Consider the following 97903-nt stretch of genomic DNA (forward strand, 5'->3'; position numbering starts at 1 on the left):
AAAACAGAATTTTGCTTGGCGACCATAGCGTTTTGGACCCACCTGACTCCATTCCGAACTCAGAAGTGAAACGAAACAGCGTCGATGGTAGTGTGGGGTTTCCCCATGTGAGAGTAGAACATCGCCAGGCTTTTAATTTAGCACCAAGCGCTAACCAGACAGCGGAGCGGTAGTTCAGTTGGTTAGAATACCGGCCTGTCACGCCGGGGGTCGCGGGTTCGAGTCCCGTCCGCTCCGCCACTTATTATGAAACCCAGTCTTCGGACTGGGTTTTTTGCTATTGGCTATTTACTCTTTGGCCTGCGATGTATTGGCCTTATCCTGTTTTATCTCCTCATTTTATCTCTTGAGTTACCCATCGTCAGTGGCCATCATGCGTGCCTCGTCATGAACAACGATTAGTAGCTAGCTCTCTTAATCAAATTATCGATAATTCAAAGGTGGTCAATCGGTTTGCTAAACATAAAACTTGGTTTGTTGGACAAAGCCTTAGTGAAATCGATCAGGTTAGGGTTCGCTTTCTTAAAGGGCGAGATGCACAACTACGTGATCCTCTGACTGGGATATTGAATCGACGTGCCTTTGAGCAGAGTAAGCAGATATTAGAACGACGTGGTGAGCCATTTTGGCTGATCCTATTTGATATTGACCAATTTAAGCAAATTAATGACAGTCAAGGACATAGTTTTGGTGATCAGGTTCTATGCCAAGTTGCACGGTGTCTGGTCGATGTTCTGGGTACCACGGCTGTTTTTCGGATTGGAGGAGATGAGTTCGTTGCCTTGATTTCCCTTGAACGTGAGGTGCTTGGTGATACTTTGACTCGTCTGCTCACACAAGTAAGGCAACTGCAGTGGTGTGAGTATAGTCTACCGATCACACTCAGTGCTGGGGCAGCTCGTTATTCACTGTTGGATGATGCCTTATTTGAACGAGCGGATGCGGCGCTGTATCGTTGCAAGGAGTCAGGACGCGATTGCTGGTTTTTGGCGGACTGATATAAGTGAGCGCTGGTGATCATCAATAATATTTCTCCATCATCACCGACAAGAGTTTGGTGATGGTTCGGGCTCAGCGTATTATCTTGATGCTCAATTCTGTCGAGGAGATGATATGAACCCCGTGATTAATACCATTCTGAGTCACCGTTCTATTCGGGATTTTACCCAACAACCGATTTCAGCGCTGCAACTTGAAACGATCATTGCTGCAGGGATTGCCGCTTCATCCTCCAGTTTATTGCAAGCCATTTCGGTGATCCGGGTTACGGATATCGCGCTGCGTCAGCAATTAGCTGAGTTGGCTGGCAAGCAAGCTTATGTTGCTAGTGCGGCTGAATTTTTGGTGTTTTGCATTGATTATCAACGCCACTATGCACTCAATCCTAAGGTAAAACCCGAGTTTATCGAGCTCACTTTAATTGGTGCGGTTGATGCGGGGATTATGGCGCAAAATTGTATGTTAGCTGCAGAGTCGATGGGGCTTGGTGGTGTCTATATTGGTGGTTTACGTAATTCACCCAATCAAGTGGATGCTTTGCTTAAGTTGCCACCTTACAGTGCGGTATTGTTTGGAATGTGTTTAGGCCATCCGGCCCAAGATCCAGAATTGAAACCGCGCTTGGCGGCGCAAGTGATCGTGCATGAAAACCACTATCAACCTTTGAATCAAGATCATGTCGCGGAATATGATCGCGTTATGGTCGAGTATTACCAAAAGCGTTCTGGTAATCCTAAACAACAAGGATGGTCTGAGCAAATCACCGCGAAGCTCTCACAAGAGTCGCGTCCATTTATGCTCAGTTATTTGCAGGGGAAAGGGTTAGCGCTGAAATAAGGTAACCATCCCAGCTCTTGGCTGGGATGGTGGGTTTATGCGAGTCCTTGAATGATCACGAACTTTTCAAGTAATTGCTCATCAGTTTCGCGATGAGCAGGATCGGTGATAATGCAGTTATTGATTGGACAAACTGACTGGCAGGTCGGTTTGTCATAGTGTCCTTTACATTCTGTGCATAAATCAGGGTCGATTTCATAGATTTTATCGCCCATCGCAATTGCACTGTTTGGACACTCTGGCTCACACATATCACAGTTGGTGCATTTGGCGGTGATCAGTAGCGCCATAATTATTTGCCTGTTGGGTTACGGGTATCTTGCCCTGAAACCAAGTTACGCATCAGCAGTGTGTAGCTGAGATCCAGCTCTTCTGGCACCGGAATGTAAACAAAGTGACCATTACCTTTGGCATCATCGGTTGCTTCACCTTTACGGTTTTCCATCGCTTGTAACGTGAAGATAATATTACCTTTGGGCGTCATCAGCTCAAGGCTATCACCAAGTACAAATTTGTTTTTCACTTCCACTTCAGCCAGCGCACCACGGCGTTTACCAGTGAATTCACCGACAAACTGCTGAGTGTCAGAAACGGAATAGCCGTAATCGTAGTTTTGATAAGCATCATGAGTGTGGCGACGCAGGAAACCTTCGGTATAACCGCGATGGGCCAAGCTTTCTAGCGTGGTCATTAGGCTCTCATCAAAAGGTTTACCCGCTACAGCATCATCAATTGCTTTGCGGTATACCTGCGCAGTACGTGCACAGTAGTAGAAAGATTTGGTCCGACCTTCGATTTTCAATGAGTGCACACCCATTTGAGTCAGGCGCTCGACGTGCTGAATCGCGCGTAGATCTTTCGAATTCATAATGTAAGTGCCGTGCTCATCTTCAAAAGCGGCCATTTTTTCATCAGGACGATGGCTCTCAGAAAGCAGCACCACATCATCAATCGGTTTGCCTGCACCAATGGTGGTATCGGGTCGTTGATCTTGGACTTCGATGGCTTGCGCCGCCTGTGGATCAAACTGTTCAACGATTTGGCCTGCTTCGTTTTCTTTGGCGGCTTCGACTTTATATTCCCAGCGGCACGCGTTGGTGCAAGTCCCTTGGTTTGGATCGCGTTTATTAATGTAGCCAGAGAGCAAACAACGACCAGAATAAGCCATGCACAATGCGCCATGTACAAACACTTCAATTTCAGTATTTGGGCATTGCTCACGGATCTCTTCGATCTCTTCCAAAGAGAGTTCCCGCGAGACAATCACGCGCTCTACCCCTTGCGAGGCCCAAAATTTTACGGTTGCCCAGTTCACCGCATTAGCTTGTACCGAAAGGTGGATCGGCATCTGTGGAAACTCTTCGCGCACCATCATGATGAGACCAGGATCGGACATGATCAGCGCATCAGGTCCCATATCAATCACCGGTTTAAGGTCACGGATAAATGTTTTTAGCTTAGAGTTGTGCGGTTGAATATTGCACACCACATAGAATTTTTTACCCAGTGCATGGGCTTCATTAATCCCGATTTGCAGGTTTTCGTGATTGAACTCGTTGTTACGCACGCGCAGGCTGTAACGTGGTTGCCCGGCGTACACCGCATCCGCTCCGTAGGCAAAAGCGTAACGCATGTTTTTTAGGCTGCCGGCAGGGGAAAGCAGTTCTGGTACAAAGGGAGTTGTTGTGCTCATGGTTTGCGTCTCATCTGATCTCAAGTCAGGCCAATACCACCTGATGGTATTGGAAAGGGCGCAAATTTTACGTCAAAAACCCTACGCTGCCTAGTGAAACTCTCACCACCTCAGAGTGACTGAGGTGGTGAAATAATCGGCAAGTGGCGCTTAGGCTTCAGGATGGGGCAGGCCGCCTAATGCGTTGAACAGATCCGGTAAAAATACCGCCATTTCTCCACACAGCAGTGAGAAATCGGCATCTAGACGCGCGGCGCGATCTTCGCGGGCAATATCATCATTTTGCTCTTTCAGCTCATCACTGTAAGCCAACCGCTTGATGCTGCAATCTTCCGCCAACATAAAGCGGATCCGATCTTGCCAGTTGATCGCCAGTTTGGTGACCACTTTATTGGCTTGTATATGACTGAGGATTTCATCACTACTCAGTTCTTGTTTTTTACAGCGAATGGTGGCGCCATCATCCAACAGTGATTTCAGTTCCGCTTCTTCCATGAGGCTAAAACCTTGGGGGAGATGACCATCCTTGACCCATTGGGTCAGCGTTGTTTCCACGGCAATCTCAGGAATGGCCGGTACAACTGGCAAGCTACCCATGGTTTTGCGCAGCAGTGCCAAAACTTCTTCCGCTTTTTTATAGCTGCCCGCATCAACTAAAATGAAGCCTTCACTTGGCATGATCAGCACAAAAGTCAGTTGGCTTTTGCTAAATGCGCGCGGCAGTAAATCGATCACAATCTCTTCTTTGAGCGCCTCTTGCTCTTTTTTCTTGAGTGGGCGGCCTTCTTGGATTTCCAGTGCTTCGACTTTGGCATTGAGTGACTCTTTGATCACTGATGCGGGTAACATTTTTTCTTCACGCTTCGCGCAGATCAAAATGCGGTTGTCACTAACATGGGTCATCATATCGCCGTGTTTACCTAGCGCAGCAACCCAGCCAAACTTCTGTTTATCCTGACTGCCGCATGGCGTAAAACGAAATTCAGCCAACTGTTTTTCCAGTTGATCGGCATTGAAGTTAACCTCGCGATTGACGCGATACAGCATACAGTTTTTAAACCACATTCGTGTTTTCCCTCGATTAGCAAGCGCCACATGATAGGGGAATCCGCTAATAAAGTCCTAACCCTAATTCAAAAAATCACCCTTTGCTGCTCACTGGTTGTGGCTGGTTTTCCTAGCTTGGCAATATGAATGGCGGCTGAATCTTATATGAAAATTTGTTTGCAAAGGTCACAAAAGTGTCATAAATATTTCCCATAATGCACAGCGTTGCTGAAAAACAAGGGTTAATCAATTATGTCTAGAAGGATTCTGGTTGTTGAAGACGAAGCACCAATCCGTGAAATGTTGTGTTTCGTGCTTGAACAAAAAGGTTATCAGGCGGTTGAGGCCGAAGATTATGATTCGGCGCTGAGTAAACTGGCTGAGCCTTTTCCTGATCTGGTCCTGCTCGATTGGATGTTGCCTGGCGGCAGCGGTATCAACCTCATCAAGCACATGAAGCGCGAAGAGATGACGCGCAACATTCCGGTTGTCATGCTCACCGCGCGTGGTGAAGAAGAAGATAAAGTACGCGGCTTAGAAGTCGGTGCGGATGATTACATCACTAAACCTTTTTCACCTAAAGAGCTGGTCGCGCGTTTAAAAGCGGTGATCCGCCGTGTCACTCCAACCGCACTAGAAGATGTGATCGATGTACAAGGTTTAAAACTTGATCCCGTGTCACACCGTGTGACCGCAAATGATCAGGCGTTGGACATGGGTCCGACTGAATTTAAAATGCTGCATTTCTTTATGACTCATCAAGAGCGAGTGTACAGCCGCGAACAACTGCTCAATAACGTTTGGGGGACCAACGTTTATGTCGAAGATCGCACGGTGGATGTACATATTCGTCGCCTGCGTAAAGCGTTGGAAGAGGCTGGGCATGATAAGTTGATCCAAACGGTGCGTGGTGCAGGATACCGTTTTTCAACTAAAGCCTAGTTTTAAACCAAATCCTAGTTTTCAACTAGGCCTTAGTTGTGCAAGCAAAGCCAGTTGTTTAACGGTAAGTGTCGTTTTTTCGCGATTAAAGCCGAAGAGGTGGTATACAGATTCGTATGGTTGAACGTCTAACCTGGAAAAAGCTGGCTTGGGAGCTGGCTTTTTTTTACTTGCCATGGATTGTGGTGGGATGGATTTTTGGACAAATGCCGTGGTTGCTGCTGGTTGCGACAGCGTTGCAGCTGGCTTGGCATTTGAACCATCAAATTCGCCTCTCAGCTTGGCTGTGGGATGAAAAGCGCCTGACGCCTCCCTCCGGCAGTGGTAACTGGGAGTCGCTGTTTAATGGTATTTATCGTTTACAGCTGCGCCATCGTAAAAAACGCAAAGAGCTGACCAATTTGATCCGTCGCTTTCGTAATGGTGGTGAATCGCTACCCGATGCGGTGGTGGTGTTTCGTAGTGAAGGCAATATTGTATGGTGTAACCGTCTAGCGCAGCATTTACTGGGGTTTCGCTGGCCGGATGATGCTGGGCAGCCGATTTCTAATTTGCTGCGCACCCCCGACTTTATCAAATATCTCAAAAAAGACGATTTCACCGACCCACTGGAAATGCGCTCACCACTCAATAGTGAGCGGATGTTAGAACTGCGGATTGTGCCTTATACCGAAGGTGAGCACCTAATGGTGGTACGTGATGTCACTCAGCTTAAGCAGCTAGAAGGGATGCGACGTAATTTCTTTGCTAACGTTTCCCATGAGCTGCGCACTCCAATGACGGTGCTGCAAGGCTATTTGGAGATGACCGAAGATCCGGATGTGTTAGCGGGCCCAATGTGGGGGAAAGCACATGGGGTGATGACCGAGCAACTGAATCGAATGAATAGCCTAGTTAACCAGTTGCTGACGCTATCAAAAATTGAAGCTTCGCCGATTGTCGAACTCGATCAAGTGGTGGATGTCCCAGCCATGCTGGATGTCTTAGAGAAAGAAGCTGCGAGCTTGAGTGGCGATGCGCAACATAAGCTGCATTTTGAGGTGGATAAAAGCCTCAAAGTGCTGGCGGATGAAGATCAACTGCGCAGTGCCATCTCTAATTTGGTGTATAACGCGGTGAAATATACTCCGCCCGGTGCGCAGATCGATGTACGCTGGTATCGCTCTAGTCAAGGCGCTTGCTTAGAAGTGGAAGATAAAGGCGAGGGGATTGAACCTCAACATTTGCACCGACTCACTGAGCGTTTTTATCGAGTTGATAAAGCGCGTTCCCGCGATACGGGGGGCAGTGGTTTAGGTTTGGCAATTGTCAAACACGCTTTGGCACACCACGACTCTCATTTAGAGATCCATAGCCAAGTTGGGGTGGGTAGCCAGTTCTCTTTTGTACTCCCTAAGCGTTTAGTGGCCAAACCATGATCTCGATGCTAAGTCGGATTGGGTTATTAAGCTCACTGACCTTGCTGGCGTCTGCTGTAAACGGGGCCGATCACGACTTAGCCAGCTATAACAAAGTCAGTGGTATCTCGGGTAGCTTGTTATCGGTGGGCTCTGACACGCTGGCGGGGATGACCACGCTGTGGGTCGAAGAATTTCAAGCCTATTATCCGGCGGTCAATGCACAAGTGCAGGCCTCTGGTTCGGCCACTGCCGCTCCGGCATTATCCGAAAGTACCGCTCAGTTTGGCCCGATGAGTCGCCCTATGCGCAGTAGTGAAATCGCCTCTTTTGAGGCGATGCATGGTTATAAGCCGACTGCTTTACGGGTGGCGATTGATGCGGTCGGGATTTTTGTGCAGCGTGATAACCCGATCCAAGGTCTCAATTTTCAGCAGTTAGATGCGATCTTTTCCTCAACCTTGCGCTGTGGGGCTAATTACCCGATCACCACGTGGGCGCAGTTAGGTTTGCCTTATGACTGGGCCAAGCGCAATATTCAGCTGTTTGGGCGTAATTCGGTTTCAGGAACCTATGGCTACTTTAAGCAGCACGCCTTATGTCAGGGCGATTTTCAAACTCGGGTCAATGAGCAGCCGGGTTCGGCCTCGGTGGTGCAATCGGTCGCCTCATCCATTAATACCCTTGGTTATTCTGGGATTGGCTATCGTGTCTCTGGCGCTAAGCTGTTACCGATAGCCCGTGAAGGTGAGCAGTATATTGAGCCGACTCAGGCCAATATTTTGTCAGGGGCTTATCCGCTCTCACGTTATTTGTATGTGTATGTGAACAAAAATCCTAATCGAGAATTGTCACCGATTGAGCGTGAATTTATTCGTTTTATTTTTTCCCAGCAGGGACAAGCGTTAGTCGCGAAAGATGGCTATTTACCCATTACCGCCCAAGTCGCCGCAGAAGAGTTAGCCAAAGTAGGGATTGTCAGCTCAAACCGCTAATCGTGATCTTAAACGCTGATGAACTTGCCTTTTACCGAACTGCAGCCCAAAGCAACCTCTCTAATCTCACATATCACAACGCCCAAGCTAAGTTGGGCGTTGTGGTTTTATAAATGGTGCAAATTAAAACAGCAGTTGCCAACCCGCTTCACGCCAGTACTCTTGTTCAGAGAGCAAATCCGCGTGCAGTAGCTTGTTGTTTTCTAACCAGTCAGGCTGGGTCGAGTGTAGTTGCCATTCATCTTCTTTAGCCGATAAGGTCAGTGGTGGCAGTGGATCATCGTTACGCTGACCATTGACTAAAATCGCTAAGCGTAAAACGCGGATCAGGCCAATCAGATGTTTTTTCTTAAATAGGCTAAAATCGTCCAATTCACTCAGTTTGAGTGATTTACGTTGAAAACGAGCCAAATTGGACAGCACCAATTGCTGCTCGCTGTTAAAGCCGGCCATGTTGTTATGGCGTAAAATGTAGGCTGAATGGCGATGAAAACCTTGTAAGTTAATACTCAGTCCCACTTCATGCAGTAGTGCACTCCATTCGAGCAAATCACGTAGCTCACTGTCTTGCGCTAAGCCAAGCTCTGCTGAAACTTGTGCCAGAAACTCACGCGCGTGGCCTTTGACTTTTGCCGCATGCTCTAAATCGACTAGATGCTTGGCGGCGAGGTTTTCGGTGGTGCGCAAACGAATATCGGAATACTTGAAGCGATCTTCCATCTCATACAGTAGCCCTTCGCGTAAGGCGCCATCAGAGAAGTGCATCTCTTTGATTTTTAAACCTTGGAACACAGCGGATAAGATAGCGACACCGGCAGCAAATACTGGCTTGCGATCATCGGTTAAACCGGGCAGTTGTAACTGTTCGATGTCATCGGATTCACACAGTTTGTCGATCAGCTTACTGAGTCGCTCAAAGGTGATCAGGCCATCATCATACCCCTGTCCGAGCAAGACTTCGCGAATCGCTTTAATGGTACCGGAAGATCCAAACGCAACTTGCCAGCCTTTTTTACGATATTGAGCGGCAATCGCTTCTAACTTCTGTTCACTGGCGACAATCGCTTGGGAAAAGTTTTTGCGTGATAGTTTACCGTTGGCAAAGTAAGCCTCAGTAAAATTGACGCATCCCATCTGTTTACTGTTGACCAGCTCGGCTTCAAAGCCTGTGCCGATGATCATTTCCGTGCTGCCGCCACCAATATCCACCACCAGCATCGAGTCGGCTTGTGGCTGAGTGTGGGCGACCCCAAGATAAATCAAACGAGCTTCTTCTGCGCCGGGGATGATCTCAATCGGAAAGGGCAACACTTCAAGTGCGCGCTGAATAAACACGTTAGCATTACTGGCTTGGCGCAGCGTGTGGGTGGCCGCGATGCGAACGTTATGTGGGTCAAACCCTTGTAAGCGTTCGGCGAACATGGTTAAGCACTCTAAGCCGCGTTGCATCGCCTCTGGATCGAGATTTTTCTCTGCATCTAATCCGGCAGCCAGCCGTACACGTTGTTTGTGACGACTGATCAACTGGAGATCTTGATCGACCACTTTGGCGACCACCATGTGAAAACTGTTGGAGCCGAGATCAATCGCGGCGATTTCTCTGGCATTACTGACTGTTGTCATTGGTTTCCTGTTGCCCCTGTGCTTTGCGAGTTTGTTTTTCGACATTTTTAAGATAGTCGTAAATGGCAATTTGGGAACGTACTTTTCTGCGATTGCCGCGTTCTACGTACTGATTGCTCATTTCCTTGTCGATACGACGCGCTTTGACCGTATCGATGAACTGAATATTAAGAATATCGATGATACGCTGTTTGATACGCTCGTCACGGATTGGCGTCATAACTTCAATCCGATGATCGATATTGCGTTCCATCCAGTCTGCGGAGGAAATCAACACCTGTGGATTGCCATCATTATGCACCACCAGCACACGCGGGTGCTCAAGGAAGCGGTCAATGATACTGATGATCTCAATATTGTCACTCACTCCTGCGACACCGGGGACTAACGAGCACATGCCGCGAATGATCATGCGGATTTTTACCCCGGCAGCACTCGCACCATACAATTTATTGATCAATCCCTTATCGACTAAATTGTTGACTTTGAGGGTGATCGCTGCAGGTTTGCCTGCCTTGGCATTGGCAATTTCACCATCTAACAGGCGGTAGAGTTGGATGCGAGAATTACGTGGTGAAACAATCAGATGGTTAAACTTGACCGGCCGGAAGGGATTTTCAATATAGGCAAATACAGCGCGGACTTCGGAAGCCAATTCTTGGTTGGCGGTCAGCAGCGCAAAGTCAGTGTAAATCCGTGCGGTACGTTCGTGGAAGTTGCCTGTGCCAATATGCGCATAACGAACGAAATCATCGCCCTCTTTGCGGGTAATTAATAGCAATTTGGCGTGAATTTTCATGCCCGGCACACCAAAAATAACATGTACACCGGCATCGGTTAGAATGCGTGACCACTCAATATTGGCCTCTTCATCAAAGCGCGCTTGCAATTCGACCACCACAATCACCCGTTTGCCATTGTGCACTGCATCGACTAGTGAGTTCATCAAGCGTGAATCTTTTGCGACCCGGTAAATATTGATTTTGATGCTGACGACTTTGGGATCAAAAGAGGCTTGGCGTACCAGCTCGGTAATGTGTTCAAAGCTGTGATAAGGGTAGTGCAATAAAATATCTTGCGCGCGGATTGCATCAAAGGCGTTGGCATGCCCTTCAAAATCGGCACAGGTCATTGGTGGTAACGGTTTATTTTCTAAGTAGTCACGCCCGACGTTCGGAAAGGAAATAAAATCTTTAAAATTGTGGTAGCGCCCTCCAGGGGTCAAACTATCGTAGTGCGAAATTTTGAGTTTCTGGCATAAAATTTTCAGCATCGCTTCTGGCATTTCACGCTCATACACAAAGCGTACCGGCAGCGCGGTTAAACGTTGACTCAACCCTTCCGACATCTGTTCGAGTAAGCTGTATTCCACTTCGTGGCGTAAATCATATTCGGCATCGCGAGTCATTTTCATCGCGTAGCCGTTGAGCGAGTCATAGTGGTAAAAACCACGGAAAATTTCATCGAGGCAAAGGCGGATAATATTATCGAGCAGAATAATGGTTTTACGGCGTTTGCCTTTTTGCTCTGGTAGCATCACAAAACGCGGCAGTTGATCGGTTGGGATCTCAATCAGCGCGTACTTAAACTCCGCACCACTGCGCATTTCAACGGCAATGTAAGCGTATTCGTCTTTCAAAAACTGCATTACATCGATGTCATCTCGCAGCATGATCGGGGTCACATGCGGTAGCACTTCTTTATGGAAATACTTCTTGACCCATTTGAGCTGGATGTCATCGAGTTGAGTTTCATTGACTAAGAAAATGCGCCGTCTGGCCATTTCTAAAATCAGTTCATTGTAGAGATTATCGAAGTCTTGGTTGAGTTTGAGCGCTTTACTTTGCATGCGCGAGAGCAGGTGCTTAGAAGTGTCGTTACCGCCTCGTTCGCGGTTGATCAAAATTTGCCGTTTCACATCGGCAAAGCGCACTTTGTAAAACTCATCGAGGTTGTTGGAAAATATTCCGAGAAAACGGATACGCTCAATCAGTGGCACGGTTTTATCCGCGGCTTCTTGTAATACGCGCTCATTAAATGAGAGCCAACTCAGTTCCTTGTCGATGTACAGCTTATCCGCACTCATACTTTACCTTTGCCATTGTGACGTTACGTAATCATCAGAAGCCATGCAAATTAGGTCATTTTTGTGACAGTTTTATTGCGCTGCCTTCTGTATCATAGAGTTGTTTTGATTTCAGTAATTTATTGTCGCTTGTAATATAATTGTCACCGAATAGAAATATTATGACACTCCTCCAACCTGTAGGTAATCCCAAGCATGGTCAGACAGCCATTTTCATTGAAAGAACGTGATCGCGCACGGTTAGTCAAAGACCGTGTAGTACGTTTTGCAGTGACCTGTGGTGGGGTGAGTGTGTTGGGCGCTCTGGTGCTGATTTTTATCTATTTGGCGTTGGTGGTATTACCGCTGTTTGGCGATGCTAAATGGCATGCTGATGTCGCAACCCAATCGATTTCAACTCCGGCACCGTTAGCGATGAGCATTGATGATTATGGTGAGAATGCTTGGCTATTATCCGCACAAGGTGTCGCCGAATTTTGGCCATTAACGCGGTCAACGCAGCAACCCATCTTCAGACAAGCCTTAGGTTTTAAACCTGTGCTCTGGGCGCAAACACCGGCTGCGCAAGGTTGGTTTGCCGCCGTCAGTGAACAGAACCAAGTGGCGGTATTTCATCCGCAGCTGGCCCATTCGATGACTGCGCAGGGGCGTCAATTTACCCCCAGTGTTGAGCGTCTCGCTTTGCCTGCCGAGTGGCGCATCAGTGAGCAGCGATTGCAGCAATTGGCGTTTGCGCTCACTGAGCAGCAACTGATTTTTGTTACTTATGATCAAGCGCAGCGCATCCAGGTAGTGCATCTCGATCGACAAACTGGACAAGAGCAGAGTCGCTTCAGCCTTAGTGTGCCGTTTGAAGCGTTGAGCCAACTATTGCTTACCCCTGATGGAAAAACGCTGTATTTGCGTACTGGCTCTGAGTTGGTGGTGATCCAGCTTGAAGCGCACACGTATCAGATCCGTCAAGTATTGGATATGAGTGCCGGTGATAACCACCACCAAGTGGCGCAGCTTTACCTGTTGTCAGGGGCATTTTCGTTATTAGCGGTACATCATGATGGCTTGGTATCACAGTGGTTTGATGTGCTGCGTGAGGGTGAGCGCCAATTGAGCTCAATTCGGCATTTTAAACTCGCTTCTGAAGTGCGATTTTTGCTGCCTGATACGCACAGTAAAGGTTTTTATAGTTTCTATCGCAATGGCACTTTGCAAAGCCATAACACCACCAGCGAAAAATTGGTGCTGTTTGAGCGAGCTTATCAACAAGCGCCACAGTTAGTGGCGATGTCAAACAATCAATCTTATTTAGCCAGTTATGATCAAGGCGAGATCCGATTAGCGCGAGTTGAAAATCGCAATCCCGAAATCTCCTTTTCGGCTTTGTGGCAAAAAGTGTGGTACGAAGGGTATCCAGAGCCGGAGTTTGTGTGGCAATCGACCTCGGCCAGTGATGACTTTGAAGCAAAATTCAGCTTAGTGCCGATAGCTTTCGGGACCATCAAAGCCGCGGCGTTTGCCATGCTGTTTGCAGTGCCGATTGCGGTATTAGGCGCGATTTATACCGCCTATTTTATGACGCCAGCGATGCGACGGGTGGTGAAGCCGAGCATTGAATTGATGGAAGCATTGCCGACGGTGATCATCGGCTTTTTGGCTGGACTCTGGTTTGCGCCGTTTGTCGAAAGCCATTTACCTGCCGTACTGGCATTGATGATGCTGTTGCCGGTTTCGACGATGGTGGTCGGCTTTATTTGGTCTCGCTTACCGAAAACTTGGCTGCGTCGGATCCCAAATGGTTGGCATGCGTTAATTTTGGTACCACTGCTGATTGGGCAGGCCTTGCTTATTTTGGCGTATAGTGGCGAGCTAGAAAGCGCGCTGTTTGCTGGTGATTTACGAGTCTATCTGGCTCAGCATGGGATTGGTTATGATCAGCGTAACGCGTTAGTGGTCGGCTTTGCCATGGGTTTTGCGGTGATCCCAACCATTTTCACCATTGCCGAAGATGCGATTTTCTCCGTGCCTAAACATCTGTCTGATGGCTCATTAGCTTTAGGGGCGACGCCATGGCAAACCTTACTGTACGTGGTACTACTGACCGCAAGCCCCGGGATTTTTTCCGCGATTATGATGGGGCTTGGTCGCGCAGTAGGGGAAACCATGATTGTGTTGATGGCGACCGGCAACACGCCGCTGCTGGATTGGAATATTTTTGAGGGGATGCGCACCCTATCGGCGACCATCGCTGTCGAATTACCAGAGTCGGAAGTGCAAAGTGCGCATTTCCGGATCCTGTTTTTAGCCGCGCTGCTGCTGCTGACCTTTACCTTTGCGGTTAACTCGGTAGCAGAGTGGGTGCGTCAGCGGCTGCGTGAAAAATACCGATCTTTATGATGGAGCAATATGTTGAAGTGGTTTAAATCCGGTGCTCCTTGGATCTGGCTGACCGGAGGAGCAGTAAGTGTCAGCTTGATTGCGGTGCTTGGTTTGCTGCTGGTCATCGGCTGGCGTGGCCTTACCTATTTTTGGCCAGCACCGTTATTCGAGTGGCAAACCAGCGATGGTCACACGGTGATTGGGCAGATCTACGCACAGGAAAGTGTTGCGGTGAGCCATTTAAAACAGATGAATATTCCGCTTCCGGCTGCGGTAGAGGCGGCCGGTTTGGCGACGCGGCTTAATATCAAAGTGGCCAATCGAGATCTGTATGGTTCAGATTTTATTGCGTTACTCGATTTTCAAATTGAGCTCAAAGGTGCACCGCAAGGTTGGGCGGTGATTGAGCGTAGCCGCGGTGGGCAACTGTTTGGCAAACCGCTCCATTTTGAACCGGTGAGCGCATCGCTCAGTGATTCGTCATTGCCCACTGAGCCGCTCAGCACTGCGTTGCGAAAAGCATTGCAACAAGCTCAAGCGATCCGGCTGCAAGTTGAGCAGATGGTTGATCAGCAAGTGCGTGTGATCAGCGGAGAGCTAGAAAAACTGCGTTTGGAAAGACGGCGTAAGCAGTTGGATAACCGACTGACCGAGGCTTATCAACAACACTATTTGTCACGTAAAAATGATTTAGAAGCACAACTGGCTACAGTGCAGCAGCAGCTCGATGCTCTGCGCGCCCCCCTTGATCAGCAAATTTTGCAGGTTGCGGATATGCGCGGTCAGGTGGTTGCTGTGCCATTAAGTGAGATTTTGGATTTCTGGTATCCCAATCAGATGACGCTAGATCAAAAACTGACCCAATGGGGCAAGCAAGCGTGGCGCTTTTTATCGGAATCGCCGCGAGAGTCAAACTCAGAAGGTGGCGTGTTTCCGGCGATTTTTGGTACGGTATTGTTGGTGTTGATCATGTCGATCATTGTGATGCCACTTGGCGTGATTGCCGCGATTTATTTGCACGAATACGCCAAAGAGGGCGCATTCACTCGCCTGATCCGCGTGGCGGTGATTAACCTCGCTGGGGTTCCCTCGATAGTGTATGGGGTATTTGGGTTAGGTTTTTTTGTCTATACGCTTGGATCTTCGGTGGATAGCTTATTTTATGCCGAGCGTTTACCTACCCCCACTTTTGGTACACCTGGGTTATTGTGGTCAGCGTTGACGCTGGCGGTATTAACTCTGCCAGTGGTGATTGTTGCCACCGAAGAGGGCTTATCACGCATCCCTAATTCACTGCGTCACGGCTCATTGGCATTAGGGGCGACCCAGTTTGAAACTTTGTGGCGAATTGTGTTACCGATTGCTAGCCCTGCTATCATTACAGGACTGATTTTGGCGATTGCGCGTGCTGCTGGTGAGGTGGCACCGCTGATGTTGGTGGGGGCGGTTAAGCTGGCTTCAAGCTTACCGGTGGATGGCGAATTTCCGTTTGTGCATTTGGAACGTAAGTTTATGCATTTAGGCTTTCACATCTATGATATTGGTTTTCAAACCAACAATATTGAGGCGGCGCGCCCACTGGTTTACGCCACTTCTTTTTTATTGGTCACGGTGATTGTTACGCTAAATTTAACCGCTATCAGCATTCGTAATAATTTACGCGAAAAATACCGAACGTTGGGGCAAGACTAGTTATGTATTCTGCAAATCCCACCCTGGGCTACTATGTAGCGCCTTTAGATGTCAATAATTTAACCGAACAACAGACGGCCATTTCGATTGAGCATTTAAGCCTGTATTACCAGCATAGTTGCGCCTTGAGTGATATTTCAATGCGCATTCCGAAAGGTCAGGTGACCGCTTTTATCGGCCCTTCTGGTTGTGGTAAATCGACACTATTACGCTGCATTAATCGGATGAATGATCTGGTGGAAGGTACTCGTGTTGAAGGCGAAGTCAAACTGCATGGCAAAAATATTTATCATCCTGATGTCGATGTGCCCACCTTGCGTCGCCGTGTTGGCATGGTTTTTCAGCGTCCGAATCCTTTCCCCAAATCGATTTATGAAAATGTGGTGTATGGGTTGCGCCTACAAGGGATCAAAAATAGCCGCACATTAGATGATGCCGCCGAGCGCTCGTTGCGTGCTGCCGCGCTGTGGGATGAGGTGAAACACCGTTTGCATGAAAATGCCTTTGGTTTATCAGGTGGTCAGCAGCAGCGCTTGGTGATTGCGCGCTCGATTGCGATTGAGCCAGAAGTGTTGCTGCTCGATGAGCCAACTTCGGCACTCGATCCGATTTCCACTTTAACCATTGAAGAGTTGATCCACGAGCTGAAAAACAAATATACCGTGGTGATCGTGACCCATAACATGCAACAGGCGGCGCGCGTGAGCGATCACACCGCTTTTATCCATATGGGAAAGTTGATCGAGTACGCAGATACCGACACTATTTTCACCTCACCATTGAAAAAGCGCACGGAAGACTACATTACCGGACGATACGGTTAAGCCTTTGTTCAGTCAGTTTTAGTAAGGATGTACTATGCAGTTAGGTCGACATATTTCAGGGCAGTTCAATGTGGAATTGGAGTCTATTCGTAGCCAAGTGTTGACTATGGGCGGCTTAGTCGAGCAGCAACTGACGTTAGCGATGCAGGCCTTGCATGAAGATGATGAAAAATTGGCGCGCCGGGTGATTAATGATGATCACAAAGTGAATGCGATGGAAGTGTCGATTGATGAAGCGTGTACCCGCATCATCGCCAAGCGGCAACCGACCGCTAAAGATTTACGTTTGATCATGGCGATCATCAAAACCATTACTGATTTAGAACGGATTGGTGATTCGGCAACTAAAATGGCTTATATCGCACTAGAGCGTCCGCCAGCCAAACAGCAGCAATTTCAGGTGTCCCTCGAACCTTTATGTCGTCAAGCGATAGCCATGCTGCATCAAGTCTTGGACGCGTTTGCCCGCATGGATGTGCAAGCAGCAGCAGAAATTTACCAGCAGGATGACCGGCTCGATAAAGAGTATGAAGCGGTGGTGCGCCAACTGATGACCTATATGATGGAAGATCCGAAAAATATTCCGCATATCTTACAGGTCATCTGGTCGGCGAGTGCGATTGAGCGAGTCGGTGATCGCTGTCAAAATATCTGCGAGTACATCATTTACTTTGTCAAAGGCAAAGATGTGCGCCATTTAGGCGATCAAGGCATCAATGAGGTGCTCAAAAAACCGAATTTGTAACTACATGATAGGATCGCGATGCCGCGATCCTATTGTTCAATAGCGCTGTGGTACAAAGGTTTGATCTTCGATCGGTGGTCGCACGTAACCCTGTTTATTAATTTCAGGCAGTATGATCGGCGGATGTTCGATCTCTTGATACTCAATGCTGCTTAGTAAATGGCTAATACAATTGAGTCGGGCGCGTTTTTTGTCATCAGAAGGAACGACCCACCAAGGGCAATGTTTACTATCGGTATAAGCAAACATCTCATCTTTGGCTCGTGAATAAGCCGCCCAGCGGGTACGTGACTCCAGATCCATCGGGCTGAATTTCCAGCGTTTCACTGGGGTGTTGATCCGTTCAATAAAGCGCTTTTCTTGCTCCTCATCGGAGACCGAAAACCAGTATTTGAGCAGGATAATTCCAGAGCGCTGCAACATGCGTTCAAATTCAGGGCAGGAGCGCAGAAACTCTTGATACTCTTCCTCGCTGCAAAAGCCCATCACTCTTTCGACCCCTGCGCGGTTATACCAACTACGGTCAAATAGCACGATTTCGCCCCCTGCTGGAAGGTGAGCCACATAGCGCTGAAAGTACCATTGAGTCTTCTCTTTTTCGGTCGGCGCGGGTAGCGCAGCAATCCGGCACACCCGTGGATTGAGCTTTTCGGTAATGGTTTTGATCACCCCACCTTTGCCTGCCGCATCGCGACCTTCAAAAATCACCACCAGCTTAAGTTTTTGTTGTTTGACCCACTCTTGTAATTTAACCAGCTCAATTTGCAGTAGTTCTAATTCACGCTCGTAGCTGCTTTTATCCAATTTGGTCATCGCATCTTCTCCTCTAATCGCGTAAGTCCTTTAATCGCTTAAGCATAGCAGCGAGTGGCACTAAATTCCGTGAGGCTTGATCGCGCGCAGAGCTTGTACGGTTTTTTGCAAGATCTCGCGGCTGGTGATCGGGATGATAAAGTCATCACACTCGGCGGCGCCCATTTTGCTTTCTGCGCGTACAAACTGCATTTGGCTTGGACGTGTGCTTTTCGCTGATAGGTGCAACTCATGCACACCGGTGGCCAACGCAATCTGCGCCACATTATCTGGATTGACGCCAGCCCCTGCCATAATGGAAATCCGTCCGGCGCTTTGCTGGACCAATTGTGCTAAGCGCTCGATACCCCGTTCGGCGCTGCTGGCCAAACCTGAGCTTAAAATTCGCTCACAACCGAGTGCGATAATCTGTTCTAAAGCGCATTCAGGGTTGGCGCAGTGATCAAAGGCGCGGTGAAAAGTGACCCCCAAACTCAGTGATTGAGCCAGTTCGACCAATGGTGTGCAACGTTTGACATCAATATTGCCATCTTGAGTCAGTAGGCCGAGCACCACGCCCTGTAATTGGGCGCGATGTGCTGCGTGAATATCTTCCGCCATAATGGCCAACTCTTCATCGTGATAGAAAAAATCACCGGCTCTGGGGCGGATCATGGCATAAACCGGTACGGCAGCGAGTTGTCCCACACGCTGCATTAACCCTGCACTTGGGGTTAAACCGCCTAATGCCAGCGATGAGCAAAGTTCAATCCGGGTTGCCCCGCCGGCTTGTGCATGATGCAGTGATTCAAGGTTATCGATGCAGACTTCAAGTTGATAATTCATGGGCTGAGCTCCTACGGGAGTAACGGAAAAGTACAAGCTGTTGTAAGTCGTTATGATAACAGTAGAAATGGCGGGTGATGAGTCAGAATAGGGGTAAAGTTTAGCGCTGCAATTACCTATTTAACCCCATGTTGCTGGTGGCTAGGTGAGTGGAGAGTTGGGATAGATACGCATCAGCAGGATGCAAAATAAGCGAGATAAAAAAAGCCCGCAGCAATGCTTTGGGCTTTGAGGACTTTACTTCTTAACTGATTGGCGTTGCGTTTTCGCTTTATTATTTCCAACCACCCGTGTTGAGCGCGGGGTTAAGAGATTTATTTTAGGTCAGCAGAGTATTGAGACAGGAATGCGGCTACACCTTTTGGTGACGCTTCCATACCGGCTTTACCTGCTTCCCATTGCGCAGGGCACACTTCACCGTGAGTTTGGTGGAAGTTCAGTGCATCAACCATACGCAGCATTTCATCGATGTTACGACCCAGTGGCAGATCGTTAACCACTTGGTGACGAACCATACCTTGGTCATCAATCAGGAATGAACCACGGAAAGCCACGCCCGCTTCTGGGTGCTCTACATCGTAAGCTTTACAGATTTCGTGTTTAACGTCGGCAACCAGTGGGTATTTCACTTGACCGATACCGCCGTTTTCAACTGCAGTGTTACGCCATGCGTTATGAGAGAATTGAGAGTCAATTGACACACCAATTACTTCTACGCCTTTAGCGATAAAGTCTTGGTAACGGTTGTCAAAGGCGATCAGTTCTGATGGGCAAACAAAGGTGAAGTCTAGTGGGTAGAAGAAAACAACCGCTTTCTTGCCTTTAGTAAATTCTGCGAAGTTGAAGTTATCAACGATTTCACCGTTACCCAATACCGCTGCTGCAGTAAAATCAGGGGCTTTACGACCAACTAGTACCATTTTTTTGCTCCTAAGCAATTTTGTAAGTACTGAACTATCTCGATAGAGTTCATAATTCAGTCCGTGAAGAACGCCAAGAAATATAGTACAAAGAACAACAAGTAAAAAATGAATTAATTAGATTAGGTTAATCGAAAAAAACGATAATGCTGGTCTGATGCAGATAAAGGTGGATTTTGAGCATGTTTTACACTCTAGAGCGGGTTAAGGTCGTGATCAAGTATGAATAAATGGCCAAGCCTCAAGCAGTTATCGTATCTGGTCACGTTATACGAAACGCGCCACTTTAGCGAAGCGGCGCAGCGCTGTTTCGTTAGTCAATCCACCTTAAGCAAGGGCATTCAAACTCTGGAAGAGCTCATCGGTTGCTCCTTATATGAAAAGCAAGATAAAAAAAGCCCGTTGGTGTTTACCCGTATTGGTGAGTTGGTGGTGCAACAGGGGCGAGAATTGCTCGCCAAAGGGCAAGATTTAGTCGAGCTTGGTCAACTGTGCCAAGGCGATAGTATGCAAGGGCAATTGCGCCTAGGCTGTATTCCGACCATTGCGCCCTTTTTACTGTGCGATTTAGTACAACAGATTAACCAGCGTTATCCGCAATTGCATCTATTGCTGCGTGAAGATACCACGGTCAATCTACTGGCCGCACTGCGCAGCGGTGAACTGGATGTGCTGATTTTGGCGTTGCCGGTCGATATTGGCAATATGGAGAGTTATGTGGTCGGGCAAGATCCGTTTCGTATGGTGATCAGTCGTGATCAGGTCGGACAGATCCGCCAACCGATCCGTTATGCGGACCTGCCGGATGAGTCGGTGTTTTTATTGGAAAAAGAGCACTGTTTGACCGAGCACGCAGTCTCCGCTTGTCAATTGACCGATAAAGAGAAAATCAATCCGTTTACCGCGACCAGTTTGCATACCTTAGTGCAAATGGTTGCCAATGGCTTAGGGACAACCTTTATCCCACAAATGGCCATCGATCATGGTTTGCTGGATAAGCAAAATTTGGTAGTGGTCGACCCGCCGGGCCAAAAAGCCTATCGTGACATCGGCTTGGTTTGGCGTCCGAGTTCTTCGCGGATTGAGACCTTCCATCAACTTGCTAAAGTGGTTGCTGAGCTATTGTAGTGCCTAGATCTACAGATCTTCATCTAACGGTTCGGGGTCACTCTCTTCTTGTAATTCGAGCAGATTAATCGCGATGGTGACAAAATCACTGTCGGTGATAATGCCGACCAATTCGCCCTTGGCCAGCACCGGTAAGCAGCCAATTTTATGCTTTTGCATATACATCGCGCTCTCTTTGAGCCCCGCTTGCGGGGCTACGCTCATCACATCGGTATGCATTACTTCGAATAGTGGCGTATCGAGTGTGTATGAGCCATTGGGACTGATCCGTGGCAAGCTTGGTTGTGCGGCCAATAAATCGCGCTGACTAATAATGCCCAATAATTTTTTATTGCTATCGACCACCGGTACATGTCGGATATCGAGTGCTTCCATCAGATGTTTGGCATCGCTGAGCGTATGTGTGTGCAGTAAAGTGTGCGGATGACGCGTCATCATGTCTTCAACTTTGATCATCGCTAACTCCTTTCTCAAACAGAAAAACCTGAGCGGTGTTTAACCTTGCACTCTAACTATAGCGCCGCCGATCAACGACTGCTGCGAACTGTAGCAAAATATCGGTTTTATTGTGCTGCAGTGTGTTGCTGCGAATGCTTTACAAAAGGTTACCTTGCGATGGCGGCATCACCACAGCATTCCTGTATCTTGATCGCAGTTCGGTATATACTGGCGCGCCGCGAAATCGGGCGATGATCCTGACCACTTAATCAAGAAAGAGCCATGCAAGTTTCAGATTTTCACTTTGAACTCCCAGACGAGCTGATTGCTCGCTACCCTAAAGCAGAGCGTACTGCCAGCCGCCTACTACAACTGGACGGCAATAGTGGTCAACTGACCGATGGCACCTTTAAAGATATTCTTGATCTGGTGCAAGCGGGCGATCTGTTGGTGTCTAACAACACGCGAGTGATCCCTGCTCGTATGTTTGGCCGTAAAGCCAGCGGCGGTAAATTGGAAGTGTTGGTGGAGCGAGTGCTCGATCAACACACGATTTTGGCCCACGTTCGTTCATCAAAACCGCCAAAACCGGGTACGGAACTCTATTTAGGTGAGCACGATGAATTTCATGCGGTGATGCAGGCGCGTCACGATGCTTTGTTTGAAATCCGTTTTAGCGCACAAACGGTGGTATTGGATATTCTCAATCAAATCGGCCATATGCCGCTGCCGCCTTACATTGATCGCCCAGACGAAGCGACCGATAAAGAGCGTTATCAAACCGTGTATAACCAAAAACCCGGCGCGGTGGCTGCACCAACCGCAGGGCTGCATTTTGATAACGCGCTGCTTGAGCAAATTCAAGCGAAAGGGGTTGAGCTAGCCTATGTGACTTTGCATGTCGGAGCGGGGACTTTCCAACCGGTACGCGTAGAAAATATTCACGATCACCATATGCACGCGGAATACGTAGAAGTGCCACAACCGGTCGTTGATGCGATTGCGGCGACCAAAGCGCGTGGTGGACGAATTATTGCGGTCGGCACTACCTCGGTGCGTTCACTGGAAAGTGCCGCGCAAGCTGCACTGCAGCAAGGAAGCGAGTTAAAACCTTTCTTTGGTGATACACAAATCTTCATCTTCCCTGGTTATCAATACCAGTTGGTGGATTGCTTGATCACCAATTTCCACTTACCCGAATCGACGTTGATTATGTTGGTGAGTGCCTTTGCCGGTTATCAGCACACCATGGATGCTTATCACCATGCGGTGCAGCAAGGTTATCGTTTCTTTAGTTATGGTGATGCGATGTTTATTCGCAAACAGACAACTAAAGCGTAATGTCCCCAACGATGTGGTGACTAGCAGGGTCGCGACTATCGGAAAGGGATGATCAAAATGAGTGCTGGCAGTAGCCAGAAAAGGTATACACCTTTTGCGCAGGGAGCCGCGCCCGCTCCTCAAACCGCCTTATGCCATAGTGTAAGGCTTGGATTGTAGACGGTCAGACTGTTTCTCTGACATTGGAGGCTGAGTGAAATTAACATTTGAACTGAAAAAGAAAAACGGTAACGCGCGGCGTGGTCAACTGACCTTTGAACGCGGCACAGTACAAACCCCAGCGTTTATGCCGGTGGGTACCTACGGCACCGTGAAAGGGATGACCCCAGAAGAGGTGAAAGAGACTGGGGCCGAAATTCTGCTCGGTAACACTTTCCACCTGTGGTTACGCCCAGGTCAAGAAGTGATGAAAATGCACGGCGATCTGCACGATTTTATGAACTGGCAAGGTCCGATTTTGACCGATTCAGGCGGTTTTCAAGTGTTCAGTTTAGGCGATATTCGTAAAATCACTGAAGAGGGGGTGCATTTTCGTAACCCAGTCAACGGTGACAAAATCTTTATGGATGCCGAAAAATCAATGGAAATCCAAAAAGATCTCGGCTCTGACATCGTGATGATTTTCGATGAGTGTACCCCATACCCAGCGACCCATGATGAAGCGAAAAAATCGATGGAAATGTCGCTGCGTTGGGCTCAGCGCTCACGGGATCACTTCGATAAGCTGGAAAACCCGAACAGCCTGTTTGGTATTGTGCAGGGTGGCGTGTATGAAGACTTGCGTGATATTTCGGTCAAAGGCCTTACTGAGATTGGCTTTGACGGTTACGCAGTCGGTGGACTTGCGGTTGGTGAACCTAAGCCAGATATGCACCGGGTTTTGGAGCATACTTGCCCACAACTGCCAGAAGACAAGCCTCGTTACTTGATGGGCGTCGGTAAGCCGGAAGATCTGGTGGAAGGTGTGCGCCGTGGTATCGACATGTTTGACTGTGTTATGCCAACTCGTAATGCGCGTAATGGTCATCTATTTGTGACTGGCGGTGTGATCAAGATCCGTAATGCAGCACATAAAACTGATACAACGCCTCTCGATCCGCAGTGTGACTGTTACACTTGCCGAAATTATACCAAGTCATATCTACACCATTTGGATCGTTGTAACGAAATCCTCGGTGCTCGTCTGAATACTATCCATAACCTGCGTTACTACCAACGTTTGATGGAGAGCATTCGCACGGCGATTGACGAAGACCGTTTTGATCAATTTGTGACAGAGTTCTACGCGCGTCGTAACCGCGAAGTGCCACCACTGCAAAAAGATCTGGCTTAATTTGGTGCTCTGGGTTGGATTTCCGCATTCTGCGGGTTGAATTCAACTCCGGGCATCCCAATACAATCAACATTAAACAACAATAATTTAGAGGACGTTTCTCAATGAGTTTAATTTCTGTAGCCCATGCCGCAGGCGAAGGTGCCGCACCTGGTGGCGGTTTTGAAATGCTGATCATGCTTGGCATGTTCGCGGTGATCTTCTACTTCATGATCTACCGCCCACAAGCTAAACGCGTTAAAGAGCACAAAAATCTGATGTCAGCCATGACCAAAGGTGATGAAGTGCTGACCAGCGGCGGTTTAGTTGGTCGTATCACTAAGATTGCGGAAGACAATGCTTACATCACTATCGAGTTGAATACCAACAATGAAGTGGTGATTAAGAAGGACTTCGTGACTGCTGTACTGCCAAAAGGTACGCTGAAATCTCTTTAAAACAGCCATAGGATCCTCGCTGTGCTAAACCGTTATCCATTGTGGAAGTATCTGCTGGTGGTGTTGACCATCGCGATTGCAGCTTTGTATGCACTTCCGAATATCTACGGTGAAGATCCAGCTATTCAAATTACAGGGGCGCGTGGCGCCTCTGTTGATATGTCAACGCTGGATGCTGTCACCACTGCGCTCGATAAAGCGCATCTCTCCCAAAAGTCGATTGCTCTTGAAAATGGCTCGGTCTTGGTCCGTTTCAATGATACCGACACTCAACTTAGCGCCCGAGATATTATCAGCGAAGCGCTAGGCCAAGATAAAATCGTGGCATTAAACCTTGCGCCGGCTACCCCTGATTGGCTTGAATCGATTGGTGCTGCACCAATGAAACTCGGCCTTGATTTACGTGGTGGTGTGCACTTCCTGATGGAAGTGGATATGGACGCGGCGATGGAAAAGCTGGTCAACCAGCAAGAAGAGTCTTTCCGCAGCGATTTGCGTGATGAAAAAATTCGTTACCGTGCGATCCGGCCGTTATCTGATGCGGTGGAAGTGACCTTGCGTGATGCGCAGCAGCTTGCGCAAACTAAGTCGTTTTTGGAGTCAAAACATCGTGATATGACGTTTACGACGACAGAAACTAATGGCCGTTTTGTGCTATTGGCTAAGTTTACAGAAGCTCGCTTACAGGAAATTCGCAATTACGCGGTCGAGCAAAATATCACGATCTTACGTAATCGAGTTAATGAACTGGGTGTTGCTGAGCCACTGGTGCAGCGTCAAGGCGCAGCACGTATCGTGGTTGAACTGCCCGGTGTGCAAGATACCGCACGTGCCAAAGAGATCTTAGGTGCGACGGCCACTCTGGAATTTCGTGAAGTTGATGACAGCGCTGATCTGGCGGCTGCAGCGGCAGGACGCGTTCCTGCGGGCAGCGAAATTAAGCTAGATCGCAATGGTCGCCCTGTGGTGTTGAAAAAACGCGTGATTCTCGGTGGTTCAAGCATTACCGATGCCAGCTCAAGTGCCGACGAATATGGTCGTCCGCAGGTGAACATTTCGCTCGATAGCGAAGGTGGTAACAAAATGGCCGCGTTCTCGAAAAAGAACATCGGCAAATTGATGGCGACCGTTTTTGCGGAATACAAAGACAGCGGTAAGCGTTCACCGGAAGGCAAGGTGCTGCTGATCAAGCATGAAGAGGTGATTAACCAAGCGACGATTCAATCGGCCTTGGGGCGTAATTTCCGCATCACTGGCATTGATTCTCCCGCCGAAGCTTACAACTTAGCACTGCTACTGCGTGCTGGTGCGCTGATTGCGCCGATTTCAATTGTCGAAGAGCGTACCATTGGTCCATCAATGGGCCAGCAAAATATCGATATGGGGATCCAAGCCTGTATTTGGGGCATGGTCGCAGTGATGCTGTTCACTCTGCTTTACTATCGCAAATTTGGCGTTATCGCCAACGTGGCGCTGATGGTGAACATTGTGCTGATTATTGGCGTGATGTCGATGATCCCTGGGGCGACGATGACCTTGCCGGGGATTGCCGGTATTGTGTTGACGATCGGTATGGCGGTTGATGCTAACGTATTGATCTTTGAGCGTATTCGTGAAGAGCTGCGCGATGGGAAAAATCCACAGCAGGCCATTCATCACGGTTATGCTAATGCCTTTAGCACCATTGCTGATGCCAATATCACCACCTTGATCACCGCGATTATTTTGTTTGCGGTGGGAACCGGGGCGATCAAAGGCTTCGCGGTTACGCTATCGATTGGTATTTTAACTTCTATGTTTACTGCGATTATCGGAACACGTTGTATCGTGAATCTGGTGTATGGCGGTAAGCGTATTCACAAGCTGTCGATCTGAGGCTGGGGTCAGTTATGTTTCAAATCCTAAAAGCAGATAAAATGATCGACTTCATGCGTTGGTCAAAATTTGCCTTCGTATTGTCGTTGGTGATGATCGGCGCATCGATGTTTACACTGTCGACCAAATGGTTGAACTGGGGCCTCGATTTCACTGGCGGAACCTTGATTGAAGTTGGCTTTGAACAGCCAGCCAATTTAGAGCAGATCCGCAGTGCGTTGGCCGCGCAAGGTTTTGGCGATGCCACTGTACAAAATTTTGGTTCAGCGCGCGATGTGATGGTGCGCTTGCGCCCACGTGAGGCGATGACCGGCGAAATGCTCGGTAATCAAATCCTGGCTGCGATCCAAGAAGGCACGGGCGTCAATGTTGAAATGCGCCGTATCGAATTCGTCGGTCCTAATGTCGGAGATGAATTAACCGAAGCGGGTGGTTTGGCGATTTTGGTCTCTTTGCTGTGTATTTTGCTCTACGTTTCGGTGCGCTTTGAATGGCGACTGGCGGCGGGAGCTGTGTTGGCACTGGCGCACGATGTGATCATAACCCTCGGTATTTTTTCGCTGTTACAGATCGAAGTGGACCTGACCATTGTTGCGGCATTGCTCACGGTGGTTGGTTATTCGCTTAACGATACTATCGTGGTGTTTGACCGGATCCGGGAAAACTTCCGTAAGATGCGTAAAGAGTCACCCGCTGAGATCATGAATAGTTCGGTGACCCAAACCTTGAGCCGTACCCTGATCACTTCAGGTACTACGCTGTTTGTGGTGATTGCTCTGTTCACTCAAGGCGGTGCAATGATCCACGGTTTTGCCTTGGCCTTGCTGCTCGGGATCACGGTCGGGACTTACTCTTCGATTTACGTGGCCTCGGCATTAGCGCTGAAACTTGGTATCACTCGTGAGCACTTACTCCCACCACAAGTGGAGAAAGAGGGTGCTGAGTTGGATGAATTGCCTTAGTTTTGATTGGCTTTTTCTTCTCAAAAACCGTTGCCTTGGCAGCGGTTTTTTTATCCAACAGCTTGCGCGCCAGTGATTGACCCTCGTGACACTAGCGCTTGGATTTGCATGCTAGTTTTTAGTTTGAAAGGTAAACTGGGACAAAAAAAAGCCCTGCCATTATTATGGCAGGGCGATATCTACTGTCGTAGAGCCGATCTTATTTCAAGATCGCGCTGTTACCGTTTTCACGGATGTGTTGCAAAATGGCTTTTACACCACGTGGGCTAGAGGCCACGATGTTGCCTGATTGCATATAATCAGTGCCACCAGCAAAGTCAGTCACGATGGCGCCTGCTTCACGAGCGATCAGTTCACCTGCTGCCATATCCCAAGGTTTTAGGCCGAGTTCGAAATAACCATCAACGCGGTTGGCGGCTAGGTAGCATAAATCCAATGCGGCTGAACCGGTGCGACGGAAATCAGCACATTCAATAAACATGGCAGAGACGATTTTGATGAACGATTCTGAGTGCTGTTTTTGTTTGAATGGGAAACCAGTTGCCAGTACTGCGCCTTGCAGATCTTTCAGTGGCTGAACACGAATACGCGCATTGTTGAGCTGAGCACCTGAACCACGTTGTGCGGTGAACAGTTCATTGGTCATTGGGTCGTAAACGCAAGCCACTTCGGTTTTGCCTCTAAAGCGTACAGCAATAGAAACGGCGAAGTGTGGGAAACCTTTTACAAAGTTAGTAGTGCCATCCAGTGGGTCGATGATCCATTGTACTTCTTTATCTTTGCCTTCGATAAGGCCGCCTTCTTCTGCAATGATGCAGTGCTCAGGATAAGAGCTTTTGATGGTTGCAATGATAATCGCTTCCGCTTCTTTGTCGACGTTAGTGACAAAGTCGTTAGTCCCTTTCTGGGTCGATTGAATTTTCTCTACGTTTTCCAGAGATTTGGCAATATGGTTACCTGCTTTTCGCGCGGCGCGAATAGCGATATTAAGCATTGGATGCATACGAGTTTCCCAACGGATGTTAAAGAACGAAAAAGCGGCCGGCAGTATACCAAAACCAATCGAAAAAGGAAGTGGTTATTTTTTGTGCGTTTGGTTGTCTATTGCCGCAAACGGTCTGACCATTTTAATCTGCTTTATGATAATATCCGGCGGCTTTATTGGGAGTACTTTGGGCAAATGATGTTAGATCGCGTAAAAGTCGTATTGGTCGGCACTTCTCACTCTGGAAATATCGGTTCAGCTGCTCGGGCGATGAAAGTAATGGGCTTAAGCCGCATGGTATTAGTCGATCCGCAATGTCAGGTTGATGCTCAAGCGATTGCCTTGGCCGCGGGCGCTAGCGAAATCGCACTCAATGCTGAGATTTACCCAACCCTTGAAGCGGCGGTGGCCGATTGTGGGCTAGTGGTTGGCACCAGTGCGCGCTCGCGTACATTGGAATGGCCAATCTTAGAGCCGCGGCAGTGTGCAGAAAAATTGATCGCCGAAGCCGAGCTCCATTCGGTAGCGGTGGTTTTTGGCCGAGAGCGTACTGGCTTAACCAATGATGAGCTGCAACGCTGTCATTATCATGTTTGTGTTCCTGCCAATCCAGAATACAGTTCACTCAATATCGCGATGGCGGTGCAATTGCTGAGCTATGAGCTGCGCATGGCGTGGTTAGCGCTCAAGCCAAACCAAGATCCGCATCAGGTAGAATCTGCCTATCCGCATCATCAAGATCTGGAGCGTTTCTATCAGCATTTGCAAACGGTCATCACTCAAACCGAATTTATTTCGGCCCAGCAGCCGGGGCAAGTGATGAATAAACTGCGCCGCATGTTTACTCGTGCTCGGCCTGAATCTCAAGAAATCAATATGTTGCGTGGTATTTTAACCGCGGTGCAAAAATCACTGGCAGCGAAGCAGTAAGTCTATACGAAGCAGTAAGTCTATAAAAAGCAATACGTCTATAAAAAGTAATAAGCCTATAGACGGAATAAGCCTATCGTTGTTAGGGATGAATACCTGACTGAATTAGTCAAATAAATACTTGACCTAAAGAGTCGGGTATGGAACACTTCTTGCCACATAAACAGTGTCGAGATGGTGATTATGAGACTGACATCGAAAGGAAGATATGCGGTAACCGCCATGTTAGATGTGGCTTTGCATTCGCAACAAAATCCGGTACCGTTGGCCGATATTTCTGAACGGCAAGGCATTTCTCTCTCGTACTTAGAGCAATTGTTTTCTAAGCTACGTAAAGCAGGTTTAGTCGCGAGTGTGCGCGGCCCTGGTGGCGGTTATCGACTCGGTATGGACTCATACGCGATTGCGATTGGAACGGTGATTGCCGCAGTCGATGAATCGGTTGACGCCACCAAATGCAGTGGCAAAGGTGATTGTCAGGGCGGTACTCGTTGTTTGACTCACACACTGTGGCGTGATTTGAGTTCACGCATTAGCGATTTTCTTAACAACATCACGCTCGGCGAGCTGATGGTGGATAACGAAATTCTCGAAGTTTCCGATCGGCAAGATCTGCATCTTGCGGTCAACCAAAGGGTTGCACACAATAACTCAAATCCAGCCACCTGCGCTGCGGCACCTTTTGGTATTAATGTTCGCTCATAGCGGCAAGCTTTACACTGGAGTAGAAAATGAAACTGCCTATTTATCTAGATTATTCAGCAACATGCCCGGTTGATCCGCGCGTGGCTGAAAAAATGGTTCAGTACATGACGATGGATGGTACCTTCGGTAACCCAGCTTCGCGCTCGCACCGTTATGGCTGGCAGGCAGAAGAAGCTGTCGATACCGCGCGTGAACAAATTGCGGCCCTGCTTAATGCTGACCCACGTGAAATTGTCTTCACATCGGGAGCCACTGAATCGGATAACCTTGCGATCAAAGGCGTCGCTCACTTTTATAACAAGCAAGGCAAGCACATTATCACCAGCAAGACCGAGCACAAAGCGGTGCTGGATACCATGCGCCAACTGGAGCGCGAAGGTTTTGAAGTGACTTATCTTGACCCACAAACCAACGGTTTAATTGATTTGGCTAAACTGGAAGCCGCGATGCGCGATGACACCATTTTAGTCTCGATCATGCATGTCAATAATGAAATTGGTGTGATCCAAGATATCGCTGCGATTGGCGAATTGTGCCGTGCGCGCAAAGTGGTGTTTCATGTTGATGCGGCACAATCGGCGGGTAAAGTGGCGATTGATGTACAAGAGATGAAAGTTGATCTGATTTCCCTGTCTGCCCACAAAATTTACGGTCCGAAAGGCATTGGTGCACTGTATGTGCGTCGTAAGCCACGCATCCGTTTAGAGGCGCAAATGCACGGCGGTGGTCATGAGCGTGGTTTCCGTTCAGGCACTTTGCCAACCCACCAAATTGTTGGAATGGGCGAAGCGTTCCGCATTGCGAAAGATGAGCTACAGCACGATTATCAGCATGCACTGGCGCTACGCGAGCGTTTGCTGGCCGGCATCAAAGATATGGAAGCGGTCACCATCAATGGCGATCTGGAGCAGCGTGTCCCGCACAATCTCAACATTAGTTTTGCCTTTGTTGAAGGTGAATCGTTGCTAATGTCGTTGAAAGATTTAGCCGTGTCGTCAGGCAGTGCTTGTACATCGGCCAGCCTTGAGCCTTCTTATGTATTGCGTGCTTTAGGTCTAAACGATGAATTGGCACACAGCTCAATTCGTTTCTCTTTTGGCCGTTTTACCACGGAAGCGGATATCGACTACGCGATTGAATTAATTCGGGTTGCGGTGGATAAATTGCGTGACATGTCACCACTGTGGGATATGTACAAAGAAGGTGTGGATCTCAACACGGTTGAGTGGGCACACCACTAATCATTCCAAGGTTATACAGGATTCGAGGTAACGAACATGGCATACAGCGAAAAGGTCATTGACCATTACGAGAACCCACGTAACGTTGGGTCATTTGATAAAGAAGATCCTTCTGTCGGCAGTGGCATGGTTGGCGCACCGGCGTGTGGTGACGTGATGCGTTTGCAGATCAAAGTCTCCCCGGAAGGCATCATTGAAGATGCGAAATTCAAAACTTACGGCTGTGGCAGTGCGATTGCTTCTAGCTCGCTAGTGACTGAATGGGTGAAAGGCAAGAGTATTGATCAAGCGGCTGCGATCAAAAACAGCGAAATTGCTGAAGAACTTGAACTGCCACCAGTGAAAATTCACTGCTCGATCCTTGCTGAAGATGCGATCAAAGCCGCGGTAGCGGATTACAAGAAAAAGCATCAGCACTAATTTATTGTTATTAGGGAGTTATTTTAATAACTCCCACTTGTTCATTGATTAAAATCATTAAGGTTGAAGTATGGCCGTCACTCTTAGCGAAAGCGCAGCAAACCGAGTTAAAACTTTTCTGGATAATCGTGGAAAAGGCATCGGTTTACGTCTTGGTGTCAAGACCACTGGCTGCTCAGGAATGGCGTATGTGCTCGAATTCGTTGACGATCTAAACCAAGAAGATCATGTCTTTGAAAGCCATGGGGTTAAGGTGATCATTGACACTAAAAGCATGGTCTACTTAGATGGCACCCAACTGGATTATAAGAAAGAAGGGTTAAACGAAGGTTTTGAATTTAACAACCCAAATGTCAAAAGTGAATGCGGTTGTGGTGAAAGCTTCAACGTTTAACGGTAACTGGCTAGCGAGACCGCTCTCGACCACAGGACCGCGAACAATATGAATTATTTTGAATTATTTGGGCTGCCGATCCAGTTTGAACTGGATGGTAGCCTTCTTTCTTCCCAGTTTAGAATGCTGCAAAAACGCTTCCATCCGGATAATTTTGCCAACGCTTCTGAACGAGATCGGCTGCTCTCAGTACAACAAGCCGCGCAGATCAACGATGCTTATCAAACGCTCAAAGATCCGCTACAGCGTGCCGAATATCTTTTGTCGCTGCAAGGTATAGCGATGAATGCCGAGCAGCAAACACTGCAAGATCCGCTGTTCCTAATGGAGCAGATGGAGCTGCGTGAAGAGTTGGAATCGCTGGCGTCACTCGCGGATCCTGGCGCGGCATTGCTCGACTTCGAGCACAAAGTGAGCGCCATGCAGCGTACTTATCTGACCCAGTTACAAGATTTATTGAGCCACGCTGAGTGGCCGGCGGCGGCCGATCAAGTCAGAAAGCTCAAATTTATAGCCAAACTCAAACATGAAGTCGAACGCGTCGAAGACCAACTGCTTGGCTAATTCAAGATTCAAAGGAACAACTGATGGCATTACTTCAGATTGCAGAGCCGGGTCAAAGTTCGGCACCCCACCAGCATAAATTGGCGGTAGGGATTGATTTAGGCACCACCAACTCGTTAGTGGCGACGGTACGCAGTGGCACGGCGAGTACCTTGGTCGATGACCAAGGGCAGAGTATTCTCCCATCCGTGGTCAACTATGGCGCCGAGCAAACTTTGGTCGGTGATGCTGCTCGTCAGCAAGCCGAAACCGATCCACACAACACGGTGATTTCGGTTAAACGTCTGCTTGGACGTTCACTGCAAGACATCAATCAGCGCTACCCACATCTGCCTTATCGTTTTAAAGCCAGCGAAAAGGGCTTGCCGATTGTGCAAACTGCGCAAGGTGACAAAAACCCGATTCAGATCTCGGCGGATATTTTGCGTGCGTTAGCTGAGCGTGCGACGGCGACTTTAGGTGGGGATTTAGCTGGCGTTGTGATCACCGTACCAGCCTATTTTGATGATGCACAGCGCGTTGCCACCAAAGATGCTGCAGGGTTAGCGGGCTTGCATGTGCTGCGTTTACTCAATGAGCCGACCGCAGCGGCGATTGCTTATGGCTTAGATTCGGGCCAAGAAGGGGTGATCGCGGTATACGATCTCGGTGGCGGTACTTTCGATATTTCGATTTTGCGTTTGTCACGCGGCGTATTTGAAGTGTTGGCGACCGGTGGTGATTCTGCACTGGGCGGAGATGATTTTGATCAGCTAATTGCTCAGTACCTGCAAACGCAGATTGGACTGAACAACTTAACCGCGCAGCAGCAGCGAGCGCTGATTAATGCCGCCAGCCAAGCTAAAATTGATTTGACCGAACAGATGACGGCGCAAGTCAAGGTACTCGGTTGGCAAGGGACGTTTACCCGTGAGCAGTTAGCCAACTTAATTAGCCCATTGCTGAAAAAGACCTTACTCGCCTGTCGCCGCGCATTAAAAGATGCTGGAGTGACGGCGGATGAAGTGCTGGAAGTGGTGATGGTCGGAGGTTCAACCCGCACCCCATTGGTGCGCGAACAAGTGGGTGAGTTTTTTGGTCGTACCCCGCTGACCAGCATTAACCCTGATCAAGTGGTGGCGATTGGCGCGGCGATTCAGGCTGATATTCTGGTCGGTAATAAGCCAGATGCGGAAATGCTGCTGCTCGATGTGATCCCACTTTCGTTAGGGATTGAAACCATGGGCGGTTTAGTCGAGAAAATCATTCCGCGTAATACCACCATTCCTGTGGCGCGCGCGCAAGAGTTTACCACCTTTAAAGATGGGCAAACCGCGATGAGCGTACATGTGGTGCAAGGTGAGCGTGAAATGGTCGACGATTGCCGCTCTCTGGCGCGTTTTTCACTCAAAGGTATTCCACCGATGGCGGCGGGAGCTGCGCACATTCGCGTCACCTATCAAGTTGATGCGGATGGTTTACTGTCGGTCACCGCACTGGAAAAAAGCACTGCAGTGCAGGCTCAAATTCAAGTTAAACCGTCTTATGGTTTAAGCGATGATGAAGTGACTCAGATGCTGAAAGATTCGATGGCCTACGCCAAGCAAGATATGTTGAGCCGAGCACTGGCCGAGCAGCGCGTAGAAGCGGATCGGGTTATTGAAGGCATACTGGCTGCGCTACAAGAAGATGGTAATGAGCTACTGACTGAGCAAGAGCGCCAAACATTACTACAGGCCATTGAACGCTTGATTGAGCTACGCAATGGCGACAATGCCGATGCCATTGAGCAAGGAATAAAAGACACCGATAAAGCGAGTCAGGATTTTGCGTCAAAACGAATGGATAAATCGATTCGTCGCGCACTGGCTGGCCACTCTGTTGATGAGATTTGAAGAGACAACCAACATGCCTAAAATTATTGTTTTGCCTCATGAAACCCTTTGCCCTGAAGGCGCAGTTTTAGAAGCGCAAATCGGGGAAACGATTCTTGATGTAGCCCTAAAACATGGTATTGCCATTGAGCATGCGTGTGAAAAATCGTGTGCTTGTACCACTTGCCACTGTATTGTTCGTGAAGGTTTTGATTCACTGCAAGAGAGTGATGAACTAGAAGACGATATGCTGGATAAAGCATGGGGGCTAGAACCAGAATCTCGCCTCAGTTGTCAGGCTCGCGTAGCGGATGAAGATCTGGTGGTTGAGATCCCGAAATACACCCTCAACCACGCGAGCGAAGAGCATTAATTGTTAACCTCGCGGTTCGCGAGGTACCATCAATAGGAAGGTTAACCATGAAATGGACAGATTCGCGCGAGCTCGCCATCGCATTGTGTGACAAGTTTCCTGAGCTTGATCCTAAAACGGTTCGTTTTACCGATCTGCATCGTTGGATTATGGAGCTGGACGATTTTGCCGATCAGCCGAATCACTCCAATGAAAAAATTCTTGAAGCGGTGATCTTATGTTGGATGGATGAATTTGAGTAAGTTATCGCTAAAAACTGCATTTGGTTAACAATTTTGATCAAAAAAAACGGGCCATTGAGTCCGTTTTTTTATTCAATTGATACTTTAACGCGTCAAAATGTTAACATCTTGGTCAATTATAAGATGACATAAATAAAGCCAATATTTAAGGCAAGGAGAAACCATGTCTACACCGATGTCTGTATTTTTGAGTACGCAAGCTGCCCAGCCTCAGTGGGGAGAAAAAGCGCTGATTTCTTTTGCCGAGCAAGGGGCAACCATCCACGTCACCCAAGCGCAAGATCTGGGTGCGATCCAGCGCGCGGCACGTAAATTAGATAATCAAGCGATCCGTAGCCTAGTATTAGCTGGTGAAGGCTGGCAACTGGAAACGATTTGGGCTTTCTACCAAGGTTATCGTGAAGCGAAAAAACGCAATACCCTTGAGTGGGCTGCACTAGCTCCAACCGAACAAGCTGAGCTTGAAGCGCGGATTAAAACCACTGATTGGACGCGCGACATTATCAATAAAAGCGCAGAAGAAGTGGCGCCACGCCAGTTAGCGACCATGGCTGGTGAGTTTATTAAATCACTGGCTCCTGAGCGTGTGACTTATCGCATTGTGAAAGATAAAGATTTACTCACCGAAGGGTGGGAGGGGATCTACGCGGTTGGGCGCGGCTCAGAACGTTCTTCCGTCATGTTGCAACTCGACTACAACCCAACCGGCGATGAGAATGCGCCAGTCTTTGCTTGTTTAGTCGGCAAAGGCATTACTTTTGATTCGGGTGGTTACAGCCTCAAACCTTCCAATATGATGTCAGCCATGAAATCTGATATGGGCGGCGCGGCAATGATCACTGGCGCGTTAGGCTTAGCCATGCTGCGTGGTTTAAATAAGCGGGTAAAACTGATTTTATGTTGTGCAGAAAACATGGTGTCAGGTCGCGCTTTAAAACTGGGCGATATCATCACCTACAAAAACGGCAAAACGGTTGAGATCCTCAACACCGATGCGGAAGGGCGCTTAGTGCTGGCTGATGGTCTGCTGTACGCCAGTGAGCAACAACCACAACTGATCATCGATTGCGCGACATTAACTGGCGCGGCCAAAAATGCTTTGGGTAACGATTACCACGCGTTACTTTCATTTGATGAATCGCTGAGTCAACAAGCTTTAATGGCGGCGAAACAAGAGAATGAAGCCTTGTGGGCACTGCCACTAGCGGAGTTTCATCGTGAGATGCTGCCATCAAACTTTGCGGATCTGTCTAACATCAGCAGTGGCGATTACACGCCAGGTGCGAGTACTGCCGCGGCATTTTTGTCTTACTTTGTGCCAAACTATCAACAAGGTTGGCTGCACTTTGACTGCTCGGCCACTTACCGCAAATCAGCCAGCGATAAATGGGCGGCGGGTGCTACAGGCATGGGTGTCAAAATGCTCGCGCGGGTTCTGATGCAATAAGTATCATGTTAAGGGCAGCGCATTACGCTGCCCTAGTTTCATTGCTTGGCAAATTATCGCAGCCAAACAATTGCAGTCAGACAATCGTAGTCAAACCAGAATAATCACAAGAAATAAAAGGACATTTTATGGCTCTAGAAAGAACATTTTCGATCATCAAACCAGATGCAGTACAGCGTAACCTGATTGGTGAAATCTATCATCGTATTGAAAAAGCTGGATTACAGATTGTGGCGGCCAAAATGGTGCACCTGAATGAACAGCAAGCGAGCGGTTTTTACGCAGAGCATGAAGGTAAAGAATTTTTCCCTGAGCTGAAAAAATTTATGACATCAGGGCCAATTATGGTGCAAGTTTTACAAGGCGAAAATGCTATCACTCGTTATCGTGAACTGATGGGTAAAACCAATCCAGAGCAGGCCGCCTGTGGAACTTTACGTGCCGATTATGCTTTGAGTATGCGTTATAACTCAGTGCATGGTAGTGACAGTCCAGCATCGGCAGCGCGTGAAATTGAATTTTTCTTTCCTGAGGCAGAAATCTGCCCACGCTAACTTATTATCCCCTTCCTACTTGAAGCGGCAGCGGTGTTGGCTAGGTTCGTTTACCCCATCACATAGTTTGTCTATGTTCATGGGGACTCACTCACTTGCCGCGTACCTGCAACTCCAAGTTGTTTGGCTATATACGTTAACTTATCGCTGGCTGAGTTGCCGGCGGTTAGGCTAGCAGTTTGGAGTCTAACCGGGATTCTCGCTGATCTATCCCCACTCTGATGCTTGATTCGCCGTACCCTTGTGACCCTTGTTGTCATTGCATAAAGGCTGTACAATTCGCGCCCTTAATTACTGTTCCGTCTGTCTGAGAGGCACCATGACCACAGAAAAAGTCAATCTACTCGATTTTGACCGCCAAGGTTTGCGCACATTTTTTGCCGAACAATTGGGTGAAAAAGCGTTTCGCGCCGAGCAGGTCATGAAGTGGATTTATCACTTTGGTTGTGATGACTTCGATCAAATGAACAATATCAACAAACAACTGCGCGAGAAGCTCAAAGCGCAGTGTGAGATCCGTGCACCTTATGTTTCAGCGGCACAGCACTCTGCCGATGGCACGATTAAGTGGGCGATGCGTGTCGGTGATCAAGATGTCGAAACCGTGTATATCCCAGAAGAAGATCGCGCAACGTTGTGTGTCTCTTCCCAAGTCGGTTGTGCATTAGAGTGCAAATTCTGTTCAACCGCGCAGCAAGGTTTTAACCGTAATCTGCGTGTGTCAGAAATTATTGGTCAGGTATGGCGTGCGGCGCGTGAAATTGGCTTAGAAAAAGAGACAGGTCGTCGTCCGATCACTAATGTGGTAATGATGGGCATGGGTGAGCCGCTGCTGAATATGAAAAACTTGATCCCAGCGCTTGAAATCATGCTCGACGATCTCGGCTTTGGTCTGTCTAAGCGTCGGGTAACGGTTTCCACTTCAGGAGTGGTTTCTGGTCTTGAACAGATGATTGGTCAAATCGATGTGGCACTGGCCATTTCGTTGCATGCGCCGAATGATCAATTACGTAGCCAAATCATGCCGATCAACGATCGTTGGAATATTCAAGAGTTCTTGGCTACCGTGCGTCGTTATATTGCTTCATCGAATGCCAACCGCGGTAAGGTAACGGTGGAGTATGTATTGCTGGATCATGTCAACGATGGCACCGAGCATGCTCATGAGCTGGCCGAATTAATGAAAGGTACCCCGTGTAAGATTAACCTGATCCCGTTCAACCCTTATCCGGGCTCGCCTTACCAGAAACCGAGTAATTCGCGTATCGATCGCTTCCAAAAGACCTTAATGCAATATGAGCACACGGTAACGATCCGCAAAACACGTGGCGATGACATTGATGCTGCGTGTGGCCAGTTGGTTGGTGATGTGATTGACCGCACTAAGCGTACAAAAACCAAACCGCTTGCTGAACAAAGCATCGCGATAAAAAATCTTTAATCCGTCGATTTAATCAAGCCAGAGCAGGTCTCTGGCTTGATTTTTATTGTATATCACCCAAAAGTGCTGCTTTTAATGGTCAAATCCAACAAAAACCTTGAACTAACTGTGATTTATTGACCATTTCTTTATTGTTTAGTCAACAATATCTATTAGAATGGGCCTCATTCCTCAAAGTTAATTTGAGCCACTTTAGCCAAGCGCTAACCCATTGCACCGATTAAGCAAACGCGTCTGAACACTACCGATAATCAACCATAAAAGTGACTGATGCACCGTTTAATCCAGATAAAGAGATGAAGATTACGGATGACTACTCAACACCACGATGATCACCAACCGGAAACGGCACAACCAAGCATTGAAAAAGTACCGCCAGGCACGTTACTTAAGCAAAAACGCCAAGAGTTAGGTCTCACTCAGCGCCAAATTGCCGATCGGCTCAGATTGCGCGTTTCTTTAATCGAACGGATTGAAGAAAATAGCTTCGAAGATGGTCTGGTGGCCACTTTTACGCGTGGTTATCTGCGCTCTTACGCCAAAGCGGTTGGCATGAGTGAGGCGGAAGTTCTGTGTGCTTTTGATGAGAGTTATGGGCAAGCGCCAGTGGCTACCCAGCCGGATATGAAAAGCTTTTCTAAGAAAACCAATCGCCAATTGCACGATAGTCGCATCATGCTGATTACTTGGGTGATTTTTGCGGTGATTATTGGCATGTCTTCGCTGTGGTGGTGGCAAAATAGCCAGAAAAATAACGTCATTCCGGAATCAACACCACCAAATATGAGTACGTTATCTGAGTCCTCCAATTTGGATGAGGTGAGTATTGCCAATCAAGAGTTCGCCAGCGTTCCTCCTCTGAATGACCTGCAAGATAATTTGCCACCGAGTGAGGAGGCGATTGCAGAGCCGCAAGCCAGTGAAGTAAGTGATGCTGCAGCAGAGGTCGATGCCTCTGCTGTGCTACCCAATACGATCAGCTCTGATCCTGTGGTGAGTGTTACGGTGCCACAAGCGGCTCCTGCTGTTGTCGCGGCACCCAGTCAAGTAGCGTCAACTAGCCCTGCTCAACCATCGGCTTTACTGGTACTTAATTTTTCCGCCGATTGCTGGATTCAAGTCAAAGATGCTACTGGAAAAACCCTCTCCACTGGGGTGAAAAAAGCCGGCCAAAGCCTAAATTTAACCGGTCAGCGTCCTTATAATGTGGTATTGGGTGCTCCAGAAGGCGTCTCAATCACATTAGCCAGTGAACCGGTCGACCTTTCTGGGTATACTTCCGGCAAAGTAGCAAGATTGACCTTACCGTAGAAAATGTCTATGCAACATGAGTCTCCTATTAAGCGTCGCCGCTCAACACGTATTTATGTGGGCGGCGTTCCTATTGGTGATGGTGCGCCCATCGCCGTACAATCAATGACCAATACTCGCACCACCGATGTGGCTGCCACGGTTGCACAAATTCAATCGTTGCAAAAAGTCGGGGCTGATATTGTGCGTGTTTCGGTTCCGACTATGGAAGCCGCAGAAGCCTTCAAACTGATCAAGCAGCAAGTCTCGATTCCGTTAGTGGCCGATATCCATTTTGATTATCGGATCGCACTTAAAGTCGCGGAATATGGTGTGGATTGTTTGCGCATTAATCCAGGCAATATCGGCAACGAAGCGCGGATCCGCTCAGTGGTTGACTGCGCGCGTGATAAAAATATTCCAATTCGAATTGGGGTGAATGGCGGTTCACTCGAAAAAGATCTGCAACTTAAATATGGCGAACCGACTCCAGAAGCGTTAGTCGAATCGGCGATGCGCCATGTGGATATTCTGGATCGCCTCAACTTTGATCAGTTTAAAGTCAGCGTTAAAGCTTCTGATGTTTTTCTGGCGGTTGGCTCTTATCGTTTACTAGCTCAAAAGATCGATCAACCTTTGCATTTGGGGATCACCGAAGCGGGTGGCGCTCGTGCGGGTTCGGTCAAATCGGCGGTTGGTCTCGGCATGCTGCTGGCAGAAGGGATTGGTGATACGCTGCGTGTTTCGCTAGCTGCTGATCCGGTGGAAGAGATCAAAGTCGGTTTCGATATTTTAAAATCGCTGCGCATTCGTTCGCGTGGCATTAACTTTATTGCCTGCCCAAGCTGTTCGCGTCAGGAATTTGATGTGATCAGTACCGTCAATGCACTAGAACAACGTTTGGAAGATGTATTAACCCCGATCGATGTATCCATCATTGGCTGTGTGGTCAATGGCCCTGGTGAAGCTGAAGTTTCTCATCTAGGGTTAGCGGGCAGCAATAAGAAAAGTGCGTTCTATGAAGATGGCGTGCGTTTGAAAGAGCGATTGGATAACGATGATCTCGTTGCACAATTGGAAGCACGTATTCGTGCTAAAGCGGCGCAATTAGATCAAAAAAATCGCATCGACATTAAGCAAGTAGAACAAGATTAATCTCAACGATATAACGGTAAGCATTGTGGCAAAAACTATTCAAGCAATCCGAGGCATGAACGATTGTCTCCCAACCCAATCGCCACTTTGGCAAAAAGTCGAAGGTGCGGTGAAAAATGTGATCAGCGCTTATGGCTACAGCGAAGTGCGCATGCCGATTGTTGAGATGACTCATCTATTTAGTCGTGCGATCGGTGAAGTGACCGATGTGGTCGAAAAAGAGATGTACACCTTTGCAGACCGCAATGGTGACAGCTTAAGTCTGCGTCCTGAAGGTACTGCAGGTTGTGTGCGTTCTGGCATCGAAAATGGTCTGTTGTACAACCAAGAACAGCGCCTGTGGTACATGGGACCCATGTTCCGTCATGAACGCCCACAAAAAGGTCGTTACCGTCAGTTTCACCAATGTGGTGTCGAAGTGTTTGGCCTTGAAGGACCAGATGTGGATGCTGAATTGATCATGATGACCGCGCGCCTATGGCGCGAGCTTGGTATTGCTGAGCATGTACGTCTAGAGCTTAACTCGATTGGCTCGCTCGCGGCGCGTGCTAACTACCGTACCGCTTTGATTGAATATCTTGAACAATATCAAAACGTGTTAGATGAAGATTGTCAGCGCCGTCTGTACACCAATCCACTGCGCGTGCTCGATTCAAAAAATCCACAAGTACAAGCAATTTTAGGTGATGCACCACAGTTGTCTGATTACCTAGATGCTGATTCCAAACAACATTTCACCGGTCTGTGTGAACTTCTCGATGCGGCAGGTATCGAATACACGGTTAATCAGCGTTTAGTGCGTGGTTTGGACTACTACAATCGCACCGTGTTTGAGTGGGTGACTGAAAGTCTGGGTTCGCAAGGTACTGTATGTGGCGGTGGTCGCTACGATGGTCTAGTCGAGCAGCTTGGCGGTAAACCAACGCCAGCGGTCGGTTTTGCTATGGGCTTAGAGCGCTTAGTGCTGATGATGGAAACCCTCGGTAATACCGATGTACGCCGTAGTGTTGATGTCTATATGGTAACGGCAGGGGAAGGCACTTTACTGGCTGGAATGAAACTGGCAGAGCAGTTGCGTGAGCAAGTACCCGGTCTACGGATCATGAGCCACTTTGGTGGCGGTAATTTTAAAAAGCAATTTAAACGTGCCGATAAAGTTGGCGCAGCGATAGCCTTGGTATTGGGCGAAGATGAAGTGGCGGCTCAAACTGTAGTGGTTAAAGATTTAATCGGCGGCGAACAGAGCACCGTTGCTCAGGCACAAGTGGCCAGCTTATTAGCCCATTTAGTGTAATTCTCCCGCGACAGATTTTAAATAAGAGGACAGGAAGTGGAACTCTACGATACTGAAGAACAACAAGTTGAAGCAATCAAAGATTGGTGGAAAGAGAACGGTAAAGCCGTGATGTTTGGTGCGGTGATCGGTTTGGGCGGCTTATTTGGCTGGCGTTATTACCAAGACAGCGTGGTTGCTGCGCAAGAAGCTGCTTCACACAGCTATAGCCAAGCGGTTGATGCACTGCTGGCAGGTGGCGTTGCAGCTGAAGCAACGCTGCAAACCTTTATTGATGCTAATCCGAAAACCGAATACGCGGTATTGGCCGCGATGCAGTTGGCCAAAGTGCAAGTTGAAGCTGGTCACTTAGATGAAGCACTCGCCCAGCTAGAGTGGGCAAAAGGTGCTACGCAAGATCCGGCACTACAACCATTGCTGAGCTTGCGTGTTGCTCGGGTACAAGCCGAGCAAGGACAGTTTGATGAAGCATTAGCTCAACTAAGCAGCATTCAACAGTCTGCTTGGGCTGGACGAGTCGCAGAGCTGCGTGGTGATATTCTGCTGCGTAAAGGTGATAGTACGGGCGCTTACGCGGCCTATACTGAAGCGCAACAAGCGATAGATGCTAGCCAAACATTGCAAATGAAACTGGATGATCTCGCTAAGTAAGGGCACTCGCTGATGAAGAAGTTGTTCAAGCAAGCGCTGGTCGCAGTGGGCGTGTTAGCACTGCTCGCTGGTTGTGCTAGTGAAGAAGAAAACGTGATCATGGCACCCCTGCCGGTGGTGAAAAGTGCATTTACTCCGAAAACACTGTGGAGCGCTTCGATCGGCGATGGTGTTGGGCATTATTTCTCTAAACTGGCTCCGGATTATGCTTACGATAAAGTGTATGTGGCTAGTCGTGATGGGCTTGTCAAAGCGCTCGACCCACAAACCGGTAAAGCGCTTTGGACCACCGATCTCGAGGGTGACAGTTCGGCTCGTTTATCCGGTGGGGTGACGGCAGCGTTCGGTAAGTTATTTATCGGTAGTGAAAATGGCGTGGTGACGGCGTTAGATGCAGAGAGTGGCGAACCGTTATGGAGCGCTGCGATTGATGGCGAAGTACTTGCTGCGCCTGTTGCCGACAACAACATGGTGATCGTCAATACCAGCCGTGGAACCTTGATTGCTTTGGCGCAAGATGATGGTAGCCAGAAATGGACCATCAGTACCGAAGTCCCGACCTTAACTCTGCGTGGTGATAGTCGGCCTACCGCAGTGGCGGGAGGGGTATTTTGGGGAACCCCAAGTGGACGCTTGGCCGCCGCGATTGCTGAGCGTGGTCAACTGATTTGGCAACAGCCGGTCGGGCAGCCTAAAGGGGCGACGGAAATTGATCGCTTAGTCGATGTCGATGCATCGCCATTGGTGATTGGTGGTACGCTATTTACGGTTGGATTTAACGGCCAATTGATGGCGATAGATTTACGCTCAGGCCAGCCAATCTGGAAGCGTAATTATTCTGCCACCATCGATATGGCGACCGATGGTAGTCGCCTCTATCTGGTGACCGATAAAGATCATCTCGTGGCGGTTGATACGCGCAGTGGTACCGAGCTGTGGAGTAACACCCAGCTTGAACACCGTTTGCTGACTGCCCCAAAAATGATCGGTGACTATGTGGTAGTCGGTGATGGACAAGGTTATCTACACTGGCTAGATCGTAATAGTGGTGAATTTGTCGCACAGCAGCTGGTCAACAACAGCGGTTTTGCGGTTGGGCCATTGGCATTAAATGATGGCTATGTGATAGTCACGCGTGATGGCCAGCTAAAGAAGCTGACGATTCAATAGTAAACTGTGATATGATTCACACACGGCTCCTGGCTGGCAACAGTTAGGAGCCGTTTTATTGCTGGCGTTTTATGACTGGCTTTTTATTACTCCCCATTTAGGGTTTGTTGCCTAAAATTGAGAGTGAAAGGCCGTTATCTCGATTGGGTTAATCTCCAGTTGCACAGTTTAAAGTGGTTATAGGTAAAAATTTAGCGCTTGTGACAGAGTGTTTACCTATAACTACATAAAATGACATTTTGTAGAGGTTGTTATGGTACCTGTTGTTGCTCTTGTTGGGCGTCCTAACGTCGGTAAATCGACGCTGTTTAATCGACTCACTCGCACACGGGATGCATTAGTTGCAGATTTTCCCGGTTTAACCCGCGACCGTAAATATGGCCAAGCTAAGCTGGGTGAGCACCAATTTATTGTGATTGATACCGGCGGTATTGATGGCTCTGAAGAAGGGGTTGAAACCAAAATGGCCGCGCAGTCACTGGCGGCGATTGATGAAGCCGATGTGGTGCTGTTTATGGTCGATGGCCGTGCCGGTTTGACCGTGGCCGATGAAGCGATTGCGCAACACCTACGCCGTATCGAAAAGACCGCCGTGTTGGTGGTTAATAAAGTGGATGGTATTGATGGTGATGCCGCTTGTGCCGAATTTTGGCAGTTAGGCATGGATCAAATGTATCAAATTGCGGCGGCACATGGTCGTGGTGTTGGTGCGCTGATTGATCGTGCGTTAAACCCGCTGGCAGAACAGATGGAAGCAGAGCAAGCCTTACTGGTCGATTTAACCGATGAGCAAGAGCCAGAACAAGAGCAGTTAGAGTACAGCGAAGAAGAAGCGGAAGCCGAATATAAGCGCCTGCAAGACTTACCGATTAAGCTGGCGATTATTGGCCGCCCGAATGTGGGTAAATCCACGCTGACTAACCGGATTCTCGGTGAAGAGCGAGTGGTGGTTTACGATATGCCGGGCACCACACGTGACTCGATCTACATTCCGATGAAACGAGATGAGCGTGAATATGTTCTGATTGATACCGCTGGGGTACGTCGTCGTAAGCGCATCAATGAAACCGTTGAAAAATTCTCAGTAGTGAAAACGCTACAAGCGATTGAAGATGCGAACGTGGTGCTAATGGTGGTTGATGCGCGTGAGAACATCTCAGATCAAGACTTAAGCTTACTTGGCTTTGCGCTTAACTCTGGGCGTTCGATTGTGATTGCAGTCAACAAGTGGGATGGTTTAGATACCGAAGTTAAAGATCGGGTGAAAAAAGAGTTGGATCGTCGGCTCGGCTTTGTTGATTTCGCCCGCATTCACTTTATTTCAGCGTTACATGGTACTGGTGTCGGCCACTTATTTGAATCGGTGCAAGAAGCTTATCGCTCGGCAACCACTCGGGTTGGTACCTCGGTTCTGACTCGGATCATGAAAATGGCCACCGATGATCACCAGCCACCTATGGTGCGTGGACGTCGTGTCAAACTGAAATATGCCCATGCGGGCGGCTACAACCCGCCGATCATCGTGATCCATGGTAACCAAGTGAATGAACTGCCGGATTCTTATAAGCGTTATTTGATGAACTACTATCGTCGCGCGCTGGAAATTATGGGTACGCCAATTCGTATTCAGTTCCAAAACAGTGAGAACCCATTTGAAGGTAAAACCAACAAAATGACGCTTTCACAAGAGCGGCAACGTAAGCGCTTGATGAGCATGGTTAAAAACCGCAGAAAATAATCAATATAGCCCAAGTTTACTTGGGCTTTTTTGTCTCTGAAGGAGAGAGATGCTATGACCTACTTCGCGACTGAAGTGACTTTTCCACAAGGGATCACCACACTGGATAGCCAAATCATGCTGTGTCAGCCCCATTCCGCAGGGGTGGATGTGGTGACGTATCGCACGCCATTCCATCCGGTTAGCCATATTTGGCCAGATCATCCGGCTGATCGCGGTCTGCTGATTTGGCAGGGAGAGCAGTATCCGCTCAGCCAATGCTTAGTCGGTGCGATTGAGCAAGCATCAGGTCGGTTGTATGTCGGGGAGGAGATCCCCGTCAAACGTAGCGAGAGCGGCTGGGTGTTTGTGGTGGTACATCGATTAGATGTGGTTTCGGCGGCGCTGCAAGTGGGTGATCATGTTCAGTTGATCGTTGATGCAGCGTACCAAGCCAGTTTAAGCCGCGGGCATAGTGCTGGCCATTTGGCTTACTTGGCGCTGAATAAAGTGCTCGCGCAAAGCTATTGGCGCAAGGATGCCGAGCGTAAAGATGCGCATGGTTATTTTGATTTCAATAGCTATGCGCAAGTTTCTAGTTATGTCACGCCAGATTGCTCAACCGATAGTTATCGATTGGGTAAAACGCTGCGTAAGCGCGGTTTAAATAGTGATGATGTGCTAAGAGATCTCAGTTTGATAGAACAAAAAACTAATCAGCAGTTGGCTGAGTGGCTAGCACTCGCCAGTCCGATTGGGTTGGAGTGTGCGGGTTCGACGCTCACCGATTCGCGTTATTGGGTGTGTGACTTACATGAAGCTCAGATCGCGAAAATTGCTTGTGGTGGCACGCACAGCAATGGTTTAAAGGCATTGGGATCGATCCAAGTGACACTTAAATCGCTCGATCAACAACATATTATTGCGGTGACGAAGGTACAAGCGGCAGAATGGGAATGATCTTTTTGTTATATTCTGTTTGTTGTCGACAAAATGGAATTTTTAAGTGTTTTAATCTGTTTAAAATCGAAATGCAGGATATGTAACTTATGCTTTCGGTGGGTGGTTATATAAAAGTTCTTTTATGGGCTGATCGCTGATCAAAACCTTTTGAGCACAAGATCAGCTTAGGATCTTGTTTAAAAGAGTATCAGTTATTGGTTAAACGCTGTGCGTTCAACGGCGCAAGCGTGATAAAGATCATCGCGGATGATCTTTGCTTGATAGATTATGTGATGTAATGCAAAAAGATCAGGAGTCGTCATATGGACAACCTATGTCCGGTGTGCAGCCAGCAATTGGAATGGGTAGGGCAGTATCATTGTACTGCCTGTACTCAGGATTATCGTAAGGTGGGATTTTGTCCACAATGCGCGGGTGAATTACAAAAACTACAAGCTTGTGGTGCGGCCAATTATTTCTGTAATCAGTGTAATGAGCTGAAATCGAAGTCGAAAATTCGCTTTATCTTCCAACCGGTTAATCAGAACTCACCACAGATCTGATTTCACCATCTCGCAGTTGGGTGACCAAGCAGTCACCCGCTTTTACTTGTGCGCATTCGCGTACTAATTCACCGCTGAGTTGACGAGTCACCGAATAACCCCGGGCTAAGGTGGCCAGTGGGCTTACCGCGTCCAATTTCTCACTGAGTAAAGCTAATTGGTGGCGCGCTTGGATCCTATGCTGCTGAGTGGACTGAGTAATACGCTGCTGCTGTTGGAGGAGATCAAAACGCTGCTGGTGGATCAGTTGCAGTGGTGAATGCAATTGGATCTTGTGGCGTAAATGATCACAGCGCTGCTGCTGACTATGCAAGCGGTGCTGGATTTTTTGGGTCAGCCGCAGGCTTAATTCATCTAATTGTTGCTGTTGGCGCTCTAGGCGCGCTTGAGGATGCTGTTTATCTAGTTGGTGATGTAAGCGAGTAAACTGAGTATGTTGCTGAGCCAAATAGTGACGCATTGCACTTGCTAATTTGGCAGGCCATTGCACCAGTAACTGCTGTTTATGGCGTTGATCTCGGCTGACCAGTTCTGCTGCCGCAGAAGGGGTTGGAGCACGCATGTCGGCGACAAAATCGGCAATCGTGACATCTACTTCATGCCCGACCGCACTGATGATTGGAATCTGACTGGCTGCGATAGTCCGCGCGACGATTTCATGATTGAAACACCATAAATCTTCCAATGAGCCCCCACCACGGCCCACAATCAACACATCACACTCGGCGCGTGAGTTGGCGCGACCAATCGCTTGAGCAATCTGTAGCGCGGCTTCTTCACCTTGCACTAAGGTTGGATAAATGACGACCGGCAACTGAGGATCACGCCGTTTGAGCACTTGCAAAATATCGTGCAGTGCCGCGCCCGTGCGTGAGGTGATGATCCCGACACAGCGTGGATGTTCTGGTAATGCTTGTTTACGGCTTTGAGCAAACAACCCTTCTGCGGCCAGCTGCATCTTCAGTTGTTCAAACTGCTGCTGTAAACGGCCGTCGCCTTCTGGCTGCATGCTTTCAAGGATGATTTGGTAATCGCCACGCGGTTCATACAAAGAGAGTCGCGCTTTGACTAACACTTGCTGGCCATTTTGTGGCTTGAAATTGACCAGACGGTTATTGCCCTTAAACATCGCACATTTGACTTGCGCTTGGCTGTCTTTGAGGGTGAGGTACCAGTGGCCTGAAACAGGGGCAGAGAAGTTAGATATTTCCCCGATCAGCCAGACGATGCCCATTTCATTTTCTAGTAACAAACGGACTTCAGCATTTAAACGGGAAACGGTGTAGATACTTGGATTGCGAGCAGGAGAGGACAAGGCTGATCTCCCAGACGTGGGTATGGAAATTAGCCGCAAGATAATACATAACAAGGGGTAAAATGCAAATAAAAAATGAATAAATGTGTAGTCAACCGATTGCCTCGGGCGTATAATCCGTCCGCAATATCAAATATAAATCCCTTTATTACGCGAAACGATAAAGTGGGTTTTCGTTCTTAACACTCCTGTTGTGAGATATTGCACATGCTACGAATCGCAAAAGAAGCTCTAACCTTTGACGACGTTTTACTCGTTCCTGCTCATTCTACCGTTCTTCCTAATACTGCTGATCTTCGCACTCGGCTGACCAAAAATATTGCGCTAAACATTCCTATGGTGTCTGCGTCGATGGATACTGTCACGGAAGCACGTCTTGCGATCGCTCTGGCTCAAGAAGGTGGCATTGGCTTTATTCACAAGAATATGTCGATTGAACAGCAAGCGGCTCAAGTTCACCAAGTAAAAATCTTTGAAGCGGGGGTGGTGACACATCCGGTCACAGTGCGCCCAGAGCAAACCATTGCCGATGTGATGGAATTGACTCATCGCCATGGTTTTGCTGGTTTCCCTGTCGTGACCGAACACAATGAACTGGTGGGGATCATTACTGGGCGTGATGTCCGTTTTGTGACTGACCTAACCAAACCGGTTGCTGCTGTTATGACGCCAAAAGAGCGTCTGGCGACCGTTAAAGAGGGTGCGACCGGTGCTGAAGTGCAAGAACAGATGCACAAAGCGCGGGTTGAGAAAATTCTGGTGGTCAATGATGAGTTTTTACTCAAAGGCATGATCACGGCGAAAGACTTCCATAAAGCGGAAAGCAAACCTAACGCATGTAAAGATGAGCAAGGCCGTCTGCGTGTGGGGGCGGCAGTTGGTGCGGCTCCGGGCAATGAAGAGCGAGTTAAAGCGCTGGTTGAAGCGGGCGTTGACGTACTGCTGATCGACTCTTCACACGGTCACTCAGAAGGCGTTTTACAGCGTATTCGCGAAACTCGCGCCGCTTATCCACACCTTGAAATCATCGGTGGTAATGTGGCCACGGCTGAAGGTGCTCGTGCATTGATCGAAGCCGGAGTGAGTGCTGTAAAAGTGGGGATTGGTCCTGGTTCTATCTGTACTACGCGTATCGTGACCGGTGTCGGTGTTCCACAAGTGACCGCGATTGCTGATGCAGCAGGCGTGGCACAAGAGTTTGGTATCCCTGTGATTGCCGATGGTGGTATTCGCTTTTCGGGCGATATTTCCAAAGCGATTGCGGCGGGGGCTTCTTGTGTGATGGTAGGTTCAATGTTTGCTGGTACTGAAGAAGCGCCGGGCGAAGTGATCTTGTTCCAAGGCCGCTCTTATAAAGCTTACCGTGGCATGGGCTCACTGGGTGCGATGTCAAAAGGTTCCTCAGATCGTTACTTTCAAACCGACAATGCAGCAGACAAGCTGGTTCCAGAAGGTATTGAAGGCCGTATCGCTTACAAAGGTCTACTCAAAGAGATCATCCATCAACAAATGGGTGGCTTACGCTCTTGTATGGGCCTAACTGGCTCGGCGACGGTAGAAGATCTGCGTACTAAAGCACAATTTGTGCGTATCTCTGGCGCGGGTATGAAAGAGTCTCACGTGCACGATGTACAGATCACCAAAGAAGCACCAAACTACCGTATGGGCTAAGCGTAAACGTTTGCTTTAATGCTTGATGAGTCAATGTGAGGCGAGTAGACTCGCCTCCGTTCATCACTCGATATGATGACTCACCTGCTTTTAACTGTTACCTGTATTTAATTCTCGGCTGATAAGACTGCTAAATAATGACTAAGAATATTCATGACCAACGAATTCTGATCCTCGATTTTGGATCGCAATATACTCAACTGGTAGCCCGTCGCGTGCGCGAAATTGGTGTGTACTGTGAGCTGTGGAGCTGGGATGTCGAAGAGGCGGATATTCGCGAATTCAATCCAGATGGCATTATTCTTTCTGGTGGCCCAGAAAGCGTGACCGAAGCCAATTCGCCACGTGCCCCACAATATGTGTTCGACAGTGGCGTGCCAGTGTTTGGTGTTTGTTACGGCATGCAGACCATGGCTGAGCAGCTCGGTGGCCGCGTGGCAACGTCTGATGAGCGTGAGTTTGGTTATGCTCAAGTGAAAATTGCTGGCGAATCCGCGCTGTTTAAAGGTCTTGAGCTGACACAAGACGTTTGGATGAGCCACGGTGACAAAGTGGTCGAAATTCCGGCCGATTTCGTCAAAATTGGCGAAACCGATACTTGCCCATACGCTGCGATGGCCAATGAAGAGAAAAAATACTACGGCGTGCAGTTCCACCCTGAAGTGACCCATACCAAACAGGGTTTACAGATGCTGGAAAACTTTGTGCTGGGCGTATGTGGTTGTGAGCGTCTGTGGACTTCGGAATCGATCATTGAAGATGCTGTGGCACGAATTAAACAGCAAGTCGGTAACGATGAAGTGATCCTTGGCCTGTCTGGCGGTGTTGACTCTTCGGTCGTGGCGATGTTGGTACACCGTGCGATTGGTGACCGTCTAACTTGCGTATTTGTTGATAACGGTTTGCTGCGCTTAAATGAAGGCCAGCAAGTGATGGATATGTTTGGCGACAAATTTGGTCTCAACATCATCAAAGTTGATGCCGAAGAGCGTTTCTTAAGCGCGCTAGAAGGCATTGATGAGCCAGAAGCTAAACGCAAAACCATTGGTCGTGTGTTTGTTGAAGTGTTTGATGAACAGTCGAAAAAACTTAGCAATGCTAAATGGTTGGCACAAGGTACTATCTACCCAGATGTGATCGAATCAGCTGCGTCTAAAACCGGTAAAGCGCATGTGATCAAATCGCACCACAACGTAGGCGGTTTACCAGATGATATGCAAATGGGTCTGGTTGAGCCACTGCGTGAACTGTTTAAAGACGAAGTGCGCAAAATTGGCCTTGAGCTTGGCTTACCTTACAACATGCTGTACCGCCATCCATTCCCAGGACCAGGCCTTGGCGTGCGCGTACTGGGCGAAGTGAAGAAAGAGTACTGTGATTTACTGCGTCGTGCCGATGCGATCTTTATTGAAGAACTGCATGCCGCCGATCTGTACAACAAGGTTTCACAAGCCTTTACCGTGTTCCTACCAGTACGCTCAGTGGGCGTAATGGGCGATGGTCGTAAGTACGATTGGGTAGTGTCACTGCGCGCGGTGGAAACCATCGACTTTATGACCGCACACTGGGCGCATCTGCCATATGAGTTCTTAGGCAAAGTGTCTAACCGGATCATCAATGAAGTGAATGGCATTTCTCGTGTGGTGTATGACATCTCAGGTAAGCCACCAGCAACCATTGAGTGGGAATAAGATTAGGTTAATCCCTGCATCTAACTCATTGTAACTTAAAGATAAGCCTTGATGGATTCCACATTGTGATGACCTTTGTGGTGACCGTCAAGGCTTTGTTATATCTGTTTCATGTACTACAACTAACTTCTCTGTATTCACCCCCGTATGGGGTAAAGTACAAACATTAATCAATTGGATACCACTACAGAGTGGATTAACTCAGGTGTGGCAAAATCCAACCATGCCTATCATTGTAAATGACTAAAACGGGTAGCCCTGATTGTAGTCAGAGGGAGCCTACCCGTAATTACTCATTTACTCAATGAGTGTTCTTAGAAGCATCGAACATCCAACAAAACTGAGGCATATAGTCCAGATTCTCTTTCACTGTCTCTTTCAAAGCCTCGTCCAGCACAGTTCCCGTGTTGACAATAGGGTTCAATATCAGGCCACGTTTAGCAGCAACAAGATTTCCGGTGACAGCCGCTTCAACGGTTAAGGTTTCAAATTCTTTCATTAACTGAATCAGACGTAGAGTGTCACTTGGGAATGGCGCCACATTGAGAGGAAGCGGACCATTTTTTGTGATCATTGAACTGACTTCTACCGCGCAATCATCAGGTAAGCCACTAATCGCGCCATTGTTACGCGTGTTCACGTGCATGATTGTGCGTTTATCGTTGTGGATTGAAGCCATAAGTTCACAGGCGGCTTCTGAATAGTATTGACCACCGCGTTTTTCTAGTTCTTTTGGCTTTTCTGCTAGTTCTGGATTTTTGTAGATGTCGAACAGGCGTTTTTCCATCGCTTTAACAACTTCACCTCGCGTGCCTTCACCATCAGCTTCTTCTTGCTCCTGCTTCATAATATCGTCACTGGTGTAGTAGTAACGCAGGTACGCACACGGAATCATTCCCATCTCTTGTAGCAAGTCTTTAGGCCACTTAAATGGTGGAATGTTGGCAGGAACTAAAGGGTCGTCACCGTTGAGAATTTCGTTCATCACGTAACCGAGTTTGTCCTGGCCTTCATGAAGTATCTGACGCGCCCAGATGAAGTGATTCAATCCGGCTACCTGCATGATGAAATCATCCTCCTTAGCGTTCAGCATTTGTGCGACGCCTTTTTGCATGATGACCGGTACATTACACAGCCCGACAGCTTTAACCTTGGTATGTTTGAGTACTGCTTCTGTAACCATGCCAGATGGGTTGGTGAAGTTCAGCAACCATGCATCAGGGCACAACTCTTCCATATCCCTGCAGATTTCTAACGTGATTGGGATGGTGCGACATGCATTCGCAAAACCACCTAGCCCGTTAGTTTCCTGGCCAATCATGCCATATTTGAGTGAGATACGTTCATCCCGAATACGGCCTTCCAAACAACCTGCACGAAACTGTGAGCAGACGAAATCGGCATTGTCCAGCGCAGGGCGTCGATCCAAAGTAACGTGCACATCAATGTTCAGACCTTCTTTTTGGATCATACGGCGCGCTAAGTCCGCAATGATATTAACCTTTTCCCGGCCATCTTCGATATCCACTAACCACAGCTCACCGATAGGCAGTTCGTTTTTACGTTTTAGTAAGCCTTCAATTAACTCTGGAGTGTAGCTTGAACCGCCACCGATAACCGCGATCTTCAATTGTTTGTCCATTTCAGTTTCCTCGTTTGAATAAGCTGTGTTAATTTCACAATGATATTCAAACAGTGACAAACTAAATAATCGTCATTATACATTAGTCAGAGTAATGCATGTCATAATATGGAACATAAACAAAATCTACTTACTCATCTGTATACCTTCAGTGTGGTGGCTAAGTTTCTGAGCTTTACTTTGGCCGCAGAAGAGTTATGCCTGACACAAGGGGCTGTCAGTCAACGAATAAAAAAGCTAGAAGAAGAGTTGGGATTCAAGCTGTTTATTCGGTTAACTCGTAAGCTGGAGCTCACTGAAGAAGGTAAGCGTATCCTGACGACACTGACATACTCACTCGATAATGTGTTCGCAGAAATTGAAGATATTCGCTTCAATGAACTGCGTGGTGAGTTATATCTTGGTGTGGCTCCAACGTTTGCTCAATCATGGCTTGTTCCGCGCTTTTCAGAGTTTCAAAGTCTGTATCCTCATCTTGATGTCAAAATTCGGGTTAAAGCCAGCAAATTAGACTTTCAAAATCAGCCTGTTGACCTCGCCATTTATTATGGGGACAACACGCATGCCGACTTCTATCATTATCGTCTCTTTGATGAGTACCTGTTACCCGTTTGTACACCAGAGTATGCAGCAAGGTTGGGCTTGCTAGATGATGATAGCCGGTTACATGAGGTGTGTTTTCTGCACTGTACCGAATCGTTAGAGTTTTTATCGCCGCTAGCGGAATGGCAGCACTGGTTAAAGCAAACGGGACGGGATACCGACTTGCTACAACGTAAATACGTGTTTAATCATGAAGAGTTGACTATGGTGGCAGCAAGACAATCGATGGGAATAGCAATGGGCCGTTACCATTTGATAAAGCCTTACCTAGATAGCGGGGAACTCATCGCTCCATTTGAACGTGTTCCTTCAGGGTTCGGCTATGATTTGATCTGCCCTAAAGGGCATGAAATCCGCCCCCGATTTAGTGCATTTTCGCAATGGATTAAAGAGAAGGTGGCAATTAATGGGTGATTATCGACCCGTTTGATGACCACTTATATCAAAGATCTAAACGTGTTGATGAAATGTTTTCCTCCACTGGTTCGGTGTCACTGAATCACGCTCTTTGAACTTATCTCGGAAGATGAGCACTGAACTAGAGCCTATTTTGGCCACGATTTGTTCGATGGACAAGTCGGTAGACTCAAGCAGATCCTGAGCCAAATTAAGCCACTCTGAAGCGAGCCATCAACATAACCCTGATGAAAGAGCCGGACGGAATGTGACACTCATGTTTTGATGCGTTTTAAAATGTACTGCGACAAGTTGGAGGCACAAGATGGATAGAATTACCTCGGGTCCACGACGGCTTAGTGTTGAAGAGATACAAGAGCTTCGTCGCGATATGCAAGAATCCTCCGCTTGGGGCAAAGCCGAACTAAAACGTCGACGAGCCGCAAAAAATCAAAAAAATTCTGTGCATGGTATAAATGATGGTATCGAGAAAGCTCACCTTTCTAAATGGCTGTTATTTAGGTGGATTTTCTGCGCGTTGATATTCGAGTGGGAATAATCCTCCTTTAAGAAACGCCTGGCATTAACAGGTACCAAATCAACCTTAAGTCCGCGTAATTGCGGACTTTTTTTGTTTTTGGTTTGGTTATAGTTAGCCATAATGTAACTAACTGTTTCCTCAATCTAAGTTTCCAATAAGATCTTTTTTCTTTTGTTGGCTGGTTAATTAAAATCCGCGCGTAATTTTTATACACATTTTTGAATTCACACTCTGAAGGTAAGTTCACATGTCAACTAAGTTAGCCAACCCAGCCCCTCTTGGTCTGATGGGTTTCGGTATGACCACCATTCTGCTCAATATCCATAATGCAGGTTTTTTCCCTATCGATTCGATGATCCTCGCGATGGGTATTTTTTACGGCGGTCTGAGTCAGGTTATTGTCGGCATCATGTGCTTTAAACGTGGTGACACCTTCGGTACCACAGCATTTACTTCTTATGGGCTATTTTGGCTGACTCTCGTCGGGTTGCTTGTGATGCCACACATGGGCTTGCCTGCTAGCCCAGCTCCTTTTATGGGCTGGTATTTAGCGCTGTGGGGCATTTTTACAGGCTTTATGTTTATTGGTTCACTGTGCTACCCAACCGCCAAGCAAGTGGTGTTTGGTTCTCTGACCATTCTGTTTGCTCTACTAGCTGCGCGCGATTTCACTGGCAGTGAACTGATCGGTACTATTGCCGGTTTCGAAGGTATCTTCTGTGGTGCCAGCGCAATCTACTTTGCGATGGCGCAAGTGCTGAATAATGAATACGGCCGCATCGTGTTACCAGTTGGTCAAAAACGCATTCAGCCTGTGCAACAAGCATAATTGCTGAGTATCCGTTGATCGGTAACGCAGAAAGGTTAGCCAATGGCTAACCTTTTTTATGCGTCTAAAATAAACAAGCTCGCTGATGGTGATTAAATTGAGTGTTAAGAGTCAATCTTTGCGGTCTCTTGCGGCTTAGCTTTGGCGGCTTTGCCTGTTTTGCGCAGATAGCGATCTTCCCAGTAAGTGGCTCCTTGGATACCCAGCTTGACCGGGTTAAAAATAAACTCAGTGACACCTTGTTGTTGCTGCTGTTCATAATCTTTCAACGCGGCCATCGTCGGCTTGGCCATAAAAAAGATGATGATAATGCCAATAATATTCAGCCAAGCCATCAAGCCAACTCCGACATCACCCAGTGCCCATGCTAAGTTAGCGGTGCGCACCGTACCGTAAAACACCGCGGCCATTAGGGCCAGTTTCAGCACGAACATCAAGCCGTTGACTTTAAACGTGCGGCGAATGTAAGCCACGTTGGTTTCCGCAATGTAGTAGTAAGCCAAAATAGTGGTAAAGGCGAAGAAAAACAGCGCAAAGGCCACGAAAGGTTTGCCGATCCCGGGTAGTGCACTGTTGACGGCGATTTGAGTAAAGGCTGGGCTGCTGGCAATCACATCAGCTGGCAGATTTTGTACTATAAATAGGCTTTCTGTTGCGCCATGCACATTGTAAGCCCCAGTGATCAAAATCATAAATGCGGTGGCTGAGCACACCATCAAGGTATCGATATAAATCGAGAACGATTGCACTAAACCTTGCTGGGCAGGATGCTGCACGTTAGCCGCCGCAGCTGCGTGTGGTCCAGTGCCTTGTCCTGCTTCATTGGAATAAACGCCACGTTTTACCCCCCAACCGATGGCGGCACCGACACCAGCCATTGGTGAGAAAGCATCGCTAATAATCAGGCCAATAATGCGTGGTACTTCACCAATATTGAGCAGAATAATCACAAAGGCGGTGATCAGATAGGCGAGGGCCATAAACGGCACCACGATTTGCGTAAAACTGGCGATCCGCTTAACCCCACCAAAAATGATGAATCCGAGCAGAATCGAAATCACGGTACCGGTAAAAATTTTGGCAAAGCTAAACGTGCCGATGGCAGTTTCAATCATCGGGCCGGAGCCAAACGCCGATTCTACCGCATTACCAATGCTATTGGACTGTACGCCCGGCAGTAGCACACCACAAGCGATGATGGTGGCTATTGCAAAAATCCAAGCGTACCATTTTTGTCCCATCGCTTTTTCGATGTAATAGGCTGGGCCGCCGCGAAACTCACCGTTATCTTCTTCTTTATAAATTTGCGCCAGCGTCGATTCTGCATAGGCGGTAGCGGCACCAAAGAATGCCACCATCCACATCCAAAAGACTGCGCCAGGGCCACCAAAACCAATGGCGGCCGCCACTCCGGCAATATTACCAGTACCGACTCGGCCTGAGAGCGATACGGCCAGCGCTTGAAAGGAAGAAATTCCTTTAGCGGACTGTTTATTATTGAGCAGTAGACGCCACATTTCGAATAAGTGGCGAACCTGTACAAAACGGGTCAGGATCGAATAAAACAAACCCGCGCCAAGACACAGGTAAATCAGTGCTGGGCTCCAAATAATTCCATTTATAAAATCAACGAATGACTGCATAACTCTTTTCCATGTTAATCAGTGATTGTGCATTTATTATACTAACCTTGTGATCCGGCTCGGGAGAACCAGTTTGTGTAGCAAAGCGCCGATGCGTGATGATGAGCACAAAATGTACAGGCTGGGTGGTTGTTCGAATTGATCAACCTTGTTGTGCAAATTTGTCGGCTAATACTGTCCCCCTCTTCGCGCTATGCTGAATCCGTTATCCTGTTTCTCGATAAGGAGTGGTTATGTACCATGCTCATGTTTATTTTGACGCCGAACAAATCCTCATCGCTGAACGTTTTCGTCAGCAAATCGCAGCCGAGCGTCGTGATGTATTGGTGGTATTTGGCTTAGTGCCACGTCGTGTTGGGCCACATTTAAAACCGATGTTTGAACTGCATTTTCGCGATAATCAGCAGCAGCTTATCGAGTGGCTCGATGCTCAGCGTGGCCCATTGAGTGTGCTTATTCATCCGGTATCAGGCGATGATGCGGATGATCACCAAGCGCACAACATTCGCTGGCTGGGCGAACCGTTAGGGTTAGACCGTACAATTTTTCGCAATATTCGCTAGTGAGCTGAGAGGGCGGCCAACAGGATTGAGGTCTGGTTTGCCTAACCGCGTGGGTGGCGGCTTGATGACGCGCCCCTTTAGCTGACCGAGGCTTTGCACTATAATTCGCCGGCATTTATCTCGGACAGCATTATGATTTCGAAAACCCAACTCAAATTGCTTCGCGCTTTAGGGCAGAAGAAACAGCGCAAAGCGCATGGCTTATTTCTGGTTCAAGGCGAGAAAAACGTCCTAGAGCTGACCCACAGCACGCTTAACGTGCAACACATTTTTGCCACCGCTGAGTTTCTCACCGAGCATGCGCAAGCCTTAGTGGGGTTCGAGTGCATTGAAGCGGCTTTGGATGATTTAACCAAAGCCAGCACTTTGGTTAGCAACAACGCGGCGATTGCGGTGGTGGCGATCCCACGTATCGAAGTGCCTAAACCACAAGGCTTAATGATCGCGTTAGATGGCGTTTCCGACCCTGGCAACCTCGGCACCATTATTCGCGTGGCGGATTGGTATGGCATTTCGCATATCATTGCCAGCCAAGATTGTGCGGATCCGTATAACCCGAAAACCATCAGCGCCACGATGGGCAGTTTTGCTCGCGTACAAGTGAGCCAAGTCGATCTCCCTGACTATTTAGCTAAGGCCAATTTGCCCGTGTACGGTGCTTTTTTGCAAGGGGTGAGCGTGCACCAAACTGCTTTTCAAGCGCAAGGCATTGTATTGATGGGCAGTGAATCTCACGGCATTCGTGAGCAAGCCGCGCAGTATGTGACAGATAAAATCACTATTCCAGCGTTTGGCGGCGCGGAGTCGCTGAATGTTGCTATGGCGACTGGGATCATTATTGATAACATTCGCCGCTTACATCCTTGATCGGCGTTTACCTATCGGATTGCAAAAAAGCGTCGCTTTACGACGCTTTTTTTATCGCTAGGCTTTTTATTTCAAGGCGTTAGTATCAAGGCTTCTGGTTTCAAGGCTTCTAGTTTCAAGGTATAGCACGCTCAAAATCGCGGCGGTTTTTTATTTTTCCAGCATATTCAACTTGTTGGGTATGCCATCCCATTTGGCCGCCTCTGCCATGGCTGGTTTGACTTCAGTGAGATTGGGCCAATGTTCTGCCAGCTCAGCGTTGAGCTGGATAAAAATCCGTTGCTCGCCGACCAATTCGTCTTCCTGAACAATCGCTTGCGCGGTACATTCCGGCACACACAATCCACAATCGATGCACTCGATCGGGTTGATCACCATAAAATTTGGCCCATCATGGAACGCATCGGCGGGGCACACCGCCACACAGTCGGTGTATTTACATTGAATACAGTTATCGGTGACGACAAAAGCCATAACAGTTCGCTCTTTCTCATTAGCCGTTTCGCACACGCCAAGTGTACACAAAAATCAAGGATCGCGATGATACTGCGCTGCCGCGAAAATTCAACCCAAGCGGTTGCGATGCTCCCGCTTTGCTGTTTGAAGCGAGCTTTTCATATGACCAAGCTTTTCATATGACAGAGAAAGCGAATTCTCGTAAAATGCGCGCCATTGTGAGCCGCCACCGTGGTGGTGAGGCTAAGACACCTATGACCGACGAGATATCCGATGATACGTTTAACTGAACTTAAGCTGCCGCTCGACCATGAGCAAGGCGCACTGCTTGATGCCATTGCGGCCAAGTTGAAAATTCCTGCGCAGCAAGTGCTCTCTTTTAATTTGTTTAGACGTAGCTACGATGCTCGGAAAAAAAGTGACATTCAACTGATTTACACCGTGGATGTGGTCGTGGAAAACCCAGAAGCATTGCTCGCTAAGTTCAGTAAGGATCAGCAGGTGCGCCCAACGCCGGATATGGCGTATAAATTTGTCGCCAGCGCGCCTGACAATTTGACCGAGCGCCCACTGGTGATTGGCTTTGGTCCTTGTGGTCTGTTTGCGGGTTTAGTGTTGGCGCAAATGGGCTTTAAGCCGATCATCGTTGAGCGCGGTAAAGAAGTGCGTGAGCGCACCAAAGACACCTTCGGTTTTTGGCGCAAGCGGACTTTGAATCCAGAATCGAATGTGCAGTTTGGTGAAGGCGGGGCTGGCACTTTTTCGGATGGAAAACTCTACAGCCAAGTTAAAGATCCGAATTTTTACGGCCGCAAAGTGATCACCGAATTCGTTGACGCCGGTGCGCCAGAAGAAATTCTCTATGTCAGCAAGCCGCATATCGGTACCTTTAAACTGGTGACCATGATTGAAAAAATGCGTGCGAAAATCCTTGAACTGGGCGGTGAAATTCGTTTTAGCACCCGAGTGGATGATCTGCATCTGCAAGATGGCCAAATTACCGGAGTGACGCTGTCCAATGGTGAAGAGATCAAATCTCGTTACGTTGTTCTTGCGGTTGGCCACAGTGCGCGTGATACCTTTGAAATGCTGCACCAACGCGGTGTGTATATGGAAGCCAAGCCGTTCTCGGTCGGTTTCCGGATTGAGCATAAACAATCGATGATTGATGAAGCGCGGTTTGGCCCAAGTGCTGGCCACCCAATTTTGGGCGCGGCGGATTACAAGCTGGTGCATCACTGTAAAAATGGCCGTACCGTATACAGCTTCTGCATGTGCCCAGGTGGCACTGTAGTGGCGGCGACTTCGGAAGAGGGCCGCGTAGTGACCAACGGCATGAGCCAATATTCACGCGCTGAGCGTAACGCCAACAGTGCGATTGTGGTGGGGATTTCACCAGAGCAAGATTACCCAGGTGATCCGCTGGCAGGGATCCGTCTGCAACGTGAATTGGAAGCCAATGCCTATAAACTTGGCGGTGAAACTTACGATGCGCCGGCGCAGAAAATCGGTGATTTCCTGCAGGGGCGTAACCCAAGTGAATTGGGCGATGTGCAGCCTTCTTTCACTCCGGGCATTAAGCTGACCGATCTTTCGCAAGCGCTGCCTGCGTTTGCAATCGAAGCGATCCGTGAAGCTATTCCCGCGTTTGATAGCCAAATTAAAGGCTTTGCCTCTGAAGATGGTTTATTGACCGGAGTGGAAACTCGTACCTCTTCCCCCGTATGCATCAAGCGTGGCAAAGATTTCCAAAGCATTAATCTCAAAGGCTTTTACCCAGCTGGTGAAGGTGCGGGTTACGCCGGCGGAATTTTATCGGCCGGGATTGATGGGATTAAAGTAGCGGAAGCCGTCGCGCGTGATATGGTGGCGCAGTTCGCTGGCGAATAATATTGGCGATAAAAGCAAAGGGCTCCGTTGAGCCCTTTTTTGATCATGTAGCATGAAGTAAGTAATTACTTACTACGCAAAAAATCTTCGATTTTATGTCCAGTGATGCTGGCAAGGCTGCGAAACAGATAAAACAGCGCGCCCATCATTAATATTGTCACTGGCAGTGAAATCACCGGAAAGCTTAGCGCGGTCATTTTACCGATCTCTTCATTGAACGCTTCGCTGCCGGCTGGGCTTTTGACAATCCACTTGGCTAAGCCATAGTTGAGCACCGCAGAAACAAAAAATGAGCAGGCAATCAGATATGAGCTGATATTCACTCGTCGCTCAAATTGCGCCTGTTTTTCTGGCGAGTTTAACGCGCTGTGCAGTTTATCGTGATCAACAATATCTTCATTGAGCAGCATTTTACGCACCAACGGATAGCCAAGCAGGTTACTCACCACCAAAATCACGAAAATCAGCCCTGGAATGGCCGCTTCTTTAATTGCCACATAGGCAGGATCCAGTTGTAGCAGACCAATGCCTCCGGTCAGCAACACACTGATCATGCCAAGCGCCGAGTAAAAATTGACTTTGCGCTCTTGCACAAAGCTAAACAAGCCAAACAACAGTGGGAAGGCTAATGCGGCCACCAGTGCCCAAGTTGGGCCGAGGCTATCTTCGCCACTCATTTTGCTCAAAATAAGCACCGGGATCACAATGTTGAGCAGCACATTACTCAATAAGCTTTGGTTGGATTTCATACGACACATTTCCTATTTATTGAGCGCCCAGTATACGAATCAAGCCGTTTGACTCAAGCCTGTTGCTGATTGCTGGCTTGGTTAATTGTAAGTAGGTGTTGGTTAATGCTGGAGCGGCGCTGGATCTGACCAAGGGGGTTATCGCCTCGCGGGCTGGCAAATTTGGCATGTTGGATTTAGTGCCAGTAGGCAAACCACACAGTAAACGGATAAAAAACCATAACCGGATAATCAGCGTCTACACTTGAATAAAAACGTAGTGTAGAGCTGGAAAAATTGGCTATCACTGTATGGTTTAAGGTGTGGTAACCACTTGAGGGAATGGATTATTACAATGAACATTGTGGTGTGGGTTGGTGTTTTGCTTTGTCTGGTTGCAAGTCGGGTACAGGCTGAGGAGGTAGTGACGCCTAACCCTCCTGCGGTTAACGTGTTTACTAACCCTTGGCAGCGTTTGTTTTCGGGTAGTGAATCATCGTTTTCTGCGGCATTAAGTTATAGCACTACCTTGGAGGAAACCCGTGTTAGGGTGCCAACTGGCGAGGAGAGCTCGGTCACTCATCAACGCTATAACCAGCGCGCTTTATTAAGTATGCAATATTCACCGCTGAGCTATTTTTTTGCCAATATCACGCTGGGAACGCCAATTCAGGATGCCAGTAAATACAGTACCAATTTTGTGTACAGCTTTGGCTACGATGATTGGCATCCCGGCACGTTCAGTTTGGTCTATGGCAATTACGGTAGCAGTAACTATTTTTATCCGGCCAAAGGCGATCAACATACCTATTTTGATCAAGGCAAATGGACCTTAGCCTATAAATTTTCGCTGCCGGCTAGTATTGAACCCTATCTGCTGCTTAATCAAAAGGATAACTTGATTTGCCAAGTCGGTTATAGCTATGTGGCGCGCTTTTATTCTCTGGCCGACAACGGTTTGCAGCGCAATAAAAATCAGCTACTGGCCAGTTGTGGCTACACCTTACTGCAACACTATTTTTTGCGCGTTTCCACTTTTTACTATCTGGATGATCAGCAGCAACAGCCTTGGGATAGTGATTACACCTACAGCTTTGGCTATGTTTCTAGCTACCTACCCGGGGCGGTCTCATTGCGCTACGACAATTATTCCGGTGCGCGTTACCCGTGGCGAGCCAGTTCTAGTACCAATTTTCGGCAGGGAACAATTAATCTAAGTTGGACACTACCTTTTTAAGATGGATGAGCCGTGACGATGATAGACAGCACTGAATTGCTTCCTGAGCTTACGCTTCTGGTGGTGGATGATTCGAAAAGCTATCGGTTTCTACTGGCGAATATTTTGAGTCAGTGGGGCTACCGTGTGTTACAAGCGGAAGATGGGCAGGATGCGCTGCTTAAACTCAGTGAGCATAAGATTAATATCGTATTAAGTGATTGGGAAATGGAGGGCATGGATGGCTGTGAGTTGTGTCGTCAAATTCGTTTAACCGATTATGGCCACTATATCTACATTATCTTGATCACCGCAAGACAGGCCACGAGCGATATGGTGCTGGGTTTAGAAGCCGGTGCGGACGATTTTTTGTCCAAGCCGGTTGTGCAAGATTCACTGCATGCTCGGCTGCATGTCGCTGAACGTATTTTACAGCTAGAACACAAATTAGCGGTACGTAATCAACGCTTGAGTAGCGCTTATCAACAGATTGAACAAGATCTACAAGCTGCGGCACGTCTGCAGCACAGTTTGTTACCAAGCAAAAAATTGACCAGCCGAGGCTATGAAGCCAGTTGGATGTTTTTACCATCTGCCTATCTTTCGGGCGATTTATTGAACTATTTTATGCTCGATCAGCACCATATGGCTTTTTACAGTGTTGATGTCGCAGGGCATGGCGTGAGTGCGGCAATGCAGTCATTGGCGGTGGCGCGTGAGTTTTTATCTGGCCGCTTGAGTGGACGGTTATTAATTATTGAAGGGCAGATAGTGCCGCCACACGAGGTTGTAGCAGCATTGAATCAACGCTTTTGTCTCGATAATGAGGATGTTGCCAGTTATTTCACCTTGATTTATGGGCTGATTGATACTCGTACAGGGCAGGGGTGTTTGTGTCAGGCTGGTCATCCGACGCCTTTTATTGTACGCCAGCAAGGGGAGTTGATATTAGTTGGGGAAGGCGGAGTACCGGTCGGGTTATTTGCTGAATCCCAATACCAAAGTTGTCATTTTTGCCTGCAAAAGGGAGATCAACTTTATCTGTATAGCGATGGTATCAGCGAATGTGAGAATAATGCTGGTGAATTGTATGGGGAAGATCGTTTACACGCCCTCATGTGTGATTTACGCAATAAAGAAAAAACTAAAATTTTTCAGTTTGTTGAAGAGGTATTAGCGAATTGGTGTCAGCCGCTGAGGGTGGAGCATAGCCAATATCCACAGCTTTTTAAGGATGATATTTCGCTAGTCGCAATCGAGCGTATTGCCTAGTTTCACTAAACAGGATTGAGGATGATTATGAATTTTGAGATGTACAGTGAAAAGGGGGTTGAAATTGTCGTCCCAGTGGTTCGTCGGTTGGATGCTTCAGTTGCTGTCGCTTTTAAGCAGCAAGTGCTTGATGTGATAGGACCAAATAACCACCATCTGCTGCTGGATTTTAGCCACGTTGATTTTATTGATAGTAGCTGCCTTGGCGCATTGGTTTCGATCCTCAAAAGTTTAAATGGTAAAGGTGATTTAGTGTTGTGTTCATTGAATAGCAATATTTTAAATCTGTTTAAGTTGACCAGAATGGATCGTATTTTTTCGATTAAGGACAATCGTCACGACGCTTTAAAAATGCTGATTGGCTGATTTTTCCGCTTGTTCGGTGAAAAATGATGGAAAAACTCAACACAACAACGCTTCAGTTATCGGCCTCACTCGATAATTTAGAGCACCTGAGTCAGGAGCTGGGGCAATTTATCGCTTGGCTTAAACTCGATCCGGCGGTGGTGTATCAGCTTGAACTCGCCGCTTGTGAGGCGTTCAGCAATATCGTGCGACATGGCGTTAATTATGACCCTCAACAGTGGGTCGGGGTGACGTTCTGTTACCGCGATGGTGAGCTAACCATCGAGCTTTGTGATACAGGGAAACCAATACCAGCAGCCGTTTTACAAGCACTCGAAGCGGGAGCGACGCTTTCTGAGCTGGATCCTGATGAGCAAATGACTTGGCCAGAAAGCGGTATTGGTTTGAAGCTGATTTTTAGCATGATGGATCACGTCAGTTATCGTTGCATCGCAGGGCATAATCGACTGAGTTTGCTCAAACATGTTTAACCTTCCGTCTCTTGAAGCCTCTTAGGTCCGCGCGCTAAACCTTGCGGCGCTAAGTTGCTCAAACCGAATCACTTAGCGCGAATTATTGAGTGGTAATGGTAAAGTAGCGGCTATTTTTGCCTAATGAATGGCCATCACTGTCCTGCAGTTCAGTCACCAGCAATAAAGGCTGGCTTGAACGTGGCGTGATCGTCAGTTCTGTCACTTTAAAACCAGTGTCTGCCAGTAGATCGAGCCATTGTTCACCTTCGGCTAATTTACGTTCATCTTGTAATACTTGCCAACGCAGTTTGGCATCGCGGTAATCTTGCCAACGGTCGTTGATGGCCCATAGGCCAATTTTGCCACTTTTGCCCACCTGCCAGGTGAGGGTGATCGGTTCAATTGAAGGCAGCACAGGTTGATAGGCTTTCTGTAACGCAAAATAACCGGGTTTGGGGACTCGTTGATAATCCAATACCGCCCAGTTAATCGAAGGCCAAGTTTCGCTAAACATAAATTGAAACAGCGCGGCGACAGGTTGATAGCGCTGCCGACGATAGCTCTCCGCGGCCAGTTGGATAGAATTGGCCTGATACGCTTGGCTATGGGCAATAAACTCTTTAATCGTGTTGCCGCGGGATATTTTAGCATTGCGAAAGGTTTCTAATGGCTGAAAGTTATGGTACTGCCAGATATCCCAACCCGGATCATTAGGGTCGGTGCTGGTAGGCCACATTTGCTGGTCGGGAATAATCGTGCGTAAGGTGGTGAGATTGGGTAGTGCTTGAGCACCAAATTCGCTAATGATCGAGTTTTTGGCCACTTTCAAAAAATCGTTTGCGACGCCAAAATACCAACCTTGCCAGTAGTGTTCGCTGACTGCAGACCAGCGATTAATGATCCGGCTCTGATCTTCACTTAATGCGGCAGCAACGGTTGCTGCGAGCTGCCGATTTAAATCTGGCGTCCAATCGGCGAATTTCTGTTTCATCCAAACCGAGTCAAAGGGCGGTTCATTTTGACCTGACCATACAATGATTGATGGGTGATTTGCCCATTGTCGCAGTAAATCTTTGGCCTGCTGAGCGGCTTTTTGCGCAAAACTGGGGCTGTCATCGTATCCCCATTGCAGCGGCATATCTTGCCAAATCAGCATGCCGGCTTGATCCGCTTGATCGTACAGGGCTTGACTGGCGATGTGCGCATGCACTCGCACCGCATTGATATTGGCTTTACGCATCAGTTGTAAATCGCGTTGATAGTTAGCTGCAGTCATGGTGCCGAGCCAAGGCGATCCAATATAGTTGGTGCCTCGGATAAACAGCCGATGACCATTGAGCAACCAGGCTTTTTGATCCGGCGTAGCGCGAATTTCTCTTAGCCCAGTTTGGGTAATTTTTTGATCCATTAGGCCATTAGCATCAGATAGCGTGGCCTCAATACGATATAGGTTTTGTGCGCCATAGCCGTATGGCCACCACAGTTTGGCGTCTGGCATCGGTATTGCGGCAGAAAGTGACATTGGGTTGTGCGCAGAACCATGCAATTGCACCGTCTGCGTTAATTGATAGTGTTGGCCTGAAAAATTAATCGGTACTACGCGTAACGTCAGTAATGCCTCACGCGGATGATTAACCCGATAATTGAGGCGAATATTTAATGCGGGATGATCCAGTCCACGGCTCCATTCGGCGATAGCTATCGTGTCATCAATCACTGCACCACGGCTAATATGCAAAGTAACCGGTTGCCAAATTCCCCCTGAGTTGGCATCTTGCCCTTGGTTCGACCAAGCGCCGCCCGGGCGCGTATCATGCTGTGATAATACTCCCTTGATCGCTTGCTTATGCAGCGGCCAAACCTCGCCGATGGGTTCAAATGGGCTGGTGACTTTGACTCGTAGTTCATTTTGTTGTTGCAATAGGTTGGTGGCATCAAACTGAAAACGTTGAAAATAGCCTTCATGTTGCCCGATGCGTTGCTGATTGAGCCAAACCTCGGCCTGATAATCCACCCCAGCAAAAATCAGGGTAGCTAATTGATCGGCGCGCAGTGCTGGTTGGCGAAACTCCGTGCGATACCAGAGTGAACCATGATGATCGACACCCGCGCTGTACCAGTTGGCCGGCACCGCAATGGTTTGCCATGTTGCTGGCCGATTGGTGGCGCGTATATCGTCAAACGGCGGATTGGCATCGTGATATTGCCATTGACCATCAAGGGAGTAGGTATTTGGAGTAGTGTGTAATGGAAACCAAGCACAACCTTGCAGCATTAAAGCCAACAATCCTATTCCGCGATAGATGTGCGTCATTTAGCCTCCAACGTGGTGCGTAGTGCCTGTTGCAGTTGTAGGCACAAGGGTTCCAGTTGCCTCTGTTGAACCATGATCGATGGCATATCCTGTGCAATCGCCGAAAATTCAATCTCTTTAAGGCAGTTTTCTAGTGCTTTACAGGCAAAATGCAGTGTTTCGCCTTTAAAGCGATGGGCACAGCGCCGGATCTCTTCAAACGACTGTTTGGTGATCGCGGCATTCAATTCTGCCTGCAAATGGGGCAGTTCATCGATGAACATCAGCGCCAGTTGCTGAAATAATGGCTGATCATTATTCAGTTGTGCCAACGCTGCGCTGATATCCACTATTGGTGGCGTGCTCACATCTAAGCTTATGTTGCTAGAGCTAGAGCTAGAGCTAGAGCTAGAGCTAGAGCTAGAGCTAGAGCTAGAGCTAGAGGCCATGACCGCGGCAATCTGTTCGGCTAATAACTCCAAGCGGATCGGTTTGGCAATATAGCCATCAAAACCGTGTTGTAAGCAGCGCTCTTGATCGCCTTTCATCGCATGGGCCGTCATCGCGATAATCGGTTGGTGCACTGGGTTGGTGGATGAGTGCGCCGCTTCGCTGTGGCGAATGGCCGATACGGTTTCAAAGCCATCCATTTCCGGCATCTGAAGATCCATCAGGATCAGGTCGTAGTGGGCACGTTGGCGTTTTTCTAGCACCTCTAGACCATTATTGGCAATCTCGGCGCTATGACCTAATTTGCCAATAAAATGGAGCGCCAATTTTTGATTGACCAGATTATCTTCCGCGATCAGCAGATGGTAATGGGCTGAGGATTGCGTGCGTGGAGTGGCTAATTGGGTGAGCCGTGTGGCGGGTTCAACTCGGTTATTAGATGGTGTATTAGAGGTTTGATTGGTCGTGATTTGCTCTAGAGGCCGTGATAAAAAGGCTTGCACCATAGTTTCAAATAGCTCTTTAGCATCGATAGGTTTACTGAGTAAAAAACAGACCCCGATTTTTTTGAGCACTTCCCGATCTAGGCGATTGCCGGTTGAGCTGAGCATGATCAACTTACTTGCACGTAGCCTTGGTGAATACATAATTTCCAGTGCCAAAGCCATGCCATCCATCTCCGGCATTTGCGCATCTAATAGCACGAGGGGAAAGGTCGGGCTGGCATTCATTATTTCCAGTGCTTGTTTGCCTGAGCTTGCTACCACAGGTTTGAGCCCCATGTTGCGTAATAGCCCAGAGAGTAGCCGCAGATTGGTATCATTATCATCAACCACCAACACATCGACCCCGGATAAAATCGGCGGCCAAGATAGGGTCTTTTTGTGAATATCTGCAAATACAGGGAGTGAGAAATAAAAACAGCTCCCTTGGCCAACTTGGCTAGTTAATTTTAGCTCTCCGCCCATTTTCTCGACTAATCGGGATGAAATAGTTAAACCTAATCCGGTACCGCCATATTTGCGGGTGGTGGAATTATCCGCCTGACTAAAAGATTCAAAGATCACTTTCTGTTTATCGGCCGCAATGCCGATGCCGGTGTCAGTAATGCTAAAGACAAGCCGATTAGGAATTTCAGGATCAACCACAATGCGTAATACGACTTCACCGCGCAGGGTAAACTTCAGTGCATTGCCGATCAGATTGGTCAGTACTTGTCGTAATCGCAGCGGATCACAGTGAACTTCAATTGCCACATCGGGGTGAATATCGACCAGCAACTCAAGATTTTTTTCAGCAAATTTAACCGCTAGTGGGCGGGTAATCTCCTGAATCAGTGGGCGCAGCGCAAATTCTTCATTATTAAGGATCAGTTTGCCTGCCTCGATTTTAGAGAAATCGAGAATTTCATTAATGATATTTAATAAGGCACTGGCTGAGTTGTGCGCCATATTAATGTAATCGCGCTGATCTGGTGTAAGGTCAGTTTCTAAACACAATTGAGTCATGCCCAAGATGCCGTTCATTGGGGTACGAATTTCATGGCTCATATTGGCTAAAAATTCACTTTTGGCTTGATTGGCAGCCTTGGCTACTTCCACCGCTTGGCGCGAAGCGGCTTCGGCATTCTTTTGCTCAGAAATATCTTGCAAGGTACCGATCACTCTTTGCACCGCGCCTTGTAAGTCTTGGGCAACAATTTGCCCCTGAATTAATACCCATCCATAGGTATTTTGCGGGCGTGATACGCGCACTTCGCAAGTAAAAATTGGCAGTACCGCTCGTGTTGCATCATGGATGCTTTGGTGAAGTCGAGGTAGATCATCTGGATGGAAAGCGTGAGCCCATAACGCACTGGTCATGATGTGGGTATCACTCTGGATCCCCAGTAGCAACAGTAGTGCTGGGTTGACTTGTAGTTCATCGCTCTGGTATTGCCAGCCCCAAATCCCAATGCGAGATGTTTCTGCCGCCAGAATAAAATCATTATGCAGCCGCTGCTCATTTTTGATGATGTCGGCGTAGTGGCTGATGTCGGTATGTGAGCTAATAATTCCCCCGTCAGGGGTGCGCTGATATTGGATATAAAGGGTGCGCGTGGTGACACGTCTTACTTCATAGTGATTATTACGTCGATAGTTGGCCAGTACCGATTCTAGCATTCTGGTTTTGCTTTCCGCGTGTATGCTTGGGTAGGCAATCTCGATGATCATCTGCAGGACATCGCTGAGCTTAATCCCTATGTGTAGCCAATCTTTTAGCGCGGGGTAAAAATCAAGGATCCTTTGATTCCAATATTGTAATTTTTCATCTTGATCATAGATGGCTAACGCGATATTGGGCGCGTTGAGTGCCGTATGCAGTTGCCGATGGCCTAGCATGAGCGAGCCTCCTGAATAGATGTTTTGTGGTACAACTCGGCCTGGCGGCGCATAAATTCAAGCCCTGGAGCTAAAATGACCGCCCATGCGGTGAGCGTTTCTTCATCCCATTGTGGGTCGAGATGCTGCACGGTTTGCAGTACCGATTTACGCCATAATGCATAGCGAGAAGGAGCGAGGTTGAGGTTTTGTGGATGGTTATCGCGGGTGATTTGGATCAGATAATCAGCGACTACATGGGTGTTGGCAACCGAAAGCATATAGAAAAAGGTTTTGTAGATGATTTTTTGCTTTTCTAAACGAACCGCCTGACTTAAAGGGGCAATATCCTCATCGTGACTGGCACTAAATAAGGCATAGAAATGGGTGAAGAAGCGATCACCCTTATCGCTGGCCATGATCCGTGCGTAGCTACTATTGAACAGTTCTGCGTAATTGATGCCCATTTACTCTTCCTTTTGCATCGGCTGAGGGTTTCGCTCCTGTGGCAAGCACCTACGCGGCCAGTTAAAAATATTGTGCATCTGTGCTTCAAGATAACCGCCTGAGGCGACCGAGCGGATCAGCGGTTTGCCAGTCGATTTAAATAAGATGGCTTCCAGTACCAGAGTGTTAGTGGTGAGAGTATAGGTGCGGTTGTGGCTACCATTGGTTTCATAGCGTCCTTCAAACCAGCCATGCTCGGCATCTTGATGTAGATTGCCTAACTGCATCAAGGCTTGGGTATAGGGGGTGTCCCACAGAGCCCACAAGCCAAAAATCGCCCGGGTTGAAAGAAGGGCTAATTCTGGCGTGTAACGAGTGCCCTCGGCGAGCGTATTCCAAGGATAGCCATTGGCAAAAATACTATCGTAGATCTCCCAAGGGGCAACTGAGCGGGAGTATTGTGCTCGCGCGGTGAGGATCTGATCTTGTTGCCAGCGCTTTTCTTGTATTTGATAAACCCGTTTCGCGCGCGTTTGCATACGCGTGCTTGCCAGCGAGTTATCAGGCATTTTCCAGCCAAGTTCAAGGCCAGTCACAATATAGGGAGTGCTCTCCACACCGGCTGGCCCACCGCCTAAACGAGGATCGCGGGGGGTATAATCAATCACAAATCCAGACATGATGGCTTTTTTGAACGGCAAGGGCTGTTGTGATAGTTCAAAGCCCCATAGTGAAAACCCAGCACGGCTGTAATCAGCGTATTCAATATCGGCAATGGCCTGCGTTTTCCAACGGTTATTTTGTTGCTGGCCATCTTGCAGTAAGCCTTGATTATCGATAATCGGGCAGAAGTTCCAGCGCATTACGCTGCGCTCAAGATAGGTGCGGTACTGCGGAAAATGGCTGAGCAACATCCGCATTCCAATCAGTAAGCGCGCTAAATCCTGAGCTTTGGTTGTCGTGGGTTGCTGTTGATTTAATGAGCCATCGACACTGTTATACAGTGAGTTAGGAGTACCTGCAGTGGTTAGTGGTAGCTTACTAAGGGTGCGTAATAGAGCCGATAACCGTACATCGAACTCGGCTTGGCTGATCAGATTAAGTCGTCTGGCACTGGTTAGGGCAATCAAAGTATCGCCGAGATTCCAAAGTGTGGTCGCTGGATAGCGATCTTTGCCATTGACTAAACCAGAACTTGGTTGGGTGTTATTTTGCACATAACGCCAAGCCGTGGTAGCCCACTGACGTTGTTCATGGCTCAGCGCACCTTCATCGATCAATGCTGTACCATCAGAACGCACATTGATTGTGATCAGTGCGGCTGAGATGATCGCCGCTGTCAGTGCGAGGATCAGCGTTATGGTCTTAAGCATGATGTTGCTACCGGCGGCAATTTTACAGGGGCATCAATATCACATTGTGGACATTGACACGCTTGGCATGTAGGTGCATCGCGTAATGCGATGCCCGTTTGTTGACACCAGTTTTTTAAATTTTTGTCAGGTTGAATAAATGGACGATTAAAGGGCGTATTTTTCTCATCGAACACATTGACCAAGGTTTTATCCCACAGAGAAGGCGCATATTGCGCATCCTGCGGATTATTGGTGTTGAATTTTAAAATGCGGCCCTGTTTTTTAAACAATAATGCTTCGAGCATGATCCCATTATTGTTGGCGGTGAAGGTTCGGATCGGGCCATTACCATTTTCATACAGTCCTTCGTAAAAGCCTTTGTCTTGTTCATTGGCATTTTCAATCGCATCAAACAATCTATCGGTATAAGGCGATTGCCACAAACTCCACATTCCTAAGGCTGCTTTGAGCGAAATGGCTGCCATTTCAGGTACATACTTACCTCTGTCCGTAATCGTGTTCCAATCAAAACCATCGGAATAGACACTGTCGTACACAAAGTAGGGGGCTTTATCCAGTTGGTGTTCTGAGCGTGCAGTCATGCGGCCGGTGATCTGATAGCGATTTTCCTGCGCTTGGTATACTCGGTTGGCAAAATCCTGCATCCAAGGGTGGCTATATTTTTTGTTATTGTTGGAGCGATCATCACTGGTGTCCCAACCCATTTCTAGGCCATGCAGTACATAGGATTCTGCAACCACATAGTTATGTTGATTGCTAGTGCGTGGATCGCGCGCATCATACGGTACTAGCACACAATAAATATCGGCTAACTGATAAGGTTCTGGACGCGAAGCTTGGCAGGTTTTAAAGCCCCACAATTGGAAACCGCTAGCGGCATATTCTTCATAACCGAGCCGTCCCTCCTGAACGTAGATCGGGCGTTTGTTGCCATCCAGCATTGCGCCATACAGTGTTCCGCAATCATTAATCACATTGCTGAAATCCCAGCCCAGTACCACGTTGTCAACATCATTGGAATATTCAGGGTAGAGCTCCTTAATGATTTTCAGCCACAGTAGCATCCGACCAATATCGATGGCAGAAAAGCCAATCTCGCCAGGTTTGTTTTGATAGTCAACTTTTTGCGCGGTCTCAGTGTGATAGGCTTTATTTGGTAATTCATTTTGAAACAGCGGCAATGTATTCAAGGTAGCGAGGAATTTAAGCAAACGATGATCAAACTCCTCTTTATTGATAATGCCAAGTTCTCGTGCTGAGGTGAGTGCGGCCAGATAGGAGGCGCTATCCCACATGGTAGTTGATGGATAATTATTGACCGCGTTGACTAACCCCGTTGCTGGCTGATAATTGCTGACAAAATAAGCCCATGCTTTATTGGCAACCGCTTGCTCACGCGGTGTTAGCTCTCCGTGGCGGGGAGGATAATCGGCTGCGGGTAGCTGGATGCTGGCCATCGCGAGTGGGGTTATTACTAGTAAACTGACTAAACATAGCTGTTTGGTTATCAGCAGTAAGTTGCTAAACGATTGGACAGTAAAGTAAATAGGCATAGTCGTTCCTTATCGCAAATTATGGCTGCTGATCGTCAGCGGGAGTGGCAACGGATGTCGGCATACAGTTTTGGCAAAATAATGGGCCCATGGAGATATAGACCAAGCTTTCTAAAACCGCGGCATTGGTGGTCGCACTGATCATATCGCTGCGTTGTTGGGTGTCCGCCGTAATACCTTCATACCAGCCTCGACCGGGTTCATAGAGTGTGATTAACCGCTGCAACTGGCGGGTATTCCATGGTGTGCCAAATAGAGCGTATTCGCTAAATACTGAGCGGGTAGAAAGTTGCAGTGCGCTTGCACTGATTTTTCGGCGAGCGTTATCAATCGCGCTAGGTGATTTGTTCGGGTTCGAATTATCGATAAAGCGCGGGATCTGCGCTGCATAATCAACCCCTAAATACGCCAAATCGCCAACGCTGTTATAACGGTTTTCTTGTACTTTCATGATCCGCCAGCTCATTTCGGCTGAGTCCAGATCAAATCCTACTTCTAACCCAATTAACAGCAGAGGCAAGTTAGAGACGACGGGGCGATTAATGCCGGCAATCGATGAAAAACCTTCATAAGGGATGTTAAGTCCATCGATATTGATAAACCGTTGGTTGGCTTGTGGAGTGCTCAGCACAGTGCCAGCCAGCCTATGGGTTTGGCGCAAGCTGCTAAGCGCATACAACTGATCGCCATAGCTGGGGCGATTGGCCTGTGAAATCAGTCGCCAAGTTTTAGGCTTCTGTAAACTGAGGATTTTTTTGGATTCACGCTGCATGAAAAGGGCATCAAATTGCCATTGACCAGTCAATTGTTGAATTGCCGCGGAATGTTCAGGATAGAGCCTGCTTGCCATATTCAAGGCCATCATGAGTCGGCTGAGATCGATAGCAGACCAATCCGGTTGACGTGGATTGTGATCTAAACTGTGCTGTGGGGTGAGATATTGGGAGTGATAATACACCGCCGGTAACTTGCCATCGGTGAGTGGTAATAAAGCAAGAGTCTTGAGTTGGGTTTGCAGCCGATGATTGAGTTCAGTGCGGGAGATTATCCCGAGTCGTTCGGCACTGATCATCGCCATCAGATAATTGCCTGTATCCCACATGGTTGAGTAGGGTTGGTTATCAACGGCATTCAGTAAGCCGTTGGGGTGTAAATTATTGACAAAATACTGCCAAGCAATTCGGGCCCAAATCGCTTCATTAAAGGTTAATTGTCGTGGTGGAGGCAGGAGTGGGAAATCATTACTCAGGGTTAAATGATTTGGCACGTATCGGGTTGGCTCGATGTGATTTTCAACTTGCAGCACCACATAAAAAGCAATCAAAAAACCGAGCATCACTGCAATATAACTGCGCGCGCGCAATAAATTCTGTTTCCAAGACATCTTAGCTAGCCTCCTGCGCGGAGGGGGATCCATTTTCTTCTGGTCGCCAAATTGCGGCTAACACCATCGGCAGCATCGCGGCAATATTCGCACCACCCCAGAATAGATTAATCACATACCCAGAAGGTGATTCGACATTGCCCAAGTAGAGTTGTAAGCCTCCCCAACCCATACCGAACAAGGTTAAGCCAATAATCCATAATTGTGGTTTTACTAACGCCAGAAAGTTGCCTTGCTGGCGCTCTTTAGGCGTGACGTGAAATTTAATTTTTTCCCCGCGCAGCACGGTATCTAATGCCCTCAGGTTCATGGAAAACAATGCCAGATAGGAGGATTTGCCATCCCATGCGGAAATTCCCCAAGTGCCAAACATAAAAGCCAGTTCAGAGCACAAGAAAAAGGGAAGAAAGTGCAGATAAAATGGCGTCGAGTAGGCTGAAATCGGCGGGATCCCGGTGAACAGATAGATGATCGGTGAGATTAAAAACACCGCATTCCACAAGCAGGCGAGATACGACCAAAAGGTGGTGCCGTACATCAGTTTCTGCGCCATGCTTAATTTAAAGTTCGCTTTATGGAAAATCGGATCATGCAGCAGAATATCGAGTGAACCGGCGGCGTATTTAAAACGTTGGATCATCCAAGTTAACAAATCTTGGGGAGATAACATTTTTGATTCAACCTCAGGGTGCATCACGGAACGCCAACGCCGCTCCGGGTCGCCATGCAGCAAAATCGATGTGTAAATATCTTCAGAGACATGAAATTTATACGGCGTTAACTCAGTGTCATACGCGACGTGTTTTTTCATTGCTTGACTTAATTCATCACGCAGATCTTCATCGGTGATTTGTTGAGTAAAATGGGAGATTTCCGATTCGACCGCAAGCGCATAACGGCGTAATGCGCTTTGCATAATCGCTTCGCGGCGGTGAATGGATGCCGCACCGCAGCAAAAGGCCGCATTGGCCCAGTTTCTACGCCGCAGTATCACGTCATAAAACATTTGTGGATCATTAAAAAAGGGGTCGTGGCCTAGTGTGATTGGCCCGATCAATTTCTCGACCAACCAACCGACGGCTTGACCTGGGCGGCCTAATTTTTTTTTAAGCACGAGCGGAAGGCGTTTTCCGGCAGGTAAGTCATAAAACCATTGCGGAGTTTGCACCCAAGCGACCGATGGATCCCGAAAATATCCGAGTGTATTGGTTAATAGGGATGGAAAAACTCTCGTATCCGCATCACAGATAACAATGAAATCTCCATCGGTTTGTTCCATGCCATTGCGTAGGTTCCCTGCCTTAAAACCGATATTGTTTTCTCGGCACAGATAGTTAACCCCTTCTTGCTCTGCCACCCATCTCATGGCCGGACGTTTACCATCATCTAACACATGGATTTTATATTCGATTGGGAACGGGTAAGTGATGCGTTTAGCATCCTGAATTGATAAGCGGACTAATTCGGTATCTTCGGAATAGGTGGCAATAAACAGATCGACTTTAATCGCTCGCGGCTCAATATTTTGTTCAGGCTCAACACATTGAGTAATACAGTCTGGGGCACTTTGCTTGGCCACATCCTTCACTTGCCAGAGGTTGATAGTAAATAGAATCGAACCCAAAAAGGCCAGTGTTTCGGCTACGACAAGAGGGACCGCATACCATAGCGCATCGTAATTTAATGATTCCATCCACCGCCAGCGAATATAATTGGCACCGAAAACCAGTGTCACGACAGAGAGCAACTGCCAAGTAAATTCGATGATTGGATTTGGCTTTAGTGGTGGTGGCGGAGTCCTTTCTTCAAAACATGAAAAATAAAAATTTGCCACGTCTTATCCATAGTTATAGTAATGTTATTAAATAGAGTCTAGACAAGGGTAAGTGATATGCAAGGATGTGCTTTAAACAATAGTATTACTTATCAATATACTGTCTGGCTTGATAAGCGCTGTGCATCGAAAAAGGCCAGCTTATGAGTGTCAATGAAAGCACATTGCCCGCTAGGTTGAATTTCTCTTATCCCTCTGTTGATAAACGTGATTTACGCATCGATATGCTGCGTGGCATGGCGATGTTGATGATGGTGGTTGCGCATGTTGAGGTGATGTCGCTGTTTAATATTTTAACTTGGGAGCGATTCGGTTTGATCACTGGTGCGGAGGGGTTTGTGATCCTCTCCGGATTTGTGCTCGGTTTTCTTAAACGCCGACAATTACAGACGGAACCGTTGCTGAGTGTGTCATATTCTTTGATTCGACGAGCAGTCACATTATATGTGGTTAATATTGTTATTATTCTCTCGATACTTATTCTTGGATGGATAAGTTTTATCGACATTTATGAACTGACTCACTTTGTGGATCGTTATTCCGGTGTGGCTTATTCTATGTATCCGGTGAGTGAGCAAATCAAAGAAGCTTGGTTCAATCAGATCATTTTTTTGCAAATTGGCCCTCATCAATCTCAAATATTAGGTTTGTATTTTTATCTATTATTATTGAGTCCGATTTTTTTATGGTTATTGCATGCTCAGCGAGTGTTCTATTTAGTTATATTATCACTATTTTTATACTGTTATTTTCAACTAACCCAGCAACATATTGTTTCGGCTAAATTTGATTCAGCCTTTCCATTATTGGCTTGGCAATTGATCTATGTGCTGGGCATGAGTTGTGGCTGGTATAAAGATGAGCTGCTTTCCTTAGCGAAAACCCAAACGGGGAAATGGGTTATTGCCGCTATGGTCGTAATAGCCATGGTGATGTTTTTTATTGCGCAAAACCATACCAATCTCTTTATGCCAAGTTATCTTATGCTGCATGTTATCCCCGCTGAACAGTTTGATTGGCTGTATAAAAACTTTGCGGCCAAAAATGAATTAGGACCGCTGAGAATATTAAATAATGCTTGCTTGATTGTATCGCTGTATCTGCTATTAACTTATTGTTGGCTACCGATTAATAAATTATTCGGCTGGTTTTTTATCGTCTTAGGGCAAAATTCATTATATGCCTTTATTTTGCATGTTTATATTGTCTTGCTGGCGAGTCAATGGGTTAAATTTAATTTATGGGAACAGCATTGGGTACTAAATACTTTAGTACATACTCTGTGTCTGCTCGCATTATGGTTGATGGCAAAATTCAAGGTATTAAAAAATATCATACCCAATTAGTTGTGACGTTTATCTCTGATAGAGAATCGTGCGCAACCATACCCGCAGTCATTTGGGGCAGCATAGGTACACCCCAATTTTAGTTGGCCACTATACTCAAATCACTTGGAGTTGCAGGTAGGCGGCAAGTGAGTATCCATGAGCATAGACAAACGATGTGATTGGGGTGAACGAACCTAGCCAATACCGCTGCAGCTTCAAGTAGGCAGGGCATATCAATCCACCGAATATTTTTTAATTTGATGGCGTAATCACGGCTTTCAATCTCGCAAAGGTTTTCATCATCTCTGTCGCTAGCATATTGGGATAATCAGGGTTTTGTGCTTGTAGTTCGTATTGATTCGGCGCAATTTTACGCACTACTCGTAATAAGTACTGGTTATCTCCAGTCTCATCTTGAGTTTCGATCGCTATGGTGAGATTACTGATAGAGCCAGCACTGCTTGGTGTTACCCATTCCAGCAGCAATAACGCCCCATCTGCAATAGGGTTTTTACCGCCATTCATTGAGTTACCCGAAGCAGGAGCAATAAAATGGCGGGTCGGATCGAGCAATCCATAACCGTCTGGGACAAGGTAGAGCTGTGCATTCTCTTCAGAGCCGTGCTTAAAGTGACCACAGGCAATTTTAAGCTCTGGATAAAATGGGATGAGTGTGCCCGCCGTTTTGGGTTTGGCAACGAGAGGAATGATGGGGGCTTTGGTCTTCGCTGCAACAAGGTTTTCTTTATCTTGTTTGGAGCGCTGACCATATTCGGCCAAACGCAGATCAACCAGTTCTTGTACGCAATCGTGCAATCGTGCGAGATCTTGATGTCGGATGTTAAAGCTAGCCACAAAGCGCTGTTGGTCATCAATTGTGAACCAAGTGGGGGTTTTAGTGCGATTGTTAGTAAAGGCTTTAATTGGATTTTCTTGCCAATATTTGAGCCAGCCTTTATCTGTAGGTTTAAATTGTTTGGCCTTCTCCGTTAATTCTTGAGCCATTAAATCTGGTTGGCGAGCGAAAACTAAATAGCTACGTTCAGCTAATGCGGCTAGAGTTGGTGGTGTACGTAGCCCATTAAGTTCGAGCAGGGCTTCAAGCAAGATCGCTTTGAACGATTTGGTCATGCTGGTGGTTTCAATACCATAGAGTAGAAAATCACCATAATGAGTGAGCATGGTGCTCAATTCTGGATCATTTTCTTGGCTAGCAACCAAATGAAACCAACTTTGCGCTTGTTGTCGCACTTTGTTCATTTCAACGCCATGATAGAAAAATTCACTGGCGGTTGGTCTATGTGCGAGTTGATGCGCCAGTTGTTGATACTCTTCTTGCACCGAGAAACGCATTTTTTTGGTTAATTGGTGCCAAAAGTCGAGTAGAGCCAAATCAAAATTAACATGGCATCCATCAGGTAATGTTTGCTGTTGCTGTTGCTGTTGCTGATGTCTGGCTAAGGCTTCGGTTAAATGACCAACGTTGTAGAGTGTCGTCGGACGATTTAAAAATGAGTCATGATTACCAATAAAATCAATAACAACCAGCTTTTTCTTGTGGGTTTCAAGGCTGTGGCGCAATCCCCGCCCCAACTGCTGCAAAAAAAGAATTTTAGATTCTGTTGGGCGGATCATCAAAATCGTATCAATAGCCGGTAGATCGGTGCCTTCATTAAACAGATCAACTGAGAAAAGGATGTCAATTTTGCCTGAATCTAGCCAGTTTAGCGCTTGGTTGCGGCGAACCTTGGAATCACTGTAAACGGCAATCGCCTTAACGCCCTTATTCAGATAGAACTCGGTCATAAAGTCTGCGTGTTTTTTAGAAACACAAAAAGCCAGTGTGCGGGTTTGTTTTTTCTGTTGCCAATGTTGGTAAACGTGTTCAGCACGACGTTGAGTCGCTAGCGCATTATCGAGTGAGTCAGGGGCAAATTTACCATTACGCCATGGGATCTCTTGGTAGTTGATCCCTTGGTCGTAGATACCGTGATAATCAAAAGGCACCAGAATTTTTTGATCAATGCCATGCACGAGATTGCGTTCAAAGACCAAATTATTGTCGCAAAGCGAGAGAATATCCGCTTGATCAGAACGTTCCGGAGTTGCGGTTAAACCGAGCAGAAATTTTGGCTGAAAATAAGCGAGCAAATCTCGGTAACTTCTCGCTGCCGCATGATGAAATTCATCCACCACAATGTAATCAAAGTGATCGGCGGCAAAACGTTGTAGGTGATTTTGTTTGCCTAGCGTTGCGACGGAAGCAAACAGGAGACTCGCTTCGCTATTTTGCATCGATCCGTTATACAGACCCGTTTTTGCATTTGGCATTAACTGGCTAAAGGTTTTTTCTGCTTGCAGGAGAATTTCTTCGCGATGAGCAACAAATAAGACTTTTTCTGATTGAGTTTGCAGTACATCAAATGCAGCTAACCAAGTTTTGCCCATGCCGGTTGCGAGTACCACTAAACCGCGAGAGAAGCCTTGGACACGAGTGGCATTCAGTGCGGTGAGCGCCTCAACTTGAACCGCATTGGGTGTGGGTGGCTCGGGTTGAATCTCTTGGCTATCGACAAGCATTGCTGTGCCGTGTTGCTGTTTGGCTTTTTGATAACGTTCGAGGTAATGATCAATCCAAGAATGAGTTAATTTTTGGCTATTTGGGTGATGTAATATGGCTGCAAATTGTTGACGAATATGACCAAATTCAATGGCTGCGTGAGAGCTTTTCGGCAGTTCAAAATCATGGCGTAATGCCCATTCATGACTGGCGACAAGTGCGGTACGGCTGATATTGTTAGAACCAATCCATGCGCAACCTTCGAGGATTTCTTCCTGATTGCTACGTACAAAAATGTACGATTTCATATGAAAACTGTGCTCACCACATTCAAACACTCGGCACTCTGCCCCGCGCTCGGTCAGTAACATGAGGCGTCGTAGAGCCACAGGATGAGTGATGGAGAGGTAATCCGATGTCAGCAGCGTGACCTTAGCACCGCATTGCACAGCATCAAAAAGCGGATCAAACAATAAATCCAGCCCAGACGGTTGAATAAATGAGACAGAAATTTCGATTTCACTGGCATGATTAATGGCTTGGATTAGTCTCGGTAAAAGAGGATCCGCCGCCCCACCGGAAGAGAGCTTGTGGCCAGAGTAGAGCAAGTTTTGTTTATCACTCATGACTTAACGCTTAATTAATATGGCATTGAGCCATTGTTCGTTTTTTCGTCCCGCTCTGAGATCTTGCGTAACCCAAAGCTGCTCTATTGTCAGGGGTAAAGAGGAAATCAGTTGGCTCAAAAGGGCTTCATTGCAGTTGGTGAAATGACGACTATCTCGCTCTATTTCATCCTGACCATATTTAAATGAGCAATAAAAGGCACCGCCACTTTTGAGCATTTGTGCCAAATGAGCAAACGTCTCTGGTAGGGACTCCCGCATCACATGTAGCAAGGAAGCACAGGCCCAAATACCGTCATAGTGTTTATTGCTAGTAAAGCGAGTAAAAGTTGCCACCGTGACAGCTTGATTGAGTAATTGTTCGGCTAAAGCCGCCAACGGGGCGCTGGCATCGAAAGCATCAACCTGAAAGCCCATATCCAACAGTCGCTTACTATCTCGCCCCGAGCCACATCCTGCATCTAGCACTAAACCACCTTCGGGTAGATAAGGTACAAATCGTTCGAGTAGGGAGGAGGAATCGACCTCTACGGTAGAAGAGAAAAACAACTGTGCGTTTTGATTGTAGAAGTCGATAGACATAGACTTAAGCCCCTAGTATTGATTGCAAATTGTAACGTTCTTATCTTTATTACTCAATGAGTTGCAATCTGACGGTCTCGGCATATTTAGGAACCATAATAAAGAACACAAAACTATGGTTACTACAATGGTAACTAAAAGTCAGGGCTTAGCTGATTTGGTATCTTTGTCTGTTAGACGAGTGGTGATTTTTACCATGTTAGGTACATCAGATTAACTCATTAAAATTAGTGTACCCAGTGGTGTACCCAAAAATCAAAGAAGTAGAGATATGTCTTGAAATACCAATTGATTCTAAGTTGTTGATTTTTATGTATTGCAGGTAAGAAAAAAGACGTCCTGGGACGTCTTTAAACTATGATTTGGTGGAGCTGGCGGGAGTTGAAATGTTTTCTCACTTCTCATAAATTCAGTAACTTATAACGGTGTTACCAATTTGGTGTTGCATCAAATGTTACATCAATTTCCTGCTTCAAAAGGAACTGAACCCGCGTCCATGTATTCCTAAATCATTTAAAAATGTTAGCTTGTTATAGCAATTCAATCTAAATGAATAGCGCTGATACTGAGCATTTTACCCATCCTCACCATCCATTAACAGGGATTTTAACGCATCGGGAGAAGAAGGGAGTAGTCCGACTTTTAAGCCAAATGGTTTGAATACCTTGTTGAGAATCTCTGTATTGTAGCTGCCCCGATCATTCTCTATATCTGAGAGTGTTTTTCTTGAGACATCGACAAGTCTTGCAAACACATCCTGTTTGAGTCCCAGTATCTTAATGCGTAAACTTTTCAACGCTTGGCCTTGTGTTAGCTCTCCAAGCAATAAGTGTTTGATGATTTTGTTTGCCTCGGTTTTGCGTTCTGATGGACGAGTGGAGGGGGAGATTTTTGAGACTCTCTGGCTTATTGAAGTTTTGGGCGATGTATTAACGACATGGCTCTCTGATATCTCGTGAGGTGCATCTCGATTGGCCCTTAAACGAGCTATGACCTCTTCTACAGACTCTCTTTTTTCTGGAGCACTTTTATTCATAGCAGCCTCGCTTTATCAGATCCTCTAAAGCTTATGAATTAGTTATTAATGTTATGAGTAAAAAATTACTCATAACATTGATTCTTAGATGTTAATGAGTATTTTCTTACTCACTTAGCTTTTATCTAGATCTCTGAGGTGATCAAGTAAGTATTCTGTGTAGTAAAGCGGCATCACGATGTGCTCTTTCTCTGTTGCTGGAGAGCCTTGAGTACCTGTAAGTTTGATTGTCTTGTGGGGCTTGCACTTCTCGATGTAGGATTGCAATGATTTCGCACGGGTTCGCTTACCGCTTTTTACTTCTACAGGCACAATTCGACCTAGGTCATCAGCGATAATGAACTCTATCTCTGCTCTTGCGTCTCCCCAAGAGAAACTTGGTTCAATACCTAGCGCAGCGATTTCCTGTTGAACATAGTTTTCGGCGACATATCCCTTGTATTCATAGCCTTGCTGTTTGATTTCACGGTAACCAGTGCCGAGCATATGGTTCAATAGCCCTACATCAAAGAGAAATAGTTTAACCGTATTTTCCTTTTGATAAGCAGCTAAAGGAGAGCGAGGTTGTCCTTCAATAGGATGATTTTTTAAAGCAAGCCGACACTTGTGAAGCCATGTGATCGCACTTTCATACTCAGCATAGCGAGACTTGCGTTCGTGAACTCCCTTGAATTTAAACCGTTTAACGGAGTCGTCGAATACCGAAGATAGTTGAGCAGGAATGCTTCGAAATACAGATTCGATTAGCTGTGCATCCACTTTTCCAGAGTACTTTCCGAAATCACGCATGTAGCCCTCAATTAAGTTCCTATGGACTTCAGACACGGCTTCAATGCGTTCAATAATACTGAGTTCTGAGTTTTCGAACCATGAGTTTACGGCTTCAGGCATGCCGCCAACAAAATAATAGTCGGTCAGTAGTTCGATTAATTTTGTATGAGCTGCTGGAGAATTCAGCTTTTGGTCAAACGCTTTTTGCAGTGCTTTTTCTCCAGATGCCCACAAGAATTCCCTGAAAGTCAGTGGCCTTAAATTGTGTTGCTCAACTTTTCCAACGGGAAAGGACGTGAGCAATCCGATATTTGAACCACTGGCAGCAATATAAGCTTTGGGAGCCTTTTCTGCAAAGTACTTAAGAGAGGTGACCGCTCTTGGACATTCACCAATTTCATCTAAAATAAGAAGATCTGTCGATGGTTGGAAGATTTCTCCTGTTAATAGTTCAATGTTGGTGATGATGTCATCAGGGTTTAGAGAGCCTGAAAAAGCTTCCATTAACTCAGGGCTTTCTAGGAAATCGATTCTTATCACATTTTCGAATGTACTTCCTAATAGTTCCTGTAATAAGAATGTTTTACCAGTTTGTCTAGCACCGTCAATCAGTAAGGGCTTCCTTGTCGGCTTGTCTTTCCAGGTGAGTAGGTTTTCAAGCAGTGTTCGTTTCATCTAGCCACCTCAGTTAAAGAGCTTATCTGGTTGAGTGTGTATTACACAAAAGTGCGCAATTAAATGCAAGGTATAACATTTTTTGGCGCTTAAAAAAGAGGGTTTCAACGCTTTTATGCGCGTAAAAGTGTTTTGCATGATTTCTATGCGAATGATAGTGTTGGGGCTATGAGGGGAGGTTATGGATCTATGCATCATTTCTGTTTGGTTGCTTCACAAGGTCAATGATCACAGTGAGAAATCCCTAGCGGGCTTTCAGATGCCGAAGTTTGTTGCTGGCTAGCTCTTATCGGTAATAAGCTTTATTAGTAAGTAATCCACTGGTTAAGCGGACAGAACCCTTGGGGTTACAAATAAATGTCGTCCTACCGTCAGCGATGACTTTCTCTACAGCATCATGTTGATGTCCTGCCACCCAATACCTAGCTCTTGAGATCAACTCATTACTCAACCCTGCATGATAGTACGGAGCGTAATCGTTGTTGGCATTTTGCTCGAAAGCAAAAGCTTCTTTAGATGGAAGGTGGTGAGATATTGCTATATCAACTTTCTCTGGAAAGTTGTTAATGAATGCTTTGTGCTGTTCTTCAATCATTTGATGGCTGATGTACTTTGTATCATTCATCAGTTCTGAGTACGCATCAATCAGTGCAGACGAGTATGTGTGGATAGGAAACCAAAGAGTTCCTCCATAAATGCTGCATCCATCTAAATCTATTGACTCATTATCCAGAAAAAACAAATTCTTAGTTGTGTCACTATGCACCTTAAGCTTTTCTATTGGGGAGTATCTACTGTCTGTGGAGCTTATTGAATCTTGTTTGCGCAGATAGCCAGAACGATAAGAATTCCTTTTACTGCTGTACCACTCGTGATTTCCTGCAACGAGGATAACGGCTCTAAAGTAAGAGCAAAGAACATTTTTTACATACGCAATGCCATTGAGCGCGTTGGCAGTATCACCTGCGATAATCAAGACAGCGTCATTATCGAAGTTATGCCAGAAGCTTCGATGGATACCGTGTAAATCTAAGTGCAAATCAGATACCGCGTAAAATTTCAATTTATCCACCTAATAGGGGTTTGTAGAAGCCGAAGCCTCGGTTTCGAATAGTATATCTTGAGAAGAGGCAGAATTGGCAAGCAATCCATTTTTGAATAGTAAAACCTGCCCATTGTTGCTTTTCTTCATTAGCTATGTGAATGCTATTTAACTTGAACCATGCTTTCTTCAGGAAGATAGGTACAAGCGAAAGTACAGATGAACATCACAGGCGTGGGTGATTAAAACTAGCAAAATCACACAATCTTAATTAATCTGATCTCATAATTGTTAGATTTTGAGATGAAAATCATGTCAGGTAAGTATTTATCACCGCCAGAGTGTCCGTTTAGTACGATTGGTGACGTTTTGTTTGAGATTGGTAATCAAGGACTTAATCCTAACGACTATACAGATTACATTAACCCATTATCTGATGATTACTATTCATTTAACGAGTTTAGGCGCAGGGTAAAGTCTGGCTTGGATGTCAAATATTGTTGGTGGCTAACTCGTTTGTCCCGAGATAGAACTTTGATTGAGCTAACACCATTAGAAGACAAGCCATTGCCTCCTGGCTTACCTGAACAAGTGATTCAAGCACTATTAAACTCTCCTGACTATATACAGTATTGTAGATTCAATAACTTGCACGAGTTTGGTCGTGTGTTATCACAGATTGATCGACATACCACGCATAGTGCAATGCTGGGTATACTAGAACAAATTGGTGAACGGGCGCATTTTGAGCATCTAGCGAATAACCTTGTGGATGATGAAGCGATATCGAGTAGTCAATTGGAGGGCGCGGCTACGACGACAATCCTTGCGAAAGAAATGATTAGAAAAAAAAGGAAGCCTCGTACTGACGATGAACGAATGATTTTTGGAAATTTTGACTTAATGCAAATTGCGTGGGAGCTTAGGGATGAGCCGTTCAGCATTGAGTTAATCAGAAATTTACACAGTGCTGGAACAAAAACGCTAGAGCAAGAAAAATATACCTCAGGCTTATTTAGAGCGACGGATGATGTTGCGGTTGTTGATGCTGAAGGGGAGGTTGTTCATCAACCGCCTAAATACGATGACATTGAAAGATTACTCACTCGGGTCGTGAATTGGTTAAATGCTAATGGCAGCGGTGTTCATCCTGTTATTCAAGCCATCACACTTCACTTTGTCATCGGTTATGTTCACCCGTTTCGAGATGGTAACGGGAGAGTCGCTAGGGCTTTGTTTTACTGGTATATGTTTAAATCTGGTTATACAGGCTTTCGTTATATTGCGATATCAGCATTGCTTAAAAAAGCTCCAATTCAATATGGTGTGAGCTATCTAGATACGGAGCACGATAGCTTAGACCTAACGTACTTTATTAAATATCAGCTAAAAGTTATTAGTCGTGCCATTGATGAGTTTATTTCCGTTTATGAACGAGCGGTACATCGAATGCAGGAGTTAGAAGAGCGATATTCTGGTTTAGAAGATATTGAGAAAAAGATCATCGGGTTTGTATCTGGTGAGCCTCGTTACCGTAAACAGCCAACGGTAACAGCGAGGGAAGTCGAGAATTTACTTGGTATTAGCTACAACAGCGCGAAGAAAAAACTTGACGATATGGCTACAGCAGGAATACTAAAATCTGCAAAAATTGGTAAATCCACAGAATATTTCTTAGCGTGAAAATTGAAATTTGAACAAGGCACCGTGTTCGTTCGTTGTAAGGAGATCTAGCTAATGAGTTTGAAAAAATAGCAGCGAAAATGTCGTTTCGAGTTCTAGTTTTGAGAATCAAAACTAAGAGTAGTATTTGTCGGCGTTCATTTTTCGGTTTGTTCATAAAAAATGAACAAAAGAATAAAATGAACGCTTGATGTGGTTCTTATCTTGATGAGATCTCGCTGACGTATAGGTGGCTATGGCATTTAGGACAGATTGGTTTACTAGGTAGCGTAACTTGCCACTGGCATTGACATATGATGCACTCAAATTGAACTGAACGCCTTGGCGCAGGTGCTGGCTGGATATCTTTCATTGCTGGTTGCCATGAGTCGGTACGATGAAGCTTGAAACTCCTTGGGTTGCGATGGCGATGTTGGTCATTATGAATACTCAGAGTAGGGGGCGGAGTGTACTGAGATGCTTTTAAGGATAATCGCTCAGTCGCTTCTTTCGCCAATTGAGCATAGCGTGGGTGAAATACCCACAATTTAGATTCGACATCGTGTTGAAGGTAATCTTTCAGTCTGTCTAGTTGCCGAATCCCTGAGACTTTATCACTTGTAAATAGGTGATGTGTATCATCCAGCTTGATTTCGAGTATACCGCATTGCCTGTTATGTGGAGTGAGCAACTCACTTGGTAGTGGACGGTTTGGGTGGGTAAAGTAAACAACAAAGGTGAAATTACCGACTTGGCCCATTACGTCTACAATACATTTCTCAAATGAAGCTTCTTTATCGACGTTATCAAGTAAGATGGTGGATGACTTAGCAACCAAAAAATCTTCTTTGAAGCACTTTCCTTTCACTTGTTTTGTTAGAGAACTCCTGTATTCAGGAAGAACAATAGCTATACCTGTTTCTATCACTTGTCTCGCCATCATGCGCACAGAAACAAAAAAAGAAAAATCACATTCTTTATCAGTTCCTTCAACCTTGCGGCTCGCATGAGCAAAGTGCCATTGCTTTTCTTCACCTTGTCTCGCAATCAGTGGTGTATGGCAAGAAGGGCATACACAGCCGCAATTTTTCCCTCGCACAACATCTGCGACATCAACGAATGTCTGATTTTGAGTTCTTAAGCCGAAAGGCACATGTTGAAGCATCATCAAAACGTGAATAACTCTTAATTTAGCGACAGTATGTACTGATTTTAGGCAAAAATGCTTTATAAATATGTTAGATAGGTTATGAATTGTGCCTTTGTTTTCGTATTGTCTTTTGTACAATCGATGATTAACTGCATGAAAATGATGTAATTGTCGGGGCTAGATATGGATGAGCTTGAGCTAATTGAGCAAAAGATTCATGAGCTGAAAAAGGAGCTGGCTCAACTTGAACAGCAGAAGCAGCGTCTATTGACGCAGGAAGCGATTACCAAGGCACCTGCATGTGAAATGTCACCTCAACAAAAACTGTCTATCTATCAGAGTTATTTTAAAGGCAATACTCAATGCTATGCGCGTAGGTGGCAGAATCAACAAGGTAGAAGTGGTTATGCGATCGCTTGCGAAAACGAGTGGCATCAAGGTCTATGTGGCAAACCTAAAATAAAGTGTTTGGAGTGCCCCAATCAAGCATTCAAGCCGTTAGATGATGCAGCTATGTATGCCCACCTTACTGGCAAAGAAGTTGTTGGTTTATATCCTATGCTAGCGGACAACACCTGTTGGCTACTCGCGGTTGATTTTGACAAAAGTGATTGGCAAGAAGCCTCTCTTGCGTATGTCGAAGTGTGCAAACTAAACGGTATCGATTGTTTATTAGAGCGATCTCGTTCAGGTCAGGGAGCACATGTATGGATTTTCTTTGCACAAGCGACTGATGCAAAAGTGGCTCGACAATTAGGGTTCTATTTACTTGATGAAGCCATGAAAATTCATGGCGCTTTGTCATTTGATTCCTATGATCGCCTATTCCCCAACCAAGACGTGCTACCTATCGGAGGAATTGGGAATCTGATTGCGTTGCCGTTACAAAAACAAGCTCGTGCAAACGGAAACTCGGTGTTTGTTGATCAGTCCTTTACACCATATTTTGATCAATGGGAGATGTTAGCGTCGATGGGACGACTATCTATTGAGAAAATAGAATTACTTCTCGAAAGCAAAGTGGAGCATCGAAATGATACCGAGGATGGTGTATCAATTAAGCCCTGGGAACGAACAGTGAACACTAGCGTTTCCATCCCAGACAAACCTAAGGCGCTGGATATCGTTCTTGCTAACAGATTGTACTTACCGATAAGCCAAGTTCCGAATCCTTTAATCGCCCAGTTTAAGAAATTGGCATCCTTTTCGAATCCTAAGTTTTTCAAAGCCCAAGGGCTGCGTTTATCTACCAACGGAATTGCACGTTTTATATGTTTGGCGGAATTAGACAGTGGTTACTTGTGCTTGCCAAGGGGCTGTTGGGATGACGTAAAGGCTATTTGCTCAGAATTCGGTATTGCTCTCCAAGTAACGGATAATCGTTTTGTTGGCCAGGCGCTAGCAGGCATGACATTTGTTGGCTCTTTGCGCTCAGCGCAAAGTAAAGCGATTGATGTTCTAATGCAGCATGACATCGGTGTTCTTCATGCTCCTACTGCCTTTGGCAAAACGGTAACAGCAATTGGTTTAATACAAAGGCGGGGAGTCAATACTCTTATCTTGGTGCATAACAAGCAGCTTGTTGACCAGTGGCAAGAGCGTTTAAAAGCTTTCACCCAGGGTATCGGTATCGGCGTGTATACAGGAACCAAGAAGAAACCCACAGGACAAGTTGATATCGCGACTTATCAAAGTTTGATAAATAGGAGCGACAATAGCGTGCATTCGTTGATGAAAGAATATGGTCAAATCATTGTGGATGAATGCCACCACCTTTCTGCACCTCAATACGAACAGGTGTTATCTGAAGCGCATGCTAAGTATGTCGTTGGGGTTAGTGCAACACTTGAAAGGCGAGATGGGCATCAACCGATCATATTTATGCAAGCAGGTAGAGTAAGGCATACCATAAAGTCAGACCGAAACAATCAGTATGCTCAGGTATTAGACCGCCGAGAGCTGACCCTGGAAGTGCCTTTACATTTATCTTCGAACGAGCCTAAACCTCATATTTCTGAGATTTATCGTTGGTTAATGCTTCACCCTATACGTAACGCCACTATTGTCGAGGGAATTCAAAACGAAGTCGCTAAAGGCCGAGTTCCGATCGTATTAACCGAACGTAGAGAGCACGCCAATATCATTGCTGGTTTGCTTAATGATGCGGGGATCACACACCAAATATTAGTGGGTTCGATGAAGAAAAAGCAGCAAGCTGAGGTTATGTCAAAGCTAGATAGCACACAAGTCGTTGTTGCTACAGGACGTTTTGTAGGAGAGGGCTTTGACCTTCCACGCCTAGATACTTTGATATTGGCGTTGCCAGTATCTTGGAAAGGATCGTTAATCCAATATGTAGGGCGAATACAGCGTGATTACAAAGGAAAAGAGGAGGTGAAAGTGATCGACTATGTTGATGCAAAAATTCCAATGCTGCTCAGGATGTTCAATAAGCGAGAAAAAGGGTATCGGGCACTTGGTTTTTTATCAGAATCAATAATCCAAGAGCAATTGATTTAGTCTTGGTTTTACCTCGATATCTAACAGGGTTCGATAAACGCTAAGCACTTCTACTCAAGTTACTTGAAGGTTACTTCTGTACAAGGTAATTATTGGACTTGTTGTTTAATTTGTCGGCACTAAGATTTAGACACTAACTTTTAGTGTCTAAATCTTAGTTGTTTGTAACTATCTGAAATTAATAGTTTTCTTGTAAAGAATTAAGATTTTTTACTGAAGAAACTTCTAAGAGGCTGGCGAGAGTGTAATTGTGCTACAGCTGTGTGTACGGCAGGCATTTTTATGAGCGAGTCTGATATGAAGAACGAGGCTAAGGTTACAAGAAGTGATAACGAGCAAGCTGAATCAAAGGATAGTGAGATTGCGCTAAATGGACTTCTTGGCTTGCTTGATCACGCTATCTCTACCAATACTGATAAGCTGGTTGAAGTAACTGAAGCGCTCAAAATAGAACTGGAAGAGAGCGTCGTTGGCTACCAAGTTGGCCTAGACGGGAAGTATTAAGAACAATCACCATTCGAGTCTGCACAGCATAAAGCTGTGCTAAGTAAGCGGCATGCGCCGCAGAAACGAGTGGTGGACATCATGCACAATAGCTTTCTTGCAGTGTAATCTCCAATTCTTTACCGAGAATAATCTCAAAGTCAGTAAATACAGTGATAGGACGGCAAGTACTGCCTTTTCCCTCGAACTGGATGAATCCTTTTGATGATAAGTCGTCGAGTGTTCGTGAGAGTTTGCGGATATGATGACCGCTAATCTCCGCAAGCTCAGCTAGACTTTCAGGTTTTTCTCTACTGATCAGAAGTATTAGATCGATATTCTCATTACATAGTAGCTTTGAAGCTTCATTTAGTGACGTGAACCAAAATGTAGGTAGATGCTTATTATGGCTAATGTTGCCTGCGGCCACACTAATCATGTGCCTACGAATGAGATCTTCCGATGCAACCCCAATGCGAGCTTTCATGAGTATCCTTCTCAGAACGAAGTAATAGAACCCTAGTGTATACGACGCTGTTCTGAAAGAAAAAGTGGATAGTTATAATCGCTATACGAATGGATGCCACTTTCATGACAGAGAGGTCAAGAGAAACAACGATGCCAAAGTACTGCAAATGGCCAGTAACTCACTGATAATAATAGAAATTGTGATATTTTGCGATCGCATAACCTTTGACCGATCATAAACATCGTTGGGTCAGATTCAAAAATCTATCTTAGAGGTCAAGGAAAACAACGATACCAGTTGACGCCACTTTCATGATCGAGAGGTCAAAAGAGACAACGATGTCCTATTTCCATCGAACCCCTTTCAATTCAGCGCCCTAAGGTCTACGAGCGATCTCTAAAAGCAAATTTCTATGGTCTATGAGTGATCCTCTTCTCCATGGACATGGCTGTAAACTATTGTATTTACTTTATTATTTATTTAAGTGCTCTCGGTCTACGAGCGATCTCAAGAAACAATTTTCTGTGGTCTATGAGCGATCCTCTCCATAAAAACCAAGGTGCAGGAGCGAGCAGAACGAGATACGTGAGTGGTTAGATAGAATAGAAGAACAACGATGCCAAAGTACTGCAAATGGTCATTAACTCACTGATAATAATGGAAATTGTGATGTATTGCGATGACGTAACCTTTGACCGATCATAAACATCGTTGGGGAAGGTTCAAAAATCCATCTTAGAGGTCAAGGAAAACAACGATACCAGTGGACGTCACTTTCATGATCGAGAGGTCATGAGAAACAACGATGTCCTATTCTCATCGAACCCCTTTCGATTCAGCGACCTAAGGTCTACGAGCGATCTCTAAAAGTAAATTTCTATGGTCTAGGAGTGATCTTCTTCTAGATGGATGTATCTAGAAGCTATTGTATTTACTTTATTATTTCTTTAAAGACTCTTGGTCTACGTGCGATCTCAAGAAACACTTTTCTGTGGTCTATGAGCGATCCTCTCCATAAAAGCCCAGGCGCAGGAGCGAGCAGAACGAGATACGTGAGTGGTTAGATGGAATAGAAGAACAACGATGCCAAAGTACTGCAAATGGTCATTAACTTACTGATAGTAATGAAAATTGTGATATTTTTCGATCACGTAACCTTTGACCGATCATAAACATCGTTGGGTCAGATTCAAAAATCTATCTTAGAGGTCAAGAAAAACAACGATACCAGAGGACGCTACTTTCATGATCGAGAGGTCAAGAGAAACAACGATGTCCTATTCTCATCGACCCCCTTTCGATTCAGCCCCCTAAGGTCTACGAGCGATCTCTAAAAGCAAATTTCTATGGTCTAGGAGTGATCCTCTTCCTGATGGGTGTAACCATAACCTATTGTATTTAAATTATTATTTCTTAAAAAAGATCTTGGTCTACGTGCGATATCAAGAAGCAATTTTCTGTGGTCTACGAGCGATCCTCTCCATAAAAGCCCAGGTGCAGGAGCGAGCAGAACGAGATACGTGAGTGGTTAGATAGAATAGAAGAACAACGATGCCAAAGTACTGCAAATGGTCATTAACTCACTGATAGTAATGGAAAATGTGACATTTTTCGATCACGTAACCTTTGACCGTTCATAAACATCGTTGGGGAAGGTTCAAAAATCTATCTTAGAGGTCAAGGAAAACAACAATACCAGAAGACGCCGCTTTCATGATCGAGAAGTCAAGAGAAACAACGATATCTGAATAGCCACCGATTTTATAGACATGCTTCGGTTAGACTCGTTTCTGCCCCAAAACTGTTTAGTTCAAGATTCCTGACCACTTCCTCACGTCAGTTCTTGACCTACATATACTAATAGCAGATTATGAGCCTAGTTGAGCACTTATGATTATGCATACATGTTCTGCAATTTATGAGTAGAAGGAAGAATAAAATAAGACCTATAGAACCGTATGTTGCCGCTATGGCGTCTGTATTTTCTGAAAAGACTATAAGGACAATGTCTGCTGAAAAGAGACTGTTATGCACTTTAAGTATTAAATTAGGAGTTCGGCATTAAGTGAGTTATTTACAAAAAAAAATAGGAAGATATAGCCAAATTAATTCACTTCCTAACTATACTGCTTCTGGTTCTTATTGTTTTTTTAGTGAGTGTATAGAGTTAAATGATTTAGAAGAAAAAGATTTTTTCGCTTTTATAGATACTAGTAAATCTATAAATGAGAACTATCAAGCAATTCTCAAATTTGGACCACTGTTAAATCATGAGGTTAAACATTGGTACGATGCTCATTCTACGTTATGGGGGTTAAGGTTTTTAAGTGAAATTTACTACTGTAGAAATGAACTTTATGAAGCTGAGCTAAGAGGGATATCAATAGAGTTACCACATTTTTATCGGCAGTTAAGCCTGTTTGATAGAGTTCAATATATTAAATTTCCTCAATATTATTCAACCACTAATCCAAAAGCTAATAAATCTTCACCTTGGAAATATGAATTTTCAGCAGGAATGATTTTTTCAAAATACGGGAAACCAACGGACAGAAATTTATTCTTCACAAGATTTACAAACAAAGAAGGCGAATTAATTGCAAGGGTGCCTTTTAGTCTTTGCGCACTATTAGAATCTTCTGCTGTCGCTCAAGAAATTAATGCAAAACTACGAATCATATATATGATTGATGATCCTGTTTCTAGAAAAATCGAACGTGATAAATTATTAAAAGACACAATGAAAGAGTTATATGACGAGAAGCTCGTTGAATACTCTGTTGTAGCGCATAAAATAGCCAATGCGTTTGCTATTTCTGATGCTATCGAGGCTTATAATATTGCAGCTAAACTAACTCGCTTAATATTGAACCTACCTGATGAAATTATAATATCATTGAAACCGAAAGATATGTTACATCCCAAGTTCGAAAATTTCATCACCCCCTATGAAAATGCATTAAAATATATTGATTACGGAGCCATTTTCTCACTTCTTGTTGACTCGCTATATACTGAATATCAAGCAAAAGGGATGCAGGTAACTAGTAGTAAGTTAGATCAATTATTAGGTAATCTTTTCGAAAAACACCTTGGTTTAACGCTTTTGGAGATTTTTGAAACATCAAAGAATGAAGTCATTAAAATATGCACTCCAGTTAGCTTTGATTTAGAAAAAGAACATATTAATTCAGTTTTTGAATCTGGCATTAAACTTCATAATGATTTTGGTCTGATTGGTAGCCATTTTATTAATTTGGATGAGAATTTAATTCCTGATTTTGTTCTGGGTGATGGATTTTTCGTTAGCCAAACAGGAGAAAGTCAAGAAAATTTCGAAAATAGATATTTCCAATTAACTGGCTATTTTGATTATTTATCAAATTTCTCAAAGGCGTGTATCGTTTAAATTAGTGCATGACAAGAGCAACCAACAGACAAATTAATCACTTAGGCTCTAGTTTGCTGCTGTTGCAAGCGTTAACCCATAGAAATTTTTATCCAAAAATGACGAGTTAGAGTTAAGGCTTTCGCTCAGAAATGTCCATAAATAGACCGATACAAGAGATTACTAAATGAAAGGTTTGACCAAAGATTTTCATCAGTTGTTCCTAGACGCGAAAGACAGTTTCGTCGAATCAGAAGTAATCACAGAGTTAGATGGTGACATATCAGACTACAAAGCTATTTACGAAAATATATCATTATTGCTTCAAGATCCCTCTGGCATCTGGATAGACTCCTTACCAATAAGAAAGCAGCTAATTATTGAAGCGAAGTTAAATCCCGAACTCACCAAAAGCATTCACCAATCACTTGATTCATTTATGGCTATAAGAGAAGCCACAAGAGATAAAGTCACGAAGTTCAGCAATAAAACAGCATGGATAAAAGCTATACATTTTTCGTTTATTTATTTCTTACATAGAAAAGTACCCGTTAACTTTGGTCATCCTGATGAGTACCATTTTATTGCAAATTCATTCTGTTATCTAAAAACGAAAGGATTCCATATAGAATGTATAGACGGACTGATAAGTGTAGATAATTCTGAACTTACTCGTCTTTCTCAAGCTATTGATGCTAGAGTAAAAAGGCTTGGAAAGGTCGGTTTTAGAGCTATTACATCAGTATTAAATGACCATTTTTCAAAAGATGAACAACGATTCTTTTTTTATAGAAGAAGACCGACAGTGCCAAAGGCACAGAAACCCTATCCTCCCCTCGGATATGTATATAATTTGGTTTGTAAGTACATAGATTTACCTTGTAACCTGAAAAAAAATCAACAAACATACTTACTCAATGAGATACAGGATTTATCAACTCATTTAGCCACTATTCTCGATATAGATAAAATGTCGCCTTGGGCGAACATAAATACGAACTCTCAAAACATATTAGAGAAGCTTCAAGAATGGGTGTTATATCCAGAAATTTTTTATATCCCTCAAATATCACCTATTCATGGTAAGAAGATTTTCCCGAGAATTTTTGAATTAATTGATAACAACACTCCTAACACTTTATCTGAAATTGATAAAGCGTCGAAAGTGATGAATAGAATAGAAGACGCAATACTTAAAGATGGTTATATATGCGGAGAATTATCAGAAAAAGATATCTATCGATTGTGTGCTGATATAGATTCCCCTGCTAACATAAAAAAAATCGTCGAATCTTTATCAAAACCTTCATATGAAATCAACAAACAGTACATAACGCCCCTTCATGCTGTAAAGTCAAACCTAAGAGAGTTTCCATTTATCAGAACAAAAACTGGCTATGTTGTAGTTAACATACCTACCTATAACGTTGCAAAGTATTGGGCTTTATTAAGGATTTCAGAGAAACACAATTCAAAATCTGAACAAAGACTTGGATATGCGTTAGAGGATTTTATTAAAGAAAGTTTTGATAAAGTGAACATTACGTATCATCACAGCTTTAAATTCCTATCTCCAGACTATATAAAAGAAATAGCTAAAACGAACCGAGATAATGGAGAATGTGATTTCATCATAGAGTCCAAAGATTATATCTATCTAATTGAGGTAAAAAAGAAAGGATTAACGAAAGAATCTCAATCAGGAAGTAGTCTGCACATGCTTTTCGACGCATCACTAAGTTTCTTCAAGTCAATAAACCAACTAACAGTTGCTGAAATGATACTGCTTAACGATGGTAAGATTTGCAATTCCGAGAACGATGAGCAAATAGAATTAAAAGGTAGAACAATTTATAAATTAGTAATTTCACTTGAAGATATGGCATCTTTACAATGTGATAATATAAAAAACAGTCTCTTGCAAAGCCTATATGGTGCGAAAATTAATGTACCCGATAGCTTTTACAGCGATATTACGAATAGAATAAATAAGACACTTGAAGAATTTACACTCTTACATGCAGAATTGACAACTAAGGGAGAAAGATATCAACATGTACCCTTTCACTGCATTTCTTACTTAAGTACTCCTCAATTGTTAACCCTTCTAGACAATGTGAACAGTAATGATGATTTTAGCGACCATATAAATCGTTCAAACACTATAGTTTATAGTCTTATGGATTGGTACGCCTCTTATAAGGCGTCTAAGAACAACAAACTGATAAAAGAGAATCGAGAAGTCTTTAAAAACAAGGTCATTATAAGCTGAACTAACAAAACTGAGATTTCGAAATACTTATTGTTATTCGAATAGGAACTATAGGGGTGGCAAGTCTAACGTACTTTTGTCCAGAAGTGAGTTGTGTGGTGGTTTTTGGGAGTGCTAGCATCTGCCTACTCGTGATTCGTCACAATTAAGTGCGTGTTTCTGCCAACCTGCATATTTCGGAGCATTCCGATCAGTCATTTCGGGATTATCCGATCACCCATTTCGGTTTAAACCGATCACCGATT

Annotated in this window: 81 protein-coding genes, 1 tRNA gene, 1 rRNA gene and 1 pseudogene; 55 read left to right on the forward strand and 29 right to left on the reverse strand. The window is 46.3% G+C overall.

The genetic code is table 11. The features are described from left to right. Positions 1–14: 14 nt before the first annotated feature. From rrf to nfsA, 4 genes are all read left to right on the forward strand, one after another. Positions 15–130: ribosomal RNA gene (rrf, locus tag PUN32_RS09570) — 5S ribosomal RNA — on the forward strand. A gap of 33 nt (positions 131–163) precedes the next feature. Then, a tRNA-Asp gene (locus PUN32_RS09575) sits at positions 164–240 on the forward strand. A 200-nt stretch (positions 241–440) separates the two neighbouring features. Then, positions 441–998, forward strand: a complete 558-nt coding sequence (locus PUN32_RS09580; RefSeq protein ID WP_274722901.1) for a GGDEF domain-containing protein — start codon at positions 441–443, stop codon at positions 996–998. Between the two features lie 115 nt (positions 999–1113). Further along, complete coding sequence (gene nfsA, locus PUN32_RS09585; RefSeq protein ID WP_274722902.1) at positions 1114–1836, forward strand: oxygen-insensitive NADPH nitroreductase; 723 nt, start codon at positions 1114–1116, stop codon at positions 1834–1836. A gap of 35 nt (positions 1837–1871) precedes the next feature. On the opposite strand, the gene PUN32_RS09590 is transcribed toward nfsA, so the two are convergent. The 3 genes from PUN32_RS09590 to rdgC all read right to left on the reverse strand — a co-directional run bounded on the left by PUN32_RS09590 (position 1872) and on the right by rdgC (position 4594). Beyond that, a complete protein-coding gene (locus PUN32_RS09590) occupies positions 1872–2126 on the reverse strand; it encodes a YfhL family 4Fe-4S dicluster ferredoxin (protein ID WP_274722903.1) in 255 nt (84 codons plus the stop codon). Between the two features lie 2 nt (positions 2127–2128). Continuing rightward, positions 2129–3529, reverse strand: a complete 1401-nt coding sequence (gene trhP / locus PUN32_RS09595; RefSeq protein WP_274722905.1) for a prephenate-dependent tRNA uridine(34) hydroxylase TrhP — start codon at positions 3527–3529, stop codon at positions 2129–2131. Positions 3530–3679: 150 nt separating this feature from the next. Beyond that, positions 3680–4594: a recombination-associated protein RdgC gene (rdgC, locus tag PUN32_RS09600; RefSeq protein ID WP_166014465.1), complete on the reverse strand. Its 915-nt coding sequence runs from the start codon at positions 4592–4594 to the stop codon at positions 3680–3682. A 234-nt stretch (positions 4595–4828) separates the two neighbouring features. On the opposite strand from rdgC, the gene phoB reads away from it, so the two are divergent. The 3 genes from phoB (at position 4829) to PUN32_RS09615 (ending at position 7910) form a co-directional block, all read left to right on the forward strand. Beyond that, positions 4829–5518, forward strand: coding sequence for a phosphate regulon transcriptional regulator PhoB (gene phoB, locus PUN32_RS09605; RefSeq protein ID WP_274722906.1), 690 nt, complete (start codon positions 4829–4831; stop codon positions 5516–5518). A 116-nt stretch (positions 5519–5634) separates the two neighbouring features. Continuing rightward, a complete protein-coding gene (gene phoR / locus PUN32_RS09610; RefSeq protein WP_274722907.1) occupies positions 5635–6936 on the forward strand; it encodes a phosphate regulon sensor histidine kinase PhoR in 1302 nt (433 codons plus the stop codon). A gap of 5 nt (positions 6937–6941) precedes the next feature. Beyond that, entirely contained in the window at positions 6942–7910 is a 969-nt protein-coding gene (locus PUN32_RS09615) for a PstS family phosphate ABC transporter substrate-binding protein (protein ID WP_274722961.1), read from the forward strand. A gap of 123 nt (positions 7911–8033) precedes the next feature. Here PUN32_RS09615 and ppx read toward each other — a convergent pair whose 3' ends face one another. Continuing rightward, positions 8034–9533 carry an exopolyphosphatase gene (gene ppx, locus PUN32_RS09620; RefSeq protein ID WP_274722908.1) on the reverse strand — a complete coding sequence of 500 codons (1500 nt, stop codon included), beginning with the start codon at positions 9531–9533 and terminating at the stop codon, positions 8034–8036. Then, positions 9517–11619, reverse strand: coding sequence for a polyphosphate kinase 1 (ppk1, locus tag PUN32_RS09625; RefSeq protein WP_274722909.1), 2103 nt, complete (start codon positions 11617–11619; stop codon positions 9517–9519). The genes ppx and ppk1 overlap by 17 nt, the downstream gene beginning before the upstream one ends. A 195-nt stretch (positions 11620–11814) precedes the next feature. Here ppk1 and PUN32_RS09630 point away from each other — a divergent pair, with 195 nt between their 5' ends. Genes PUN32_RS09630 through phoU form a run of 4 tightly spaced genes read left to right on the forward strand, consistent with a single transcriptional unit; the run spans position 11815 to position 17253 of the window. After that, positions 11815–14010 (forward strand): ABC transporter permease subunit, encoded by a 2196-nt coding sequence (locus tag PUN32_RS09630; RefSeq protein WP_274722910.1) that lies wholly within the window; start codon positions 11815–11817, stop codon positions 14008–14010. 9 nt (positions 14011–14019) lie between these two features. Further along, positions 14020–15684: a phosphate ABC transporter permease PstA gene (gene pstA, locus PUN32_RS09635; protein ID WP_274722911.1), complete on the forward strand. Its 1665-nt coding sequence runs from the start codon at positions 14020–14022 to the stop codon at positions 15682–15684. A 2-nt stretch (positions 15685–15686) separates the two neighbouring features. Then, positions 15687–16508 carry a phosphate ABC transporter ATP-binding protein PstB gene (gene pstB / locus PUN32_RS09640; protein ID WP_274722912.1) on the forward strand — a complete coding sequence of 274 codons (822 nt, stop codon included), beginning with the start codon at positions 15687–15689 and terminating at the stop codon, positions 16506–16508. A gap of 34 nt (positions 16509–16542) precedes the next feature. Next, a complete protein-coding gene (gene phoU, locus PUN32_RS09645; RefSeq protein ID WP_274722913.1) occupies positions 16543–17253 on the forward strand; it encodes a phosphate signaling complex protein PhoU in 711 nt (236 codons plus the stop codon). 36 nt (positions 17254–17289) lie between these two features. Here the strand turns inward: phoU and ppk2 are convergent, their stop codons facing one another. The 3 genes from ppk2 to PUN32_RS09660 all read right to left on the reverse strand — a co-directional run bounded on the left by ppk2 (position 17290) and on the right by PUN32_RS09660 (position 19811). Continuing rightward, positions 17290–18066 carry a polyphosphate kinase 2 gene (gene ppk2 / locus PUN32_RS09650; RefSeq protein ID WP_274722914.1) on the reverse strand — a complete coding sequence of 259 codons (777 nt, stop codon included), beginning with the start codon at positions 18064–18066 and terminating at the stop codon, positions 17290–17292. A gap of 60 nt (positions 18067–18126) precedes the next feature. Next, positions 18127–18891, reverse strand: a complete 765-nt coding sequence (locus PUN32_RS09655; RefSeq protein ID WP_274722915.1) for a copper homeostasis protein CutC — start codon at positions 18889–18891, stop codon at positions 18127–18129. Between the two features lie 314 nt (positions 18892–19205). After that, positions 19206–19811 carry a peroxiredoxin C gene (locus PUN32_RS09660; protein WP_166014476.1) on the reverse strand — a complete coding sequence of 202 codons (606 nt, stop codon included), beginning with the start codon at positions 19809–19811 and terminating at the stop codon, positions 19206–19208. A gap of 222 nt (positions 19812–20033) precedes the next feature. On the opposite strand from PUN32_RS09660, the gene PUN32_RS09665 reads away from it, so the two are divergent. After that, entirely contained in the window at positions 20034–20939 is a 906-nt protein-coding gene (locus PUN32_RS09665) for a hydrogen peroxide-inducible genes activator (RefSeq protein ID WP_274722916.1), read from the forward strand. 9 nt (positions 20940–20948) lie between these two features. Here the strand turns inward: PUN32_RS09665 and PUN32_RS09670 are convergent, their stop codons facing one another. Then, complete coding sequence (locus PUN32_RS09670; RefSeq protein WP_274722917.1) at positions 20949–21395, reverse strand: CBS domain-containing protein; 447 nt, start codon at positions 21393–21395, stop codon at positions 20949–20951. A 264-nt stretch (positions 21396–21659) separates the two neighbouring features. On the opposite strand from PUN32_RS09670, the gene queA reads away from it, so the two are divergent. From queA to secF, 5 genes are all read left to right on the forward strand, one after another. Continuing rightward, the gene (gene queA / locus PUN32_RS09675) at positions 21660–22718 is read left to right on the forward strand and encodes a tRNA preQ1(34) S-adenosylmethionine ribosyltransferase-isomerase QueA (protein ID WP_274722918.1); all 1059 of its coding nucleotides are present in this window, start codon (positions 21660–21662) and stop codon (positions 22716–22718) included. 193 nt (positions 22719–22911) lie between these two features. Further along, on the forward strand, positions 22912–24051 hold the full coding sequence (tgt, locus tag PUN32_RS09680) for a tRNA guanosine(34) transglycosylase Tgt (RefSeq protein ID WP_166014480.1): 1140 nt from the start codon (positions 22912–22914) through the stop codon (positions 24049–24051). Between the two features lie 104 nt (positions 24052–24155). Further along, positions 24156–24488: a preprotein translocase subunit YajC gene (gene yajC / locus PUN32_RS09685; RefSeq protein WP_166014481.1), complete on the forward strand. Its 333-nt coding sequence runs from the start codon at positions 24156–24158 to the stop codon at positions 24486–24488. Positions 24489–24509: 21 nt separating this feature from the next. Then, positions 24510–26363, forward strand: a complete 1854-nt coding sequence (gene secD, locus PUN32_RS09690; RefSeq protein WP_274722919.1) for a protein translocase subunit SecD — start codon at positions 24510–24512, stop codon at positions 26361–26363. A gap of 14 nt (positions 26364–26377) precedes the next feature. Further along, entirely contained in the window at positions 26378–27325 is a 948-nt protein-coding gene (gene secF, locus PUN32_RS09695; RefSeq protein WP_274722920.1) for a protein translocase subunit SecF, read from the forward strand. Between the two features lie 199 nt (positions 27326–27524). Here the strand turns inward: secF and suhB are convergent, their stop codons facing one another. Next, positions 27525–28328, reverse strand: a complete 804-nt coding sequence (gene suhB / locus PUN32_RS09700; RefSeq protein ID WP_166014484.1) for an inositol-1-monophosphatase — start codon at positions 28326–28328, stop codon at positions 27525–27527. 180 nt (positions 28329–28508) lie between these two features. Here suhB and trmJ point away from each other — a divergent pair, with 180 nt between their 5' ends. From trmJ to PUN32_RS09800, 20 genes are all read left to right on the forward strand, one after another. After that, positions 28509–29240, forward strand: a complete 732-nt coding sequence (gene trmJ / locus PUN32_RS09705) for a tRNA (cytosine(32)/uridine(32)-2'-O)-methyltransferase TrmJ (protein WP_274722962.1) — start codon at positions 28509–28511, stop codon at positions 29238–29240. 183 nt (positions 29241–29423) lie between these two features. Continuing rightward, on the forward strand, positions 29424–29945 hold the full coding sequence (iscR, locus tag PUN32_RS09710) for a Fe-S cluster assembly transcriptional regulator IscR (protein WP_274722922.1): 522 nt from the start codon (positions 29424–29426) through the stop codon (positions 29943–29945). 26 nt (positions 29946–29971) lie between these two features. Continuing rightward, entirely contained in the window at positions 29972–31186 is a 1215-nt protein-coding gene (locus PUN32_RS09715; RefSeq protein WP_274722923.1) for an IscS subfamily cysteine desulfurase, read from the forward strand. A 36-nt stretch (positions 31187–31222) separates the two neighbouring features. Next, positions 31223–31606: a Fe-S cluster assembly scaffold IscU gene (gene iscU, locus PUN32_RS09720; RefSeq protein WP_166014487.1), complete on the forward strand. Its 384-nt coding sequence runs from the start codon at positions 31223–31225 to the stop codon at positions 31604–31606. Positions 31607–31676: 70 nt separating this feature from the next. Further along, positions 31677–32000 (forward strand): iron-sulfur cluster assembly protein IscA, encoded by a 324-nt coding sequence (gene iscA, locus PUN32_RS09725; RefSeq protein ID WP_166014488.1) that lies wholly within the window; start codon positions 31677–31679, stop codon positions 31998–32000. A 48-nt stretch (positions 32001–32048) separates the two neighbouring features. Then, positions 32049–32564 (forward strand): co-chaperone HscB, encoded by a 516-nt coding sequence (hscB, locus tag PUN32_RS09730; protein WP_274722924.1) that lies wholly within the window; start codon positions 32049–32051, stop codon positions 32562–32564. Between the two features lie 23 nt (positions 32565–32587). Then, on the forward strand, positions 32588–34438 hold the full coding sequence (gene hscA / locus PUN32_RS09735; protein WP_274722925.1) for a Fe-S protein assembly chaperone HscA: 1851 nt from the start codon (positions 32588–32590) through the stop codon (positions 34436–34438). Between the two features lie 13 nt (positions 34439–34451). Then, positions 34452–34790, forward strand: coding sequence for an ISC system 2Fe-2S type ferredoxin (gene fdx, locus PUN32_RS09740; RefSeq protein ID WP_274722926.1), 339 nt, complete (start codon positions 34452–34454; stop codon positions 34788–34790). A 47-nt stretch (positions 34791–34837) separates the two neighbouring features. Further along, entirely contained in the window at positions 34838–35032 is a 195-nt protein-coding gene (gene iscX / locus PUN32_RS09745; protein ID WP_166014492.1) for a Fe-S cluster assembly protein IscX, read from the forward strand. A gap of 163 nt (positions 35033–35195) precedes the next feature. Next, a complete protein-coding gene (pepB, locus tag PUN32_RS09750) occupies positions 35196–36479 on the forward strand; it encodes an aminopeptidase PepB (RefSeq protein WP_274722927.1) in 1284 nt (427 codons plus the stop codon). Between the two features lie 128 nt (positions 36480–36607). Beyond that, a complete protein-coding gene (ndk, locus tag PUN32_RS09755) occupies positions 36608–37033 on the forward strand; it encodes a nucleoside-diphosphate kinase (protein WP_166014494.1) in 426 nt (141 codons plus the stop codon). Positions 37034–37352: 319 nt separating this feature from the next. Next, complete coding sequence (locus PUN32_RS09760) at positions 37353–38474, forward strand: bifunctional tRNA (adenosine(37)-C2)-methyltransferase TrmG/ribosomal RNA large subunit methyltransferase RlmN (protein WP_166014495.1); 1122 nt, start codon at positions 37353–37355, stop codon at positions 38472–38474. A 309-nt stretch (positions 38475–38783) separates the two neighbouring features. Continuing rightward, on the forward strand, positions 38784–39785 hold the full coding sequence (gene rodZ / locus PUN32_RS09765) for a cytoskeleton protein RodZ (RefSeq protein WP_274722928.1): 1002 nt from the start codon (positions 38784–38786) through the stop codon (positions 39783–39785). A 9-nt stretch (positions 39786–39794) separates the two neighbouring features. Then, positions 39795–40919: a flavodoxin-dependent (E)-4-hydroxy-3-methylbut-2-enyl-diphosphate synthase gene (ispG, locus tag PUN32_RS09770; RefSeq protein WP_166014497.1), complete on the forward strand. Its 1125-nt coding sequence runs from the start codon at positions 39795–39797 to the stop codon at positions 40917–40919. A 25-nt stretch (positions 40920–40944) separates the two neighbouring features. Further along, positions 40945–42213, forward strand: a complete 1269-nt coding sequence (gene hisS, locus PUN32_RS09775; protein ID WP_274722929.1) for a histidine--tRNA ligase — start codon at positions 40945–40947, stop codon at positions 42211–42213. 36 nt (positions 42214–42249) lie between these two features. Next, positions 42250–42864: a YfgM family protein gene (locus PUN32_RS09780; RefSeq protein WP_274722930.1), complete on the forward strand. Its 615-nt coding sequence runs from the start codon at positions 42250–42252 to the stop codon at positions 42862–42864. 12 nt (positions 42865–42876) lie between these two features. Next, positions 42877–44034 (forward strand): outer membrane protein assembly factor BamB, encoded by a 1158-nt coding sequence (gene bamB, locus PUN32_RS09785; protein WP_274722931.1) that lies wholly within the window; start codon positions 42877–42879, stop codon positions 44032–44034. 253 nt (positions 44035–44287) lie between these two features. After that, positions 44288–45772, forward strand: a complete 1485-nt coding sequence (gene der, locus PUN32_RS09790; protein ID WP_274722932.1) for a ribosome biogenesis GTPase Der — start codon at positions 44288–44290, stop codon at positions 45770–45772. Between the two features lie 54 nt (positions 45773–45826). Further along, positions 45827–46711 carry an alanyl-tRNA editing protein gene (locus PUN32_RS09795; protein WP_274722933.1) on the forward strand — a complete coding sequence of 295 codons (885 nt, stop codon included), beginning with the start codon at positions 45827–45829 and terminating at the stop codon, positions 46709–46711. Positions 46712–47016: 305 nt separating this feature from the next. Continuing rightward, the gene (locus tag PUN32_RS09800; RefSeq protein WP_274722934.1) at positions 47017–47256 is read left to right on the forward strand and encodes a zinc ribbon domain-containing protein; all 240 of its coding nucleotides are present in this window, start codon (positions 47017–47019) and stop codon (positions 47254–47256) included. Here the strand turns inward: PUN32_RS09800 and xseA are convergent. Then, positions 47231–48571, reverse strand: a complete 1341-nt coding sequence (xseA, locus tag PUN32_RS09805) for an exodeoxyribonuclease VII large subunit (protein WP_274722935.1) — start codon at positions 48569–48571, stop codon at positions 47231–47233. The genes PUN32_RS09800 and xseA overlap by 26 nt on opposite strands. Before the next feature lie 207 nt (positions 48572–48778). On the opposite strand from xseA, the gene guaB reads away from it, so the two are divergent. Further along, complete coding sequence (gene guaB / locus PUN32_RS09810; protein ID WP_274722936.1) at positions 48779–50242, forward strand: IMP dehydrogenase; 1464 nt, start codon at positions 48779–48781, stop codon at positions 50240–50242. 137 nt (positions 50243–50379) lie between these two features. Next, positions 50380–51933: a glutamine-hydrolyzing GMP synthase gene (gene guaA, locus PUN32_RS09815; RefSeq protein ID WP_274722937.1), complete on the forward strand. Its 1554-nt coding sequence runs from the start codon at positions 50380–50382 to the stop codon at positions 51931–51933. 301 nt (positions 51934–52234) lie between these two features. Here guaA and PUN32_RS09820 read toward each other — a convergent pair whose 3' ends face one another. Next, positions 52235–53575 carry a 6-phospho-beta-glucosidase gene (locus tag PUN32_RS09820; RefSeq protein WP_274722938.1) on the reverse strand — a complete coding sequence of 447 codons (1341 nt, stop codon included), beginning with the start codon at positions 53573–53575 and terminating at the stop codon, positions 52235–52237. Between the two features lie 108 nt (positions 53576–53683). Between PUN32_RS09820 and PUN32_RS09825 the strand changes: the two genes are divergently transcribed. The 3 genes from PUN32_RS09825 to PUN32_RS09835 all read left to right on the forward strand — a co-directional run bounded on the left by PUN32_RS09825 (position 53684) and on the right by PUN32_RS09835 (position 55944). Beyond that, a complete protein-coding gene (locus PUN32_RS09825) occupies positions 53684–54592 on the forward strand; it encodes a LysR substrate-binding domain-containing protein (protein WP_274722939.1) in 909 nt (302 codons plus the stop codon). Between the two features lie 307 nt (positions 54593–54899). Beyond that, positions 54900–55133, forward strand: a complete 234-nt coding sequence (locus PUN32_RS09830) for a hypothetical protein (RefSeq protein WP_274722940.1) — start codon at positions 54900–54902, stop codon at positions 55131–55133. A 229-nt stretch (positions 55134–55362) separates the two neighbouring features. Then, on the forward strand, positions 55363–55944 hold the full coding sequence (locus tag PUN32_RS09835; RefSeq protein WP_274722941.1) for an acetate uptake transporter: 582 nt from the start codon (positions 55363–55365) through the stop codon (positions 55942–55944). 104 nt (positions 55945–56048) lie between these two features. Here PUN32_RS09835 and PUN32_RS09840 read toward each other — a convergent pair whose 3' ends face one another. Next, entirely contained in the window at positions 56049–57587 is a 1539-nt protein-coding gene (locus tag PUN32_RS09840) for an alanine/glycine:cation symporter family protein (protein ID WP_274722942.1), read from the reverse strand. 233 nt (positions 57588–57820) lie between these two features. Between PUN32_RS09840 and PUN32_RS09845 the strand changes: the two genes are divergently transcribed. Beyond that, positions 57821–58150, forward strand: coding sequence for a DOPA 4,5-dioxygenase family protein (locus PUN32_RS09845; RefSeq protein WP_274722943.1), 330 nt, complete (start codon positions 57821–57823; stop codon positions 58148–58150). Between the two features lie 132 nt (positions 58151–58282). Further along, positions 58283–59017, forward strand: a complete 735-nt coding sequence (locus tag PUN32_RS09850) for an RNA methyltransferase (RefSeq protein WP_274722944.1) — start codon at positions 58283–58285, stop codon at positions 59015–59017. Positions 59018–59167: 150 nt separating this feature from the next. On the opposite strand, the gene fdxA is transcribed toward PUN32_RS09850, so the two are convergent. Beyond that, entirely contained in the window at positions 59168–59491 is a 324-nt protein-coding gene (gene fdxA, locus PUN32_RS09855) for a ferredoxin FdxA (protein ID WP_274722945.1), read from the reverse strand. A 255-nt stretch (positions 59492–59746) separates the two neighbouring features. Between fdxA and PUN32_RS09860 the strand changes: the two genes are divergently transcribed. Then, positions 59747–61363 carry an NAD(P)/FAD-dependent oxidoreductase gene (locus tag PUN32_RS09860; RefSeq protein WP_274722946.1) on the forward strand — a complete coding sequence of 539 codons (1617 nt, stop codon included), beginning with the start codon at positions 59747–59749 and terminating at the stop codon, positions 61361–61363. A gap of 65 nt (positions 61364–61428) precedes the next feature. On the opposite strand, the gene PUN32_RS09865 is transcribed toward PUN32_RS09860, so the two are convergent. After that, complete coding sequence (locus tag PUN32_RS09865; RefSeq protein WP_166014513.1) at positions 61429–62112, reverse strand: VC0807 family protein; 684 nt, start codon at positions 62110–62112, stop codon at positions 61429–61431. A 334-nt stretch (positions 62113–62446) separates the two neighbouring features. Here PUN32_RS09865 and PUN32_RS09870 point away from each other — a divergent pair, with 334 nt between their 5' ends. The 4 genes from PUN32_RS09870 to PUN32_RS09885 are packed head-to-tail and all read left to right on the forward strand — an operon-like array spanning position 62447 to position 65415. After that, positions 62447–63328 carry a hypothetical protein gene (locus PUN32_RS09870; RefSeq protein ID WP_274722947.1) on the forward strand — a complete coding sequence of 294 codons (882 nt, stop codon included), beginning with the start codon at positions 62447–62449 and terminating at the stop codon, positions 63326–63328. Between the two features lie 18 nt (positions 63329–63346). Continuing rightward, positions 63347–64579, forward strand: coding sequence for a PP2C family protein-serine/threonine phosphatase (locus PUN32_RS09875; RefSeq protein WP_274722948.1), 1233 nt, complete (start codon positions 63347–63349; stop codon positions 64577–64579). A 21-nt stretch (positions 64580–64600) separates the two neighbouring features. Then, positions 64601–64945 carry an STAS domain-containing protein gene (locus tag PUN32_RS09880; protein WP_274722949.1) on the forward strand — a complete coding sequence of 115 codons (345 nt, stop codon included), beginning with the start codon at positions 64601–64603 and terminating at the stop codon, positions 64943–64945. Between the two features lie 23 nt (positions 64946–64968). Further along, positions 64969–65415, forward strand: coding sequence for an ATP-binding protein (locus PUN32_RS09885; RefSeq protein WP_274722950.1), 447 nt, complete (start codon positions 64969–64971; stop codon positions 65413–65415). Positions 65416–65497: 82 nt separating this feature from the next. Here PUN32_RS09885 and PUN32_RS09890 read toward each other — a convergent pair whose 3' ends face one another. The 7 genes from PUN32_RS09890 to PUN32_RS09920 are packed head-to-tail and all read right to left on the reverse strand — an operon-like array spanning position 65498 to position 76953. Further along, positions 65498–67711: a glycoside hydrolase family 2 protein gene (locus PUN32_RS09890; RefSeq protein WP_274722951.1), complete on the reverse strand. Its 2214-nt coding sequence runs from the start codon at positions 67709–67711 to the stop codon at positions 65498–65500. After that, positions 67708–70521, reverse strand: a complete 2814-nt coding sequence (locus PUN32_RS09895; RefSeq protein WP_274722952.1) for a response regulator — start codon at positions 70519–70521, stop codon at positions 67708–67710. Before PUN32_RS09895 ends, PUN32_RS09890 begins: the two co-directional genes overlap by 4 nt. Then, positions 70515–70967, reverse strand: coding sequence for a globin family protein (locus tag PUN32_RS09900; RefSeq protein ID WP_274722953.1), 453 nt, complete (start codon positions 70965–70967; stop codon positions 70515–70517). Before PUN32_RS09900 ends, PUN32_RS09895 begins: the two co-directional genes overlap by 7 nt. Beyond that, positions 70968–72320 (reverse strand): DUF3131 domain-containing protein, encoded by a 1353-nt coding sequence (locus PUN32_RS09905; protein ID WP_274722954.1) that lies wholly within the window; start codon positions 72318–72320, stop codon positions 70968–70970. It lies immediately after the preceding gene. Further along, a complete protein-coding gene (locus tag PUN32_RS09910; RefSeq protein WP_274722955.1) occupies positions 72305–73876 on the reverse strand; it encodes a DUF3131 domain-containing protein in 1572 nt (523 codons plus the stop codon). The genes PUN32_RS09905 and PUN32_RS09910 overlap by 16 nt, the downstream gene beginning before the upstream one ends. A gap of 19 nt (positions 73877–73895) precedes the next feature. Then, positions 73896–75260 (reverse strand): DUF3131 domain-containing protein, encoded by a 1365-nt coding sequence (locus PUN32_RS09915; protein WP_274722956.1) that lies wholly within the window; start codon positions 75258–75260, stop codon positions 73896–73898. A gap of 1 nt (position 75261) precedes the next feature. Beyond that, complete coding sequence (locus PUN32_RS09920) at positions 75262–76953, reverse strand: glycosyltransferase family 2 protein (protein ID WP_274722957.1); 1692 nt, start codon at positions 76951–76953, stop codon at positions 75262–75264. A 284-nt stretch (positions 76954–77237) separates the two neighbouring features. Between PUN32_RS09920 and opgC the strand changes: the two genes are divergently transcribed. After that, positions 77238–78440 carry an OpgC domain-containing protein gene (gene opgC / locus PUN32_RS09925; protein WP_274722958.1) on the forward strand — a complete coding sequence of 401 codons (1203 nt, stop codon included), beginning with the start codon at positions 77238–77240 and terminating at the stop codon, positions 78438–78440. Positions 78441–78674: 234 nt separating this feature from the next. Here opgC and PUN32_RS09930 read toward each other — a convergent pair whose 3' ends face one another. The 5 genes and pseudogenes from PUN32_RS09930 to PUN32_RS09950 form a co-directional block, all read right to left on the reverse strand. Continuing rightward, positions 78675–81608 (reverse strand): DEAD/DEAH box helicase family protein, encoded by a 2934-nt coding sequence (locus PUN32_RS09930; protein WP_274722959.1) that lies wholly within the window; start codon positions 81606–81608, stop codon positions 78675–78677. A gap of 3 nt (positions 81609–81611) precedes the next feature. Beyond that, a complete protein-coding gene (locus tag PUN32_RS09935) occupies positions 81612–82190 on the reverse strand; it encodes a class I SAM-dependent methyltransferase (RefSeq protein WP_274722960.1) in 579 nt (192 codons plus the stop codon). 574 nt (positions 82191–82764) lie between these two features. Then, positions 82765–83058, reverse strand: a pseudogene (locus PUN32_RS14130) (helix-turn-helix transcriptional regulator); the annotation flags it as partial. A gap of 282 nt (positions 83059–83340) precedes the next feature. After that, a complete protein-coding gene (locus tag PUN32_RS09945) occupies positions 83341–84672 on the reverse strand; it encodes an ATP-binding protein (RefSeq protein WP_001964066.1) in 1332 nt (443 codons plus the stop codon). 286 nt (positions 84673–84958) lie between these two features. After that, complete coding sequence (locus tag PUN32_RS09950; protein ID WP_001964067.1) at positions 84959–85735, reverse strand: metallophosphoesterase; 777 nt, start codon at positions 85733–85735, stop codon at positions 84959–84961. A 291-nt stretch (positions 85736–86026) separates the two neighbouring features. Between PUN32_RS09950 and PUN32_RS09955 the strand changes: the two genes are divergently transcribed. Beyond that, on the forward strand, positions 86027–87397 hold the full coding sequence (locus tag PUN32_RS09955; protein WP_001964068.1) for a Fic family protein: 1371 nt from the start codon (positions 86027–86029) through the stop codon (positions 87395–87397). Between the two features lie 199 nt (positions 87398–87596). Here the strand turns inward: PUN32_RS09955 and PUN32_RS09960 are convergent, their stop codons facing one another. Next, on the reverse strand, positions 87597–88544 hold the full coding sequence (locus PUN32_RS09960) for a competence protein CoiA family protein (protein ID WP_032475692.1): 948 nt from the start codon (positions 88542–88544) through the stop codon (positions 87597–87599). Between the two features lie 165 nt (positions 88545–88709). On the opposite strand from PUN32_RS09960, the gene PUN32_RS09965 reads away from it, so the two are divergent. After that, the gene (locus PUN32_RS09965; protein ID WP_001964070.1) at positions 88710–91046 is read left to right on the forward strand and encodes a TOTE conflict system archaeo-eukaryotic primase domain-containing protein; all 2337 of its coding nucleotides are present in this window, start codon (positions 88710–88712) and stop codon (positions 91044–91046) included. A gap of 282 nt (positions 91047–91328) precedes the next feature. Then, entirely contained in the window at positions 91329–91550 is a 222-nt protein-coding gene (locus tag PUN32_RS09970) for a hypothetical protein (RefSeq protein ID WP_235803924.1), read from the forward strand. A gap of 79 nt (positions 91551–91629) precedes the next feature. On the opposite strand, the gene PUN32_RS09975 is transcribed toward PUN32_RS09970, so the two are convergent. Further along, complete coding sequence (locus tag PUN32_RS09975) at positions 91630–92016, reverse strand: HVO_A0114 family putative DNA-binding protein (protein ID WP_032475696.1); 387 nt, start codon at positions 92014–92016, stop codon at positions 91630–91632. A 2047-nt stretch (positions 92017–94063) separates the two neighbouring features. On the opposite strand from PUN32_RS09975, the gene PUN32_RS09980 reads away from it, so the two are divergent. Together PUN32_RS09980 and PUN32_RS09985 are read left to right on the forward strand one after the other, a co-directional pair. Next, positions 94064–95407, forward strand: a complete 1344-nt coding sequence (locus tag PUN32_RS09980; RefSeq protein WP_001963327.1) for a hypothetical protein — start codon at positions 94064–94066, stop codon at positions 95405–95407. A gap of 166 nt (positions 95408–95573) precedes the next feature. Continuing rightward, positions 95574–97658 (forward strand): hypothetical protein, encoded by a 2085-nt coding sequence (locus PUN32_RS09985; RefSeq protein ID WP_001963324.1) that lies wholly within the window; start codon positions 95574–95576, stop codon positions 97656–97658. Positions 97659–97903: the final 245 nt, after the last annotated feature.

The sequence above is a fragment of the Vibrio chanodichtyis genome (genome assembly GCF_028863985.1).
Lineage (GTDB): Bacteria > Pseudomonadota > Gammaproteobacteria > Enterobacterales > Vibrionaceae > Vibrio > Vibrio chanodichtyis.

Excerpts from the sequence above, each read along its gene's own strand:
- nfsA (WP_274722902.1), top strand. The coding sequence starts at position 1,114 with ATGAACCCCGTGATTAATACCATTCTGAGTCACCGTTCTATTCGGGAT.
- PUN32_RS09590 (WP_274722903.1), bottom strand. The coding sequence starts at position 2,126 with ATGGCGCTACTGATCACCGCCAAATGCACCAACTGTGATATGTGTGAG.
- trhP (WP_274722905.1), bottom strand. The coding sequence starts at position 3,529 with ATGAGCACAACAACTCCCTTTGTACCAGAACTGCTTTCCCCTGCCGGC.
- rdgC (WP_166014465.1), bottom strand. The coding sequence starts at position 4,594 with ATGTGGTTTAAAAACTGTATGCTGTATCGCGTCAATCGCGAGGTTAAC.
- phoB (WP_274722906.1), top strand. The coding sequence starts at position 4,829 with ATGTCTAGAAGGATTCTGGTTGTTGAAGACGAAGCACCAATCCGTGAA.
- phoR (WP_274722907.1), top strand. The coding sequence starts at position 5,635 with ATGGTTGAACGTCTAACCTGGAAAAAGCTGGCTTGGGAGCTGGCTTTT.
- PUN32_RS09615 (WP_274722961.1), top strand. The coding sequence starts at position 6,942 with ATGCTAAGTCGGATTGGGTTATTAAGCTCACTGACCTTGCTGGCGTCT.
- ppx (WP_274722908.1), bottom strand. The coding sequence starts at position 9,533 with ATGACAACAGTCAGTAATGCCAGAGAAATCGCCGCGATTGATCTCGGC.
- ppk1 (WP_274722909.1), bottom strand. The coding sequence starts at position 11,619 with ATGAGTGCGGATAAGCTGTACATCGACAAGGAACTGAGTTGGCTCTCA.
- PUN32_RS09630 (WP_274722910.1), top strand. The coding sequence starts at position 11,815 with ATGGTCAGACAGCCATTTTCATTGAAAGAACGTGATCGCGCACGGTTA.
- pstA (WP_274722911.1), top strand. The coding sequence starts at position 14,020 with ATGTTGAAGTGGTTTAAATCCGGTGCTCCTTGGATCTGGCTGACCGGA.
- pstB (WP_274722912.1), top strand. The coding sequence starts at position 15,687 with ATGTATTCTGCAAATCCCACCCTGGGCTACTATGTAGCGCCTTTAGAT.
- phoU (WP_274722913.1), top strand. The coding sequence starts at position 16,543 with ATGCAGTTAGGTCGACATATTTCAGGGCAGTTCAATGTGGAATTGGAG.
- ppk2 (WP_274722914.1), bottom strand. The coding sequence starts at position 18,066 with ATGACCAAATTGGATAAAAGCAGCTACGAGCGTGAATTAGAACTACTG.
- PUN32_RS09655 (WP_274722915.1), bottom strand. The coding sequence starts at position 18,891 with ATGAATTATCAACTTGAAGTCTGCATCGATAACCTTGAATCACTGCAT.
- PUN32_RS09660 (WP_166014476.1), bottom strand. The coding sequence starts at position 19,811 with ATGGTACTAGTTGGTCGTAAAGCCCCTGATTTTACTGCAGCAGCGGTA.
- PUN32_RS09665 (WP_274722916.1), top strand. The coding sequence starts at position 20,034 with ATGAATAAATGGCCAAGCCTCAAGCAGTTATCGTATCTGGTCACGTTA.
- PUN32_RS09670 (WP_274722917.1), bottom strand. The coding sequence starts at position 21,395 with ATGATCAAAGTTGAAGACATGATGACGCGTCATCCGCACACTTTACTG.
- queA (WP_274722918.1), top strand. The coding sequence starts at position 21,660 with ATGCAAGTTTCAGATTTTCACTTTGAACTCCCAGACGAGCTGATTGCT.
- yajC (WP_166014481.1), top strand. The coding sequence starts at position 24,156 with ATGAGTTTAATTTCTGTAGCCCATGCCGCAGGCGAAGGTGCCGCACCT.
- secF (WP_274722920.1), top strand. The coding sequence starts at position 26,378 with ATGTTTCAAATCCTAAAAGCAGATAAAATGATCGACTTCATGCGTTGG.
- suhB (WP_166014484.1), bottom strand. The coding sequence starts at position 28,328 with ATGCATCCAATGCTTAATATCGCTATTCGCGCCGCGCGAAAAGCAGGT.
- trmJ (WP_274722962.1), top strand. The coding sequence starts at position 28,509 with ATGTTAGATCGCGTAAAAGTCGTATTGGTCGGCACTTCTCACTCTGGA.
- iscR (WP_274722922.1), top strand. The coding sequence starts at position 29,424 with ATGAGACTGACATCGAAAGGAAGATATGCGGTAACCGCCATGTTAGAT.
- PUN32_RS09715 (WP_274722923.1), top strand. The coding sequence starts at position 29,972 with ATGAAACTGCCTATTTATCTAGATTATTCAGCAACATGCCCGGTTGAT.
- iscU (WP_166014487.1), top strand. The coding sequence starts at position 31,223 with ATGGCATACAGCGAAAAGGTCATTGACCATTACGAGAACCCACGTAAC.
- iscA (WP_166014488.1), top strand. The coding sequence starts at position 31,677 with ATGGCCGTCACTCTTAGCGAAAGCGCAGCAAACCGAGTTAAAACTTTT.
- hscB (WP_274722924.1), top strand. The coding sequence starts at position 32,049 with ATGAATTATTTTGAATTATTTGGGCTGCCGATCCAGTTTGAACTGGAT.
- hscA (WP_274722925.1), top strand. The coding sequence starts at position 32,588 with ATGGCATTACTTCAGATTGCAGAGCCGGGTCAAAGTTCGGCACCCCAC.
- fdx (WP_274722926.1), top strand. The coding sequence starts at position 34,452 with ATGCCTAAAATTATTGTTTTGCCTCATGAAACCCTTTGCCCTGAAGGC.
- iscX (WP_166014492.1), top strand. The coding sequence starts at position 34,838 with ATGAAATGGACAGATTCGCGCGAGCTCGCCATCGCATTGTGTGACAAG.
- pepB (WP_274722927.1), top strand. The coding sequence starts at position 35,196 with ATGTCTACACCGATGTCTGTATTTTTGAGTACGCAAGCTGCCCAGCCT.
- ndk (WP_166014494.1), top strand. The coding sequence starts at position 36,608 with ATGGCTCTAGAAAGAACATTTTCGATCATCAAACCAGATGCAGTACAG.
- PUN32_RS09760 (WP_166014495.1), top strand. The coding sequence starts at position 37,353 with ATGACCACAGAAAAAGTCAATCTACTCGATTTTGACCGCCAAGGTTTG.
- rodZ (WP_274722928.1), top strand. The coding sequence starts at position 38,784 with ATGACTACTCAACACCACGATGATCACCAACCGGAAACGGCACAACCA.
- ispG (WP_166014497.1), top strand. The coding sequence starts at position 39,795 with ATGCAACATGAGTCTCCTATTAAGCGTCGCCGCTCAACACGTATTTAT.
- bamB (WP_274722931.1), top strand. The coding sequence starts at position 42,877 with ATGAAGAAGTTGTTCAAGCAAGCGCTGGTCGCAGTGGGCGTGTTAGCA.
- der (WP_274722932.1), top strand. The coding sequence starts at position 44,288 with ATGGTACCTGTTGTTGCTCTTGTTGGGCGTCCTAACGTCGGTAAATCG.
- PUN32_RS09795 (WP_274722933.1), top strand. The coding sequence starts at position 45,827 with ATGACCTACTTCGCGACTGAAGTGACTTTTCCACAAGGGATCACCACA.
- PUN32_RS09800 (WP_274722934.1), top strand. The coding sequence starts at position 47,017 with ATGGACAACCTATGTCCGGTGTGCAGCCAGCAATTGGAATGGGTAGGG.
- guaB (WP_274722936.1), top strand. The coding sequence starts at position 48,779 with ATGCTACGAATCGCAAAAGAAGCTCTAACCTTTGACGACGTTTTACTC.
- guaA (WP_274722937.1), top strand. The coding sequence starts at position 50,380 with ATGACTAAGAATATTCATGACCAACGAATTCTGATCCTCGATTTTGGA.
- PUN32_RS09820 (WP_274722938.1), bottom strand. The coding sequence starts at position 53,575 with ATGGACAAACAATTGAAGATCGCGGTTATCGGTGGCGGTTCAAGCTAC.
- PUN32_RS09825 (WP_274722939.1), top strand. The coding sequence starts at position 53,684 with ATGGAACATAAACAAAATCTACTTACTCATCTGTATACCTTCAGTGTG.
- PUN32_RS09830 (WP_274722940.1), top strand. The coding sequence starts at position 54,900 with ATGGATAGAATTACCTCGGGTCCACGACGGCTTAGTGTTGAAGAGATA.
- PUN32_RS09835 (WP_274722941.1), top strand. The coding sequence starts at position 55,363 with ATGTCAACTAAGTTAGCCAACCCAGCCCCTCTTGGTCTGATGGGTTTC.
- PUN32_RS09840 (WP_274722942.1), bottom strand. The coding sequence starts at position 57,587 with ATGCAGTCATTCGTTGATTTTATAAATGGAATTATTTGGAGCCCAGCA.
- PUN32_RS09845 (WP_274722943.1), top strand. The coding sequence starts at position 57,821 with ATGTACCATGCTCATGTTTATTTTGACGCCGAACAAATCCTCATCGCT.
- PUN32_RS09850 (WP_274722944.1), top strand. The coding sequence starts at position 58,283 with ATGATTTCGAAAACCCAACTCAAATTGCTTCGCGCTTTAGGGCAGAAG.
- fdxA (WP_274722945.1), bottom strand. The coding sequence starts at position 59,491 with ATGGCTTTTGTCGTCACCGATAACTGTATTCAATGTAAATACACCGAC.
- PUN32_RS09860 (WP_274722946.1), top strand. The coding sequence starts at position 59,747 with ATGATACGTTTAACTGAACTTAAGCTGCCGCTCGACCATGAGCAAGGC.
- PUN32_RS09865 (WP_166014513.1), bottom strand. The coding sequence starts at position 62,112 with ATGAAATCCAACCAAAGCTTATTGAGTAATGTGCTGCTCAACATTGTG.
- PUN32_RS09870 (WP_274722947.1), top strand. The coding sequence starts at position 62,447 with ATGAACATTGTGGTGTGGGTTGGTGTTTTGCTTTGTCTGGTTGCAAGT.
- PUN32_RS09875 (WP_274722948.1), top strand. The coding sequence starts at position 63,347 with ATGATAGACAGCACTGAATTGCTTCCTGAGCTTACGCTTCTGGTGGTG.
- PUN32_RS09880 (WP_274722949.1), top strand. The coding sequence starts at position 64,601 with ATGATTATGAATTTTGAGATGTACAGTGAAAAGGGGGTTGAAATTGTC.
- PUN32_RS09885 (WP_274722950.1), top strand. The coding sequence starts at position 64,969 with ATGATGGAAAAACTCAACACAACAACGCTTCAGTTATCGGCCTCACTC.
- PUN32_RS09890 (WP_274722951.1), bottom strand. The coding sequence starts at position 67,711 with ATGACGCACATCTATCGCGGAATAGGATTGTTGGCTTTAATGCTGCAA.
- PUN32_RS09895 (WP_274722952.1), bottom strand. The coding sequence starts at position 70,521 with ATGCTAGGCCATCGGCAACTGCATACGGCACTCAACGCGCCCAATATC.
- PUN32_RS09900 (WP_274722953.1), bottom strand. The coding sequence starts at position 70,967 with ATGGGCATCAATTACGCAGAACTGTTCAATAGTAGCTACGCACGGATC.
- PUN32_RS09905 (WP_274722954.1), bottom strand. The coding sequence starts at position 72,320 with ATGCTTAAGACCATAACGCTGATCCTCGCACTGACAGCGGCGATCATC.
- PUN32_RS09910 (WP_274722955.1), bottom strand. The coding sequence starts at position 73,876 with ATGCCTATTTACTTTACTGTCCAATCGTTTAGCAACTTACTGCTGATA.
- PUN32_RS09915 (WP_274722956.1), bottom strand. The coding sequence starts at position 75,260 with ATGTCTTGGAAACAGAATTTATTGCGCGCGCGCAGTTATATTGCAGTG.
- PUN32_RS09920 (WP_274722957.1), bottom strand. The coding sequence starts at position 76,953 with ATGGAATCATTAAATTACGATGCGCTATGGTATGCGGTCCCTCTTGTC.
- opgC (WP_274722958.1), top strand. The coding sequence starts at position 77,238 with ATGAGTGTCAATGAAAGCACATTGCCCGCTAGGTTGAATTTCTCTTAT.
- PUN32_RS09930 (WP_274722959.1), bottom strand. The coding sequence starts at position 81,608 with ATGAGTGATAAACAAAACTTGCTCTACTCTGGCCACAAGCTCTCTTCC.
- PUN32_RS09935 (WP_274722960.1), bottom strand. The coding sequence starts at position 82,190 with ATGTCTATCGACTTCTACAATCAAAACGCACAGTTGTTTTTCTCTTCT.
- PUN32_RS09945 (WP_001964066.1), bottom strand. The coding sequence starts at position 84,672 with ATGAAACGAACACTGCTTGAAAACCTACTCACCTGGAAAGACAAGCCG.
- PUN32_RS09955 (WP_001964068.1), top strand. The coding sequence starts at position 86,027 with ATGTCAGGTAAGTATTTATCACCGCCAGAGTGTCCGTTTAGTACGATT.
- PUN32_RS09960 (WP_032475692.1), bottom strand. The coding sequence starts at position 88,544 with ATGATGCTTCAACATGTGCCTTTCGGCTTAAGAACTCAAAATCAGACA.
- PUN32_RS09965 (WP_001964070.1), top strand. The coding sequence starts at position 88,710 with ATGGATGAGCTTGAGCTAATTGAGCAAAAGATTCATGAGCTGAAAAAG.
- PUN32_RS09970 (WP_235803924.1), top strand. The coding sequence starts at position 91,329 with ATGAGCGAGTCTGATATGAAGAACGAGGCTAAGGTTACAAGAAGTGAT.
- PUN32_RS09975 (WP_032475696.1), bottom strand. The coding sequence starts at position 92,016 with ATGAAAGCTCGCATTGGGGTTGCATCGGAAGATCTCATTCGTAGGCAC.
- PUN32_RS09985 (WP_001963324.1), top strand. The coding sequence starts at position 95,574 with ATGAAAGGTTTGACCAAAGATTTTCATCAGTTGTTCCTAGACGCGAAA.